Genomic DNA, 94,319 nt, shown 5'->3' on the forward strand with positions numbered 1-94,319 from the left:
CGATGACGATGGTCTGCATGTCTCTCCTTCGGTTGAGCCGGCGCGCGATCGCGTCGGCGATGAGGTAGCCCCAGAGCACGACGGATGCCGGGATCCAGAACCACGCGGGCAGGGTGTCGATCACCAGAGCGCCCCTGCAACCTGGCCTGCGGCGTGCTCGACGAATCCGGACGGATGCTGCACGTCGTCGCGGTGGAACCAGAGTCGTTGCGCGTTGCCGTCGTCCGTCAGGCATTCGGCGTAGAGCAGGTGTGTCTGCCCGTTCTCCCACCACTCCAGCCACAGCTCGACGACGGTCGCTTCGAGGCGAGGCGCGGGCCGCGCAAGCGAGTACTCGAGGGCGGTGCAGTTGCGCGCCGAGTACTCGACGCGCTGCCCGACGCTGAAGACGACGCCGCGCCAGGTGTGCTCGTGTAGCTGCTCGGCGTGGAACATCGGCGATGGGAACCGCGGATCGCGTGGGCTCATCGGAGCACCGCCCGTTCGAGCGCGGCTTTGACGGTCGCGGTCGCTTCGAGGTCGAACGCGAGGGCCTGGTCGATCCAGGACTCGTGCCCGTCGACGAGGACCACGAGCGTCTGGGTTGCGGTGATCACTTCGCGGGCGTCGGCGACATCGGCGGTGGTGATCATCAGCGGGATGGTGTCCTCGGTGAGCGTGATGAGATCCAGCAGCAGCTCGACGCAGGACACCTGCGCGAGTGTGGGCCGGGTCATCGGGTGACCGTCCAGGCGAGTACCGCGATGGTGACGGCGACCATGCCGGCCACGCATCCGCCGGCGGCTGCGAGGTTGAGTCGCCATGTCGGGTCACTCATCAGCCGTGCCAGGCCGCGCGGCTGGGCCGCGTGCCGCGCGGACGGCGTCTCGTCCTCGTTCGGCTGCGGCTCGCCCCAGACCAGCAGCGCCCAATCGTGGGCGAGGTCGATGCGCTCTTGCTCGGTGAGGGGTGCTTCGCGGGTGTGCAGCTCGTGGCACTCGCAGCAGCAGCCGCCGGACTCGGCGCACGCGAGGTGCTGCCCGTCTCGGCAATCCAGTGTGAGGCTCATGCGCGGATCTCCGTCACGCAGCCGAGACGACAGTGTCGCTCGGTGACCATCTCATGGCCGCACGTGCCGAGAATCGGCGCGGTGCGCCTCCGAGAGTTATCCACAGGCCTCACGTGAGGTACTTGGGAATCTTTAGATGTTCTTAGATGGTCTTCTTTAGTCGTCGGATTTCCAGGCACGGTCGGGCCTACGTAGGTTCCACCTACGTAGGCTTTTCCGTCATAGGTGGGAGACGGGCGCTCGAGGCCTGACAGCACCGGCGCTGCGGGCGGCACGTCCCACGGGTCCGTGAGGGTCCAGACCGTGCCGCCGAGGCGCCCCCTGCGGCGCTCACGGTGACGCGTGAGGTAGCCCTCGCGCTCGAGCTCGGTGACCATCGTGCGGATGGCGTCACGTCCCTCAGTGCCCGTCGCAGACAGGCTCTGGATCGATAGCTCGAAGCCGACGTCGTGCGTCATCAGCTCGCCGAGCAGACCGCGTGCCGCCCGACTCAAGCGCCGGTCACGCAGCCAGGTGTTGGGAAGCTGGGTGAAGTCTCGCTCGAAGCGCATACGCTCGCGGTGGAGAACTCCCCCGTTGGGGTTGGTCGTAGTCACGTGCCCACGATCCTGTGCACATGTGTACAACCCTGTGGATTGCCGTCGGCGTGTCGAGATATTGGGCGCGCTACTATCGCCGTATGAGCATGACGATGCAGTGGACGTTGGGCGAGCTATTGGCGAAGTGGCGCAAGGATGCCGGACTCGATCAGACGCAGATGGCCGAGCGGGTCGGCGTAGCGCGGAACTCGATCAGCAACTACGAGAATGGGCGATCCGTACCCACGTTCGACGTGGTGGCTCGGATCGCCCATGTAACGGGTGGCAGCCTGGATTGGCTTGCACAGATGTGCACCCCCTGGGACTTGAACCCAGAACCCACTGATTAAGAGTCAGTTGCTCTGCCGATTGAGCTAGAGGTGCGTTGTTCACACGAGGCGAACGAGGACCAACATTAGCATCACGATCGCGTCTCGTGAAATCGAGGGCCGGACCGCGCCGGTATCGTTGATCCCGTGACCTCCCCTCTCTCGCAGCCGTCGTTCGACACGCCGTTCGAGGGGGATCTGCAGGCCGATCTCGAGTTCGCGCTGCGTCTCGCGGACGCTGCGGATGCAGCATCCATGAGCCGATTCGATGCCTCGGATCTCGACATCCGTCTGAAGTCGGACGCCAGTCATGTCACCGAGGCCGACCTCGCCACGGAACGGGCGATCCGCGCGCTCATCGAGGCCGAGTGCCCGGGCGACAGCGTGTTCGGCGAAGAGTTCGGGATCACGGGCGAATCGGACCGTCAGTGGATCATCGACCCGATCGACGGCACCGCGAACTATCTCAAGGGCATCCCGATGTGGACGACCCTCATCGCGCTCGCGATCGATGGCGTGCCTCGTGTCGGCGTTGCCAGTCAGCCCGCGATCGGGCGCCGCTGGTGGGCGGCTACCGGACTCGGAGCCTGGACGAACGCTCCCTCGGGCTCACCCAGGCGCCTTGCCGTCTCGGGTGTCGAGACCATCGCAGACTCGAGCGTGAGCTTTCAGAGCATCGGGCAGTGGCGAGAAGCCGGCGAACTCGATGCGCTGGAGCGCCTTACGAGTTCGGTGTGGCGCGACCGCGGCTACGGCGACACCTGGCCCTACATGCTGCTCGCCGAAGGCCGCCTCGAACTCGTCGCCGAGTTCGGCGTGAAGGAGTACGACATCGCCGCCCTGGTGCCGATCGTGACCGAGGCGGGCGGCCGCTTCACCTCGTTCGCAGGGAACGACTCGCTCGCCGAGCGCTCGTCGCTCGCCACGAACCGGGTGCTGCACGACGCCTACCTCGATCTGCTTCACGCCGACTGATCCGCCCGCACGAACCTCCCCGCACGATCCTCCCTCGATCCCTCCCCGGAGTCCCCGCGATGATCCCCCCACGCACTTCCCGCCTCGGTGTCGCCGCCGCTGTGCTCGCCCTGACAGCCCTGCTGACGACGGCATGCTCCGGCGCGCCCGAGGGTGAGCCCGAAGCAACCACGACGGCGCCGACGGCGACCGCTCCCGCGCCCGCGGCATCGGCGACCCCCGATTCCGAACCGGAGGCGACAGCCGAACCGACCTGCGAGACGATCATCGGCCAGAGCGTGGTCGATTCGTTCGAGAGTGTCAACTGGACTTCGCAGGCCGAGCCGTTCTACATCGGCAGCCTCGAGGTGCCCGACGGGCTGCAGTGCGTCTGGGCCGACTTCGAAGGACCCGCGGGCGACCACGGTCAGATGTTCGGGTGGGCCGCCATCTCCGACGCCGATGCCGTCGCCGCGCAGCAAGAGCTGCTGAGTCAGGGCTGGGTGCGCGAGGAGTCCGATCAGGGCGTCTACATCACCGAGAGCCCCGACACCACGATCGCGACCGACGAAGAGGGATACGGCATGACCTACCTCTTCGCCGCCGGCGCGGTGAAGCTCGCCGATACGAAGCAAGGCCTTCTGCTCATCGAGTGGCCGAAGAGCTGATGCTCGGTCAGGCCGCGGCCTCCTCCGACTGAATCAGCTGTCCGAGGGCGCAGCGGTACTCCGCGATCATGCGATCGCGACCGAGCCTCGGTCGTGCGGCGAGGGCGGCATCCCGCCAGCTGCCGCGGTGTTCCAGCACCCGGAGCCACGCCGCGGCGATCTCGTGCGGATCGTGCGGAGTGACCAGACCGATCCCCTCTACGGCTCGGGCCGCGTCGCCGACGTTCGTGGTGACGGGTGTCGCACCGCAGGCCGCCCCCTCGAGCAGGCACAGCGGGGATGCCTCGCCGAATGCGCTCGTGAGTGCCACGATGTCGGCGATCCCGTAGAGCGCTGGCATGTCGTCGCGGATTCCGAGCGGATGCAGGGCGGACGACGGTCCGAGGGACGCGTCCTCGGCCAGTTCGCGCAACGCAGGGTTGTCCCACGTCATGCCCGCGCCGCACAGTAGGAAGTGGGCGTCGGGCCGCTGCGCCCGGAACACCGCGACCGCCCGCAGGAACAGGCCGGGGTCCTTCATCGCGTCGAAGCGCGCGACGAAGGCGATCACCGGGGCGTTCATGGGAATGCCGAGATTGGCCCGCGTGTCCGCCTCATCGACGTCGGAGTGCGGGGCGAACCGGTCGGTGTCGATGCCGTTGGCGACGACGTAGCGGTCGTGCGCGGCGACCCCCGCCCTCGCGTAGGCTTCGCTCGTCGAGTCGGCGCACGATATCGTGGCGGTCACCAGGCCCGTCTCGGATGCTTCCGCGAGCCATCCCAGCGCCGGTCCGGAGTGCATCGGGTCAGAGCGATGCAGGCATGCCGCCACCGGGATGCCGGGCATGAGACCGCGATCGCGGAGGGCCAGCAGCAGGCCGATCGGCTGCTCTTTGAGCGAGAGGATCACGTCGGCGCGCCGGACGGCGCGACTCGCGATCTCGAGCTCGCTCTCGGTGTACGAGAAGCGATCCGGAGGCGCATCGCCGGCGGTTCGTCCGAGCGTCGCCACGTCGATTCCCGCGCGTGCGAGCCGCTGATACCGCGCGTCGTCCACCATCGGCTGCAGCGTCGCCTCACGACGCGTGCGAGACGCGATGGCCAGCACGTTGTGCACCTGGTCGCCGCCTGCGTGGAGTCCCGCGATCAGGTCGCTGTGCAGGATTCGCGCGCCCCCGGCGAAGAACCCCTCGTACAGCGAGAGCACTCGCACAGGTCGGCTCATCGTGACACCTCTCGGATCGTGGAATGACCCCGAGGGGCCGATGGACACGTTCCGGCCCCGACGCCGAATGGACCAATGCTCGGGCCTGGGCGCGAAGATGTCGATGAACCCGAAATGTGCAAACGGTGAACGATACGTGCGCTCCTCTCGCCCCCCGGCCGACGCCCAGCCCTCTCGGGTCGCGCGAGATCAGGCCTGTCGATAGCGTCGGATACACGCTCGTCCGGGGCGCTGGACGGGAGGAAGATCAGTGATGGATCATTTCGACACGATCGTGGTCGGCGCTGGAGTCGCGGGCCTGACGGCTGCCCGCCTGCTGACGAAGGCCGGCCGTCGTGTCGTGGTGCTCGAGGCGCGCGACCGCGTGGGCGGGCGGGTCTCGACGGATCGCCACTTCTACGGACTCGTCACCGATCTCGGCGCATCCTGGATCCACGGCGTCACCGACAGCCCGGTCGCCGCGGCGGCCGAGGCGTTCGGCATGCGCACGGCGGAGTTCACCGTCGGTGGCTATCAGCCCGACAGCCGCCCGATCGCTTACTACGGTCCGGACGGCGAGCGTTTGACGGATGCCGCCGCCCGGGCTTTCGCGGATGACATCCACACGGTCGATGCCACGCTCCTCGCGGTGGTCGCGGACTCGGCTCCGGATGCGTCGTACCGCGACGTCACCGAGACGGCCCTCGCGGCACAGGGCTGGGATGCGGAGCGGACGCAGCGCGTGCGCGAGTACCTGGAGCATCGGTCGGAGGAGCAGTACGGGGCATGGATCGAGGATCTCGCCGCCCATGGTCTCGACGACGATTTCATCGAGGGCGACGAGGTGGTGTTCCCCGATGGCTACGACCGCCTCCCGCGCCAGCTCGCTGCCGCGCTCGATATCCGCCTCATCCACGTCGTCTCACACGTGCGGTGGTCCGAGGACGGAGTCACCGTCACCACCGACCAGGGCACGCTGACCAGCGACACCGCTGTGGTGACGGTGCCGATCGGCGTGCTGAAGGCGGCTGATTTCGTGATCGAGCCGCCTCTGCCCGAACCCGCCGCGGGCGCCTTGAGCCGACTCGAGATGAACGCCTTCGAGAAGGTCTTCCTGCGATTTCGGACCAAGTTCTGGGACGACGGTGTCTACGCGATTCGTCAGCAGGGACCCGAGAGCCGGTGGTGGCATTCCTGGTATGACCTGACGGCGCTTCACGACACCCCCACCCTGCTGACGTTCGCCGCGGGGCCGGCGGCCGTGCAGACGCGCGACTGGACCGAAGAGGAGATCGTCGAATCGGTCCTCGCGCAGCTGCGCCGGCTGTACGGCGACAGGGTGGAGCGGCCGACTCACGTGCACGTCACGGATTGGCAGGATGACCCGTTCGCCCACGGCTCTTACGCCTACATGACGGTGGGCTCGACGACGGCGGATCACGATGACCTCGCGACGCCTGTCGGCGGCGTGCTCCACATCGCCGGCGAAGCGACCTGGACCGACGACCCGGCGACGGTTCCCGCGGCGATGTACTCCGGACACCGTGCGGCGACGAACATCCTTCAGCGCGACATCCCGATCGACGAGGTGTGGCGCTGACGAGTTCAGCCCCGTTGCTGACGATGGCCCCGGCTACCGCTGACTTCAGCGGGATCCGGGGCCTTCTCGTGACCGGGCCTACCGATGGCTCAGGTTTCCGACTCGTTCTCGGCGTCTCACGAGCTGGTTGAGTCGCTCGGACATGAAGAGGCCCAGTGCGACCAGTACGGCGAGGAACAGCGGGAAGGTCCACATTCCCGTCCACGTCGAGATGGCGCCAACAACGGTGGCGCGAACGTGGAGCCGGTATAGGCCGCGGCCATTTGGATGCCGATGATGGCCTGCGAGTTGCGGCGGCCGAAGTTGATCGGAGTGGAATGGATGATCGCGGGGTAGATGGGCGCGCAGCCGAGTCCGAGAACCACGAGCCCCACGAGTGCAAGCACGGTGGTCTCCAGCGGAAGCGCGAGCATGACGACGTCGAGGCCGACCGCCACGAAACCACCACGGATCATCTGCTGGTCTCCGACTCGGTCGGCGAAGAAGCCGGCCAAGAACCGCCCCGCAGTGATGCCGAGCAAGAACAGCGAGGCGAAGGCAGCCGCAGTCGCCGGGGCGACTCCGCGATCGGTGACCAGGTACGTCGATGCCCAGAGGATCGCCGTGCTCTCGAGCGCGCAGTAGGCGAGGAAGGCGGTCAGGATCAAGACGACGCCGGGAATACGGATCGCCCGCGCGAGCGGGACATAGGCTCTGCCCCGTCCGGACGCCTGATCACCGGCGTATTGCGCTTGGTCGATCTCCGCGGCTCGACTGCTCGGAACGATGGGGTTGACCTTGTTCCACAGGGGGATGCTGATCAGCAGCATGAACGTGAGAACGGCTTGGATGAGGCCGACGATGAGGTACGCATTGGACCAGCCCGACCCGGAGGCGAGGGCGTAGCTCATGATGAAGGGGCTGATCGACGCGCCCAACCCCCAACACGCGTGCAGCCAGTTCATGTGTCGGGCGGCATAGTGCACGGCCACGTAGTTGTTCAGGGCCGCGTCCACGGCGCCGGCTCCCAGACCGTAGGGGATCGCCCACAGGCACAGCATCCAGAACGATCCGGAGACGGAGAATCCCACGAGTGCCGCCGCCGTCATCCCGACACTGACAGCCGTCACGGCCCCGACGCCGAATCGGCGGGTGACCCGCTCGGACGCGAGGCTCGAGAAGATGGTGCCGCCGGCGATGATCATCGTGATGATTCCGGCGAAGGCGATGGGGACGCCGAGGTCCTGGTGCATCACCAGCCAGCCGGCTCCCACGAGGGAGTCGGGAAGTCCCAGGCTGACGAAGGCGATTTAGATGATCGCCAGGAGGAGCGAGCACGGCTGGGTGGTCTGCCTTTCATGGACATCAGGGCATCACAGAACGCGACCGAACGGCGCGATGATTCCAGCGTATTCGCCGCAACGACCCCGACCGCCGCAAGCGGATCATCGACGCGTGCCTCGAGGTCATCTCACGCGTCGGTGTCGCAGGCCCGTCCCATCGAAGGGTCGCCGCCCAAGCCGCGAGTCCCCCGGCGAGCCCAACACCCGGAAAAGCGAAACGGGCCGCGGAAACATGCAGCTCTGCGGGGCATGCTGCGACAAGTACATGCATTGAAAATCGCCCACATTCAGACCAAACGCGGGCGATCTGTGGGCGATTCGGCGGAGGCTGGCCTCGACATCGATTCTGCGCACGAACACCCTGCCACGACTTGCCGGCAGTGCTCGCCACAGCCCTCTCCTCCTAGGCTACGCCGCTCGGCGATCCGCGGCCAGCCCTCGCGGACGGCGTCAGCGCCCGATCGACGGTCCCGCGGATTCGGTTGCAGGTCTCTCGAGTGATCAAGTCGGTCGCGAGCCCCTGCTGCCGCGCCTTCGCCATCATGCGCGTCGCGGTGCTGACGCTGACGTCGAGCTCGCTGGCGACGAACTTGAGCGGCGCCAGGTCGACGGTGGAGGCGATCCGATAGAGAACGACAGCCTCAGTGATGGCCTCTGCGGCGGTGCGCTCCCCGCCTGCACGTCAGCGAGATAAGCAAAGAACGACTTCGGCTCGCCCTCGCCGCGCGAGACGGTGACCACGCGCGTCGCTGACGCCGCCACTGCCCATTGGACGCGCGCCTCGCGCTCGTCGGCGTGGACTATCGAACAATCAGCTCGGCATCGACAGTGGGACGATTCCGACCGTCCAGCTCGGCATCGACAGTGGGACGATTCCGACCGTCCAGCTCGGCCCGATACGGATGATCCCACGAGCGGCGCTGCTACGGAACTTCGGCGTCAAATCCTGAGCCGGCGGCGGGAGCACGGTTTACGCGTCTCCGGCCAGCATGCTGACGAGGAGGGCGATCATCAGGTCCTTCTCCTTGGGGTCGCTCATCGCGATCATCAGGGTGATCGCGGCAAGCGCGTTGTTCGAGATCCGGGCGACTCCGCGCTCGACATCGAGCACGCCGTTTCGGGCGAGGAAGTGGACGAACAGCGCCGCGGCGCTGCGCTTGTTCCCGTCGGTGAGCGGGTGATCCTTGACGACGAGGTAGAGCAGATTCGCCGCCTTGTCCTGGACGGTCGGGTAGAGGTCCACTCCCCCGAATCTCTGGTAGATCGTTGTCACCACCCCGCGCAGGGCGTCGCCGCGCTCGCCTCCAAACAGGGTGTCGGCGGGGAACTCCGCACCGATCTCGTCGATGAGGGTGCGGGCTTCGTCGTATGTGAGCGTCCAAGTCGGTGCGTCGCCGGCTGAGGTCGGGATCTCGCCCTCGTCGTAGTCGCGGAGGGTGCGCAGACTCGGCAGGTATCGTGCGACGACTTCCGCGACGCCCGCGACCAGCTGATCGTTGGAGCGTGAGAGCACCTGTACGAGCGAATCGAGCTCTCGAAGTCGGCGCTCGTTCGTCGCGACGCCCTTGAGGAGGTAGCGCTTCAGGACATCGGTCGCCCAACGTCGGAACTCGATCGCGCGCGCGGAGTTGGCTCGGTAGCCGACTGCCAGCACGACGTCGAGGCTGTAGAGGGTGACGAGGCGGTCCGACCCAGCGATATGCACTTTCTGCATATTGCTTTCGGCGGCGACTTCCTCCGCTCGGAGGATGTTGCGGATGTGACGAGAGACGCCCGACTGATCGATCCCAAAGAGCTCCTCGATATCGGCCTGGGACGCCCACACCGTTTCGCCCTCACTGCGCACTTCGAGGGAGACCACTCCATCGGTGGACTCGAAGATCTCGATCGCCGACGTCATTCTTTTAGTTCACCATGAAGCGCCGACGCGAGCATGCCGCCCGTGCGGATCCGTCGCGCGGACAATCAGCCGCCAAGCGGTCCGCGGGGGTGCAGTGCCCGGAGCGAGCGGTTGCTGATAGGTCATGGGTGGGGAGTCGGCTCGATAGGCGGCCAGCCACGGCCGGAGCGCTGGAGATGTCAATGTGGAGCACGCGCAGCGAAGCGAGCATGAACGACATTGACATCTCCAAGCGCAGGCTGAGGATTGGCCGTCGAGGCGATGGCCTGTCGTGATCACTTGCGACTACCGCTGGTGACGCAGCAGTCCCGATCGCCGTTTCGGCGGGTGAGGAGGTCCGTGATGTTGCTGCAAATAGCGAGCGGAGGGAACGGAGCCGCCAACGACTGTTTACCCTCTCGCCGTCGGAGGGGAGGAATCCGCCCATCCCAACTCGATGACAGTCGTTCTCACCCACTCCTCGGACTGACTTGCTGGTTGCCATGGCCGCTCTGAGATCCGCCGTCGCCACGCTATCGTGGGGCGCGCAATCGCAGCGCTCGGCGTCAGCGTGCTGTTCGTGCCAATCATCACTTATGGGTGGTGTGCCGACGGTGTGGAGGACGGGGCTTCGACCTGCGCTGGTCATACGTCGTCAACGGCACGACGAGCCTTGACGCAGCCCACAGGAGGGTCGACGACCGGAGCGCAGCGGAGGCAGGAGGCTGCCGCGAAAGCCCGGAACGCCGCGGTGGGTGCCCACTCTCGCGGTCGGTGAAGGATCACTGCCCCAAGGCCGCGATGACGTGAAGGTTAGGACTGTGTCGAACGTTTACTGAGCGCTTGACGGCTGAGTCCCGACCAGCTGGAGAGCATCACCCACGACACGTCGGTCTTCCGCAGCGCACTCACCAGGCCGTGCGCTCACGCAGCAGCGTTCGCCCCGAACGATGCAGCTTCTCGAGTTGCTTCGAGATGTCGCGAAGCATGTGAGCCCATCTCGCTGCGTCCCCCACTCCAGCTCGAGTTCACGCCGTGCATCTGCCTCGAGCTGCAACCGCCGGAGCTCTGCCGCGTGATGTCGAGCCGCCGTGGCGGCGCTGTCATTGGCTTCGCGCTGACGCGCGTAAGCTGCCTGACGCCGTGCATCCAGCTTCGAATTCCTACTCCGAGCCATGCAACCAGGTTTAAGCGTGATCCCGCTTTCCACAAGGGTTCGCGACGGTGCCCACAGAAGTGCCTGCGCGCATCGCTGATCGTCTCGTCGGGGGGCGGCAGGGTAGGAGACGGCGACCGGGTAGCCCTTCAGAAGTGCGTTTAGGGTTCCCTCCCGAGCATCTCCATCGAGCGGTTTGCACGGGCGTCCCGTGCGGCGACGATTGCGCCGTTCCATGCGATCGACTTCGCGCACAGGTGCCGACCGTTCACGGCACGGTGCCCGACCGGTTATCGGTCGTGGGTCGAAGCTACGATGCTGCTGTTGGTGTGCTCCGCTGGTGGAACCGATACCGCGATTGAGAACGTCGGAGGCAGTTGGACTGCGTCGGGTCTGATGAGCGGCCTATTCACGATGCTCCACCTCTCGCTCCGCGTCCGGGCCCGTGCGGATGACTCGGTTGCGCGCTCATCGCGTGCTGGCCGCTTCCTGCCAGCGTGCTTCGCCTGGTTCGTGGACGCCACCGAGGATGCCGCGTAAAAGGGACTTGGCTCGTTGGTATCTCCCTCGAGCAGTCGAAGGGTTGATCTGCATGATCCCTGCCGCTTCGATGATGGAGAATCCATCCCAGTGGATCAGACGTACAAGTTCCGCGTCCTGGGGGTCGAGGCGCTCGATCGCGTCCCGGACGTCGCTTCCTGAGTCAGCAGAGCTCCCGACCCGCGGCGCGGCGAGTGTGGCAGCCGCAAGCTTCGCTGTGAGTTCTCGCTCTCGGGTGTACGTCCTCACCCAGTTCGCTGAGACATTCCGGGCGGCGACGAACAGCCACATCCGAGCGGCTTCTGGCACCTCCGGTATGTGGCCGATGCGCCGCCAGGCAATCGCCATCACCTCCGCCACCGCATCGGCCGCGTCGTCGTAGTTGAGACGCCGCTGAAAGTAGCGAAGAAGGTCCGGGGCCTGTTCAGTGAGCAACCGCGTCACGCGTGCCGCGTCAGCCGGGGCCTTCACCACTCTGCTCCCGGGCAGTGGAACTGGCCCTCTGACATCAGATCCCCCGTGTCCACGCCGGACTCTGTGAGTTTCGATTCCAGGTCCTCGTGAATCAAACGCCATGCAGCAAGCCGGTATTCGCTATCCGCGCTGATTGCGACGGCGTTCGCAGCGCCATCCATCGTGCCATCGCTCGCTGCCGTGGCCTCTTCCTCTCGGATCTGCGCGACCATGGCCGCCACGTTTCCGGGGTTCAGAAGCTTCGATGTGTCGAGCGAGCGGTAATGGGCGGTGACCACTTCAACCGCTTCGGCGTCGAGGCCTTGTGTGTTTCCAACGCGATACTCGCACTGGGCGCCGCTCGGCAACGTAAAGTGCGCGACCGCGTCGGGCGTCTCCGCCCAGAGCGGCCAAACCCCGGTGACCGCCGCCGTGGCAGTCGTGGCTCCGCCAATGATGAGAAGACTCATCACGCCCACCGCGAGAGGTCGCCGCCAAGAACGCCGCCCTCTTCGACTGGTCGGCATTGATCGCGCAACGAGGAGATCGAGCTGGTGCGCTACCTCGGGTGTCATTTCCGACGTCGGCGGGACAGCGTCGTTCAGCAACAGGTCTAGGGGATCACGGTCGGTGACTTCGGACATATCAGCTCGCCTCCTGAAACAGATTCACTCCGTACGTGTCAGTCACCACATCAAACGTCCACCATGCGTCAAGATTCGTCGACACAATTCCCTGACCGCTCGGTGACGGATCGACATCCGCGCAGCGTGTGGGGTATTGCCGCGTCAAGGATCCAAGCGCGTCTCTGTACAGTCGGCTGTCCGCTCTGGTGCCGTCGGTGACAAGCAGGGCATTCGTGCCCAGTTTGCGGGGTGTACTCGCCACGGCAAGGGATCGTGACGACCTTGGTCAGCCCTACACGCCATGCCGGAATCAGCGCTTCGAGATCTCGGCGTTCCCGGCTGTTCCGAACCGCGTCGGGTCTGGACGCGATGAATGCGTCCATGCCACGTCGCTCCCAGCTCATCCACGATGGATCCCGGAACACGTCTTGGGCCGTACTCGTCGCCCCACCGCGGACCGACCACCTCCCGCAGGGTAGACTCGCGCTCCTCCGGGGACTGTCCGATAGACGGTGTGTGGGGTCCGGTGGTTTTCATCAGTAGGTGATTCTTTCGAACCGTCCGGCGAAGGTGATCGCGGACGCGCTGAGCGCTGGCTTCCACCTGATCACCCAGCGTGCCCTGCCGGCGCCGGTGGGGTCAAGCGAGCGGGTCACGAGGTAGAGACACTTCAACGCGGCTTGCTCGTTCGGAAAGTGTCCCCGCGCCCGGACCGCCCGCCGGTATCTTGCGTTGATCGACTCGATCGCGTTCGTTGTGCAGATCACCGGGCGGATCTCGACGTCGTATTCGAGGAACGGCACGAACTCCGCCCAGCTGCTCTTCCAGAGTTGGATGATCGCCGGGTATCGCCCGCCCCACGCGCTCGCGAACTCGTCGAACCGGTCTTTCGCGGCCTGCTCCGACGGGGCGGTGTAGACCGGCTTGAGAGCCTTCACGATCGCATCCCGGTGCTGCCGGCCGGCGTTTGTGGGCGATTTGTGGGCGATTCAATTTCGAGTCGCCTCCCGAGAAACGAACGAAGACCCCGAGATCCGCGCAATTGCGCGGCTCTCGGGGCCTTGTTCCGTGACAGCGGATTGGTGGAGATGGGGGGAATCGAACCCCCGTCCATCGCTGGGATACTGCGTCTTCTCCGGGCGCATTCTGTGAAGACGTTCTACTCGGCTCCGACCTTTGTCACAGACACCTAAGTCGACGAGCCCAGTCTGGGAAGAGTCCCGGGTGACGTCCAGACGCCGTCACACAGCAAGTTCCCTAGATGACGCCAGAGTCCGTAGCGGGAACGCCTACGGTCTGACGGAGTTCAGGCTCGCTTATGCAGCGAGGGCGAACTCAGTGCGCTTGGTTTCGGCACTTATTGGTTTGCGGGGATCGTTAACGAGATAACCCTGCATCCTCGGCCCGCTTCTCGCAGATTCACAGGCGATGTCGAAACCGATCATCCCCATGAAGCCTTCTTTCGAAGGGCCGCTGTCACACTGTTGAATTTCCCACGCCGGATGCCGAAACACCCGAGCACATCAGACTACAACGGATGCCGCTCTGCCGCCATTCCCGGCCCGCCCGAAGTCCAAGCCCCGGCAGGGCGCTCTACGATGTAAGGGTGACCTCACCTCGCCGGACCCCCTCCCGCCAGACCACACTCGACGTCGTCGAGACGACATGGCTGACGCCGGGATTGGTACGGGTGACTCTGTCGGGCGATGAGTTCGACGATTTCGCCGATCGGATCGAGACCGACAAATATGCGAAGCTTTTCTTCCCGCCCGCGGACAGTCCTCTCGAGCCGCCCTATGACCTCGCCGCGCTCCGCGACGAGGTTCCGTTCGACCAGCTCCCCACGGTCCGCACGTACACGATCCGTCGTGTCGACCCCGGCCGCCGGACGGTCGACATCGACTTCGTGGTGCACGGCGACGCCGGGGTCGCGGGCCCTTGGGCCGCAACCGCGGGACCGGGAGATCGGCTGACGATGTCCTCTCCCGGCGGGGGGTATCTCGCCGACGGCGAAGCCGACCACCACGTCCTCATCGGCGACGAGTCCGCGTTTCCCGCGATCACCGCGGCTCTTGAGGCATTGCCTGAGACCGCTCACGTCACCGTGGTGCTCGAGGCGCGCTCTATCGAGCATCGCGTCGCCCTGCCCACAGCGGCGACCGCCACGCTGGAGTGGGTGGACGAGGACCACGAGGCGCCCGGCGCACGATTGGTCGATACCGTCGAACGCCTCGAGTGGCCTGCTGGTCGCGTGCAGGTGTTCGCCCATGGCGAGCGAGGTGCGATGAAGGCGCTTCGGCCGCTGCTGATCGAGCGCGGCGTAGCGCGGGCCGACCTGTCGCTGTCCGCGTACTGGGCGTACGGGCGCTCCGAAGACACATTCCAGTCGGAGAAGCGGCTGCCGATCGGCCAGATCTTCCCCGACTGATCGGTCCCGCGGTCCGCCCGTGGCGCGGCACGGCGTGTCGCGGCCGTCACGTAGAGTCGGCGTCATGAGCGATGTCGTCATCACGGTCCGCGGGGAGCACGAGACCCGCATCGCCCCCGAGCGTGCGGTCGCTCACCTGACCATCCGTGCGGAGGGGCCCGAGCGCGGAGCGGTCGTCGAGCGCATCGCGGCGTTCACCGAGCCGGTGCGCGACGATCTCGCGTCGCGAAAGATCGCCGGCACGGTTCTCGAGTGGACGAGTCAGCGCGTGTCGGTCTGGTCGGAACGCCCGTGGAACAACGAGGGCAAGCGTCTCGCGCCGGTGTACTACGCCACGGTCGACTTCTCGGTCACGTTCACCGACTTCGCCGTGCTGTCGTGGTGGGCGGGCGAGGTCGCCGAGCGCGAAGGCGTGCAGCTCGGCTGGATCGAGTGGAAGCTCACGCCCGAGACCCGCGCCGCAACGGAGCGCGATGTCGCCACTCAGGCCGTCGGAGTCGCGGTTTCTCGTGCCGCCGCGTATGCCGGCGCTCTCGGCCTCGGCAACGTGACGCCGCTCGAGATCGCGGATGTCGGGCTCCTCACCCGTCCGGAGCATCCGGAGGGGGCACAGGCGCCGCGCGTGCTCATGGCGAAGGCGGCCTTCTCGGCGGATTCCGTCGGCGGTGGACCTGCGGTACAGCTCCAGCCCGACGACATCGTGGTGTCGTCGGCGGTCGAAGCCCGCTTCCTCGCGCGCTGAACTCGTTGAGGCGGATGCCGCGGCCCGCGGCATCCGAGCCGGGTCAGTCGCCGAGGCGGTTGCGTGAGCGCATCGCGCGCTCGGCCTCGCGCTTGTCTTCGCGCTCGCGGAGCGTCTGGCGCTTCTCGAACTCGCGCTTGCCCTTCGCGACCGCGATCTCGACTTTGGCGCGGCCATCCGAGAAATAGAGCTTCAGCGGTACGAGTGTGTACCCACCCGCGGAGATCGCGTGCGAGAGCTTGATGATCTCGTCCTTGTGCAGCAGCAGCTTGCGGGTGCGCTTCGACGCGTGGTTCGTCCAGTGGCCCTGCGAGTACTCCGGGATGTGCACCGCGTCGAGGAATGCCTCGCCACCGTCGATGTAGGCGTAGCCGTCGTTGATGTTGGCGCGACCCTGCCGCAGCGACTTGACCTCGGTGCCCGTGAGCACGAGGCCCGCCTCGTACGTCTTCTCGATGGCGTACTCGTGGCGCGCGCGACGATTGGTCGCGACGACCTTCTCACCGCGTTCCCTGGGCATGATGTCTCCTCGTGTGAAATGTCGTTCCGGATTCCGGAATCTCGCCGGGCAGACGACAGCCTGTCAGTCTACCCCGGGAACAACCCGCCGCGCGTCGGCGCGCACCCGTCCGGCTCGGTCAGGCGCGCAGCCAGCGGCGGATGGCCACACCCGCCGACACCGCCGCGAGCAGTACGCCGAGCACGATGAGCACGGGCACGACGAGCCAGGCCTCGGCCATTCCGACCCACGTCGTCACGAACTCGACGCGGCCGCGCAGATACATGTTGACACCGAAGTGCACGCCGGCGAGGACGGCGCCGCTGGCCAGCAGCGAGCCGATGAGCGCCGCGAAGACGCCCTCCAGGATGAACGGCGTCTGGATGAATCGATTGGACGCCCCGACCAGCCTCATGATGCCGAGCTCGCGCCGGCGCGCGAACGCCGAGAGCCGGATCGTGGTGGCGATGAGCAGTACGGCTGCGATCAGCATCAGGGCGGCGATGCCGATCGCGATGTATGTGGCGATGGTGAGCGCGGAGAAGAGGGGCTCCAGATATTGCAGCTGGTCTTGAACCTCCTCGACTCCCTGCGTACCGGTGAACGCCTCGATGATGACGTCGGACTGCCGCTGATCGATGAGATTGATCCAGAACGTCTGGTTCAGCTGGTCGGCCGTGATGACGCTCGCGTAGTCCTCGCCGAGCAGTTCGATGACGTTCTGGTAGGCCTCTTCGCTGTCTTCGAAGCGCACGTCGCGGATGAGCGGCGACAGCGCGGCACCGTCGAGCTTCTCCTGCACGGCATCCAATTGCTCCTGCGAGGCCACGCCGTTTGTGCACGTCGCGGCCTGCGAGATGTCGGTGCACATGTAGATGGCGACCTGCGCGCGGTCGACCCAGAAGTCCCGCATCGTGCCGATCTGCATCTGCATGAGGATCGCCGCACCCACGAAAGTGAGCGACACGAAAGTGACCAGGACGACAGAGATCACCATCGATACGTTGCGACGGAGACCTGTGAAGGCCTCGGAGAGGATCAGTCCGAACCTCATGAGGTCGGCCCCACTTCGTCATCGGGCTCGGTCTCGCCCAGGCCGAGCCGATCGGCCAGCCCCAGCTCCGCCACATCCATCTCGTCGAGGTCGGCTACGGGGATCGGCTGCGTGTGCGGAGGGAGATCGGATGCCGTCTCCGGCTCTTCGACACGGTCTGGCACAGCCGCGGGGCGGGCAGGCGGGGGCACGTCGGCAGCGTCAGGCTCGACCACGGTGACCGGCTGCGGCGCGAGTACGGGGGCCGCAGGGGCGGAGGCAGCGAGGGCGGAGGCAGCGGGGTCCGACGGGATCGGCGCGGAGGCGGCATCCGCCACATCGTCGTCGGGCCCGACGATCGTCGGATCCAGACCCGCCGCCGCAGCGATCGTCGCTTCGCGCTGCACCTCGAGCACGGCGGTCAGGGCGGCGACCGCGGCCGCCCCGCGCTCCGGTTCGGGTCGCAGGCTCGGGATTCCCGATGTGTCGCCGTAGCCGCCATGACGCTCGTCGCGCACCATCTCGCCATGCGCGAGCTCGATCACGCGGCGCTGCATCTGGTCGACGAAGCCGGCCTCGTGCGTCGCCATGACGACGGTCGTGCCGCCGGCGTTGATGCGTGCGAGAAGCTGCATGATGTCGACGGATGTCGCGGGGTCGAGGTTTCCGGTCGGTTCGTCGGCGAGCAGCACCTGGGGCCGGTTCGCGAGAGCGCGGGCGATCGCGACGCGCTGCTGCTCACCACCGGAGAGTTCATGCGGGAATCGCTTCTCCTTGCCGGCGAGACCCACCAGTGCGAGCACCTCGGGCACAGCCTGCTGAATGAAACCGCGAGAGGAGCCGATCACCTGGAGCGTGAAAGCGACGTTCTGGAACACCGTCTTGGTCGGCAGCAACCGGAAGTCCTGGAACACGGCACCGACGTGGCGCCGGAAATAGGGAACTTTGCGGTTGGAGAGCGTTCGAAGATCGCGGCCGAGCACGACCACCCGCCCCTCGGACGGAGTCTCCTCCCGCAGGATCAGTCGCAAGCACGACGACTTGCCCGACCCGGACGCGCCGACGAGAAAGACGAACTCCCCCCGTGGCACCTCGAAGTCGACGTTGTTCAGGGCGGGTTTCGAAGTGCCGCGAAAGCGCTTCGTGACATTCTCGAACCGGATCATGGCCTAACGAGCCTAAGCGGATGCCTCGTCACCGGCTCCAGCGACACCCGGAGCCGAAGCATCCGGAATCCGCCGGATCGAGAGCGTCGCCGCACGGGGTCGGCAACAGGTGTCCCGATCAGTCGTTGTCTTTGCGCTTGCGCCAGCGGATGCCGGCCGAGATGAAGCCGTCGAGGTCGCCGTCGAAGACGATCGCGGGGTTTCCGACCTCGTGGCCGGTGCGCAGATCCTTCACGAGCTGCTGGCCGTAGAGGAAGTAGGAGCGCATCTGGTCGCCCCAGCTCGCGGTGATGACGCCCGCGAGCTCCTTCTTCTTCGCCGCCTCTTTCTCCTTCTGCAGGAGCAGAAGGCGGGTCTGGAGCACGCGCATCGCCGCTGCGCGGTTCTGAATCTGCGACTTCTCGTTCTGCATCGACACGACGAGGCCCGTCGGGAGGTGCGTGAGGCGCACGGCGGAGTCGGTCGTGTTGACCGACTGCCCACCCGGACCGGAGGAACGGAACACGTCCACGCGGATGTCACCCTCGGGGATGTCGATCTCGACGGCCTCTTCCATCACGGGAATGACCTCGACGGCGGCGAAACTGGTCTGCCGCTTGTCGGCGGAGCCGAACGGGCTGATGCGCGCGAGACGATGCGTGCCGGCCTCGATCGAGAGCGTGCCGTACGCGTAGGGGGCGTCGACCTCGAAGGTGGCCGACTTGATGCCTGCGCCTTCGGCATAAGACGTGTCCATGATCTTGACGGGGTACTTGTGCCGCTCGGCCCACCGAAGGTACATGCGCAGGAGCATCTCGGCGAAGTCCGTCGCGTCGTCGCCGCCCGCTCCCGAGCGGATGGTCACGACCGCGGCACGGTCGTCGTATTCGCCGTCGAGCAGCGTCTGCACTTCGAGCTGGCCGATGATGTCTTCGAGTTCGGCGAGTTCGCGACGCGCCTCTTCGGCGGAGTCCTCGTCGTCCATCTCGATCGCGAGCTCGATGAGAACGTCGAGATCATCGAGACGACGTTCGATGTCGGTGATGCGCTTGAGCTCGGTCTGACGGTGGCTGAGGGCGCTGGTCACCTTCTGAGCCTTGTCGACGTCGTCCCACAGATCTGGGGCGCCGGCCTCGTCGTTCAGCCTCGCGATCTCGCTGGTGAGCGCCTCGACATCGACGACGGCGCGGATGTCGTCGAAGGTGGAGCGGAGCGCCTGGATGTCGGCGGAAAGATCGAGTTCGAGCATGACAGTCCAGACTAACGTGGATGGCTGTGACCGATCATCCCGACTCCCCCACCGCACGCGACGTGTTGTGGCGGTTCGGGCCGATGATCTATGGGCCGACCGTGCTCTTCGCACTGGGCGAGGGAGCGGTGATCCCTCTCATCCCGGTGATCGCCGCGCAGCTCGGGGCGGATGTCGCCACCGCAGCCCTGGTGGCGTCCGCGCTCGTCGTCGGACAACTCTGCGGCAACATTCCCGCGGGCTGGGCGGTGGCGCGCATCGGTGAGCGGCTCACGATGGCGATCGCCGGCACGGTGTCGCTCGCCGGTGTCGTGGGGCTCGCCCTGGCACCCTCGCTTGGACTGTTCGCGCTCTCGGTTCTCCTGATCGGCTTCTGCGCCGCCGCGTTCGGACTCGCACGCCACTCGTTCATGACGACACGCGTCCCGATCGAGTTCCGCGCTCGAGCGCTGTCGCTGCTGGGCGGGACATTCCGTCTGGGCATGTTCATCGGGCCGTTCGTCGCGGCGCTCCTGCTCGCGGTTCTCGGCGACGAGCATGCCACGATCTGGTTCTTCGGCGCGTGCCTCGTCGCCACTGTGCTGCTCGTGCTGTTCGGACCTGATCCGGAACGACAATTCGTGACATCCGCCGTCGCTCTCGACGATGCGACTCTCGCCGAAGACACCGGTGAGCCGGTGACCGGATCGATCCCCACGACCGAGCGCGTCGGCGTGCTCCGCACGATGTGGCGCTATCGCCGTGTGCTCTCGCGACTGGGCGCGGCCGCGGCATCCCTGTCCGCCGTCCGTTCGGCGCGGCAGGTCGTGCTTCCGCTGTGGGGCGTGTCGATCGGGCTCGACGCTCAGACGATCGCGCTCGTCGTAGGAATCTCGGGCGCGATCGACTTCGCGCTCTTCTACGCCAGCGGCCAGGTCATGGACCGGTTCGGACGACTCTGGGCAGCTCTTCCCGCGATGATCCTCATGGGCGCGGGCTTCATCGCCCTGTCGTTCACGCACGAGAGCGGACAGGCCGCGATGTGGTTCGCGATGTTCGCGGGGGTGCTCGGCGTCGGCAACGGCCTGTCGAGCGGCATCCTCCTCACGCTCGGCGCCGACGTCGCCCCGAAAGACGATCCGGCACCGTTCCTGGGCTCATGGCGCACGCTCACCGACGCCGGCGGGGCGATCGCGCCGCTGCTCGTTTCCGGGATCACCGCGGTCGCCTCGCTCGCCATCGCCACCGGCGCCGTCGGCGCGATCGGTCTGCTCGGCGCCCTCGCGTTCGTGCGATGGGTCCCGCGGTTCGTGCCGCGCACGACGCCCTGACTGCGCCGCGTCGCCCATCACCAGAGAGCGCCGACGAGATCGCCGAACAGCGCCTCGGGGTCGGTATCGAGGCCTCGACGCGCGAACCAGGTCGACACGTTGACGACATCGCGGTACAGGAAGTCGAGACCCTGCGGATTCGCGGCGACATCGACGATCTGCGGCAGGTCGATCACCACGACGCGACCGTGATGCTCCAGCAGGTTGTACGGCGAGAGGTCGCCGTGCGCGAAGCCGGCACGCGCGAACGTCTCGAGGATGCCGACCACCTGGTCGTAGGCACCCGCCAGCTGAGACCCGTGCAGACGGGACTGCGCGAGTCGCGGTGCGGCGACGCGGCCGTCACCGATGAACTCCATGAGCACTTCGGTCTCGCTCACCTGCACGGGGTAGGGCACCGGGAGACCCGCCTGCCACCCCCGTGTCAGTGCGGCGAACTCGCTTCCCGCCCAATGGCCGGCGGCGACGCCGCGCCCGTACGAGGTCTTGCGGTGCACGGCGCGGGCATCCCGCGTATTGCGGATCGCGCGGCCCTCTTCGTAGCTGCCCGAGCGATGGAAGTCGCTGTGCTGGGCGGTGCGGTACCGCTTCGCGGCGAGCAGCGAGCCCGGTCTGCCCGGCACAGCACGCTCGATCAGGTGGACGTCGGCCTCCTTGCCGGTCTTGACGACCCCGAGTTCGGTGTCGAAGGCGCCGCTGGCCGTCACCAGCCAGTCGGGATGGGGCAGCGGGCCTCGCTGGGTCGGCGGGGACGCCGGCCACGTCGACCAGCGCTGGTCGGGCCCGGGCTCGGGAACGGAGTCGCCGGACGCGGCGTGATCGGGGGAAGCAGGGTGGAAGGACGCGTCGAAACGCAGGGATGACATCGGGCAGACACTCCAGGAAGAGGAGGCCGCCGATCGATCAAAGGAAGTGGGCGACCTTTTGGGAAGAGGAAACAGCACGGGGCATGGCGAAGACAGCCATCGTTCGTCCTCCTTCCGGTCCGGGTGCGTGGCGAGGCACGGCACCGATTCGGCGTTCACTCTAGCGGCGCGGCATCCTCCGGCACCAGGGGCATGGACCGACCGGCAGACGCGCGGTCGATGTCAGCGCAGCGCGGTGCGACTGGTGGCGGTCGCCTGGAGAGCAACCCCCTCAGGCACGAAAAGGGTGACCACCGGGGGATGCCATGTGCCGGCGACCGTGACGCGCGCCGATACCCCGTCGGGGGTCATGGCAGACACCAGCACCGCTCCCCCACCGATCTCGACGACCATGGACTCGGCCTGCGCGCGCACGCCGGCGTCGGTGAGCGTGGCGACCGGCTCGTCGGCGACCACCGTCAACTCGAACCCATCGGCTGCGGCGAGCGCCGCGGCATCCGCCACCGCATCGATGCGCTTCTGAGCGAGATACAGACTCGTGGCGGCGGTGCAGATCAGGATCGCCACGAGGGCCAGCACAGCGTACCCGAGGGTGAGAATCAGCACGCTCCCCTCGTCATCGGCCTGGCCGCCCGCACGAGCGCAGCGGCGGAGGTTCACTCGCCGCCCCAGAATCGCGACACCCTGTGCGCTGCAATCGCCTCGACGGGGACCACCGCGATGCGCTCGAGGCCGAGGACCGGCGGTACGAGCGGAAGGGCGACGGTCGTGCGCACGGTGACCACCAGCGTCGCACCCGCGGACGGGCACGCCACGCCCGCCGGCGTGCAGGTGAGCGCGAGATCGACATCGTCCAGCCCGTACTCGTCCTTCACCGCGGCGAGCACCCGGTCGGCTCGATCTCGCGCATCTTCCACCCCCGTCGCCGTGGACACAGCACGGGCGAGGTGCCGCGCCCCGGCCTCGGCACCGAGGGACTGCTCTTGGACGAGGCCGAGCGCGACGATGAGGTAGACGAGTGGTACCAGCATCAGCAGCCCCACGACGATGAACTCGAGTGCAGCGGATCCGCGTTCGGCGTCGTCGAGTCCAGGATCCGCGCGGATGTCGCCGGCCCCTGCGCAGCCGTCGTCAGTCCAGCGATTCGGTGGGCGCATGCGTGGTCACCTCCATCGACCGCGATGCCCCGAGCAATCCGACGAGAGGCAGCGTCGCCGCGACGCGCACCTCTACCGCCGGATATCCGAACGCCGTCGTCTCGCGTGCGATCACCTCGGTCGCGTACTCGGTGCCGACCGTGCGGGCGACGATCTCCCGTGTGCGCTCGGCTCCCTCTGCGAGCGTCGTGTCGGCGAGCGCCGCATGGTAGGCGCCCTCGACGGCGGCATCGTGCACCACGTTTCGCACATAGACCGCGAGGCCGAACTGCAGCACCCCGAGCGTGAGGACGGTCAGAAGAGTGCCCACGAGCACGAACTCGACCGGGCTCGAGCCCTCGTCACCCGCCTGGGCCGTCGCAAGACGCGCCCTTGCGGAGCCCAGGAACCGCGAACGGAGGAGCGCGTCGAAGCGACGCGTAGAGGACGAGCGGAAGCCTCGCACGACTCAGAAGCCGGAGACCCGCGAGATCGCCTGCTCGAAGAGCCCGGCCAGTGCCGGCCCGGCGAGCGCCCAGATCAGCACCACCAGCCCCGCGGTCATCAGTGTGATCAACACCCATCCCGGTACGTCACCGCGTTCGTCGTCAGCGAGATCGCGCCCCGCGGCGCGCAGCCTGTCGAAGGCGCGTCGCATCCGTGTCGTGTTCATCGTTCTCCTTCCGGTCGGCGTCAGCCGATTCCGAGTCGCAGCATGAAGATCCCTGGGAAGACCGCGAACAGCACGCTGAGCGGCAGGATCAGGAAGACCAGCGGGACGAGCATGTAGATCTCCTTGCGCCCCGCCCGTTCGATGAGGCTCCGCTTCGCATCCTCGCGAGCGTCGAGCGCCTGGGCGTGAAGCACGTGCGCCAACGGCGCGCCGCGCTCGATCGCGGCGACGAGCTGATCGACCGATCGCGAGAACGCAGGAATCTGGAGGCGATCCGCGAGCCGTGCGAGAGAGTCCGACAGCGACGATCCGGTGCCCACCGCGATCACCACACCCCGCAGTTCATTCGTCAGCTCGCCGGCGCCCACTTCGCTCACCCGGCGCAGGGAGTCGAGGATCCCCTCGCCGGCAGACAGGCACAGCGCGAGGAACTCCAGGATCGTCGGCAGCTCCTCCTGGATCCGAGCAGCCCGGGCGCTCGCAGCCCGGGTGAGCCAGGCGTCGCATGCGAGCAGTGCGAGCACAGCGCTCACCGGAGGAAGGAGCCCGAGCGCGGGCGATCCTCGGCCGAGGAGCACGAGGACCACCACGACCGCCCCGCCGACCGCCATCCCGGCGACCGCCCACGCGAGCTGCCGACCACGGAAGCGTGCGGCATCCATCGTCCACCCCGCGCGCCGCAGCCGCCGGTCGACGCCTTCGTCGCCGCCGAGTGCACGGGCGAAGCGTCGCTGAAGCGTCTCCCACGCGAGCGCGGCGTCATGGGCTGTCGGAGGGGTCACATCCAGTCCGCGCGGGTCGGTGATGTCGCGGATGTAGGGTGCGATCCGGCGGGCCAGGCTCGGCGCGCCCCATCGCGGTGCGAGAGACAGGAGCAGGCACACTCCGATTCCGAGTGCCGTGCCCAGAACGACCGCGTACGCGATGTCGCCGAGGCCGAATGCCATCATCCGAACCACCGCCGGGGCTCGGGAAGCCGGCCGAGGCGGAGCATGAGCCGGTATGCGACGACCGACACGGCCGCGCCGATGAGGATGAGGGCGATGCCCTCGGGACTGCCGTACGCCTGGGCACCCTCGGGTCTCATCGCGAGCAGCGCGAGGATCACCCATGGTGCGGCGACGCCCAGCACGGCCGCGCCACGGATCCAGGACTGGCGCGACTCCACCTCGGCGCGAAGGGCGGCGTCGGCCCGGACAGAGGTCGACAGCGCCCGGAGCACGGTGGTCAGTTCGGTTCCGCCCACCTGCCGCGCCATCCGCAGGGTCTCCACGATCCGGTCCGCGACAGGATCGGCGAGATTCACCTTCAGCCGCTGCGCACTCGAATCGAAGTGCCCGGACGCCGACACATCGCGGGCGAACACCGCGAACGGCGCACGAAGTTCGGCCGGCGCGGATTCGGCGAGGCTCGCGACGGCGTCAGGGAGGGACATGCCCGCGCGCACGGATGCGATGAGCAGGTCGCAGACATCCGGCCAGAGGTTGCGGCGGGTGCGCAGCAGGCGCGAGCGTCGAGCGCGCAGCCACGCGAACGGTGCCGCGCCACCCGCCGCCGCGGCGACCAGCGCGAGCGGGAGCACCGGCGCAACGAGCCACGCGATCGCCGCGCCGAGCACCGCGGCACCGACGGCGGCGATCGTCACCGAAGTCGTCGACAAGCGCGCGAGGCCTGCGTCTTCGAGCAGGCGCGCGACCCTCCCGCGGCGTGGCGCCGCCGGTGCATCCACCCGCACCGGCCAGAGCCACGGCGATGCGGTGAGCAGCAGCCCGGCGGCGAGCAGCGCGCCCCACACGATCGTCATGCCGCGCCAGCCCGATACAGGGTGGTGGCTTCGATCACGCCCTCGACGACCCTCGTGGGCTCGACGATCTCCACCACGCGCCGGATCCCCTCCGCGTCGCGTCGGCAGTGGACGACGAGATCGACGGATGCCGCGACCGCCGGCAGCACGAACGCTCCGTCGATGTTCTGCCCCGCCAGCAGCGGCAGCGCAGCGAGCTTGCTCAGCGCCTCACGTGCAGAGTTGGCATGGATGGTGGCCGCTCCCGGCACCCCGGTGTTGAGCGCGAGCAGCAGGTCGAGCGCCTCGGCGCCGCGCACCTCACCGACGACAAGCCGGTCCGGACGCATGCGAAGAGCCTCTTTCACCAGCCGCCGCAGGGTCACCTCGCCGGAGCCTTCGAGGCTCGGCTGCCGCCCCTGGAGCGAGACCACGTCGGGGGCGGCGACGGCGAGCTCGAACGTCTCCTCCACCGTGACGATCCGGTGCTCGGGCGGGCAGGCCGCGATGAGTGCGCCGAGGAGGGTCGTCTTGCCGGCATGGGTGGCACCCGAGACCAGGACGGAGCGCCCGTCCGCCATCGCGGACCGAAGGAGCTCTGCCGCGTGCGGGTCGAGCGACCCCGCCGCGACGAGCCGCGCGAGGTCGCGGTATGCGGGCAGGAACTTTCGCACATTCACCGCCCAGTGACGGCGCGTGATATCGGGAATAACCACGTGCAGGCGTGACCCGTCCGGCAGCGACGCGTCGACGAAGGGCTGGCTCAGATCGACCCGACGACCGGTGGACTGAAGCATGCGCTCGACGAGGTCCCGCACGGCCGTGTCGGTGAGCACGAGCGGGGTTCGCTCGGGCACTCCCTGGCGAGCGATGAAGATCCGGTCGGGAGCGTTGATCCAGAGTTCTTCGACGGTCGGGTCATCGAGATACGCCTGCAGCGGGCCGTACCCGGCCACCGCGGCGAGCACCTCGCGCACGCACGCGGACTCGTCATCGACGGGCGCCAGCCCCCGTGCGAGCGCGAAGTCGTTGTGGCGGCGCACCTCGGCGCGGGCGACCTGGACGGCGAGATCGGGGTCGCGGGACGGGTCGGCACGCTCGGCGCGCAGCCGCTCCCGCACGCGCTCGGCGACCACGGTCGCGACGGGTGGGGCGGAGGGCGGGGTCACCGAAGCATCCTCGCAACTCGCGGCCGAGGCATCCGGAAGTTATCCACAGGGCGGGCCGTATCGCCTCTGATCGCGCGGGAGAAGCAGGTGCGGGTGTCCGTCTCACAGGGCAGGATGGAACCCCGCGACGAAAGGAAGATCATGACCAAGGCGAAGACCGAGATCGCTCCCGGAGCGAAGTTCGGACTGGGGATCGTGGGCATCGTGCAGGTCGTGTTCGCGTTCCTCGCGTTCTGGGACCTCGCGCACCGCGAGGCCGATGAGGTGCACGGGCCGAAGGCGGCGTGGATCCCGGCGATCCTCGTCAACTGGATCGGACCCGCGAGCTACTTCCTCTTCGGCATCCGTCGCTGAGCATGAAGCGCGGACTGCATCCCGGGGGCCAGCCCCACCGCCGCACCTCCGGGTCGTCAGTAGACTGAACCCACTCGCGGGAGTGGTGGAATTGGCAGACACGCAGGATTTAGGTTCCTGTGCCTTCGGGCGTGTGGGTTCAAGTCCCACCTTCCGCACGAGGGGTGTCGCAGCATCCCCATCCCTGCCGACCGCCGACCACCTCAGACCGACGGGAACCGCACGTGCACTCCATAGCCCTCATCCCCTGGCTCGACCCCGCGGCGATCATCGCCGCATCGCAGCCGTGGGCCCTGCTCGTCGTGTGCTTCATCGTGTTCGCCGAGACCGGCCTGCTGATCGGCTTCCTGCTGCCGGGCGACACGCTCCTGGTCATCTCGGGTCTGCTGTCCCACCCGCAGCCGGGCGCCCCTGACGGAGTCTTCGGAATCAGCGTCTGGTGGGTCGCGCTGCTCATCGGCCTCTCCGCGTTCGTCGGAGGCGAGGTCGGCTACTTGATCGGACACAAGGCCGGCCCCGCGGTGTTCGAGCGCAAAGAGAGCGGTCTGTTCAGCGTCAAGAACGTGGAGCGCACGAACGCGTTCTTCGTGCGCTTCGGCGGGCTCACGATCATCCTCGCCCGCTTCGTGCCGATCGTGCGCACCTTCGCCCCGGTCGCAGCCGGCGTCGGCCACATGCACAAGGGCAAGTACACGCTCTACAACTTCATCGGGGCTGTGCTGTGGGGTTTCGGCCTCACCATGTTCGGATACCTCATCGGGTTCATCCCCTGGGTCGCCGAGCTCGTCACCGAGTACATCGACGTGATCCTGCTGATCGCGGTCGGAGGTACGGCGGTCATCACGCTCTGGCACTACCTGAGCGAGCGGCGCAAGGCGAAGAAGGCTGCTGCGGCCGGCGAAGACGTCGTGACCGACCACGACGAGGCCGAAGCCCTCGTGCTCGACCCCGAGATCTTCGAGCGCGGCCCTGAGACGCACGACGGCGACCAGGCCCCCAAGGCCTGAGTCCCCTTACGACCGAACGATCAGGACGCCTTCTTCTTCGCCGCAGGCTTCTTGCCGGACGCCTTGGAAGAGGACTTCGCGGGCGCTCCGGCGTCCTTCCTGCCCGACGTCGTCTTCGATCCGCCCTCGCGCGCCGCGCGCGACTTCTCCACGCTCGCCCGCAGGGCCGCCATGAGGTCGATGACCTCCCCGCCGGTCTCTTCGGCCTCGTGCTCGCCGAAAGTCTCGGTGGTGTCGAGCGCATCGCCCTTCTCGAGCTTCGCGTCGATGAGCGTGCGCAGCTCCTGCTGGTACTCGTCGGTGAACTCCTCGGGGTCGAAGTCGCTCGCGAAGCTCTCGACCAGCGAGGCCGAGAGCTCGAGCTCCTTCGCCGAGATCCGCACCGGCTCGTCGAGCGCCGGGAACGCCGCCTCACGCACCTCGTCGGCCCACAGCAGAGTCTGCAGCACGAGCACGTCACCGCGAACTCGCAAGGCCGCCAGACGCGTCTTCTGACGTAGCGAGAACCGCACGATCGCGGTGCGATCAGTCTGCTCCAGTGTCTTGCGCAGCAGCACGTACGCTTTCGGCGACGTCGAATCCGGTTCGAGGTAGTACGCCTTGTCGAGGGTCAGCAGATCGATCTGCTCGCTCGGCACGAACTCGACCACGTCGATCTCACGACTGCGCTCAGCGGGCAGCGATGCGAGGTCGTCGGAGGTGAGCACAACAGTGCGCTCGCCGTCGTCGTAGGCCTTGTCGATGTCTTGGAATGCGACGATCTCGCCGCATATCTCGCACTTGCGCTGATAGCGGATGCGCCCGCCGTCCGTGTTGTGCACCTGATGCAGCGAGACATCGTGGTCCTCGGTCGCGGAGTACACCTTGACCGGGACGTTGACGAGTCCGAACGTCAGCGCACCCTTCCAGATCGCCCTCATCACACCAGTACACACCTGTCACAGCACCCACGGCTACCCTGAGCCCAATACCCTGGGCGCATGGCGGGCGACGAGCAGCTGGTGAGCATCGGCGGCCGCCGCCTGCGTGTCACCAATCTCGGCAAGGTGCTGTACCCCGAGACGGGCACCACCAAGGGCGAGGTGCTCGACTATTACTCGCGCATCGCGCCGCTGCTGATTCCGCACGTGATCGGCAGGCCCGTGACCCGCAAGCGCTGGCCCGAAGGAGTCGATCACCCCGACTTCTTCGCAAAGGATCTCGAACGCGGGGCGCCGCCCTGGGTACGACGGATGCCGATCCCGCACTCGACGGGGACGAAGGACTACCCCCTGATCGGCGACGTTCCCACCCTCGTCTACCTCGCGCAGGTCGCCAGCCTCGAACTGCACGTGCCGCAGTGGCGCTTCGATGCCGACGGGGATCGCGGCAACCCCGACCGGATCGTGCTGGACCTGGACCCCGGTCCCGGGGTGGGCCTCACCGAGTGCGCTCAGGTCGCCCGCTGGGCGCGCGAGATCCTGCAGGGCATGGGGCTGGAGCCGTACCCCGTGACGAGCGGCAGCAAGGGCATCCATCTGTATGCCGCCCTGCCCGGCACCCAGACGAGCGATGAGGTCTCGATGGTGGCCAAGGAGCTCGCCCGAGCGATCGAGGCGGACCATCCCGACCTCGTGGTGAGCGAGATGGCCAAGGCGGCCCGCGGCGGCCGGGTCTTCATCGACTGGAGCCAGAACAACGGCGCGAAGACGACGATCGCCCCGTACTCGCTGCGCGGCCGAGCCCGCCCGACGGTGGCGGCGCCGCGGACGTGGGACGAGCTGGACGACCTGGATCTGCGCCACCTCGAATTCGATGAGGTGCTCGAACGCGCCGACGAGTTCGGCGATCCGATGGCCGCCCTCGGATTCCACGCGGGTGGACGCGAGTCCCCCCACGGCCCACTCGCCGCCTACATCTCCAAGCGCAGCGCAGGGCGCACACCGGAGCCGGTCCCCTCGAACGCCCTCGGCGAGGCATCCGCCACGAGCGCCCCCGCCGACCATCGCGAGCTTCCGCTCTTCGTGATCCAGGAGCACCACGCGAGCCGCCTCCACTGGGACCTGCGCCTCGAACGCGACGGCGTGCTGGTGAGCTGGGCCGTGCCGCGCGGCATCCCGCATTCGACGAAGCGCAACAACCTCGCCGTCATGACCGAGGATCATCCGATGCAGTACGCGTCGTTCGAGGGCACGATTCCTCAGGGCGAGTACGGCGCCGGCACCATGACGATCTGGGACGACGGTCGCTACGAGCTCGAGAAGTGGCGCGACGACGAGGTCATCTTCACCGCGGAGGGGCGACCCGGCGGTCCCCTCGGCCGGGTTCGCCTCGCACTCATCCGCACGGAGGGCGCGGGCGAGAGATCGCAGTGGCTGCTGCACCGTATGAAGACCGATGCCGCGGGCAGGCCGCAGCCGGACGGCGAGGTCGTGGCGGCATCCGAGCACGGCTCCACGGCTTCCACGGACGACGCGTCGCACGCCGATCCGCCGCCGGCTGCGAGCGCTCCGCCGCCGTCGCAGCTGCGTCCGATGCTCGCGACGCACGCGTCGCCGGGCATCGCCCGCCGCGCGGCACAGGACTGGGCCGATGCCGGAGAGCACGGCGAGCCCTGGGCCGAGGTGAAGTGGGACGGCATCCGCGCGATCGGCGTGTGGGATGGCCGGCGGCTGCTTCTGCGCGCCCGCAGCGGCAACGACATCACCGCGAAGTATCCCGAGCTCACGCGCGTCGACGCAGGCCTCGGACCGGATCCGGCGGTCGTCGACGGCGAGATCGTCGCACTCGACGTTCAGGGGCGCCCGAGTTTTCCGCGCCTGCAGGCGCGGATGAATCTGTCCAAGCCACGCGAGATCGAACGCGAAGCGCCCCGCACCCCAGTGCACTACTACCTCTTCGACGTGCTGTCTCACGCGGGGACGGATGCCGCGCCGCTGCCGCTCGCGCAGCGCCGTGGGATCCTCGAGTCCCTCGCCCGAGGGACGATCGATCGCATCGTCGTGCCGCCGGTGTTCGAAGACGTGGACGCCGCTCTCGCCGCCAGCCATCGCTTCGGACTCGAGGGCGTCGTGGTGAAGAACCCCGCCTCGTCCTACCGCCGGGGTCTGCGCTCGGAAGACTGGCTCAAGGTCAAACTCACCCGCACGCAGGAGGTCGTGATCGGCGCGATCCGTCCCGGCCGGGGCGGCCGTTCCGGCGGCATCGGATCGCTGCTGGTGGGTGTGCCCGACGGGGACATCATCCGCTATGCCGGGCGCGTCGGCTCCGGATTCTCGGACGCCACCCTCGCGCATCTGGATGCGGTGCTCACGCCGCTGCGCACGGACGAGAACCCGTTCGAGGGCGTGCCCGCCCTCGACGCGAGGGACGCCCTGTGGGTGCGACCGGAAGTGGTCGGCGAGGTCGAGTTCGCCGAGTTCACACCGGGCGGCATCCTGCGCCAGGCCCGCTGGCGAGGTCTCCGCCCCGACAAGTCCCCCGCCGAGGTCCGCAGGGAGGACTGAGCGCAGACGCCCGGCTACGCGTGCGCGTCGTGCTCGACGTGGCCCGACGGCTCCAGCTGGAACGTCGAGTGCTCCACGTCGAAGTGCTGCGACAGGCACGTCTGGAGCTGGCTGAGGATGCCGGCGGCACGCCCGTCCCTCAGCGTCGCATCATCGACGACCACGTGCGCCGTGAAGACCGGTGCTCCGCGCGTGAGCTGCCACACGTGCACGTCGTGGACATCGACAACCCCGGGGGTGGCGAGGATGTGGTCGCGGATCTCGCGCACGTGGGTGCCCTTGGGCGCGGACTCGGCGAGGACCGACACGACCTCGCGCAGCAGCCCGATCGCACGGGGGATGATCATCGCGGCGATGAACAGCGAGGCGATCGCGTCGGCCTGCGCCCAGCCTGTCGTGACAATCACGACGGCGGCGACGATGACGGCCGCCGATCCGATCAGGTCGCCCATCACCTCGAGATATGCACCGCGCACGTTGATGCTGTGACGCTGCGCCGAACTCAGCAGCCACATCGCAACCGCGTTGGCGATCAGGCCGATGATGGCGACGATCAGCATCAGCCCGCCCGCAACCTCGACCTCATCAGGATCCATCAGGCGCAGGACCGCCTCGAACGCCACCCACACAGAGAGCGCGATGAGGATGATCCCGTTGACGAGTGCCCCGAACACCTCGGCGCGCTGATAACCGAAGGTGCGTCGGTCGTTCGCGGGCCTCGCGGCGACCGTGCTCGCGATCAGCGCGATCACGAGGGCCGCGGCATCGGTGAACATGTGGGCCGCGTCCGCGAGCAACGCGAGGGATCCCGATAGGGCGGCGCCGACGATCTGCACGACCATGACCGTCGCGGTGATCGCGAGAGAGATCGCGAGCAGACGGCGGTTGCCGGTGCCTCGGATCCCTGTCGGCGCGTGATCGTGCATGTGCCCAGGCTAAGCCCGGGATCCGGCTGCGGGCGGCTGTGTCGCCTAGTCGGGAATGATCGTGATTCTCACTTCCGCCCGGGTCACAGCGCGGTGAGCAGCGGCACCAGCGAAGCGAACGCGCGAGAGCGGTGCGAGGCCGCGTTCTTCTCGCTCGCGCCCCATTCGCCGATCGTGCGCTCGGCATCGGCGGGCTGCCCGTCCGGGATGAAGATCGGGTCGTACCCGAAGCCGCCGCCGCCTGAAGCCGCCTCGGCGAGACGGCCTGGCCACACCCCTGTCACCACGTGCTCGCCCGTCTCCACCTCGCCCGGGATCACGAGCGCGATCGTCGACACGAACTGCGCCGTACGGTGCGGATCGCGGATGTCGGAGAGCTGGTCCAGAAGCAGATTCAGGTTGGCCACGGCATCCTTCGCGTGTCCCGCCCAGTACGCCGAGAAGACTCCGGGCGCGCCTCCGAGCACATCGACGCAGATGCCGGAATCGTCGGCGAGAGCAGGCAGACCGGTGTGCAATGCCGCGGCACGGGCTTTGATGAGCGCGTTCTCGGCGAAGGTGACGCCGTCCTCGACGGGCTCGGGGCCGTCGTAGCCGACCACCTCGACGTCGGGGCGCGTGGCTGCGACGATGGCCTGGAACTCCTCGACCTTGTGCGGGTTGTGGGTGGCGAGGACGATCTGGCGCGGCATCCGTCAGTTTCCTGCTTCGACCGGCTCGGCAATCGGGTTCAGACTCGTGAGCTGGTGTTCGCGCAGCGTGCCGCAGCCCGCGACTCCCAGCTCCAGCAGCGCGTCGAGCTCGCGCTTGTCGAAAGGCGCACCCTCGGCGGTGCCCTGCACCTCGACGAACAGGCCGCGGCCCGTCACGACGACGTTCATGTCGGTCTCGGCGCGCACGTCCTCGACGTAGGCCAGGTCGAGCATGGGCTCGCCGTCGATGATCCCGACCGAGACGGCGGCGACGGAGTCGATGAGCACCTGCGACTTCTGAGCGATGAACTTCTTCGTCCGGCCCCACTCGATCGCATCCGCGAGCGCGACGTACGCACCGGTGATCGCCGCGGTACGCGTTCCGCCGTCCGCCTGCAGCACGTCGCAGTCGATCACGATGGTGTTCTCGCCGAGCGCCTTCGTGTCGACCACCGCGCGCAGAGCGCGACCGATCAGACGCGAGATCTCGTGCGTGCGTCCGCCGACCTTGCCCTTCACGCTCTCGCGGTCGTTGCGGCTGTTGGTCGCACGCGGCAGCATCGCGTACTCGGCGGTCACCCACCCCTTGCCCTTGCCCGTCAGCCACCGCGGCACTCCGTTGGTGAACGACGCGGTGCAGAGCACTTTCGTGCCGCCGAACGAGATCAGCGCCGACCCCTCGGCGTGGCTCGACCACCCGCGTTCGATCGTGATCGGGCGCAGCTGGTCCACGGTGCGCCCATCGGCGCGAACGATCTCCGTCATTTCTCTCCTCTTCGGGTGGGACGTGTCTCGAAGTTCATCGGTTTCGTCGGTTGGATCCAATGGACTTCGGGACATACAGCGATGTGATGTGCGACACGGTCGTCTCGGCCACGAGTCAACGAGGAAGGTCGATCGCCCCGGTCTGCACGAGCCGGACGGTGCTCACCTCACGGCCCATCAGGCGGTGCGCGAGGCTCAGGAACTCGTCGGCCGACGCGCCCGTGGCCTCGTAGACGTGGGTGGGCGCGGCATCGGCACCCGCCAGCAGGTCGCGAGAGACCAGCTGGCGGTACACGTCCTTCGCCGTCTCGGTGTCGCTCGACACGAGACTGACGTCGGGACCCATGACGTAGCTGATGGCGCCCTCGAGGAACGGGTAGTGGGTGCAGCCGAGCACGAGCGTGTCTACGCCGGAGTGCCGCAGCGGCGCAAGGTATTCCTCGGCGACGGCGAGCACCTCGGGCGAATCCGTCACGCCCGCCTCGACGAACTCGACGAACCGGGGGCACGCCTGCGCGAAGACCGTCAGCCGCTCGTTGACCTCGAGCATGTCCTGGTACGCGCCCGACCCGATGGTGCCGGCGGTGCCGATCACCCCGATGCGGCCGTTGCGCGTCGTCGACATCGCGGTGCGCACCGCCGGACCGATCACCTCGACCACGGGCACGCTGTACCGCTCGCGGGCGTCGCGCAGCATCGCCGCGGATGCCGTGTTGCAGGCGATCACGAGCATCTTCACGCCCTCGTCGACGAGCGCGTCGAGCACCTCGAGCGAATACCGGCGCACGTCCGCGATGGGCTTCGGTCCGTACGGAGAGCGGGCCGTGTCGCCCACGTAGAGGATCGACTCGCGCGGCAACTGCGCCGAGACCGCCCGCGCGACGGTGAGCCCGCCGACCCCGGAGTCGAAGATTCCGATCGGCGCATCGTTCACGATGAACCAGCCTACGCCAGGCGGTCAGTAGGCTGACCCGCATGAGCGACTCGCGCAGCCTCGCCCTGCACACCGACCGCTACGAACTCACCATGCTCGATGCCGCTCTGCGAGACGGCACCGCTGGTCGTCGCTGCGTGTTCGAGCTCTTCGGGCGCCGCCTCTCCGGAGGACGACGCTTCGGCGTCGTCGCGGGGACCGGTCGCCTTCTCGAGCTCATCAGAGACTTCCGATTCGGCGAGGACGAGCTTCGGTTCCTCCGCGACGAGCGGGTGGTGGATGCCGCGACGCTCGACTTCCTGGAGGGGTACCGCTTCACCGGATCGATCACCGGTTACCGCGAGGGAGAGCTGTATTTCCCCGGCTCGCCGATCCTGACGATCGAAGGCACGTTCGCCGAGGCGGTCGTGCTCGAGACCCTCGCCCTCAGCGTCCTGAACCACGACTCCGCGGTCGCAACCGCCGCGGCTCGCATGAGCGTCGCGGCCGGCGACCGGCCGCTCGCCGAGATGGGCTCGCGTCGTGCGGGCGAGTCTTCGGCGATCGCCGCCGCCCGTGCCGCGTACATCGCCGGATTCGGCGCGACGTCCAACCTCGAGGCGGGCCGTCGGTGGGGCATTCCCACGATGGGCACCGCCGCGCACGCGTGGACGCTGCTGCACGACACCGAGGAGGAGGCCTTCCGCTCGCAGATCGACGCACTCGGTGCGGGCACGACCCTCCTCGTCGACACCTATGACACGCGAGAGGGCGTGGCCACCGCCATCCGTGTGGCCGGCATCGAGCTGGGCGGAGTGCGCATCGACTCGGGCGACCTGCCACTGGTCGCCGCGGCGGTGCGCGCCCAGTTGGACGAGCTCGGTGCGACGAGCACGAAGATCACCGTGACGAGCGACCTCGACGAGTACGCGATCGCAGCACTCGCGGCATCCCCCGTCGATTCGTACGGTGTGGGAACGTCGGTCGTCACGGGATCCGGCACGCCGACCGCGGGCATGGTGTACAAGCTCGTCGCTCGCCAGGACGATGCGGGCGGCTGGGTGGCGGTGGCCAAGGCGTCGACCGACAAGGGATCCAAGGGCGGACGCAAAGCGGCGTTCCGCGTCCTCGATGCCGGCACCGCCACGAGCGAGCTGATCATCATCTCTGACGGGTTCGAGGACCTCTCGACCGCGAAGGCACATCCGGACGCCAGGGCTCTGCAGGTGGCGCTCGTCGTCGACGGCGAACCGGAGGCTGCGCACGGGGGAATCGCGGGCGTCGAGGCGGCGCGCGCCCATCATTCGCGTGTGCGCGAAGAACTCCCGGTCCGCGCTCTCGCCCTCAGCCGATCGGATCCGGCCATCCCCACGGTCTACCGCGACGCGTCGTAACGACCCGGGCGCCGGGGCGCGGGTGGGAAGATCAGCCGCCGAGGGACTCGTAGATCTCTTTGCACGTCGGGCAGACGGGGAACTTCTCGGGATCCCGGCCCGGCGTCCACTTCTTGCCGCAGAGTGCGCGAACCGGCTTTCCGGTGATCGCCGACTCGAGGATCTTGTCCTTCTTCACGTAGTGCGAGAAGCGCTCATGATCGCCGGGTTCGATGTTCTCTTCACGAATGAGCTCTTCAAGCTCTCGATCGAGGGTCGCCAGGCCCCCCTGGTCCGGGCTTTCCAGCGGAGTGCTCATGGTCTGCCAGTGTAGTCGCGCGCGGTGCTGCGGGGGCCTGTCCAGCCCCACGTCAGGTCGACTCCGCGAACTCCATCAGCCTGCCGCCTCGACGCTCGAAGACCGCTGACCCGATCGCCACTCCGATGACGAGTACGCCGAGCCCGATCGCGATGCCGCCCCACAAAGCGGTCGTCGCGGCCTCGGTGTCGCCTCCCAGCGCGAGCCACGCCCACCACAGCACCGGAGCCGTCACCACGAGCACCCCGAGCATGACGAGCGCCTGAGCGATCGCGCCGCCCGCACCGGTGCGCTGAGGCTGCTGGAAGGGACTCTCGCCGGGGCGGGACACCGCGTACGGCGCGACGACCGAAGACACGCTCGACAATCCGAGGCCCGCGAGGAAGAGCGATGCGCAGACCCCCACCATCGGCAGGAGCATCGCCCATCGGCCATGCAGCGAGATCGCCACAGGGATCGCGATCGCGAGCAGCGGCACCCCGACGAGCAGCACGGGCACCAGCCGGCCGATACGGTCAGACGCGCCCCGTACCCCGCTGGCGACATGCATCCATACCGCTGTCGAGTCGTAGGCGAGGTCGTTGTGCGGAAGCCAGCCCAGGAACAGCGCGGCGAAAGGCACCGGGACGAGCGCCACCAGCTGCGGCGGCACTCCAGCGATGAGCAGCGGCACCGCTGTGATCACCGCGGCGAACGGGATCACGATCGCGTTCACGACGTAGCGGCGGTCCCCGAACCAGTAGATGAGACTGCGCGCGGCGATCGCGCCTCCCGGTGTTCCGGGCGCGACCGCGAACCAGCCGATCCCCCCGCGATCGCGTCCGGACGTCGGCCGCTCGGTGGTCGTCAGCAGCCGTCGCACCGCCCACGCCCACAGGATTCCCAGTGCGGCGATCGTGGCGAGCGCAACCGCAAGAGTCAGCCCGACCTCGCCGCTTCCGGCAGCGATGAGACCGGGCAGGGCCCACGCCGCACCGATCGGAGTCCGCGCGAGCGTTGCCACCGCATCCACGAGCTGGCTCGGCACCGTTCCGCCCCACTCGAGCGACGCGAAGAAGACGCCCACCGGCACGACGACGACCAGGACCGCGAGGACGAACACGCCGGAGAGCTCGCGCGAGCGCCGCTCACGCAGGAACAGAGACGCGAGTGCCATGCATACTCGGGCCAGCAGACTGCAGGTCAGGATGCCGAGCACGACCCCGGTGACGGCGGCGGCGGCCGGGGCGCCGTGATCGATCCACACCAGCGCAGCGCAGATGCTCACGGCCAGCAGCGCCAGGATCGGGACGCTGACGAGGCCGACGAGGGCGAGCACCGCGGCGAGGCGCCCCCGCGGCAGTCCCAGGACCGCGAAGCGACGCGGGTCGAGAGGATCCTCCGCCGCACCGAACAACGGGGCCAAGGCGAAGCCGAGAGTCACGGCCGAACCTCCCAGCACCATGACCGCCAACAGCACGTCGGAATCGGCGCTGCGCAGTGTCAGGAGCGCCCAGCACGCGGCGGCGGTGGCGCCGGCGAGCAGCACAAGACCCACGACCAGGCGGACCACATGACCCGCATCGCCGCGGAGAGTGCCGAACAGCAGTGCGAACCTCAGTCGGAGAACGTGTGCAGCCACTCCAGGCCCTCCACGTCGCTGAGCCCGCCCGCGAGCTCGACGAAGCGCTGTTCGAGGGTGAGTTCGCCGCGCACTTCGTCGACGGTGCCTTCGGCGAGCACCTGGCCCGCGACGATCACGGCGACACGTGTGCAGACCCTTTCCACGAACTCCATGCCATGGCTCGACAGGATCACCGTGCCGCCGTGGGCGACGTAGGCGGACAGGATGTCGAGGATGATCGCGCTGGAGACGGGATCCACTGCCTCGAAGGGTTCGTCGAGTACGAGCAGCCTCGGCGAATGGATCAGGGCGCCTGCGAGCATGACCTTCTTGAGCATTCCCGCCGAATAGTCCGAGACGCTTCGGCCGAGCGCGTCCTCGAGATCGAAGGCGCGCGCGAGATCGGCCGTGCGGCTCTCGACCGCGGCTGCGGGAAGTCCGCGCAGAACGCCGTAGTAGTAGAGCAGCTGTCGTCCGCTGAGCCGGTCGAAGGTGCGCAGCCGATCGGGGAGAACGCCCATGAGCTTCTTCGCCGCGAGCGGCTTCGCTGCGGCATCCACGCCCCCGACCTGAATCGACCCGTGATCGGGCTGAAGCAGGCCCGCGATCATCGAGAGGGTGGTCGTCTTGCCGGCGCCGTTGGGGCCGACCAGCCCATAGAACGTGCCGGCGGGCACGGTCAGGTCGATGCCCTCCACCGCATGGGTGCTGCCGAATCGCTTGCTGACGCCGCGCAGGACGAGCACGTCGCCCGCCGCCGCCGGCAGAACCGCCGGCGCCACGAGGACGCTCTCCGGCCCGGCGTCTGCATCGGGCTCGGCAAGTGTCTCGGGCTCTCCCACCGGCTCGATCCCGGTCTCGGGCGTCGTCTCGAGATCCGAGGCGGTGTCGCTTTCGGGGAGCGCGTCACTCTCGGGCGCGGCGCCCGGTTCGGGCAGCGCGTCGGGTTCGGGCTCGGACTCGGTGGCGACGTCGAGGTCGGCGTCGCGCTCGGCGATGGATTCGACGTCGGGCTCGCTCTCGGCACCCGCGTCCGCCTCGTCGTTACCCGCGTCGGCTTCGGCTACGTCGGCGTCTGCTTCGACGACGGCTTCGGCTTCCGCTTCGACCACGGCTTCCGCTTCGGCTTCGGCTTCGGCTTCGTCGTCGCCCGACACGAGCGGGGCAGGCGGCAGTGGCGGCCTGGGGGGAACGACGATGCCGGCGGCGACGATCGCGGCAACGTCCAGATCGGTGGGCAACGGTGGGGGCGGCCCCGGGTGGACGGCTTCCACAGGCGCCGAAGCCGGCATCGGAGGCACGACGGGACGCTCGGTCTTCGGGGCCGGCCTCGCCTTCTTCTTTCGAGGTGTCGCAGGTGCCCTGCGCTCGCCGGACGTCGCCTTTGCGGCCGGAAGCCGCACCACCGGCGTGCCGGAGTGACGATCCGGCTCTTCCGGATCGATGTCATTCGGCACCGGGAGGGAGGCTGTCACCGAACCAACGTATCAAGCGCCTCTTCAGACGGGGCGGTTCCGTGTCGCCGAGTCTCGGCATCCGCGTTATGTCACAAGTTCGCAACGGCGGCCGATCATTCTGCACGTTCCCAGATGCCATCGCTACCATGGACCCGGCACGAAGGGGTGTCTCGTCGGTGAACCGATAGTGAAATCGTAGACTTTTCAGGAGCAGACTTTGACCCTTCAGACCGTCATCCTCGCAGCCGGCATGGGCTCGCGACTCGGACGCAGCCTGCCGAAGCCGCTCACGGAACTCAGCGACGGCCGCAGCATCATGAAGCAGCAGCACGACAACATCCGCGCCGCTTTCGGCACCGATGCGAAGATCACGACCGTCGTCGGCTACCGCGCAGAGACGATCGTCGAGGCCTTCCCCGAGGTCGACTACGTCTACAACGACCGCTACGACCAGACCAACACCTCCAAGAGCCTGCTTCGCGCGCTCGCGAAGACCGGCCGGGGCGGCGTGCTCTGGATGAACGGCGATGTCGTCTTCGACCCGCTCGTTCTCGGCCGCGCCATCGATCTCATCGAACGCGACCAGTCCTTCGTCACCGTCAACACGTCGAAGGTCAGCGACGAAGAGGTGAAGTACACCGTCACCTCGGAGGGTTTCATCAAGGAGCTTTCGAAGACCGTGAAGGGTGGCATCGGCGAAGCCGTCGGCATCAACTACATCTCGAGCGGTGACAAGAAGTCGTTCATCCGTCACCTGACCCGTGTCGACGATCAGGACTACTTCGAGCGCGGCCTCGAGCTCGCGATCGCCGAGGACGGCGTGCTTCTCGAGCCGCTCGACATCTCGGACCTGTACGCCGTCGAGGTCGACTTCGCCGAAGACCTGGAACGCGCGAACCTGTACGTCTGATCGATTCCGGGCGAGCGCTCAGCGGCCGCCCGTAGGCTGACTCCGATGGTCGAGAAGGTGCACAGCATCCACTCCCTGCCGGGTGACTCTCCCTGGCAGGGCGGTCTGCCGCCTGCCGGCTCGGCGGAGCACCCTCGATCGATCCGTGCCCTCGACCGGGTCCTCGCGATCCAGCGCCCCATCGTACTCGCGCATCTGCGGAGTATTCGGCTCCGGCATCCGGCCGCCGGGCCCGCCGACATCGTGCGGATCCTCGAGCGTCGCTATCTGGCCGCCGTCACGACCGGCGGCGCCGCGGTGGGTGCGACAGCCGTCGTCCCGGGGATCGGGACGGGCGTCACGCTGGCGCTGAGCGGGGTCGAGACCGTGGCCTTCCTCGAGGCGACGGCACTCTTCGCCCAGTCTGTTGCCGAGGTGCACGGCATCCCGGTCGCGGATCCCGACCGTGCGCGGGCGCTCGTGCTGACGCTGATGCTCGGAAAGGAGGGCGTGGATCTGGTCGCTCAGCTCGCCGGGCAGGCCGTCGGAAGAGCTCCTACCCGCGACAAGTACTGGGGCGAGCTGATCACCAAGACTCTCCCCCGCGCCGCCATGGGCCCTCTCGTCGATCGACTCAAGACGACCTTCATCCACCAGTTCGCGGTACGCGGCGGGGCATCCTGGATCGGCAAGGCGCTGCCGTTCGGCATCGGCGCCGCGATCGGCGGCGCGGGCAACAACATCCTCGGACGACGTGTGCTGGTGAACTCGCGCCGGGCCTTCGGCATGCCGCCCGCGATTCTCCCGGTGGATATCGAGCCGAAGCCAGGCACTCTTCGCGTCGAGCGCGCCGCAAGTCGCGGCATCCGTCGCGCGGGCGAAGCGGTCGTCGGCGGGGTGACACGCGGCGCCGCGACCGTCGGACGCCTCGGCGGCAAGGTGGTCCGCCGCTCTCCGCCGGAGATCGAGTCGTCACAGGACTGAGCCTCGCCTCCTCCCCCGGGCATGCCGCTCTCCGCGTTTCCACAGGGCCGGCGCGAAGCGGGGGAATGAGGGATGCCCGCGTCGGATGCCGCGCCTACCGTGGCGGCCATGCTTCGAGCGATCGATCCCGACGAACCCCGGCCTACCTCGGCCTATCGCGTGCCATGGCGCATCGATCAGGTCTACGAGCGGCATCCTCTCATCATCAACGTCGGACCCGCCGCCGTGGACTTCGTGCGTGTCTTCGTAGACCTGGGGCGCCGTTCGACGACCGAGGAATGGGGGCAGATGCTCCCGGGGGACACCGCCGAAGTGTGCCTCTGCGACGCCGATCCGGCCGGGGGGCTCGTGACCATTGCATGGTTTCGGCCGGAGGATGGTGTGGAGTACCTGTGGCGTTTCGCGATGTGACGCGCAACGCCGCCCACGGGGTGAGAATGGGCCCATGGGACTCTTCAGTCAAAGACCGGAGGAGCCGACCGAGTGGGCCGGCCTGCCTTCCGAGCCCGCCCGCGCAGAGTCTGCCGCGGAACGGCTCTCGGACGTCGCGGCCGGCGACCTGGGAGGCCTTGACATCGCGGGCCTTGCGACCGGCACCACCGGCACGAGCACATCGCACATCGCCATCGAGTCGATCGTGATCCCGGTCGAACCCGGGATCGAGATCGCCGGTTCCGAATCGTCCAACCGCGACGGACCAAGCGTCCGGTAAGCGCTTGCTGTGGTCCTCGACAGGACCGCCCTGCGGGCATAGCCTCACATGTATGGACAGCACGTTGGCGTGCCTGGCGGCATGGATGCCGAGACAGCGCTGGTACGCCGCGAAAGGGCGCCCGCCGAGCCTGCGACTGGTCTCGTGGTGGGACCTTCCGTCCCACGAGGCCGGCGCCGATGTACGCGTGCGCACGTTCCTCGTCGCCGATGAGGGCGCTCTGCCCACGGTGCTGTATCAGATACCTGTGGTCGCCCGGGCGACCGAGACGGTCACCGCAGACCCGGCGCATGTGATCGGGAGCCCGGAGCCGGGAACGGTCTTCATCGACGGGCCTTTCGATCCCGCGTATACGTCGGCGCTCCTGCAACTCGTCCTGCGCGGCGGTGACGCCTTCGGCCCCCAGACCGTCGCCGTCGGGCACCACACCGGCCTCGTGGCGTCCGAGGAGTCCCCGACCGGCCGCGTCGTGACCGGAGAGCAGTCCAACACCTCGGTGATCTACGCCGATGCGCGGATCCCCGTGATCTGCAAGGTGTACCGGCAGCTGCACGGCGGGTTCAATCCCGATATCGAGTTGCAGACCGCTCTCGCCGACGACGGCTCTCCTCGTGTTCCGCGCACGATCGGATGGGTCGAGGGCACATGGCCGGACCTCGCGACCGCGCACGGCACGGTCAATGGGTCATTGGCGTTCGCCCAGGAGTTCCTTCCCGATGTCGACGACGCGTGGCGCGCGGCTCTTCTCTCCGCTGCACGCGGAGTCGACTTCCATGAACCCGCCTTCGCGCTCGGCACCGCGACGGCCGAAGTGCATCTGGCCCTCGGGCACCTCTTTCCGACGCGGCCGGCTTCGCCTGCGGATCGTCGCGATACTGCCGCGACCTGGGCTCGCCGTCTTGCGATCGCCATCGCCGAGGTCCCCGAGATCGCCGAGCGTCGCGAGGCCGCCGAGTCGGTGTACCACCGCGCGCTCGAGGTCGACTGGCCGCCGCTGCAACGGATCCACGGGGACTACCACCTCGGACAGGTGCTCGAGGTGCCCGGCCGCGGCTGGGTGCTGCTCGACTTCGAGGGTGAGCCGATGCGTCCGATGCTCGAGCGCATCCGTCCCGATCTCGCACTCCGAGACGTCGCGGGCATGCTCCGCTCGTTCGACTATGTCGCGGGCTCGCTGCGCCTCGACGACCCCGAGCGCTCGCCCCAGACCATGCGCGAGTGGGCCCGCGGCGCGCGACAGGCCTTCGTGAGCGGGTATGCCGCCGCGACGGGCACCACCCTCGACCCGCGGCATCCGCTGCTCGCCGCCCTCGAACTCGACAAAGCCGTCTACGAAGCGACCTACGAGGCCCGCAATCGACCGACGTGGGTCGCGATCCCCCTACGGGCCATCGCCCGGCTCGTGGAGCGCCCTGCGGCGGTCGCGTGAGGCGGCAGCGGCTCGGTCGTGGCTCAGCCTTCTACGGCGTCGTCGAGCTCGGCCTCGTCGGGGTCGGGTTCGTCCTCCTCGGTCTCTTCGACCGAGCGCGCGTACCAGCGATCCCACTCGTCCATGAGGTGCTGTACAGCGCCGTGGAAGCGTGCGGTGGCGGCCCCCGGAGCCGCGTCGCCGAAGTAGTGCTGCACCCACTGCTCGAGGCGTGCGACTGCATCCGGGTCGTCCAGCACCCGCTGAGTCTCTGCGACGATATCCGGAGCGGAAGCGGCATCCAGCCACTCGCACGCCGAGAGGTAGCCGTGCGTGTCGATCGCCGCCGCAGCATCGGCGGGCCGCGTGATCATGAGGGGCTTGTCGGCGGCCAGCCGGTCGTACACCATTGCCGAGATGTCGACGATGGCGACGTCGGCGGCCGCGAGCTGCCATCCGAGATGCGGTCCATCGTCGAAGATGTGCTGGGCAGTCGGATCGGCGGCGTTCGCCGCAGCAAGTGCGGCGACGATGCGCCTGTTGCCGGCGCCGTACTCGGGGTTCACGACGCCCGAGCGCGGATGCGGCCGGTACACCACACGATGGCGCCCGGTGGCCAGGAGTGCGGTGACCAGCGCCTCGCCATGGGTGAGGATCGAGCCGTAGTGCGCAGACGGGCGATCGCCTTCCCACGTCGGCGCATAAAGCACCACGGTGCGATCGTCGGGCGGATACGGGAGCGTGCCCGAGTAGTGATCGGCCTGAGGGCGACCGATGTCGAGCGTGCGCCGTTCAACGTCGTAGTCCCACAGCACGCGCGACAGGCGTTCTCGCGCGGCCTGGCCGGCGACCATCGCGTAGTCGTACGCCTTGTACTGGTTCGTGGTCATGTACATCTTGTCGGACTCGCCGTGGTTGATGAACACGTGCCAGCGCCGGCCGTAGCGGAACATCTGGAAGTTGCGGGTGTTCTGGTTCACATACAGCACGACGCGGATGTCCTGCTTCGCGATGAAGCGCTCCAGATCCCGTACCGTCGGCACGAACGCCACGGGCGGCCCGTCTTCTGCCAGCAGCGCCTGCGCACCGGTCGCCGAGCGGCTGAGCACCACGACGGGCCAGGTCCTGCCCAGTTCGGCGAGCGGCTTGTACCACTGCCGCATCTGGTACATGTTCACCGCACCGTCGGCGAAGTACACGGCGACGCGATAGTGCAGCGGCGGATGCTTCGGAGCGGTTGCCAGCGTTCGCCGCACGTCGATGACGGCCGAACGACTGTTGACCGCCTTGCGGACGAGCGCGACCGCCTTCTTCGCATCCGAGACGAAACCCACGGGTCCAGCCTACCGAGGGGCGCCGTGACATGATCGACGCGTGCATGTCGAGCAGCCCGGGCGCAAGGACGCTCCGATCGTCCCTGCCGGCGCAGGCGTGACATTCGTGATGCCGGTGCTCAATGAGAGCGGCTACCTCCGGCGCGCGGTGGAGACCGTGCTCGCTCAGGATGTCGACGCTCCGATGGAGCTGATCCTCGCGCTCGGTCCATCCACCGACGGCACAAGCGAACTCGCGCGAGAACTCGCCCTCGAGGACCACCGCATCGTCCTGGTCGACAACCCCGCGGCCGATATCCCCGTCGGTCTCAATCTCGCCATTCGCGCGGGCCGCTACCCCACAGTGGTGCGGGTCGACGCGCATTCGGAGCTCGAGCCGTCGTACACGACCCACGCGCTCGCGACGCTGGATCGCGTCGGCGCGGCAAACGTGGGGGGCGTCATGCGCGCCGATGGCCGCACGCCGTTCCAGCGTGCGGTGGCGCGCGCGTACAACTCCCCCATCGGTCTCGGCGGCGGCGCCTATCACGGCGGTACGCAGGAGGGCGAGGCGGAATCGGCCTACCTCGGCGTGATGCGGCGAGCAGCGCTCGACGAGGTCGGGCTGTTCGACGAGACGATCCGACGCGGCGAGGATTGGGAGCTCAATCTGCGCATCCGGCGGGCCGGGTATCGCGTGTGGTTCGATCCGACGCTCTCGGTCACGTATTGGCCTCGCGAGAGCTGGGCGCGGCTCGTTCGGCAATTCTCGGCCACGGGCCGCTGGCGCGGGGAGCTGGTGCGCCGGTTCGGGCGAGGCAATTCGCTGCGCTTCTTCGCCCCGCCGGTACTCGTCCTGACGCTGCTGCTGGGCATCGTGGTCGGTGTGCTGCAGGCGACAGGCGTGCTGCAGGGGTGGTGGTCGCTCGCGGCATCCATCGTCTACCTGCCCGTGATCGCCTACGTGCTCCTCATCGCCGGGGTCTCCCTCGGGTCGGGAGGCGGGCACGGCTGGCGCGACAAGCTCTGGACCGCGGCCGTGCTGCCGACCATGCATCTGGCATGGGGCTGGGGATTCCTCATCGGGGTGCTGCGCGGCGCCCACGACACCGTCGACACCTCCCGTCTGGGCAGCCGGAACACCCCGCTGCCGTGACCTCGTCACGCACGAGGTGCCGAGCGCGGCATCGCGGGCCCGGGGGCGCAGCGCTCAGACGCCGGGGTCGATGAAGCCCTGATCGAGGATGCGGGTCACCACGCGTTCGGCGGCGTGCCCGTCGTCGCGCGCATTGAACTTCTCTCGCCACGCGGCGTACCGTGCGGCGTGGGACGACCCGTCATCGTCCTGGAGTGCCGTGACGAGCTCCTGCTGGGTGCGCACGACCGGTCCGGGCGCGTACGCGGCGAGGTCGAAGTAGAACCCGCGCAGCTCACCGCGGTAGTGCTCCATGTCGGGGACGAGGAAGTACATCGGCTTTCCGGTCACCGAGAAGTCGAACATGACCGATGAGTAGTCCGTGATCAGTGCGTCGGCGACCAGCAGCAGCTGCGACGTGTCGGGGAAGCCGGTGACGTCGATCACCCGCGGGCCCTCGGCATCCTTGCCAGGCAGCAGCGTGCGCGAGTGCCCTCGAACGAGAACCACGGCGTCGGCAGCGTCCGCCAGCGCCGCCGGATCCACGAAGTCCACGATCTCGGCGCGGTCGTCGCGCCACGTCGGTGCGTACAGGAGCACGCGCTCACCGGGCCGGATGCCCAGCGCCTCGCGCGTGGCAGAGCCGTCCCCGCCGTTCAGCACGTCGTTGCGCGGGTAGCCCTCCACCCAGATCGGGCGCGAGAGGAACGCGTACGCCTTGCCGAGGATCGTCGCGGCATACGGATTCTGTGCGAGCAGCACGTTCCAGCGCCGGGACTCGCGGATGACCGCCGCCATCCGTCGCGGATCGAAACCCGGACGGTGGAGCGCGAGACGCTTCAGGGGCGTGCCGTGCCACGTCTGCAGGACGACCTGGCCCTTGCGACGCACGAACCGGCGCCGAAGCCAGTCGTTCACGACGAGAAGTCGCGCCGAACCGCGTGCGCGCCACCACTCCGGACTGCCCTCGACGACCGGTACAGCGCCCTCTGGCACAGCGACCGACAGGTCCACGACGCTCCAGTAGCGAGTGACCCCGGGTGCCCGGCGGGCCAGCTCGCGATCGATCGCGAGGGGGTTGCAGCTGGCGTTGCGTCCATAGAAGCTCTCGAAGAAGACCGCGTTCTCGAATCCGGCAGGCCGTGTGGCATAGCGCCGTTCGAGGGCGTCCTGCCCTTCACCCGAGTCGTAGGCGGGATCCATCGGCGGGCCGATCCGCAGCGTGTCGCCGTCGAGCTGTGCACGGAGGGTGCCCAGCTGGGCGAGCGGCACGACATCGGAGGGGCGGATGCTGCCGCCCGCGGCATCCGTCATCCGAAGCTCGTATTCTCCCGCCGGCAGCGGCAGCGGCGGCCCGCCCCATCGGGCCGCGCGAAGAGGCAGCGTGGCCTTCCACGTCTTGCCGCGTCCCGTCAGCGTGGCCGATACCCGCGCACGCGGTCCGACGAGCTCGACGGAGGCGGGTCGTTCGCCTTCGCCCGAGAGCACGAGCGCCGCGCCGCCGTCCGTCCTGAAGCGAGCGTCGGTCATCGGGTTCCTTCCGTCGGGCGGGCATCGTCCGGGCCCACTTGCCGAGGGGCTCCGCGCAGCGCGCCGGCGATGCGTGGAGAGGGCGTCGGGACCATTCCGGCCAAGATCGCACGGTACACCCTCGCGGCATTGCCGCCGTCCCGGTACGCGTGGACGCGCTCACTGCGCGCCCGCGAGCGGGCGACGCGACGCTCACGCTCGGCGGCGTCGCCGAGGATGTCGTCGAGCTGTGCGGCCGCGCCGGACCAGTCCGTGGACCAATCGTCGCCGGCGACCTCGTCGTAGCGGCCGTAGAAGCCGCGGCGCTCTGCGTAGTCGTCGACGTCGGGTGCGAGGAACACGACCGGCAGCGGCACCAGAGCGGCATCGAACGCGAGCGACGAGTAGTCGGTGACGAGCGCATCGAGACCCGTCAGCAGCGGCGTCACGTCAGCGACCAGATCGCTGCCCAGAGGCTGCACACGGTCGGTCGGGAACGGCGGCGCGTACTCGCCCGCGCCGAGCGGATGCGATCGCACGAGCATGGTCGCGTCGTGGCGCGTGAGCACCTCGATGATCCTCGCCCACTCGGCATCGGTGGGGACGGCCGGATCCGCCGCGCCGTCACGCCACGTCGGGGCGTACAGCACGTACCGCGCCGAGGGATCTGCACGGGGCGCGGCGCGCCCGATCGCAGCCCGGGCATCCGCGCGGCGTTCATCCACCGCCCCTCGTGAGAGGACGTCGACCCTCGGCTCCCCGGTGACCGGTACCCGCGCGTCGGCGAGCGCGAACGCGGATTCGAGCCGGCCGCGCACCAGATGCGACGCGGCCGGGAGGATGCGGATGCGCCGCGCCGCGCCGCGGTACATCGCGCGAAGAAGACCGCGCAGGACGGGTGCCGCGGGTGTCCTCGCGATCATCGTCGGAACGCGGAGCGTCTCGGGCGAGTCGAGCCCGATGCGCTTGAGCGGGATGCCGTGCCATAGCTGGACCACGAAGGCGCCCGACACGGCATAACGATTGACGTCGCCGAATCCATGGGTCACGACGATGACACCGGCTCGGGCAGTGCGCCAGAGGCCCCGCGGCGAGCCTTTGCGAACGGTCGGGATGCCGCGGACCGCGGCGTCCCGCGCCTCACGGTCACTCGAGACCAGCCATACCGGCGTGCGTCCGTCGGCCACGGCCTCGTGCCAGAGCGCCAGAGCGCCATCGCCGATCCCGACGCCGCAGCCGAAAATCCATTGATCGCGTGAGCGCGGCACGACCAGAGTCAGCAGACGCCCCGCGGCATACAGCGGGATGGTCGCGAGCTTTCGCGCATTCCCCGCCCCGAACGAGAACGACGCCACCCCGCGAGCCTATCGCGGGGTGGCGGCCGAACTTCGTTCGCTTACTCTCCGAGCGCTCCGAGGGTCACATCCACCGTCCGCGTCTCACCATCACGCACGAGAGTCACTGTCGCGTCGCTGCCGGCGGCCGCGGCACGGACCTGCGCGGTGAGGTCGGTCGCATCGGTGATCGGCACACCGTTGAATCCGGTGACGATGTCGCCTTCCTGAATGCCGGCCGCCTCGGCCGCGCCGCCGGAAACGACCTCGGCGATGTACGCACCGGTGATGGTCGAGCCTTCGACGGATGCCGCCGGCTGAACGCTCGCGCCGAGGAGGCCGTGGGTCGCCTCGCCGTTCTCGATGAGCTCTCCGGTGATGCGCTCGACGACGTCGGAGGGGATCGAGAATCCGACGCCGATCGAGCCGGAGCCGTCCGACGAGCCGCCGGCCGTCGCGATCGCGACGTTGATGCCGATGAGCTTGCCTTCGGAGTCGACCAGCGCGCCCCCGGAGTTGCCCGGGTTGATCGCCGCATCGGTCTGGATGACGGCGATCGAGATCGACTGCGTCGCGGTCGTCTGCTGCTGACCCTGGCCGAAGTCGAACTGGAACGGGCTGTCCGTCTCGCCCTCGCCGTCGTCCTCCTGGGTGTCCTCGCTGTCGCCGGTGTCGGGCGCGGCCGACGAAGCGATCGCGATCGATCGGTTCAGCGCACTGACGATGCCCGTGGTCACGGTGTTCGCGAGTCCGAGCGGGGCTCCGACCGCGATCGTGGAGTCGCCCACGTTGAGCTTGCTCGAATCGGCGAACTCGATCGGGGTGAGGTCCTCCGCACCGACGAGCTTGATGACCGCGAGGTCGTAGGTCGGGTCGGTGCCGACGACCTCGGCGTCGTAGACGAAGCCATCCGAGGTCGTGACGCGGATCGTCGCATCGCCTGTCGCACCATCGAGGGTCACGACATGCGTGTTCGTCACGACATACCCGTCCTCGGTGAGCACGACGCCTGAGCCGGTGCCGCTGCCAGAGGAGCTGGATGCCTCGATCGTGACGACGCTCGGCACCACCTTCGCCGCGATCGCGGTGGTCTGGTTGACCGACTCGGTGTCGTTGACGGTCACCGTTGTGGGTCCGGCGACGGGACTGGTGCTCGTGGGAGCGAACCAGTTGACCCCCGCATACGCTCCACCGAGTCCTGCTGCGCCGCCGACGATGGCTGCCGCAACGATGAGCCCGACGACCTTGCCCGCACCGGAAGGCTTCTTGGGCGTCGTGGCGGTGGAGGCGGGAACGAGGGGCGCGGTTCCGGCGGGAAGCGTTCCCGTGGGAGCCGCGCCGGCTGGACCGAGCGGGAGGGTGGGCTGCGTGTCGGCGCCTTGTACGCCGAACGCAGCGCCCTGCGCCTGGCCCGCGTAGGACTGCGGGTAGGCGGCGGGCTGACCCGCGTAGCCCTGCGGCCGGGCGTAGGCGTGCGCCCCGGCCGGATAGCCTGCGGGCGGTGCCGGCTGCGTCGGCGCTGCGGGCGGGGTCGGAGCCTGCGCTGCGGGCGGGACTGCAGCGGGCGCTGCAGTCTCCTGCGGCGATGCGGGGGGCGCAGACTGCTGGACGGGGGGCACCGGCTGCGGCGCGGCTGCCGCCGCCTCAGCCGGCTGCGGGGGCTGCACCGGCGCGACGGGCTGCTGCGGGACCTCCACGGCCGTCGTCGGCGCGGCGGGCGGTGCGACGCCTGCCGGCGGCTCGGCCTGAGCCTGGGGCTCGGCGGAAACCACCTCGTTGGTGTCGGGGGTGTTGTCGTCGGGGCGGTCGCCCTGAGTGTCGCTCATGATTTCTCCTTCTGCCAGGCACTCACCACCTTGCCCACCGAGGCTGTGCGTTTCTTATGTCGCGGGTGGGACTCGTCTATGCAAACCACGAGAACAGGCCCTGTACCGTGAAGCGATGCGACAGATCCCCGGAGCCTGGCTCCGCACCGCAGCGGGAGCTGGACTCGTCGGCGACGACGGGTCGATCCGCCCCACCATCTTCGCCGAGATGTCGGCCCTCGCGGCCCGCACGGGTGCGATCAATCTCGGTCAGGGTTTCCCCGACGAGGACGGTCCGGCGATCGTACTCGAGGCCGCCCGCGCGGCGATCGCGAACGGTGTCAACCAGTACCCTCCGGGTCGAGGCATCCCCGACCTGCTCGCAGCGGTGGCCGAGCATCAGGAGCGCTTCTACGGGCTTCGGCTCGATCCCGCCCGTGACGTGCTCGTGACAGCAGGGGCGACCGAGGCCCTCGCCGCCACGCTGCTCGCCCTGCTGGACGATCCGGACGACGAGGTCGTGGTGTTCGAGCCGTTCTACGACTCGTACGCCGCGGTCGCCGCTCTCGCGGGGGCCCGGCTGGTGACGGTGCCGCTCCGATGGCCCGGGTTCCAGCCTGATCTCGGAGATCTCCGCGCGGCAGTGAATGATCGCACGCGCGTGATCCTCGTGAACGACCCGCATAATCCCACCGGCGCGGTCTTCACCGCCGAGGTGCGTGACGAGATCGTGCGCCTGGCGGAACGACACGATGCGGTCATCGTCACCGATGAGGTCTACGAGCACCTCGTGTTCGATGCGCCTCACGTGCCCATCGCCACTCTCCCCGGCGCGTGGGAGCGCACGCTCACGATCTCGTCCGCGGGCAAGACGTTCTCGACCACCGGCTGGAAGATCGGCTGGATCAGCGGGCCTGCGCCCCTCGTGGACGCCGTGCTCGCGGTCAAGCAGTTCTTGACTTACGTCAACGGGAGCCCGTTCCAGCCGGCGATCGCGACAGGGCTCCGCCTGGGCGACGAGTTCTTCCGGGGCATCGGCGCCACGCTACGAGCCAAGCGCGATCTGCTGGGAGAGGGCCTCCTCGCCGCGGGCTTCGACGTGTCGGTCCCGTCCGGCTCATACTTCACCGTCGCGGACGCAGGGCCTCTCGGAGCGAACGATGCCGCGGCGTTCTGCCGTGAGCTCCCCGAGCGCGCGGGGGTCGTGGCCATTCCCCTCACCGCGTTCGTCACCGCTGGGCGCCGCGCCGAATACGCCACTCTCGTGCGATTCGCCGCCTGCAAGCGCGTCGACGTGCTCGAGGACGCGGCATCCCGTCTCTCCGCCCTGAGATGAGCCGGCACCACGCGCGCCTCCTCGACGCCGATCGGTTGCGCACAGAGCCTCAGGAGTCTCGCGGTGTCACCCCGAACCGCCGCAGCCGCAGCGCGGGATTGACGCGCCGGATGCGTTCGAGCGCTGAGACATCGAGGTGCGCCACAGCGACATCGGTTGAGGTACCCACCGCTGCGAGCTCGACACCCTGCGGGTCGACGATGAGCGAGTTGCCCACCCCCAGTGGTGGCGGATGGTCCGCGGCGGCCACGAACACGGTGTTCTCGATCGCCCGAGCGTGCAGGAGGGTGCGCCAATGGTGTTCCTTGAGTGGACCCCGCACCCACTCGGCGGGAACGAGAAGGACGTCCGCCCCCGCATCGACGAGCGTCCGGCCCACTTCGGGGAAGCGCAGGTCGTAACAGGTCATCAGTCCGAAACGCAGCCCCGCCACCTCGAATGTCTCGGGCGTCGAGAGCTCCCCCGCCTCGACCCAGTCCGACTCCCGCTGGCCGAACGCGTCGTACAGGTGCAGCTTGCGGTAGTGCGCACGCAGCCCTTCCGCCGCCACCGCGACCACCGTGTTGCGCACGCGGCGTCCGTCAGCGGCCCGCTCGAGCAGGCCGGCAACCACCATCACGGCGTGGGTCTCGGCGATACGGGCGAGTGCCTGGACGAACGGGCCGTCGAGGTTCTGCGCGTTCTCGGCGAGCGAGGAGTCGAAGGGGTCGACGAAATAGCTCGAGTATTCGGGGAACACCACCAGGCGAGCGCCCCGGGCGGATGCCGTGGCCACCAGCTGCGCGATGGCCTCGAGGTTGGCGGCGGTGTCAGCCGTGGGCGCGAACTGCGCCACCCCGATCGCGACGGTACCGGTCATGGCCCCTCCTTCGTGCTCCGGTGACGCGCTCTGATGACGATGGGCGCGATGACCCACAGCACCACGATCACGCCCGCAAGCGCGCCCAACGCCCACCATCCCGCCGACCCGCCGACGACCACATCGAAGACGAACGCCACGACTCCCACCAACAGCACCGAGACCGTGAGCAGGGCGGTGATGAGGGCAGCGTGGCCGTAGGCGACCACGGCGCGCTTGGCGTGATGGCGGAACAGCACACGGTGCAGCGCGACCGGCGCCAGGGCGATGATCGCGCTCAGCGCCGACAGCACGACCAGTCCGAGGTAGACATTGCGCTGGCTCTCCGACAGATCGGCGAACGCGGGCTGGAAAGCGAGCGCCAGCAGGAACCCGGTGAGGATCTGGGTGCCGGTCTGCAGGACGCGAAGCTCTTGCAGCACCTCGATCCAGTTGCGGTCCGCGCGCTCTGCCGGCGACTCGTCGCGGCCGTCGACGATGTCGTCGTCGGGGTCGGAATCGCGCGCGGTCATGCCGTCATCCTCCCGCGCCGGATGCGACCGGAGCAACCGCGGCGGCCTCGTGTCGCGACCACTCCAAAACCCGTGTTAGGCTATTCCTTGTGCCGCGGGGTGGAGCAGCTCGGTAGCTCGCTGGGCTCATAACCCAGAGGTCGCAGGTTCAAATCCTGTCCCCGCAACAGAAAACGAAGAAAGGGCGTCCCCGTGAGGGGCGCCCTTTCTTCGTTCCCCTTCCGAGACCGACGCCACGAGCCCGCGTTCGCGGTCAGTCGCTCGGGTCGATGACTCCGGACAGGTCGTTCAGGAAGCGCTCGATCACCGCGAGCTCGCCCTGGTCATAGCCCACGGCCACGCCGCGCATCGCCCGCAGTCGCTCCCCGAAGATGCGGAAGAACGCGAGACGCGACTCCTCGGTGAGCACCACTACACGCGCCCGGCGGTCACTCGGGTGCGCGAGACGCTCGACGTGCCCGGATGCGGCCAGGCGATCCAGCAGCTTCGTCGTGGAGGCCGTGGAGATCCGAAGGTGCTCGGCGATGTCCCGTGGGCCGACCGCCTGCCCCCGCTGCTCTCGCATGATGAGAAGCCGGAGCGCGGCCAGGTCGGTGGAGTTCATCTCCATGTCGCCCTTCATGCCGCTGTGCATGCGATCCATGGCGTCGCTGAGCGCGCGGATAGAGGTGAGCACGCGCATCACGGCGTGCTCGTGCTCTGTCTGCGGCACCCAACGTTGTGACGTCATGGACGATCCTCCCAACCCGTTGTAGCATTCCACATGAAAGATCGCTAGCTAAACTAGCTACATCGGAGGCCACAATGACCGACACCGACCATGTCGTACTCCTCGACGACGAAGGGCGTGCAATCGGCACCGCGCCCAAGAGCAGTGTCCACGGATCCGAGACGGCGCTGCACCTCGCCTTCTCGTGCCACGTCGTCAATCGCGACGGCGAAGTGCTCGTCACTCGACGCGCCCTCGACAAGAGGACGTGGCCGGGAGTCTGGAGCAACTCCTTCTGCGGGCACCCCCGCCCTGCAGAGACGGTTCTCGCCGCCGTCCGCCGCCGCGCCGACTTCGAACTCGGCCTCACTCTCACCGACATCGAACTCGCACTCCCCCTGTTCCGCTATCGGGCGACCGACATCAACGGCATCGTCGAGCACGAGCTGTGCCCCGTCTACACCGCGATCACGCAGGACGAGCCCGTTCTCAACCCTCTCGAAGTCGTCGACGCCCGCTGGGTGGAGCCCGGGGCTCTGGCGGCATCGATCTCCACCACCCCGTGGGCCTTCAGCCCGTGGATGGTGCTGCAAGCGCGCCAGCTGCGACTGTTCGATCTCGCACCATCACAGCGACGCGCATCATGATCGCGATGCCCGCCGATTCCGCGGCCGACACCATGATCGATGGATCTCTCGCCCGTATCCGTGCCCGCGCCGCCCCGCTGGGCCCGGGCTTCGCGGCCCTGGGCGATGCGATCTCTCGCGCGGCCCGCGGAGGCAAGCGATTCCGGCCGGCCCTGGTGACGGCATCCTTCGAGGCCTTTCGCACCGAGGAAGGCGATTCTGCCGCCGCATCGTCGGTGGCTGCGGCCTTCGAGCTGCTGCACACGGCGTTCGTCATCCATGACGACGTCATCGACCACGACACGATTCGGCGTGGTGTTCCCAATGTCGCGGGCGAATTCCGCCAGCGCGGACGGAGCACCGGTGCGGATGCGACAGGTGCGGCGCTCCTCGGCGATGCCGCGGCCATCCTCGCCGGCGATCTGCTTCTCCACGAGGCGTTCCGTCTGGTCGCCATGGCCGACACCGATGAGGCCCGTCGGGAGCGGCTGTTCGCATTGCTCGACGACGCCGTGTTCGTCTCGGCCGCCGGTGAACTCGCCGACGTCGAGAACAGCGTCGCCGCCGACTGCGCGCCGCGCGAGCAGATCTTCGAAGCGGCGTTCAACAAGACGGCGGTGTACTCCTTCCGCGCCCCGCTGCAGGCCGGCGCCGTGCTCGCCGACGCGTCACCCGCGGCACTGCACGTGCTCGGCCATGCCGGAGGCGGCCTCGGGCTGGCCTTCCAGCTCACCGACGACCTCATCGGCACGTTCGGCACCGCCGGCCAAGCGGGCCGCGACGGCGGAGGCGACCTGCGCGAGGCGAAGCGCACTCCACTCGTGGCGCTGGCGCAGGACTCCGGCGCGGCAGTCCGCGTCGACGAGGCCCTGGCACATGCGCACACCGGCTCGGTCGCCGTTCAACGGGCACGCACCGCCCTCGAGGAGAGCGGAGCCCGTACGCGGCTGCGGGAGATCATCACCGAGACGCTCGACGACGTGCGGCGCTCCTCGGACGACACCGCGCTCACGCCCGCTGCGGCAGTTCTGCTGCGCACTCTCGCCGATGGAATCGAAGCGAGGATCCCGTGACCGGTGCAGAAGCGAGACCTCCCGCCGCGTCCCTCGCGCTCTACGATCGGACGGCGAGGGATGCCGCGGCGACGGTGATCGCGAACTACTCGACGTCCTTCGCACTGGCGTGCCGGCTTCTCGGGGTCCGCACCCGGCCCCACGTACGGAGCGTGTACGCCCTTGTCCGGGTCGCGGACGAGGTCGTGGACGGTCCGGCAGCGGCCGCAGGGCTGCCGATCCCCGAAGCGGCAGCGGTGCTCGACGGACTGGAACGTGAGACGCTCGCCTCGATCGATCGCGGCTTCAGCGCCAATCTGATCGTTCACGCGTTCGCGCTGACGGCGCGAGAATGCGGTATCGGCGCCGATCTGGTCGGGCCGTTCTTCACTGCGATGCGCACCGACCTCTCGATCCGCGCCCACGACGGCGACTCGCACGATGAGTACGTGTACGGATCCGCCGAGGTGGTCGGGCTGATGTGCCTGCGCGTATTCCTCAACGCGGGCGAGGCGGATCCTGTCGATCCACCCCCGGCGCTCGCCGACGGTGCGCGCCGCCTCGGAGCGGCGTTCCAGGACGTGAACTTCCTCCGCGACCTCGACCACGACGGCTCGGTTCTCGGCCGCGACTATCTCGGTCTGGAATCGGGATCGGTCTCTCGCGACGATGTGCTCGCGCGCATCGATCGCGATCTCGCAGCCGCCGCAGAAGTGATTCCGTCGCTTCCGGCAGACTGCCGGCGCGCGGTGACCGCTGCTCATGACCTGTTCGCGGAGCTTTCGGTGCGGCTGCGCGCGGATCCGGGCACGGCGGGCCGCGTGCGTGTTCCCGATACCGTCAAGGCGCGCCTTGCCGCGCGCGCCTGGCTCGGATTCGCCCCGCGGGAGGTGCGCGCGTGATGCCTTCAGCCCCCGGACAGGCGGTCGTCATCGGCGCGGGGATCGCCGGCCTCGCCACAGCAGCCCTGCTCGGGGCCGACGGGTGGCGGGTCACGGTCCTCGAGGCGCGCGAGCAGATCGGCGGCCGAGCGGGCACGTGGGAGACCCGCGGCTTCCGCTTCGATACCGGGCCCAGCTGGTATCTCATGCCCGAGGTCTTCGAGCACTTCTTCCGGCTGCTCGGCACGACAGCTGCACGCGAGCTCGACCTCATCCCGCTCGATCCCGCGTACCGCGTGTACTCGGACCCTTCCACACGCCTGGGTCCGCTCGATGTGCACTCCGGCCGCGATGCGGCGACCGCGCTGTTCGAGAGCGTCGAGGCGGGATCGGGAGCACGGCTGGACGCCTACCTCGACTCGGCCGCGGATGCGTACCAGCTGGCCGTCTCGCGCTTCCTCTACGACACGTACGAGAGCACGGCCGGTCTTCGCGATCCGGCTGTGCTGCGACGACTGCCGCGACTCGCGCCCCTCTTGACGCGCAGCCTCGCCCGTCACGTCGAGAGTCGCTTCTCCGACCCGCGACTGCAACAGATCCTCGAGTATCCGGCGGTGTTCCTGGGCGGCTCGCCCTACGGCGTCCCGAGCCTCTATCACCTCATGAGTCACCTCGATCTCGATGATCAGGTGCTCTACCCCCGCGGCGGCTTCGGAGAGCTGGTGGATGCCGTGGCGCGTCTGGCAGAGGCATCCGACGTCACCATAGAGACCGGCGCACGCGTCACGTCGATCACGACCGCCGACGGCTCGGCGACCGGCGTCGAGCTCGCGGACGGACGCCAGATCCCGGCCGATCTCGTCGTATCGTGCGCGGACCTGCACCACACCGAGACGCAGCTGCTCCCCCGCGCCCAGCAGACCTACCCCGAGGAATGGTGGCGCACGCGCACGCCGAGCCCTGGAGCGCTGCTCGTCATGCTCGGGGTCGAGGGGCCGCTGCCCCAGCTCGCCCACCACACTCTGCTGTTCGCGCGCGACTGGCATGCGAACTTCCACGACATCTTCGGCTCGCGTCCCAAGATCCCCGAGCCCGCATCGCTCTATATCTGTCGCCCCAGCGCCACCGACCCCACGGTGGCGCCTCCCGAGCACGAGAATCTCTTCGTGCTCGTCCCCGTGCCCGCCGACCCCACGCTCGGGCACGGGGACCTCGACGGCGGCGGGGATCCGGGAATCGAAGCCGCGGCCGACCGCGTGATCGCGCAGATCTCCGAGTGGTGCGGCATCCCGGATCTGGCGCGCCGCGTGGTCGTGCGCCGGACAGTCGGACCGGGCGACTTCGCAGATGACCTCGGCGCCTGGCGGGGCAACGCGCTCGGACTGGCCCACACCCTCCGCCAGAGCGCGGTCTTCCGGCCGCGCAACGAATCGCGCAAGGTGCGGGGACTCGCATATGCGGGAGCCTCCACGCTCCCCGGCATCGGCCTGCCGATGTGCCTCATCTCCGCCGAGCTCGTCGTCAAGCGCCTGCGCGGCGATCGTTCACCAGGACCGCTTCCGGAGCCTGCGAGAGTGTGAACATGCCCGGTCTCTACCTCGCCGCGATCTTCGCCTCCGCCCTCGGCGTGGCGCTCATCGACCGTCGCTGGCGGCTGGCGGCTTGGTCGGCACCACGCCGCGCCGCGACGACCGTCGGAATCGGCCTGGTGGTGTTCCTGGCATGGGACGCCCTCGGCATCGCAGCGGGCGTGTTCGTCAAGGGTGACAGCGCATTGCTGCTCGGCATAGATCTCGCGCCGCAGCTGCCGCTCGAGGAGCCCTTCTTCCTCGCCTTCCTGTGCTACCTCGCACTGGTGCTGTGGGCGGGTGCACTGCGCGGCGTCGAGCGATGGGGAAGGCCGGATGCCGTCCCCCAGGCGGATGCGGAGCGCGCGTGACCTATCCGCTGATCGTCCTCCCCTTCGGGCTCCTCACGGTGATCGTCGCGCTGTCGACGCTTCGACGTCCGCATTTCGGGCGCCGCATGGCCGCATCGGCCGCGGCTGCGGTCGTGCTCGTCGCGTTGACCGCCGTCTTCGACAACGTCATGATCGTGGCCGGGCTCTTCTCCTATCCGGCCGAACACCTCACCGGCGTGCGGATCGGACTCGCCCCGATCGAGGACTTCTCCTACGCCGTGTGCGCGGCCTTCCTCGTCCCGGCCGTCTACGCGCTTCTGACCCCGGCGATGGCGACCACCGAGCCCGCGCCATGACCGCTGCCCCTGCGCTGCGCCCCGCAGCTGTCGCCCGCCAGCTGCTGTTGGCCTCTCGACCCGTGAGCTGGATCAACACCGCCTTCCCGTTCGCCGCGGCGTACCTGCTGAGCGCGCGCGATCTGGATGCGACGCTCTTCATCGGGACACTGTTCTTCCTGATCCCCTACAACCTCGCGATGTACGGGATCAACGACGTCTTCGACTACGAGTCCGATCTGCGCAATCCCCGCAAGGGTGGCGCACACGGCGCGGTGCTGGACCGACGCGTGCACGCGATCACGCTGTGGACCGCCGCACTGTCGTGCCTGCCGTTCGTCGTCTACCTCGTCGCGGTCGGTTCCCCGGCGTCAGTGGCGGTGCTGGCCGGAAGCCTCTTCTTCGTCGTGTTCTACAGCGCGCCGCCGCTGCGGCTGAAGGAGCGCCCCTTCGCGGATTCGATCACCAGCAGCATCCACTTCGTCTCGCCTGCCGTCTATGCGCTCGTCCTCACCGGCACGGAGTGGACATGGCAGCTGGCCGCGCTGATCTCGGCGTTCGGGCTCTGGGGCGTGGCGTCTCACGCCTTCGGCGCGGTGCAGGACGTGGTGGCGGATCGAGAGGCGGGGATCGCGTCGATCGCCACGGTGCGGGGCGCGCGATGGACCGTGAGGTTCGCGCTCGTGTGCTACGCCGCCGCCGGGATCGTGATGACGGTGACGGTGTGGCCCGGTCCGCTCGCCGCCCTCGTCGCCGTGCCGTACCTGCTCACGGTGTGGCCTTATCGCTCCATCGACGATGCGCACGCTTCCGAGGCGACAGCGGGCTGGAGGCGGTTCCTGTGGCTCAACCAGCTCGCGGGGTTCCTCGTGACTCTCCTGCTGATCTGGTACGCAGCGCTGACCACCTGATGCGACACGACGAAGGCCGGACCCGCGTGGGTCCGGTCTTCATCGTGCGTGAGGCTACTGCGTGGCGCCGAGCTCGATCAGTCGCTCGACCGCGGCCGTGAGGCGCTCGTCGGCTTCTGCGAACGCGGTCAGGTCACCGGACTTGAGTGCGGTGTCGCGATCCAGCATCGCCTGCTGAGCGTCCTGCAGCGCGGCCTGGTATTCGTCGGTGGGCTCGGTGGGCTCCTCCGGCTCGGCCGTCTCGGTGGGCTCCGGCGTCGGCGTCGCGCCCGGCGTCGGAGTCACGCCGCCATCTCCGGCGTCGGCACCCGAATCGCCGCCGAAGATCACGTCGAGCGCCTCGTTCAGCGTGTCTTCGAAGGCGACCTCGTCACCGAACGCCACCAGCACCTTCTGCAGCTTCGGCAACTTCGTGGCTCCCGACGACTGCACGAACACCGGCTGCACGTAGAGCAGACCGCCACCGACCGGCAGCGTCAGCAGGTTGCCGTTGAGAACCTCGGACTGCCCCTGCTGGAGGATGTTGACGAACGACGAGACGCTCGGCTCCGCATCGAAGGTGTTCTGCACCTGGCCGGGGCCCGGCACCGTGGTATCGGCATCGAGCACGAGCATCCGGAGCTTGCCGTAACCCTCGTTCTTCACCCCCGCCTCGCTTCCGGCGTTCGAGTCCACCGCGAGGTAGCCCATCAGGACGTTGCGCGCGTTGCCCGTCGTCGAGGACGGGATGAACGAGGTGAACATCGAGTACGTCGGGTTCTCCTGCCCGGGCATCTGCATCGTCAGGTAATACGGCGGCTGCAGCTGCGTGTCGGCCTGCGGGTCGTTCGGCGTCTGCCAGCGGTTGTCGCTCTGATAGAACGACCGCGCGTCGTCGACGTGGTAGGTGCCCAGCACGGTGCGCTGCACCTTGAACAAGTCGGTGGGGTAGCGCACGTGCGCCATGAGGTCGCCCGACATCTCGGTGATCGGCTTCACGGTCGAGGGGTAGACCTTCTGCCACGTCTGCAGCACCGGATCCTCTTCGTCCCACGCGTACAGCGTGACCGAGCCGTCGTAGGCGTCGACCGTGGCCTTGACCGAGTTGCGGATGTAGTTGATGTCGTCGAGCGCGAACCGCGGTGCGGGGTTGCTCGAGTCCGAGATCGCGGCGTCGAGGCTGACTGTCGATGAATACGGGTAATTCGCGCTGAGCGTGTAGCCGTCGACGATCCAGACGATGCGGCCGTCCACCACACTCGGGTACGGGTCGCTGTCGAGCGTCAGGTACGGAGCGACCTTCTGCACGCGATCACGCGGGTCGCGATCGTACAGGATCTGCGAGTCCTCGTTGACGTAGTCCGAGAAGAGGATCTGCTCCGCCTGGAACTTGAGCGCGTAGATCAGCCGGTTGAAGACACTGCCGATGCTCGGCCCGCCGTCGCCCTCGAAGGTCGTCTTGGTCTCGCTCGCGCCGTCCTCGCCCGACGGGTAGTCGAGTTCGACCGGCTCGGAGCCCTCGGGGCCGCCGACGATCGAGTACGTGGGCGAGAACTGGCCGAAGTACACGCGCGGCTCGAAGTCCTCCTGATCCGAGAGGAAGCCTGACGCGGGGATGCCCCGTTCGATGAACACGGGGTCGCCCTCGCTCGTGCGGTCATTGCCCTTCGCGGCGACCAGGCCGTAGCCGTGCGTGTATACGACGGCCGAGTTCTGCCAGTCCGCCGCGGCGCCGAGCTGCTCCAGGTTGAGCTCGCGCACCGACACCACTGTGTCCTGCGAGACGCCGTCGACCTCGTAACGGTCGACGTCGAGCGGGTCCGCGAACTGGTAATAGGAACGGTACTGCTCGAGCTGACGGACGTTCGGCGAGATGATCGCGGGGTCCATGATGCGGACCTGGGCGGTCGTCGCCGCGTCGTCGCGCAGCTGGCCCGCCTCGACATCCGTCACCGCGGTGAAGTCCTCCTTGTCGAGGCCGTCCACACCGTATGCCTCTTGCGTCATGTCGACGTTGCGCTGGTAGAACTCCTCTTCCAGCGTGAAGCGGTTCGGCTGCACCTGGAAGGTGTTGACGACCCACGGGTAGCCGACACCGACGACGATCGCCGACACGACGAGGAGGGCGGTTGCGATGAGCGGGTAGCGCCAGCGTCCGATCACGGCAGTGACGAAGAAGAGGATCGCGACGATCACGGCGGCGAACGCGAGGATCGTCTGGCCCGGGATGATGGCGTTGACGCCGGTGTAGCCGGGACCTGTGATGCGGTCGCCCGGTTCGACGAGGGTCTTGTAGCGGTCGAGCCACAGGCTGACGCCCTGCACGAGCAGGTAGAGGCCGGCGATGATCGCGAGCTGGATGCGCGCGGACTTCGAGATGCGCAGCTCGCGCTGGCCGACCCGCACCGCGCCGTAGAGGTACGACACGAGGGCCGTCACGAGCAGGCAGACCAGGAGCACGGCCGAGACGAAGCCCACCAGCGCGCTCCAGAACGGCATCGCGAACAGGTAGAAGCCGGTGTCCAGCCCGAACTCGGGGTCGACGGTGTCGGTGGCGACGCCGTTGAACCACATCCACGTGGTCTCCCATTGCGCCGACGCCGCGAAGCCCGCGAAGAACCCGAAGAAGACGGGGATGCCCCACATCGCCAGGCGCCTCAGCGGCTCGACGACCTCCTGGTAGCGGTCCAGCTGCGAACTCAGCCGCGCGTAGACGGGGCGGAGGCGATAGGCGAGCTGGATCGAGAGCCACACCGGCACGGCCATGCCGAGGAACCCTGCCACGAACATCACCACGCGGGCGATCCACTGCGTCAGCAGCACCGACGAGAATCCGAGCTGGTCGAACCAGAGGAAGTCCGCGTACAGGCTCGCGAAGACGAAGAACGCCACCACGAGGGCCGCGATGATCGCGAGCGTGATCGCGATGATGCGTCGAGAGCGGGACGGTGTGGCCGAGGTCGGCGCTGAGGTCGTGGTCACCGTCCCATCCTAGGCGGCTGGTTCTGGGGCACTGCCTCGTCCTAGCTGGGCGAACTCCCGGAAAACGGCAACGTTTCGGGCACGATCAGCCCGCTGTGCACGTGGGCAGCGCGTCGAGGTCGCCATCCTCGCTGACCGCGTCGAGCACCGCGAGTGCATCGTCGAGGTCCTCCACCGAGAACACCCGCAGACCGTCGGGGATGTGCCCCACGACCTCATCGCAGTTGGCGTCGGGTGCCAGGAACCAGTCGGCTCCGGCATCCAGCGCCCCCCACATCTTCTGACGGATGCCCCCGATCGGGCCGACCGTGCCGTCGGCGGTGATCGTGCCCGTGCCCGCGACCTGCTGTCCGCCGTTGAGCTCGCCGGGGGTGAGGGTGTCGATGATGCCGAGGGCGAACATCATGCCGGCGCTCGGGCCGCCGACGTTGTTGAGCTGGATGGTCACGTCGATCGGGAAGTCGTACTCGGTGATCAGGTTCACCCCGATCAACCACACGGTCTCGCCGTCGGCCGAGGACTGCGTCGGGGTGACCTCGACGGTCTGCTCCTGTCCGTCGCGCTCTATCAGGAGCTCCACCGGAGCACCGCCCCCGTCGTTGATGATCCCGCGCAGATCCGCGACCTCCGAGACCTCCTCGCCGTTCGCCTCGAGGATGAGGTCGCCGTCTTCGAGCACCCCCTGCGCCGCCGAGTCCTCCAGCAGCGAATAGACCGACAGCTGCGCTCCGACGTCATAGCCGAGCTCCGTCAGCGCCGCGGCCGTGGCCTCGTGCTGCGAGTCGACCATCATCGCCGCGCTCTCCTCGCTGCGCTGCTCGGTGGTCTGCCCCTGCGGGAACACCGCTTCGAGGGGCAGCACCGCCTTGCTGGGGTCGAACCAGGCCGTCGCCAGCTCGAACCATGACGGCGTCCGCTCGCGGTTGCCCTGCACCTGCACGGTGAGCAGGTCGAGCGCCCCCGCCGTGGGGAAGGTCTCGGCGCCCTCGACGGAGATCAGGGGCACCTCCTCGCCGTCGGAGGATTCGGTCGAACCGAGGGTGTTGTACACCGGCCCCGGCTGCTGGATGACGTAAGACGTCGGCAGGAAGGTGATGATCAGCAGCACCACCATCGCGACGGCGAGCGCCCAGATTCCGGCGAGGGTACGGCGCGACATGCGCTCTCGCGGCGCGGGCTCGATGGTTGTGTTCTCGTCGAACAGGGCCACGCGGGACCTCTCTCTATGCCTGTCGTTCCGGATGCCTGGTCGTTCGCGACCGGCGTAAGGCGTTCGGGGTCGATGCCGGGGAGTGCGACGGATGCTGCGACTAGCGTAGAACGCGACGTGATCGACCGGCTGAAAGGCGGCTGAAGTGGCAGACGACGACTTCAATTCCAGCGACGATCGCACGCCCGAAGAAGAGTTCCAGGAACTGATGCGTCAGCTCCTGGGCGGCGGAACGGGCGGTCTCGACCCTGAGCAGCTCTCGCGCCTGTCGGGGATGAACATCGACCCCGCGATGATGCAGGCGGTCATGCGGCAGCTCCAGAGCGCCTTCGAAGGCGGCGGCGAGGGCGGGATCTCGTGGGATCTCGCTCAGCGCCAGGCGCTGCACATCGCGAATCAGGAAGGGCTCGGCGTCACTTCGGGCCAGCGCACCGATCTCGACCAGGCGTTCGCGCTGGCGACGTTGTGGCTGAGTGAGGCGACGACCATCTCGGATCTGGCCACGCCGCCGCGAACGTTGACGCGCGGAGGGTGGGTCGAAGCGACGTTGCCGGTGTGGCAGGAACTCGCCGAGCCGGTCGCCACGAGCATCGCCGATGCGCTGACGGCCGCGCTCAGCGAGCAGGCGCCGGACGACATGCAGGGCCTCGTGCAGGGTGCCGGTCGCATCATGCGCACCGTGGGCGGCTCGCTGTTCGCCTCGCAGCTGGGCCAGGTGGTCGGAAACCTGTCGAAGGAGGTCGTGAGCGGCGGAGATGTCGGCATCCCCTTGATGCCCGACGGCGAGGCCGCGATCCTCCCGCAGAACTTCGACGACTTCGGCCGCGATCTCGAGGTGCCCGAAGACCAGCTCGCTCTCTACGTGGCCACGCGCGAGCTCGCCCACGCACGACTGTTCCGGCACGCGCGCTGGCTGCGTCTGCACGTGATCTCCCAGGTGACCGACTTCGCCCGGGGCGTGCACGTCGACACCGATGCGCTCGAAGATCTCGCGTCGCGCTTCGATCCCTCCGAACCCGAAGAGCTTCGACGTGCGCTCGAGAGCGGCGCGCTACTCCCGGCGCGCTCCGAGGCGCAGAACGCAGCGCTCGCGCGTCTGGAGAACCTCCTCGCCACCGTCGAGGGCTGGGTCGAGGTGGTCACCGAGGACGCGACGTCCCGTCTGCCGTCCGCTCAGCGCATCGCCGAGGCCGTGCGGCGACGGCGTGCGGTCGGCGGCCCCGCCGAACGCGCGCTGGGATCGCTCGTCGGGCTCGAGCTGCGGCCGCGTCGCATGCGCGAGGCGGCCGCGATGTGGCGTGCGGTCACGGATGCCGTGGGCTCCGCCGCCCGCGACGCCCTGTGGGACTACCCCGACCTCATGCCCGCCGCCGCGGACATCGACGATCCCGCAGCGCTCGTCGCACGTCTCGAGGCTCGTGCCCGTGGTGAGGCCCCGGTGACCGACGAGATGGATGACGCACTCGCGCGCCTGCTCGCCGGCGAAGAGGATGCCTCCAGCGCTGAAGCGAACGGCGACGAGAACGACGTGGACGGCGACGGCTCGAGCGGATCGGACTCGCCGGACGACCACCGGCCGGTGTAACGCCGTCTCCTCCACAGGCGGAGTCTTCCCGATCCGGAGCGCTGCGCCTGTGGATAGCGGGCTCGACACGATTCCGATCGGCATGATCAAGACCATGCTGCGCATCGACCCCGCCCATCCGCCGGTGTGGCGCTCACCCACCGTTCTCCAGTTCGGCGCAGGACCGGTCGCCGTCATCGACGATCCGCATCCCTGGCAGCAGCGCGTCGTCCGCGAACTCGAGCGCGGCATCCCGGACGACGCGTTCGTTCCTCTCGCCGAGGCATTCGGCGCACCCTCGGCGGCCGTCGCCGCCCAGCTTCTCGCGCGCATCCGACCTGCCCTCGAGGCACCCCCGCGACCGCGTCGGCGCGTCACCGTGCACGCCTCCCCCGGCGTTCCCGCCGCGCAGTGCGACTCGGTCGCCTCCGGCCTTGCCGCGGCCGGGGCCGACATCGACGAGGTTCAGCCGTTCGACCAGCTCGGCGCAGGCGATCCCGGGTCCGCCGTGGTGATCGTGGCGCACCGCCTCGTCGCACCCGCGCTGGCCGCGTCGCTCATGGCCGACGACATCGCGCACATCCCGGTGATCCTCACCGGCTCGGGCGCGACCATCGGCCCGTTCGTGGCTCCGGGAGCAACCGCATGCCTGTGGTGCGTGTCCGCACACCACTGCGACGCCGACCCCACATGGCCGGTAGTCGCCGCGCAGCTGCTCGGTCGATCAGTCGAGGCCGATGCCGCCGTGACGTGGGAGGCGGGCCTGGTCGCCGGACGGTTGATCAGCGAGCGCGAGGGACGTCCCGCGCACCCGCGGAACCGGTCGGTGACCCTGCGCGCCGGGTCGCTGCACCGGAGCGTGCAGGCGCACCGGCCGCACGCAGAGTGCCGCTGCCGATCTCTCGGAGGAAGCGGGAGGGCTGTCGCTCCCGTGCGCCTCGAGACCAGGTCAGCGAGAGCGTTCGCCCGGCCCGCGTGATCCCGACGTATGCGAGGCGGCGCTCTTCATCCACCTGCTCGAATGTCGCCGCATACGAGATCGGCAGCAAGCCCTCCGCGATGCCGACCAGATGCACGTGGTCCCACTCGAGGCCCTTCGCTGCGTGCAGCGTCGCGAGGGTCACCGTGCGCAACGCCGGTTCGTCGTTCACGCGTGCCCGTGCCGTGAGGTCGTCGGTGAAGGCGCGCAGAGTGACCCCCGGCTCGGCCTCCTGCGCGAGCCGCAGGAGCGCAGCCCTGGCCTCCCAGGTGTCGCGCAGGGCTCCCCCGGCCTGCGGCGGCTCGTCGGTGAGCCCGAGCGAACGCAGCACGTCGCGCACGGTGTCGACCAGACCGCCTTCGATGGGGGCGACGGAGGCCGCGCGCAACGCCATGACGCCCTGGCGCACCTCGGGAAGATCGAAGAATCGGCGCCCGCCCAGCACGCTGGTGGCGATCCCGGCGTCGGCGAGCGCGGCGATGAGCTCGGCGGACTGCGAGTGCGCGCGGTACAGCACGGCGATCTGGCGTGGATCGACGCCGTCCGCGATCTGCGCCGTGATGCGGGATGCCACCGCACGAGCCTCCGTCTTGTCGTCCTCGAACGCGGCGACCGTCGGCAGCGGCACGATCTGATCTTCCTCGTCCCCGGTGGCAACTGGCGTCCGGTGGGGCGACGCCGTCAGGTGCAGGGCGCCGGGCCGGCCGCGCATGAGCTCATTGGCGACACCGAGAATCGCGGCATCCGATCGGTAGTTCGTCTCCAGGCGCACGACGCGCGCACCCTCGAAGCGTTTGTCGAACTCGAGGAGGAAGCGGGCGTCGGCGCCGGCGAAGGAGTAGATCGTCTGGCTCGCATCGCCGACGACGCAGAGGTCTCGCCGGTCACCCAGCCACAGCTCCAGAAGCCGGTTCTGCAGGGGTGAGACGTCCTGGAACTCGTCGACCGTGAAGTGCCGGTACTGCTCGCGCACCGCCTTGGCCACCTGCGGTTCGGCCTCGAGCATGCCCGCGCACGCAAGCAGCACGTCCTCGAAGTCGAGCTGGCGGCGCTCATCCTTCAGCTTCTCGTACGAGCGCTGCAGGGCGACGACGCGGTCGACTCCGAGCCGCCCGATTCCGTTCGGCCGGGCCGCGGCGTATGCATCGATGCTGAGCATCGAGACCTTCCGCCATTCGATCTCGCTCGCGACATCGCGCAGCGTCGCACGATCGGGGCTGAGCCCCACGCCGTCAGCCGCGTGTGCGAGCAGCTTCACCTTGTTGTCGACGATGCTCGGAGCGGTGTCGCCGGCGAGCGTCGGCCAGAAGAAGTTGAGCTGCGCCAGCGCAGTGGCGTGGAAGGTCCGCGCAGCGACGCCGTCGACGCCGAGTACGCGCAGGCGACCGCGCATCTCGCCCGCGGCTTTGGCTGTGAAGGTGACCGCCATCACGCGGCCCGGCGAGTACGCGCCGGTATCGACGCCGTGGGCGATGCGGTGCGTGATCACACGAGTCTTGCCCGTGCCGGCACCCGCGAGCACCACGACCGGTCCGCGCAGGGCGGTCACCGCTTCGCGCTGGTTCTCGTCCAGTCCGCTCAGTGCCCCGCCGCTCACGCCGCCCCCACGTGCCAGTCGCTGATCAGCCGATGCGCGATCGATGCGGAACCGGGAAGCACGAATTCGGACCCGCCGCGCAGAGCGTCGCCGATCTCCGCGCGCGTGAACCAGCGCACGGCCGCGATCTCCTCGCCGTCGGCACGCGCCGCGGCGTCGTCGACCGCGGTCGCGTGAAACCCGACCATGAGCGAACGCGGGTACGGCCATGCTTGAGACCCGCGATACTTCACCGCGTCCACCTCGATGCCCGATTCCTCGAGGACCTCGCGGCGCACGGCGGCCTCCAGCCCCTCACCCGACTCGACGAATCCGGCGAAGCACGAGTACCGGTTCGCTACCCACAGCGCGTTCGATCCGAGCAGCAGCAGGTCCGGATCGCTCGCGCTGGTGATCGCGACGATGACGGCGGGGTCGGTCCGGGGAAAGTGCTGGCGACCGCACGAGGGGCAGCGGCGCGACCAGCCGGCGTCGACGAGCATTGTGAGCGCTCCGCACGCGGGGCAGTGCGGGGCTTCGAGCAGCCAGCGGCCGAGGCTCAGCGCCGCCACGAAAGCGCCGGCGTCGTCGGCAGACAGGGTGCCCCCGACGGTGCGCAGTCCTGACCAGCCCGCGGGGGCCGGGAACAGCTCGGCGCCACGCGCTGCGTGCACCGTTGCCAGCAGCGCGGCGCCTGCGGCGTCGCGTCCGAGGAACGCCCATTCACCGCCTGCGGGCGCTTCGGACGGAGAGATCCAGCGCAACTCGTCGGTGGCGGCGAGCGGTGCGGAGTCGCCGACGACCGTGAGGACCCGAGTCGTGGGATCCGCCTTCGCGGACGCGAGGAGATCGGGAATCGCCCGCTCGTGGGCCGCGCGGTCCCAGCCGGCCTGTGAGAGGGGCGAGAGCCTCGAGCTTTCGGGCGCCGTCATCGAGAGTGCTCCGCTTCGTCTGGGCCCCGGGCGAGGATCGGCACGAACGACGCGGTCGGACAGCCAGGGCGTGGCGCGGGGGTGGAGGAGCGCACCCGACCTACCCTGGGCACATGGCACGCTCACCCTTCACTCTAGCTGCGTCGGTCACGTCGGCTCTGCCCCGGGTCGGCGTCGTCGGAGTCGGCACGCTCACCGAAGGCGCGGCCGGTCGCTACGACGCGGCGGTCGCGGACCTCGATGACGGCCGAAGGGTCGTGGTGCGTGTTCCCGCCGATGTCGCAGCGATTCCGGAACTCGCCGCCGAGGTGCGTGCGCTGCGCGCGCTCACCCCGGGCGTGCGGGGGCTGCTCCCCTTCCGTGCACCGGAGTTTCTGGGCGAAGCAGGGCTCGGCGACGCGCGCGTCGTCGTCGTCGACTTCCTCCCCGGCTACCGTGTCGATGCCGCCCACCTGCCGCCGGGGCGCGGCGCCGCGACTTCGCTCGGCGCCGCGCTGGCGTCTCTGCACGCACTGCCTCATTCGGTCGTCCGGGCCGAAGGTCTTCCCGCCCGCACTCCGCAGCAGGTGCGCACCGATGCCGCCCGCCTCGTCGACCGCGCCGAGGCGACCAGGCACCTGCCTGCCACGCTCCTGCACCGCTGGCGACGCGCTCTCGACACCGACGAACTGTGGCGGTTCGAATCCGCCGTCGTCCTCGGCGGAGCCGGCGCAGCGTCGTTCCTCTTCGAGGATGTCGACGGCGTGCCGACCGTGACAGGGCTGCTCGAGTGGCATGGCCTGTCGATCGGCGATCCGGCGACCGACCTGCAGTGGCTGGCGTCCGCCCCGACCGCGGCCGGCGACGTCTACGCGGCATATGTCGCCGGCAGCGACCGAGCCCCCGATGCACGCGCCCGCGAGCGCGCCCGCCTGTTCGCCGAGCTCGAGTTCGCCAAATGGCTGGTCCACGGCCATGACGCAGGCAACGACGACGTCGTTGCCGATGCTGTCGAACTGCTGGAGTCGCTCGCGGTGGGCGTGGCGGGCGACGACCTCGTGACGGATGCTGCGCTCGACGTCGACGACGCGATCGCACTGCTGGATCGGATGCCCGAGGCCGGGGCACCGGCGATCGATACGTCGATGCAGACCGATGCCTACGATCCCGAGGAGCTCGCGCAATGGTTCTCGGACGAGAGCGACGATCTGACCCGCGCGGACACCGGGGACACCGGCGATATCGACGGCGGCTTCGCGGCCGACGAGGAGATTGCGACAGAGCCTGCGTACGATGCAGAGTCCGCACGTGTGGCCGTCGATGGCAGTCGGACCGAGTGGTCCGCGCCGACTGCGTGGCACCCGGACGAGGTATCCACCGCCCCGATCGAGATTCCCGTTGACGCCGACGCAGCCGCTCGGGCGTCCTCGGAGCGTCAGTCGGCACCGGTAGAGGCACCGGTAGAGACGGATGCCGCCGCCGACGCCGAGCGTTCGTCCGAGGCGGCGCTGCGCCGCTGGCTGACCGACTGACCGACGTGCAGCTCCGCCGCTGATCATCGGCGGAACGGGCTCAGCCGCGAACGATCACATCCTCTGCCACGTAGTAGAGCGCAACGTCGATCTCCGCCATCGGCACGCCGTGCTTGGCGTGGTACGCCTGCCGATACAGCTCGAGCTGCAACATCCGCTCGTCCTTCTCGGCGCTCGTGCGCGGCGCCGCGCCGGTCTTCCAGTCGACGATCTCGATGCGGCCGCCGCGATCCTCGCGCCGGTAGACCGCGTCGAGCTTGCAGATGACGATGTGGGGCAGTCCGTCGGGCCCCGCGGTCGCGAAGTCGATCTCCGTCTCGACCTCGATCGGCTGCAGCGGTGCCCACTCGGACACCAGGAACTTCTCTCGCAGCCCCGCGAGCGCCGCCGCGTCTTCGACGGAGGCTTCGGTGCCGGGCACGTCTTCGTCCAGTTCCCACAGCGCGTCATCGAGCGAACCGCCGAGGCCGGGCGCGCCCGAGCGCTGCTCGACCCAGGCGTGGAACAGCGTGCCCAGGCGTGTCTGACGGAAGGGCCGTTCGGGCAGCGGCCGGGCGATCCTCGAGAGCGTGCCTTGCAGGTCGGCGACGTATTCCTTGTATCGCGATGCCGCAATGCGCGTCGGCGCCGTGTGGAGGCGTGCGGCTCGGCGCGCGTCGCGTTCGGCGAGGAGGAGCGCGGCCTGCGGATCGAGCGGTGGGCGCGGGGCGGCCAGCGCCGCTTCGACGTCGGCCGCAGCCCGCTCGATGACACCGCGGCGGGCGCCGAGCGGATCGATCGGCCACTGCAGCACGCGCCGCTCGCCCTGATACGGGTCGTCGCCGGCGTCGTCCTCGGCGAGCGGAACCCCGAGCGCCTGCGCGATCTCGACGAAGAACGTGCTGCGCGGTCGCGGCCGTTTCGTGCCGGACCAGCTCGCACCCGTCAGCAGCAGGTGGTCGCGGGCACGGGTGACGGCCACGTACGCCAGACGACGATCCTCTTCGAGCTGACGCGCCCGGTTTGCCTCGACGAAGGACTCGATCGCCTGCTTGAGGTCCTGCTGCGTCTGCGCAGACTGCCAGCCGAGCGCGGGCAACCAGGCCGAATCGCCGCGGAACGCATACGGCAGCACGCCGAAGCCGAGCCACGCCTTGGTGTCGCGCGGCGCGCTCGGCAGTTCGTCCTTCACCAGGCGCACGACCGCGACGGCGTCCCACTCGAGCCCCTTCGACCCGTGGATGGTGAGCAGCTGCACCACGTCGTCCTCGGGCGGCTCCGTGCGCGGCGCGAACTCGTCCAGCTGTTCGGCGTGCTCGAGCCACGCGAGCAGGCTCGAGAGAGAGCCGGTCTCGTCCGCCGCGAGGAATGCGTGGACTTCGTCGACGAACGCGCGCAGCTGCGCCGAGGCGACTCGTGCCGGCCCGCGCGCCTCGTTCGCGGCGAGCTCCACGTCGAGCCGGAGTTCGAGCTCGATCAGCCGCACGAGTTCGGGGATCGGCATCCCGATGGCTTGGCGCAGCCCTGCGAACACGGATGCCGCTTCACGCAGCCGCTCGCGGGCCTCTGGGGTGAAGGCAGCCAGCCATCCATGATCGAGCTTCTGGCGCAGCACGAAGTCGAGCGCGTCGACGAGCGAACCGTCGTCGTCGCCGGCACTGCCGCGGATGCGTTCGACGACCTCGGGCGCGAGCGGCTGGAGCGCGGAATCGTGACGCGCGATGCGCCGAGCGAGCGCCGCGAGCTCACGGAGGTCGGGCAGTCCGATCGCCCACCGAGGGCCTGCGAGGAGCCGGATGAGGGACGAACCCGCTGCCGGGTCGCTGATCACCCGCAGCACGCACACGACGTCCACGACCTCCGGCGTCGACAGCAGTCCGCCGAGGCCGAGGATCCGGTGCGGGATGCCGCGCCGGCCGAGCGCATCGCCGAAGCGGACCATGTGCTTCTTGCTGCGGAAGAGGATCGCCCCGGTCGTCGAACGACCTTCCCGGGCGCGCGCGGCCCGCACACCCGCGAACCACTCCGCGACGTGCTCCGCCTCAGTGTCGAGGTCGGTGTCGAAAGCGAGCTCGATCGCCCCGTGCGGTGCTGCCGGGCGCGCACGCAGCTCCTGCACCGCGACCGCCGCGGAGGCCGCGAGCGGCGCGAGCACCGCGTTCGCGGCGGTGAGCACCGAGGCGCTGTTGCGCCAGCTGGTGAGGAGCGCGTATTGAGCGCACGGCACATCGGGCGAGAATGCCGCCGGGAAGCCGCCGAGGTTGCCCGCGCTGGCGCCGCGCCAGCCGTAGATCGCCTGATGCGGGTCTCCGACGGCCATCACGCCGGTGCCGCCGAAGAGCGTCGCCAGCAGATCCGTCTGCGCGACGGACGTGTCCTGATACTCGTCGAGGAGCACGACCCGGAAGCGCGCGCGCATCTCGTCCGCCACCGCGTGATGACCGGTGACCACCTCGAGAGCGCCCGCCACCTGATCGGAGAAGTCGATCACGCCCAGTCGCCGCTTCTCGGCCGAGTACTCACGCGCCAGATCCGAGAGCAGTGCGAGGGCGCCGACCTTCTCGGCGGCCTCGGCCACCTCTGCGTAGACCGCCGTGCCTTTGCGGGTAGAGGGCAGCTCGAGCACGGAGCGGAAGCGCTCGGGAAATGCCGCCAGCGCGTCGAAGTCGACGAGGTTGTCGACGCCGTCCCGCGCGATCCGCAGCGCGGCGTCGATGATGCTCCGCACCGCTTCGCCGCGCTCCTCGAGCCGCGGATCGTCCGAGGCGAACACGACCCGGCGCATCAGAAGCCACGCCGCGGACTCCGAGAGCACAGCGGCTTCGGCGTCCCGGCCGATCCGCACCGCGTGCTCACGGACGATCTGATCGGCGAAGCTGTTGTAGGTCGCGACCGTGGGGCGGTGCAGGAGCGCGTCGTCGTCGAACTGGCCCGTGGTGGCGCCCACCGAGCGGGCGAGGGAATCCAGCGCCTCTCCTCGGGCCAGAAGCGCCCGCGCGCCGTCGGTGCCGGAGCGCTCCAGCTCGCCGAACACGTCGAGACGCCCCGCCTCGGCCAAGGCCGGCAGCGACGGCACGAGCCCCCGACGCTCGAACTCCGAGAGCCGTGTCAGGCGCTTCTGAATGCGCTCGGCGAGCTCGCCCGCGGCCTTCCGCGTGAACGTGAGCCCCAGCACCTCGTCGCGACGGACGATCCCGTTCGCCACCAGCCACACGACGCGGGCCGCCATCGTCTCGGTCTTGCCGCTCCCGGCGCCCGCGACCACGAGTGCCGGTTCGAGAGGCGCCTCGATGACGGCGGTCTGCTCGTCCGTGGGGGGGAACTGCCCGAGAGCGGCGGCGATGACGCGCGCCGAGAGCGTGGAGGAACCCGCGACGGTCATGAGGCGCTCACCGCGCCGATCGTGTGGATCCGGCACAAGCCGTACGAATGGTCATCGCGGCAGTGCTCCTCGTACGGCGCAGTGAAGGACACGCCGCGCATGACCGATACCGCGGCACGAATCCGCGTGAGGAATGCGTCGCGGCGCTCCTCGTCGAAGGGCGGCTGCCACGGCGTGGCATAGTCCGACCTCGTGGCGGTGGGGCGCAGCACGAGCAACTTGGCTCCGCCCGGCTCGTGGCCGTTCGCCTCGGCGATCGCGCCGGCCTCGAAGGCGAGCTGATACGCCCCGAGCTGCGGGTTGTCGATCACCTTGGCGTCCGTCTGCGGCTCTCGTTTGCCGGTCTTCAGGTCCACGATCACCACGGTGCCTTCGGGGGTGAGTTCCACCCTGTCGATGTAGCCGGACAGGATCGCGCCGTGCTCGGATGTCTCGTCCGCCGGGTCGTCCGGCCCGTCGAGGGGGATCGCCACCTCGAAGTGCGGCTCGGCGCCGATGAGTCTTCCCCCGGACTGCTCGAAATGCCTCAGGTACAGGTGAAGGCGCCGTACGAGATCACGCGCACGGGTCTGCTCCGCCCGGTCGCGCCAGTCAGCCTCGAAGGACAGCTCGCCCCAACGCGCCTGCACCTCGGCCCAGAGGCTCGCTTCGTCCGAGCCCGTGGCGTGCTCGAGCGCCGCGTGGATGATCGTGCCGAGGCCCGCCGTCGCGCTGCCCGGGTCGCCGCCGAGGTCTCCGATGACCCAGTTCAGCTCGCACTCCTCGAGAGTGTGAAGCCGGGACGGCGAAACGCGCACGTCTTCGCGCGACAGGTCGCGCAACGGGCCGGTCGAGGTCGGCGCCGGTACGCCGTACCAGTCGCGCGGGGAAGCGCCCGGAACCCCGGCATCCGCGAGCAGCGCGAGCTGACCGGCTGCGCGTTCGGCGCCGGGCCGAGACGTGCCCTCCGTCAGTGTGCGTCGATGGCGCGCGACGAGGCCGCGCAGCGACAACGGGTGGTCGAGCGCGAAGCGCTCTGGATCCGGGAGCATCTCGAAGAAGACGCTCGGGCCGGTGTCGTCGTCGTCCACCGCGGTCACCACGACCCTTGCCGTGGCACGCGAAAGCGCCCGCACGAGCAGACGCAGCTCGTCGTGCATCGCGGCACGGCGGCGGTCGAAGGTGCCCGCGGCCTCGGTGTCGGCTCGGGCGGCGGCATCCGCCAGACGCCAGGTATCGAGGAGGCTTCCCCGCAGCCGTGTATTCGGCCACACGCCGTCCTGCACGCCGGCCACGACGACCGTGTCGAACTCCAGCCCGAGTGCGCCGGCGGGTGTGAGGATGCGGACGCTGCCTTCGCGGGCGGGCGCCTCGAGTCGGTCCTCTGCCACCCCGCTGTCGAGGACGCCGCGGACGAAGACTCGCGGATCGGCATCGAGAGAACGCTCGACGAAGCGCTTCGCGGCCTGGAAGAGCGCGACCAGTGCATCGAGGTCACGGTTCGCCTGTTCCGCAAGCGGTCCGTGGCCACGCGAGAGCTCGGACCACGCGCGCATGAGGCCGCTGCGATCCCACGCCGTCCACAGCAGTTCATGAGCGGTCGCACCGCGCGCGAGATCGTCGCGGAGCACGGCGAGAGTGCGTGCGAGGGCTGCGGCACGGCGCGCCTCGCGGGTGTCGACGAGATCGAACTCCAGCGGCTGGCGCATCGCCGACAACACCAGCTCACGCCCGGAGCGTTCGCCGCCCGAACCCATCTCCTGCGCCTCACGCAGCTCGACATGCCGCAGGGCCGAGCGCAGGCGCCTCAGTTCGATCGGATCGAGCCGGCCGTACGTGCCGACGAGTGCGGCCGACACATCGTCGAAGGTCCATTCGTCATGAGCTGCTGCGAGTTCGATCAGACGGAGCAGGTCGCTCACGGGGCGAAGCGCCCCCAGCGCTCGCCCCGGACCGCTCGAGCGTGCAGGCACCTCGCGTGCAGACAGCTCCGCCTCGAGCGCGGCGACCTGGCGCGTGTCGTGAGCGATCACCGCGCACGAGTCCCACGGAACGCCGTCGTGCACGTGCCGCTCTCGAAGCAGCCGGGCGATCGCGTCGTACTCCTCCGCGGTCGAGCGCAGGGTCAGCGCCCGCACCGACTGATCCGGCTCGACCTCGCCGGTCGTGGCACGATGCGCGACGACTCCGACCGCGCCGATGCGCTGGGTGATGCGGCCGACGAGCTCGCGCTGCCATGCGGTGCCCCGGTGCGCCTCGCGAAGCACATGGATCATTCCGAGCGCCCCGGCCAACCGGGCGAAGTTCTCGGGAGTCGCACCCCGGAATGACCCCGACCCGACATCGGGGTCGCCGAACGCGAGCACAGACGCGCCGCGTGCGCGGACAGCCTCGAGCAGTTCGACGCCGCCGAGCGTGAGCTCCTGCGCATCGTCGACGAGCACGACCTGCACGCGGTCCATGGCGGGGATGCCTGCGGGCACCGTCCGCAGCAGACCGACCGCCTCGCGGACGAGGCCCGCCGCGTCCCGGTGCGCGCCGCGCATGTCGGCACGCACCTGTACGTACTCGGCGAAGAAGGACGAGAGCGCGACCCACGCCGGGGCGGCATCCCGCTCGCCCATGGCGCGCAGCCGTGCCGGCTCGATTCCGAGCGTCGTGCACTCGGCGAGGAAGGTGCGCACCTCGGTGCGAAACCCCGCCGTGCCACGGATCGCAGGGCCGAGCCAGTCCGGCCAGCGCGATCCTCCGGCCGCGGTGAGTCCGGCGGCCTCGTCCTCAGCGTCGCCGTCGAGGAGATCGCGGAGGATCTGGTCCTCGTCGCTTCCGGTGAGCAGCTGCGGCGGCTCGGCCTCGATCGCGACCGCATTCGCGCGCACCACCTGGAACGCGTACGAGGCGACCGACCGTGCGAGCGGACCCGACGTCGCCCGTGACACCGCGAGGCCGAGCCTGTCGCGCAGGGCCGTCGCGGTCTGCCGGGACGGGGTGAGCACGAGGATCGCATCGGGCTCGATCCCCTGTGCGACGAGCGCCGCGACCCGCGCGACGAGCGTCGCGGTCTTGCCCGAGCCGGGCGCGCCGACCACGACCCCGGATGCCTCGGACGGCAGTGACAGAACGGCCGACTGCTGCGGGTCGGGCGTGTACGACGCCGCGGCCGTCACCTCAGCCGTCCCCGCATCGATCACGCCCGCCTCAGCCACTGTGCACCGCCACCATGCCCTCGACGGTAGCGCGGCCGAACGACATCGGCCGTTCGCCCAGAGCGTGCGCCGCGCGAGCGGGAGCCACCTGCCGGTGTCGTAGAGTTGCCATGCGTCCCGGGGAGCCCTCAGCCTTTCGGCAGGAACACCGTCGCCCCGCGCAGGAGGTCAGTCACGTGGAGATCCGCATCGGCATCGCGAACACCGGCCGCGAGCTCAACTTCGAGACGAACGAGCCCGCAGCCGACGTCAAGAAGTCCGTCGCAGCCGCCCTCGACGCCGGTGCGACGCACGTGACGTTCGCCGACGCGAAGGGCAACTCGTACATCGTTCCGACAGCCGGCCTGGCGTACATCGAACTGGGCACCGAAGAGTCCCGGCGCGTCGGCTTCGTCGCCTGAGCCCGACGCCATGCAGATTCTCATCGCGTTCATCATCGGCGCCGTGATCGGCATCGGCATCCACTTCCAGCTGCACCAGCGGCTGACGCGTGGCGTCGTTCTCGCGCCCATGATCGGCGCCGTGTCGGCGGGTCTCGTGTGGACGATCCTCACGTGGGCCGGCGTCGGCATCGACACGCCGTGGCCGTGGCTCGCCGCGCTGATCGTGCCGATCGTCGTGACCTATCCCGCGATCATCCTGATCTCGCGCCTGCGCGTCGCGCACGATTCGAATGAGAAGGCCCGTCTCAAGATCGGCTGACCCGGCCGCGTCGCCCCGCGGCGACGGTCCAGTCCGCCTATGCGGCGAGCCCCATCGCGTCCATGCGGCGTGAGTGCGCGGCCATGAGCTCGGTGAAGACGGGTTCGACCTTCTGCTCGTCCACCGACCCCACGGCCATCGGACGCAGTGCGGCGCGCGCGATGAGCAGCGTGTCACCGACGAGCCGGCGTCCCCACATCGCGAGAAGCGATTTCCACTCGAGGTCGCTCTGGATCGTGCCCGCGATGATGTCGACGATCGCCTGACGGTCATCATCGGCCTGGAGGATGCTCGCGACGCGATCGCCGGTCTCGCCGTAGCTCGCCGAGAGTGCCAGATAGAAGTCGTCGAGCATGCCGGCGATGATGTGCACCGAGAGCATCGTCTCCTGCGGGCGCACCCCGTGCGTTTCGCGACGGAAGGCGTCGAGCGGTTCACGGAACGGCAGCATCAGGGCCGTCGGATCGTCGCCCCGCTGGCGGATGACGGCGACGAGCGCCTCGTGCTTGGTGAGCGCGGCCCCGGCGGCGCGCGAAAGCGACTCCTTCTGGGCCAATTCGGGCGTCGACTGGATCAGCTCGCTGAGCGTCTCGAAGAAGCCGAGCTGAAGATACGCGGCCTGGCCGAGGAAGGTCGTGATGTCGGGCGCGAGCTCTTCGAAGTCAACTCGGTTGGCTCCGCCGATGTCGTCGCGCGACTTCAGCTGGAGCTTGCGCCCCGAATCGCGACGCTGCCAGAACCACTTCACCACGCACACAGCCTACGGTCGCAGGCACCGGGTTGCGGCATCCGCTCGTCCGCAACGCTCCGTGCGACTGCGCGTTCGGGCGCGGTGCGGGTGCCTCCGGTATCGTAGAGGCAGTCCCCGGCGTCGGATCGGGGCTCCCGCGCCTGTGGATGAGAGAAGGGCGTGGACCGCACTTCCGCCCGCGCGGCGTCTTCGAGACCGCGCCAGGGCATGGACTCAGGCAGCATCTCACTGCCGGACAGGCTCACATCGTGACGACCTTCGCCGAACTCGGCGTAGACCAGGACATCGTCGAGGCGCTCGCCACCAAGGGCATCGTCGACGCATTCCCCATCCAGGAGCAGACCATCCCCCTCGGTCTGCCGGGCCAGGACATCATCGGTCAGGCCAAGACCGGTACCGGCAAGACGTTCGGCTTCGGCATCCCCGTCGTCCAGCGCCTCGGTCTCGACCCGGCGCCCGGTGTCAAGGCGCTCATCGTCGTGCCGACCCGTGAGCTCGCGGTGCAGGTCTACGAAGACATGGACATGTTGACCTCCAATCGCTCGACGAGCGTCGTCGCCATCTACGGCGGCAAGGCCTATGAAGGCCAGATCGATCAGCTCAAAGCCGGTGCGCAGATCGTCGTCGGAACCCCGGGACGCCTCATCGACCTGAACAATCAGCGTCTGCTCGACCTGTCGAACGCCACCGAGGTCGTGCTCGACGAGGCCGACAAGATGCTCGACCTCGGCTTCCTCGCCGACATCGAGAAGATCTTCACGAAGGTCGCACCGGTGCGGCACACGCAGTTGTTCTCCGCGACCATGCCGGGCCCCATCGTGGCCCTGGCGCGACGCTTCATGTCGAACCCGATCCACATCCGCGCGACCGACCCCGACGAGGGTCTCACGCAGGCGAACATCAAGCACCTCGTGTACCGCGCGCACTCGCTCGACAAGGACGAGGTCATCGCCCGAATCCTGCAGGCCGAGGGCCGCGGCAAGACCGTGGTCTTCACGCGCACCAAGCGCGCTGCGCAGCGGCTCGTCGACGAGTTGAACGATCGCGGATTCAACGCGGGCGCCGTCCACGGCGATATGAGCCAAGAGGCGCGCGAGCGCTCGATGGCCGGCTTCAAGGCAGGCAAGAAGGACGTCCTGATCGCCACGGATGTCGCCGCTCGCGGCATCGACGTGGACGATGTCACCCACGTGATCAACCACACGATCCCCGACGACGAGAAGACCTACCTGCACCGCGCGGGACGCACCGGCCGTGCCGGCAAGACCGGCATCGCCGTCACGTTCGTCGACTGGGAGGATCTGCACAAGTGGGCCCTCATCAACCGCGCGCTCGAGTTCGGTCAGCCCGAGCCCGTCGAGACGTACTCATCGAGCCCTCACCTGTTCGACGAGCTCGACATTCCCGCCGGCACGAAGGGTCGCATCGTCACCGCGCCGAAGACCCAGGCGGTGCGCGTCCAGCCCGAGAGCGCCGTCGAGGTGGCCGCCGAGGTGGAGGCATCCGGCGGCGAGGCGCGCACGCGTCGCCGTCGCCGTCGCGGCACCGGCGGGGCAGCGGATCGCGTCGGCTCGTCGTTCGAGACCGACGACGGCGCCGCCGCTTCCCACGGTGACGCGAAGTCCGACGCTCCCGCGGGCGACAGCGAGCGCCCCGCCGACGGCGGCGGCACGCACGACGGCGGCGGCAAGGAGCACCACGACGGCAAGCCGGCACCCCGCCGCCGCCGCCGGCGCCGCGGGGGATCCGGCGCAGCCAGCGGAGCCCCTGTCGGCGCCTGAGCCCGTCTTGGTGAGAAATCTGCGTCGAGTCGCTCCCATGGGATTCACAGGGAGCGCTAGTCTGAGCGCATGCGGCGACGTTATCGCCGCCACCTCGCAACTCAGAAAGGCACAATCGTGCGACTCATCGACGCCGTGACCACCGGTTACGAATACCAGGGCTTCTGGGGCTCGTTCTGGGACATCATCTGGTGGTTCCTCTGGATCTTCGTCTTCATCGCCTACCTGTTCGCGCTGTTCGCCGTGATCGGCGACCTGTTCCGCGACCACAAGCTCAACGGCTGGTGGAAGGCCGTGTGGATCATCTTCTTGATCTTCGTGCCCTTCCTGACCCTGCTGGTCTACCTGATCGCGCGCGGAAACGGCATGGCCCAGCGTGGCGCCGCTCAGGCGAAAGAGCTGAAGGCCGCCCAGGACAGCTACATCAAGTCCGTCGCGGCCGGCTCGGCGGCAAGCCCGGCCGACGAGATCGCGAAGGCGAAGTCGCTGCTCGACGCCGGCACCATCACGCAGGCCGAATACGACGCGCTGAAGACCAAGGCGCTCGGCTGATAGCCCTCTGAGGTCTCGGCCTCGCACATAGGCACCCCCGTTCGTTCGCGAACGGGGGTGTTTATTCGTGGGCCGGCCTGTTCCCGTACGAACTACGCGTAAACCGGCTCGACGCCGGTGGCGAGGGCGATGATGCGGGCCACCATGTCATCGGTCGTGGTGTTCTCGCCGGGGAGGTTCGGCTTTCCGAGACCGTGATAGTCGCTGGAGCCCGTCATGATCAGGTCGCGCTCGCGACACAGGCGCCGCAGCGTCCGCAGGCCCGACTCCACGTTCTCGCGATGGGCCATCTCGAATCCTGCGAGCCCGGCATCGAGCATCCGTTCGAGGAGCGGCATGGGCAGCAGCCCCGCGCGCCCCGCGGGATGCGCGATGATCGGCACTCCCCCGGCGCCGACGACGAGTTCGACCGCGGTCACGGGATCGGGCGCGTACAGCGCGACGTAGTAGTCGCCGCGCGGGCTCAAGATGCTCGAGAACGCCTCGGCCCGATCACGCACGAGACCGCGCGCGACCAGCGCATCGGCGATGTGCGGGCGCCCCACCGTCGCACCGTCCATCGTCTGGGCGACGATGTCCTCCCAGACCAGGTCGTAATCGCGCGAGATGCGATCGGCCATGACCCGGGCGCGATCCAGTCTCGAGGACCGGATCCGTTCGGTCATCGCTCTCAGCGCCGTGTCGTCGGGATCGGGCAGATAGGCCAGGACGTGGACGCTGCGCCATTCGTGCCGCGCCGACAGCTCCATTCCCGGAACGAACGTCATGCCCAGCGATGCCGCGGCCTCGGCCGCGTCCGCCCATCCCGACGTCGTGTCGTGGTCCGTCAGCGCGGCCGTCCGCAGTCCGTGCGCGTGCGCGGCGGCCATCACCTCTGCGGGAGGCTGTGTTCCGTCGGAGTTGGACGAATGCAGGTGCAGGTCGCTCGGTCCTTCGAAGCGCTGCGGAACCGGCATCCTCCGAGGGTATCGCGGCGTCGGAGCCGCAGCACGTCGACGCCGCTCGTCCACCGCCGGCGCACCCAGATGGATGCCTGCGCACCGGCCGCCACGCGGCGCGCGCTGACCGATCTCCCAGCCTGCTCGCATAGAGTCGCGGTCGTGCTTCGCCTGCTGGGGATCCTCGTGACCGTGCTCTGCGCGATCGCGGCGGCCGTCCTCACCTGGCCGGCATTCTTCCGTCTCGAGCGCGTCTATCCCGTCGCGCAGATCGTGTCGTTCCGCGGCATCCTGGTGCTCGCATTCGCGGCAGCGCTCGTCTTCACGCTCCTGCTCGCGATCGCCCGCCCCATCCGCGGCTTCGCGTTGTCGCTCGCCGTCGTCGCTCTCCTCGCCACCGTGGCGAACGCCGCGGTGCTCTCGGTCAGGGGCGGCACCGGCAGCGAGGCTCTGCCGCCCAAGTCCAGCACGAGCGTGCGAGTGATGACCTGGAACACCGCAGGCCCCGCGACGCCGCCCGAGACGATCGCGAAGATCGCTGTGGCGATGGATGCCGATATCGTGGCGCTCCCCGAGACCACGATCGAGACCGGCGAGAAGGTCGCGATCGCGATGCGTGATCTCGGGCATCGCATGTGGGCGCACCATGCGGAGGATCCGTCCACCGAGTGGGACGCAGGCTCGACCACGCTGCTCATCTCGCCCGATCTCGGCGACTACTCCGTGATCGAATCCTCGCTCGACGGGACGAGCAATACCTCGACCGTGCCGAGCGCGGTCGCGATGCCGACCTCGGGCGACGGACCGATCGTCGTCGCGGTGCACGCCGTGGCGCCGCGCCAGAGCTATATGCAGAACTGGCGAGACGATCTGCAGTGGCTCGCCGACCAGTGCGGCGACGACAACGTCATCATGGCGGGCGACTTCAACGCCACGGTGGACCACATGTCGGGACTCGGGCTCGACGGGGCAACGCTCGGGCATTGCACGGACGCTGCGGTCGAGACTGGCAACGGCGCGATCGGCACCTGGTCGGCGACCATGCCGGCGCTTCTGGGCGCCCCGATCGACCATGTGATGGCTTCCGGCCACTGGCGTGCCTCGGGATCCCTCGTGCTGCGCTCGCTGGATGCGTCGGGCTCCGATCACCGCCCGCTGATCGTGCAGTACGAACCGGTGGACTGACCCCGTCTCCGCTCGCCGTGCCGTGCGAGACTTGAGACATGAGCAGCGCAGCCGACGCCGCGACGGGCACCGCGGGCGACACGATCGCCCCTCCCGCCGCCCAGACCCCCACCACCACGAACCGGCGTCAGCCGTATGGCCAGGGCTTTCTCGACACCATCTCCACCGGGTGGGCCGAGCGTACCGAGCCGACACCCGTCGCGATCGCCCAGGCGCCGTTCGCCGCCGCGCGGCGCGACGCGGTTTCCGCCGCGTTCCCGGGTCGCCGTCTCGTGGTTCCCGCGGGCGAGCTCAAGCAGCGCAGCAACGACACCGACTTCCCGTTCCGCGCTCACTCCGCGTTCTCGCACCTGACCGGCTGGGCCTCGGACGCCGAGCCGGGCGCGACGCTCGTGTTCGAGCCCCGTGCTCACAGCGGTCACGACGTGACGCTCTATTTCCGCGAGCGTGCCGATCGCACCACGAGCGAGTTCTATTCGGATGCCTCGATCGGCGAGTTCTGGATCGGCCCGCGTCCGGCGCTGGAAGGCGTCGCGTCGCAGCTGGGCGTGCAGACGGCGCACATCGACGACTTCGAATCACGTGACGGCGATCTCGTGCTGGACGAGGACACCGACCTCACGCGCGCGGTCTCAGAGCTGCGGCTCGTGAAGGACGCCTACGAGATCGATCAGATGAGGCTCGCGGTCGAAGTGACCGCCCGCGGCTTCGACGACATCGTCGCGAACCTGCCTGCGATCGTCGCGCATCCGCGCGGCGAACGCCTCGTCGAAGGCGTCTTCCACCAGCGGGCTCGCAGCGATGGCAACACCGTCGGATACGACACGATCGCGGCATCCGGCCCGCACGCGTGCTATCTGCACTGGACGCGCAACGACGGCGCGGTGGTCCCGGGCGATCTCATCCTCGTCGACGCGGGCGCCGAGGTCGACAGCCTGTACACCGCCGACATCACGCGCACCATTCCCGTGAGCGGGCGGTTCACCGACATCCAGCGCCGCATCTATGAGACGGTCCGCGAGGCGGCGGATGCGGCGTTCGCGGTGGCACGGCCGGGCATCACGTTCCGATCGGTCCACGAGGCGGCCATGCAGGTCATCGCGACCCGCGTCGCCGAGTGGGGCCTGCTTCCCGTCACGGCGGCAGAGGCTCTCGACGCCGAGCGGGGCGGGCATCATCGCCGCTATATGGTGCACGGCACGAGCCACCATCTCGGCATCGACGTGCACGACTGCGCCCAGGCCCGCCGTGACATGTACTACGACGGCCTGCTCGAACCGGGCATGGTCTTCACCATCGAGCCCGGCCTCTACTTCCAGATCGACGATGTGACCGTTCCCGAGGAGTACCGCGGAATCGGCGTGCGCATCGAAGACGACATCCTCATGACCGGGGACGGTCCGGTCAACCTGTCGGCCGGCATCCCGCGCACGGCCGACGAGGTCGAGGCCTGGATCGCACGGCTCTCGGCCTGACCCGCCCGTGCACCCGCCGAACTACACCCCGGCCCCGTCGTTCACGACGCGACCGACGCTGTCGGGCACGTTCGGCATGTCCGCGTCCACGCATTGGCTCGCGACGGCCACCGCGCAGTCCGTTCTCGAACGCGGCGGGAACGCGTTCGACGCGGCGGTCGCGGCCGCGTTCGTGCTCCATGTTGTCGAACCTCACCTGAACGGGCCGGGCGGTGATCTCGTCGGCATCTTTCACACGGCGGATGCCGACGCCCCGACGGTGCTGATGGGCCAGGGAGCGGCCCCGGCCGGAGCCACGATCGAGCACTATCGCGGCCAGGGTCTCGACCTGGTGCCCGGTGCCGGCGCTCTCGCGGCCGCCGTGCCCGGCGCCGTCGATGCGTGGTTCCTCCTGCTGCGCGATCACGGAACGTGGGAACTCGCCGATGTGCTGTCCTACGCGATCGGATACGCACGCGACGGCCACCCGATCGTCGCCGGTGCGGCCGCCACGATCGCACGGGTCGCGATGCTCTTCGCCGAGGATTGGACGACATCGGCCGACCTGTGGATGCCGCAGGGCGCGCCGCCCGAGCCCGGCGACATGGTGCAGAACTCCGCCTATGCCGACGTCCTGGACGCTCTCGTCCACGCGTCGTGCACCGTGCGCGATGACGGACCCGTCGGGCGCGGCGCTCGCATCGACGCTGCCCGGACGCAGTGGAAGACCGGGATCGTCGCCCATGAAGCGGCCGACTTCCTCGCCCGGCCGCACCGCCATTCCGACGGCGCGCTGCGCCGCGGCGTAATCACGGCCGATGACTTCGCAGCGTTCACCGCATCCTACGAGGCCGCCGTCACGCGTGACTTCCGGGGGCGCACCATCGCCAAGGCCGGCCCGTGGACGCAGGGGCCGGCGCTGCTCCAGACGCTCGCGCTACTCGAGCCGTTGGGCGACGACCTGCTCGACCCGTCACAGGAGGCGGGCGCCCACACCATCCTCGAGGCGCAGAAGCTCGCACTCGCGGACCGCGATGCGTGGTTCGCAGACGTCGACGTCGATCTCGACGCGCTGCTGTCCGAGGACTACCTCGCCGAACGCCGCGATCTCATCGGCCCGACCGCCTCCGCCGAGTTCCGGCCCGGCGCAATCGACGGGCGGGCGCCCTTGCGCCCGCCGCTGCGCACCTCCTACCGCGCATCGTCGCCCGGCACGGGCGAGCCGACCGTCACCAGGACCGGTGAGACGCGCGGCGACACGTGCCACCTCGACGTCATCGATCGCTGGGGCAATATCATCTCAGCGACGCCATCGGGCGGGTGGCTGCAGTCGTCGCCCGCGATCCCGGCTCTCGGCTTCTGTCTCGGCACTCGCCTGCAGATGACGTGGCTGGAGCCGGGGCATCCGTCGTCTCTGGTGCCGGGCCGCCGCCCGCGCACGACCCTCACGCCGACTCTCGTGCTCAAGGACGGAGTGCCCGAGTTCGCAATGGGCTCCCCCGGCGGCGATCAACAGGACCAGTGGCAGCTGCTGGCTCTCCTGCGGATGATCGTGGGCGGCTACTCGCCGCAGCAGGCGATCGATTCGCCGGCGTTCCACACGACGTCGATGCCGGAGTCCTTCTGGCCGCGCACGTGGACGCCCGCCGGAGCGGTTGTCGAGGATCGTCTGGGCGAAGCCGTCATCGACGGACTCGTACGACGCGGCCATGCGGTGACTAGCGCGGGCGAATGGTCGCTCGGGCGCGTATCGGCCGTGGGACGAGACATCCGTCGCAGCACTTACTCCCCCACTGCGCCGACCCCGATCCGGCTGTGGGCGGCTGCGAATCCGCGCGGCATGCAGGGCTACGCCGCCGGTCGCTGAACACCCGCGATGCGGCGAGGGCGGCAGCCTAGGGCCGGCGCATCCAGTCCACGACGAGGGGTACGAGGCCGGCGCCGACCTCGTCGGACGGGCGCTTCCGGCCCTTCACCTCGAACGAATGCCCGCCACCTTCGATCCAGGCGATCTCGGCGATCCGGCAGGAGGCGACGGCCTGCTCGAGCTGCTCGCGGGGGTCGATGAAGGGATCGTTGGAGCCCTCGACGAACAGCTGCCGCTGCGGGATGTCGGGTAGATGCGCCGCCCGCGCCTTCTCCGGGCTGGCGGGGGGATGCAGCGGATAGCCGAGATAGACCAACCCCGCCGGCTCGATCGCCCCCTCTGCCGCCGCCATCGACGCCATCCGTCCGCCGTACGATTTGCCGACGGCGAAGGTCGGCGCATCGCCCGCCCGGTCTGCGGCCGACGCCATCACCGCCCGCCAGGTGGCGGTCGCGTGCGCCGCCGGCCCCGGCATCCGTCGTCCGGCTTCGGAGTACGGAAAGTTGAACCGCAGCGACGCGACTCCCTCACGCGCGAGCGCGCTCGTGAATCCGACGAGGAACGGGTGCCGGTATCCGGCGCCCGCGCCGTGTGCCACCGCGACGAAAGCCCACGCGTTCGAAGGGTGGATCAGGTCGGCCGACACCTCGATGGGACCCGCGGGAAGCGCGACCTCGATGCGGATCGGCTCGGCGTCGGTCATCGCGCGGTGTCGTCGTCCGAAGCAGGCGCCGACGACTCGCCGGCACCGTCGGTCGTGGCCGGCGCCTCCACACGCTCGCCGTACTTCGGCGGTTCCGGGTGCGCGACGGGTGAAGTCGTGGGCACCGGGGGTGCGGCCGCCGGCGTCTGCGTCGACGGAGCAGGCGCGGCACTCGCGCGCTCGGAGCGGGCAGGAGTCGGCTGGGGTCCGAGCACCTGACGTGCACGCTGCAGGCTCCCCGACGCGACAGTGACGTCGTAATGGTCGGCGACGACCTGGATCACCGATGCGTAATCGCGGCGCCGCCGAACGAACGAATAGGTGACGATGCTCAGGAGCATGCCGATCGCGATGCCCACGAACAGCACACCGACGAATGCCTGGATCGGCACGGACGGCGACCCGATGACGAGGATCGCCGAGAACAGCAGCCCGAGAAGAACTCCGTTGACGGCTCCGGAACGGGCGGCGGATGCATATCCGAGACGACCGGTGATCCGTTCGATCGAACGCAGCCCTTGCCCGACGATCGCGATGTCACGCGCGGGCACATCGGCGGCGATCAGCGACGACACGGCCTTCTGCGCGGCCTCGTAGGTCGGGAAGTTCGCCACCATCTGGCCGACCTCGTCAGAGCCCTGCGGGAATCGGCCACCCATCATGCTCATCTCCCCATCCTCCCACGGCCCGCGGACTACGCTGGGACGTGTGAGCACGCAGAGGGTTTTCGTCGCGCGCCTGTCCGGGTGCTCGGTCTTCGATCCCGCCGGCGACCGTCTCGGCAAGGTCCGCGACGTCGTCGTCATCTATCGAAAAGACGATCCTCCGCGCGTCATCGGCCTGGTCATCGAGATCCCCGGCCGCCGCCATGTCTTCGTCTCCATCGGGCGGGTCACCTCGATCGCGACCGGCCAGGTCATCACGACCGGTCTCATCAACGTGCGACGTTTCCAGCAACGCGGCGGCGAAGTGCGCGTGATGGCCGAGATGCTCGGCCGCAAGGTGTATCTGAGCGACGGATCGGGCGAAGCGATCATCGAAGACGTCGCCATCGAGCGCAATCGGCTGGGTGAGTGGGATGTCGGCCAGCTGTTCCTCCGGCGCCCCCGCACGAGCGCGTCGCCCTTCGCGAAGGGGCCGACCACGTTCGCGAACTGGGAGGACGTGCGCGAGCAGCAGAACCCCGGCGAGGCCCAATCCGCCGAGCAGCTCGTCGCGACCTACTCCGATCTGAAGCCCGCCGACCTCGCGAACACGCTGCTGGACCTTCCCGAGGATCGTCTGATCGAGGTGGCCGAAGAGCTTCCCGATGACCGGCTCGCCGATGCGCTGGAAGAGATGCCCGAAGAGGAGCAGGTGCACATCCTCGAGGCACTCGGCGATGAGCGCGCCGCCGACATCCTCGATGCGATGGAACCCGACGACGCCGCCGACCTGCTCGGCCAGATGCCCGAGAAGCGCTCCGAAGAACTGCTCGAGCTGATGGAGCCCGAAGAGGCGGAGGATGTGCGCGCGCTCCTCAAGTACGGCCCCGATACCGCGGGCGGCCTGATGACGAGCGAGCCGATCGTGCTCTCCGCCGACGCGACCGTCGCAGAGGCGCTGGCCCTCATCCGTCGCCACGAGCTGCATCCGGCACTCGCCGCGGCGGTCTTCATCACGCTCCCGCCGTATGAGACGCCGACCGGGCGACTTCTGGGCACCGTGCATTTCCAGCGGATGCTCCGCTATCCCCCGCACGAGCGACTCGGTGCGATCATCGACGACACCCTCGACCCCGTACCCGCCGCCGCCTCCGCTGCCGAGGTGGCACGCCTGCTCGCGAGCTACAACCTCGTCTCGGTTCCGGTGGTCGATCAGGCCCGGCGCCTGGTCGGCGCCGTCAGCGTCGACGATGTGCTCGACTATCTGCTGCCCGACGACTGGCGTTCGCATGAAGGACACTCCGAATCGTCCGCGGCAGCGGCGGGAGCCGGCCGATGATGGCGCGCGCGACGAAGGTCCCCGCACTCGACGCTCCTCGCGGGCGCGGAGGCATGCTCCAGCGGTCGCCTCAGCCCTCCCGTGACCGCTTCGGCCGCTTCTCCGAGTCCTTCGCGCGCGGAATGGGCACGTCGGGGTTCCTCGTCGGCATGACGATCTTCGTGCTGGCGTGGCTGAGCTGGAACATCTGGATGCCGCCCGAGCTCCAGTTCGACCCCGCCGCGACGAACTTCACGCTGCTGACGCTCATCCTGTCGCTGCAGGCGTCGTATGCCGCGCCTCTCATCCTGTTGGCGCAGAACCGTCAGGATGACCGCGACCGCGTCCAGATCGAGCAGGATCGCCAGCGCGCGGAGCGCAACCTCGCCGACACCGAGTACCTCGCGCGCGAAGTCGTCGCCCTGCGGATGGCCGTCACCGACTTCTCCTCCGAGGTCGTCACCCGCGACATCCTCCGCGCCGAGCTGCGGGTCCTGCTCGAGAAGCTCGACGCTCGAATGGACGACGATGAGGGCACCGCTCGATGACGGAGGTCGCCGCCGAGCTCATTGTCGAAGGCGTCCGCCGCGCAGTCGGGGCCGTCACCGATCCCGAACTGCGTCGCCCGATCGGCGAACTCGACATGGTGCGCGAGATCTCGGTCGTGGGTGAGGTCGCGCATGTCGCGATCGCCCTGACCATCGTGGGCTGTCCGGCCGCGCAACGCATCGCGTCGGACGTGCGGGCGGCCGCGGCGTCGGTTTCGGGTATCGCGGAGGTCGCACTGGAAGTGGGGGTGATGTCGCCGCAGGAGCGGCAGGCGCTCACCGAACGGTTGCGCGGCGGGAAGACGCGTGAGATGCCGTTCGGGCCGGGCACCCTCACCCGCGTGATCGCGGTCACGAGCGGCAAGGGCGGGGTGGGCAAGTCGACGCTCACCGCCAATCTCGCTGTTGCGCTCGCGGCGCAGGGACTCTCGGTCGGGCTGGTCGATGCCGACGTCCACGGCTTCTCGATTCCCGGACAGCTGGGGTTGGTGGCGCCCGACGGGTCCGTCCCGCAGCCCACGCGCATCGACGATCTGATGCTGCCGCCGATCGCGCACGGCGTGAAGGTGATCTCGATCGGGATGTTCCTGCGCCGGACGGGCGGAGAAGGCCCGCTCGGCGCGGTCGCCTGGCGTGGACCGATGCTCCACCGCACCGTGCAGCAGTTCCTCACCGACGTCTACTTCGGCGATCTGGATGTGCTGCTCCTGGACATGCCGCCCGGAACCGGCGACATCGCGATCTCGGTCGGGCAGCTGCTCCCGAACGCGGACGTCCTCGTCGTCACGACACCGCAGACCGCGGCATCCGACGTCGCCGTGCGCAGCGGCCTGGTGGCGCGTCAGACCGGCCAGCGCGTCATCGGCGTCATCGAGAACATGTCAGCGATGACACTTCCCGACGGCAGCACGCTCGACCTCTTCGGCTCCGGCGGTGGTACGGCGGTCGCCGCAGCGCTGTCGACCGCCGACGATGCCGTTCCCGTCCTCGCGTCGGTGCCGCTCAGCCCCACGCTGCGGGAGGATTCGGATGCCGGGATCCCCGCCGTCATCGCCCACCCCGAGGACGCCGCCTCACAGGCCATCTCGAAGGTCGCCGGTGCGCTCGCGGCAGAGCCCAGAGGGCTGGCGGGACGCCCGCTGCCCTTCCGCCCTCGCTGACCTCCGCGCGGTCGCCGGAAGTGACCGAAAGCGTCAGGTCGCCTCGGTGTCGTACGGGGGTGGCTGCTCCGACGGGCCGCGGAACGGCGAACGGACGGGCGGCGTGGACGGCGCCGCGGTCGACGTCACGGCTCCGGCCACCTCGGCCGCACGCACCGTCGCCACCGGCGCATCGTCGAGCAGAGCTTCGCGGATGATCCGCCGCGGGTCGTACTGACGAGGATCGAGCGTGCGCCAATCGACATCGTCGAAGTCCTCGCCCATCTCGTCGCGTACGCGAGTGCGTGCCGTCGAGAGCCAGTCGCGCGTACGGCGGGTGAAGCCCGCGAGGGACTCCGCATAGCGCGGCAGACGCTCGGGACCGATGATGAGAGCCGCGACGAGACCGATCAGCAGCAGCTTCTCGATCGTGAGGCCGAAGAACATGACATCAGGTTACCCGTCGCGCCTGTGCTGCCTGCACCTCCGGGCCGCGTAGGCTGACGGCGGAGGACTACGGATGGGCGAGCAGAACGCGAACCAGCGGTTCGTCGACGAAGCGACGATCGAACCCGATCACATCGCGCGTGCTCGGGCGCACGCGCTCGAGCTCGGAGCAGCACCGATCAGCCCCGCCCTCGGCGCGCAGTGCGCGGTGCTCGCAGCGGCGTCGCAGGCGTTGAACATCGTCGAGATCGGCACCGGGGCCGGCGTCTCGGGCCTGTGGCTTCTCCGCGGTTCGCCGCGGGCGACCCTCACCACGATCGACAAGGAGCCGGAGCATCTCGGCGCTGCGCGCCAGGCGTTCTCGGAGGCACGGATCCCGCCCGCTCGCGCACGCTTCATCACGGGTCGTGCGGCCGAAGTGCTTCCCCGCATGAACGAAGCGTCATACGACATCGTGCTCGTCGACGCCGACCCCGAAGGGGTTATCGAGTATGTCGAGCACGGTCTGCGACTCGTCCGCGCCGGCGGCACGGTTCTCGTTCCCCGCGTTCTCGCGGGGGGCGCGGTGGCCGATCCCGTGCGTCGGGACGCGATCACGACGGCGTACCGCTCCCTCATCCAAGAGACCCAGGCATCGCCTGCGGTGATCGGCGCATTGTCGATCACCGGAGAGGGCCTTCTGCAGCTCACCACCATGCCCACCGACTGAGCACGGGCTCGTCACGAGACCAGTCTCCCCGGCGAGACGTATGCGCCGCGCCAGGCATATCGGCGTATCAGGAAGCCAAACGTGAACGGCCGGTCCCGAAGGACCGGCCGTTCACGGAACAATGCGACTTACGCTGCTTTGACGACGCCGCCCAGCACGTCGTAGAGCTCCTTGGCCTCAGCGTCGTTCACCGAGACGACGAGGCGGCCTCCACCCTCGAGCGGTACTCGCACGATGATGAGACGCCCCTCCTTCACGGCCTCCATCGGCCCGTCTCCGGTTCTCGGCTTCATGGCTGCCATTGCGGCTCCCTTTCATCGATGGTCTGCTGGTCAAGTTTATCGTGAGGCTGATGCGACCGGGCACGCCTTGGGGATAGCCGCGTCGGAATCTTTCGATCACGGAACCTGCCAGGCGGCATTCCCGAGCGCGTACATGTTGTAGACCCACCACCACTGACCGATGACGCAGAGGGTGAGCACGCCCCCGCGCCATACCGGGGACTTCGGAACCGCGAACGCGCCCCACAGTGGCGAGAGCGGGACGAGGAGCCGGAAGAGGCTCGACTGCGGGAAGAACACGAGGAGCAGGTACACGAGATAGCTCGCACTCCACAGCCGAACCTCCATACCCAGCTTCTTGACGGCGGGAACGAACAGCAAAGCAGCGGCGGCCCCGAGCACGAGGACAGCGAGGGTCACGTATCCAAGTACCGGAGGGAGTTGCCACATCGTGCCGAACCAGAACTCGGCGCCGGTCACGAATCCCTCGAGGGGAGCGAAGGCCGCCTCGCCTGAGATCCAGTTGCGCCGCCATGCGAGTTCTGTGGCCAGATACGCCCCGGGCTCGCCCGTCACTGCAGCGGCAAGCAGCTGCCACGCGAACCCCGATGCTGCTGCGAGCAGCCCCAACGCCACGATGTGAAGGATCTCTCGCGCAGCCAAAGGCTCGCGCGTGCGCCGGAACCAGCGCCACAGCCCGAAGAGCGCGAGGAACAGCGCGAACGCCAGCACACCCGGCCGAGTGAAGGCCATCAGCGGTATCAGCAGGTACAGCCAGCCGTAACGCCGTCTCATCACGCACCACAGCGCCAGGAAGAGCCAGAGCAGATTCAGAGACTCCGCATAGCCCACCTGGAACAGTGCAGCGAGCGGGCCGAAGGCGAAGAAGACGACCGCCCAGGTCGACGTCGTCGCATCGAGCCTGAGTCGCAGCAGATGGTAGAGAACGAGGGATGCCGCGTACCCGGCCGCGATCGAGACGATGAACGCGCCTGCCGCCCAGCTTCCGAAAGGGAGTCCCACCACCTTCGCCAGGTATGCGAAGAGGGGCATGAATGCCCACGCGTTCTCGGCGATCTCGCCGGAATCGGTGCGTGGCAGTTCGGACGGATAGCCCGCCTCGGACAGGTACCAGTACCACTGGGAATCCCATGCGGTGACGGCATCGCCGATGCCTGCCCCCTCCCCCAGGCGCGTACCCGAGGTGGCGAGTTCCGCCGCGAGGAAGAGGAACGCCGTCGTCACCACCCGCGCAGTGAGATAGATCAGCCCGATCCGCAGCGCGATGCGCCCGCGACCGCCGACCGACACTGCGGGAGTCAGAGTCCCAGCAACCACGTGCGAAGGCCCACTTCGACCGCCTCGATCTGTGCGACGGGAACTCGCTCCTCGTCATGATGAGCGAGGTGCGGATCGCCCGGACCGTAGTTCACTGCGGGCACACCCAGCGCGCTGAACCGCGCCACGTCTGTCCAGCCGTACTTCGGCCGGGGCTCCGCACCCACGGCTGACAGGAACTCCCGCGCGAGCGGCGCGTCCAACCCCGGACGGGCGCCGGCCGCCACATCGACGATGTCTACAGCGAACCCGTCGAACACGTCTCGGACGTGACGGGTGGCCTCCGCCACATCACGGCTCGGCGCGAAGCGGTAGTTGACCTCGACCTCGCAGAGATCGGGGATCACATTGCCCGCGACCCCGCCACGGATGCGCACCGCGTTGAGACCTTCTCGGTACACGAGACCTTCGACCTCGAGATCGCGCGGCTGATAGTGCGCGAGACGCTCGAGGATGGGCGCGGCCTTGTGGATCGCATTCTCGCCGATCCATGCCCGGGCGCTGTGCGCGCGTACGCCCTCGGTGCGGATGATTGCCCGGAGGTTTCCGTTGCAGCCACCCTCGACCTCGCCGTTGGACGGCTCCCCGAGAATCGCGAAGTCGCCCGCGAACAGATCGGGCCGGGTGCGAGCGAGACGCGTCAACCCGTTGAGATCCGCGTCGACCTCTTCGTGGTCGTACCACATCCACGTGATGTCGACCCGGGGATCGGTGAGTTCTGCGGCCAGCTTGAGCTGCACGGCGACCCCCGCCTTCATATCGACAGTGCCACGGCCCCAGATGTACGCCGTGCCGTCCTCGACGATGTCACGCGTGGGCACATTGTCGTTGATGGGGACAGTGTCGATATGGCCGGCGATCACCACGCGCTGCGCACGTCCCAGATGCGTCCGCGCCACGATGGTGTCGCCATCGCGGTAGACGTCCAGGTGCGGAAGTCCGCTGATCGCAGCGAAGATCGCGTCTGCGAGCCCCGTCTCATCACCGGAGACACTCGGAATGTCGCAGATCGTGCGAGTGAGGTCTACAGCAGATTCGGTCAGTTCGAGCGACGGCATCCCTCGAGTCTACCGAGCGATGACATGCGTGTTAACGCGAAATGGCCACCCTGCGTTGGGTGGCCATTTCGGTAATGGAAGTCCGGCGGTGTCCTACTCTCCCACAGGGTCCCCCCTGCAGTACCATCGGCGCTGAGAGGCTTAGCTTCCGG

88 protein-coding genes, 3 tRNA genes, 1 rRNA gene, 1 other RNA gene and 1 pseudogene are annotated in these 94,319 nt (G+C 68.8%); 40 read left to right on the forward strand and 54 right to left on the reverse strand.

Going from position 1 to position 94,319, the window contains the following annotated elements; genetic code table 11:
* Positions 1 to 120: 120 nt before the first annotated feature.
* Genes KEC57_RS18205 through KEC57_RS18220 form a run of 4 tightly spaced genes read right to left on the reverse strand, consistent with a single transcriptional unit; the run spans position 121 to position 1,644 of the window.
* Complete coding sequence (locus KEC57_RS18205) at positions 121 to 435, reverse strand: hypothetical protein (RefSeq protein WP_229386123.1); 315 nt, start codon at positions 433 to 435, stop codon at positions 121 to 123.
* A gap of 29 nt (positions 436 to 464) precedes the next feature.
* Positions 465 to 716, reverse strand: a complete 252-nt coding sequence (locus KEC57_RS18210) for a hypothetical protein (RefSeq protein WP_229386124.1) — start codon at positions 714 to 716, stop codon at positions 465 to 467.
* On the reverse strand, positions 713 to 1,048 hold the full coding sequence (locus tag KEC57_RS18215) for a hypothetical protein (RefSeq protein WP_229386125.1): 336 nt from the start codon (positions 1,046 to 1,048) through the stop codon (positions 713 to 715). The genes KEC57_RS18210 and KEC57_RS18215 overlap by 4 nt, the downstream gene beginning before the upstream one ends.
* On the reverse strand, positions 1,045 to 1,644 hold the full coding sequence (locus KEC57_RS18220; protein WP_229386126.1) for a hypothetical protein: 600 nt from the start codon (positions 1,642 to 1,644) through the stop codon (positions 1,045 to 1,047). Before KEC57_RS18220 ends, KEC57_RS18215 begins: the two co-directional genes overlap by 4 nt.
* Positions 1,645 to 1,739: 95 nt before the next feature.
* Here KEC57_RS18220 and KEC57_RS19200 point away from each other — a divergent pair, with 95 nt between their 5' ends.
* Complete coding sequence (locus tag KEC57_RS19200; RefSeq protein WP_372457108.1) at positions 1,740 to 1,976, forward strand: helix-turn-helix domain-containing protein; 237 nt, start codon at positions 1,740 to 1,742, stop codon at positions 1,974 to 1,976.
* On the opposite strand, the gene KEC57_RS18225 is transcribed toward KEC57_RS19200, so the two are convergent.
* Positions 1,938 to 2,010, reverse strand: a tRNA-Lys gene (locus tag KEC57_RS18225). The two genes, KEC57_RS19200 and KEC57_RS18225, sit on opposite strands and share 39 nt — an antisense overlap.
* Positions 2,011 to 2,102: 92 nt before the next feature.
* On the opposite strand from KEC57_RS18225, the gene KEC57_RS18230 reads away from it, so the two are divergent.
* On the forward strand, positions 2,103 to 2,930 hold the full coding sequence (locus KEC57_RS18230; RefSeq protein WP_229386127.1) for an inositol monophosphatase family protein: 828 nt from the start codon (positions 2,103 to 2,105) through the stop codon (positions 2,928 to 2,930).
* Between the two features lie 59 nt (positions 2,931 to 2,989).
* The gene (locus tag KEC57_RS18235) at positions 2,990 to 3,577 is read left to right on the forward strand and encodes a hypothetical protein (RefSeq protein ID WP_229386128.1); all 588 of its coding nucleotides are present in this window, start codon (positions 2,990 to 2,992) and stop codon (positions 3,575 to 3,577) included.
* Between the two features lie 7 nt (positions 3,578 to 3,584).
* Here the strand turns inward: KEC57_RS18235 and KEC57_RS18240 are convergent, their stop codons facing one another.
* Positions 3,585 to 4,781, reverse strand: coding sequence for a glycosyltransferase (locus KEC57_RS18240; RefSeq protein WP_229386129.1), 1,197 nt, complete (start codon positions 4,779 to 4,781; stop codon positions 3,585 to 3,587).
* A gap of 253 nt (positions 4,782 to 5,034) precedes the next feature.
* Here KEC57_RS18240 and KEC57_RS18245 point away from each other — a divergent pair, with 253 nt between their 5' ends.
* Positions 5,035 to 6,360, forward strand: coding sequence for a flavin monoamine oxidase family protein (locus KEC57_RS18245; RefSeq protein ID WP_229386130.1), 1,326 nt, complete (start codon positions 5,035 to 5,037; stop codon positions 6,358 to 6,360).
* A gap of 116 nt (positions 6,361 to 6,476) precedes the next feature.
* Here KEC57_RS18245 and KEC57_RS18250 read toward each other — a convergent pair whose 3' ends face one another.
* From KEC57_RS18250 to ssrA, 6 genes and pseudogenes are all read right to left on the reverse strand, one after another.
* A complete protein-coding gene (locus tag KEC57_RS18250) occupies positions 6,477 to 7,592 on the reverse strand; it encodes an MFS transporter (protein ID WP_229386205.1) in 1,116 nt (371 codons plus the stop codon).
* Between the two features lie 1,060 nt (positions 7,593 to 8,652).
* The gene (locus KEC57_RS18260) at positions 8,653 to 9,582 is read right to left on the reverse strand and encodes a type II toxin-antitoxin system death-on-curing family toxin (RefSeq protein ID WP_229386131.1); all 930 of its coding nucleotides are present in this window, start codon (positions 9,580 to 9,582) and stop codon (positions 8,653 to 8,655) included.
* 1,603 nt (positions 9,583 to 11,185) lie between these two features.
* Entirely contained in the window at positions 11,186 to 11,701 is a 516-nt protein-coding gene (locus KEC57_RS18265) for an RNA polymerase sigma factor (protein ID WP_229386132.1), read from the reverse strand.
* A gap of 23 nt (positions 11,702 to 11,724) precedes the next feature.
* The gene (locus tag KEC57_RS18270; protein WP_229386133.1) at positions 11,725 to 12,354 is read right to left on the reverse strand and encodes a hypothetical protein; all 630 of its coding nucleotides are present in this window, start codon (positions 12,352 to 12,354) and stop codon (positions 11,725 to 11,727) included.
* A 518-nt stretch (positions 12,355 to 12,872) separates the two neighbouring features.
* A pseudogene (locus KEC57_RS18275) lies at positions 12,873 to 13,301 on the reverse strand (transposase); the annotation flags it as partial.
* A gap of 115 nt (positions 13,302 to 13,416) precedes the next feature.
* Positions 13,417 to 13,785, reverse strand: a transfer-messenger RNA (tmRNA) gene (gene ssrA, locus KEC57_RS18280).
* A gap of 157 nt (positions 13,786 to 13,942) precedes the next feature.
* Here ssrA and KEC57_RS18285 point away from each other — a divergent pair.
* Together KEC57_RS18285 and KEC57_RS18290 are read left to right on the forward strand one after the other, a co-directional pair.
* Positions 13,943 to 14,764 (forward strand): siderophore-interacting protein, encoded by an 822-nt coding sequence (locus KEC57_RS18285; protein WP_229386134.1) that lies wholly within the window; start codon positions 13,943 to 13,945, stop codon positions 14,762 to 14,764.
* A 64-nt stretch (positions 14,765 to 14,828) separates the two neighbouring features.
* A complete protein-coding gene (locus KEC57_RS18290) occupies positions 14,829 to 15,506 on the forward strand; it encodes an SIMPL domain-containing protein (protein ID WP_229386135.1) in 678 nt (225 codons plus the stop codon).
* A 43-nt stretch (positions 15,507 to 15,549) separates the two neighbouring features.
* Here the strand turns inward: KEC57_RS18290 and smpB are convergent, their stop codons facing one another.
* The 4 genes from smpB to prfB form a co-directional block, all read right to left on the reverse strand.
* A complete protein-coding gene (smpB, locus tag KEC57_RS18295) occupies positions 15,550 to 16,026 on the reverse strand; it encodes an SsrA-binding protein SmpB (RefSeq protein WP_229386136.1) in 477 nt (158 codons plus the stop codon).
* A 118-nt stretch (positions 16,027 to 16,144) separates the two neighbouring features.
* The gene (gene ftsX, locus KEC57_RS18300; protein ID WP_229386137.1) at positions 16,145 to 17,059 is read right to left on the reverse strand and encodes a permease-like cell division protein FtsX; all 915 of its coding nucleotides are present in this window, start codon (positions 17,057 to 17,059) and stop codon (positions 16,145 to 16,147) included.
* Positions 17,056 to 18,204, reverse strand: a complete 1,149-nt coding sequence (gene ftsE, locus KEC57_RS18305) for a cell division ATP-binding protein FtsE (protein WP_229386138.1) — start codon at positions 18,202 to 18,204, stop codon at positions 17,056 to 17,058. Before ftsE ends, ftsX begins: the two co-directional genes overlap by 4 nt.
* A 118-nt stretch (positions 18,205 to 18,322) precedes the next feature.
* Positions 18,323 to 19,432, reverse strand: a complete 1,110-nt coding sequence (prfB, locus tag KEC57_RS18310; protein ID WP_229386139.1) for a peptide chain release factor 2 — start codon at positions 19,430 to 19,432, stop codon at positions 18,323 to 18,325.
* Between the two features lie 20 nt (positions 19,433 to 19,452).
* Here prfB and KEC57_RS18315 point away from each other — a divergent pair, with 20 nt between their 5' ends.
* A complete protein-coding gene (locus tag KEC57_RS18315; protein ID WP_229386140.1) occupies positions 19,453 to 20,742 on the forward strand; it encodes an MFS transporter in 1,290 nt (429 codons plus the stop codon).
* A gap of 17 nt (positions 20,743 to 20,759) precedes the next feature.
* On the opposite strand, the gene KEC57_RS18320 is transcribed toward KEC57_RS18315, so the two are convergent.
* From KEC57_RS18320 to KEC57_RS18355, 8 genes are all read right to left on the reverse strand, one after another.
* The gene (locus tag KEC57_RS18320; protein WP_229386141.1) at positions 20,760 to 21,608 is read right to left on the reverse strand and encodes a serine protein kinase RIO; all 849 of its coding nucleotides are present in this window, start codon (positions 21,606 to 21,608) and stop codon (positions 20,760 to 20,762) included.
* A gap of 222 nt (positions 21,609 to 21,830) precedes the next feature.
* On the reverse strand, positions 21,831 to 22,214 hold the full coding sequence (locus KEC57_RS18325) for a hypothetical protein (RefSeq protein WP_229386142.1): 384 nt from the start codon (positions 22,212 to 22,214) through the stop codon (positions 21,831 to 21,833).
* Between the two features lie 50 nt (positions 22,215 to 22,264).
* A complete protein-coding gene (locus tag KEC57_RS18330) occupies positions 22,265 to 22,765 on the reverse strand; it encodes a TadE/TadG family type IV pilus assembly protein (protein WP_229386143.1) in 501 nt (166 codons plus the stop codon).
* Positions 22,740 to 23,150 (reverse strand): TadE/TadG family type IV pilus assembly protein, encoded by a 411-nt coding sequence (locus KEC57_RS18335; protein WP_229386206.1) that lies wholly within the window; start codon positions 23,148 to 23,150, stop codon positions 22,740 to 22,742. The genes KEC57_RS18330 and KEC57_RS18335 overlap by 26 nt, the downstream gene beginning before the upstream one ends.
* A 63-nt stretch (positions 23,151 to 23,213) precedes the next feature.
* Positions 23,214 to 23,402 carry a hypothetical protein gene (locus tag KEC57_RS18340; RefSeq protein WP_229386207.1) on the reverse strand — a complete coding sequence of 63 codons (189 nt, stop codon included), beginning with the start codon at positions 23,400 to 23,402 and terminating at the stop codon, positions 23,214 to 23,216.
* A gap of 35 nt (positions 23,403 to 23,437) precedes the next feature.
* Positions 23,438 to 24,367, reverse strand: a complete 930-nt coding sequence (locus KEC57_RS18345; protein WP_229386144.1) for a type II secretion system F family protein — start codon at positions 24,365 to 24,367, stop codon at positions 23,438 to 23,440.
* On the reverse strand, positions 24,364 to 25,221 hold the full coding sequence (locus KEC57_RS18350) for a type II secretion system F family protein (RefSeq protein WP_229386145.1): 858 nt from the start codon (positions 25,219 to 25,221) through the stop codon (positions 24,364 to 24,366). Before KEC57_RS18350 ends, KEC57_RS18345 begins: the two co-directional genes overlap by 4 nt.
* Positions 25,218 to 26,369, reverse strand: a complete 1,152-nt coding sequence (locus KEC57_RS18355) for a TadA family conjugal transfer-associated ATPase (RefSeq protein ID WP_229386146.1) — start codon at positions 26,367 to 26,369, stop codon at positions 25,218 to 25,220. The genes KEC57_RS18350 and KEC57_RS18355 overlap by 4 nt, the downstream gene beginning before the upstream one ends.
* A gap of 141 nt (positions 26,370 to 26,510) precedes the next feature.
* Here KEC57_RS18355 and KEC57_RS18360 point away from each other — a divergent pair, with 141 nt between their 5' ends.
* From KEC57_RS18360 to KEC57_RS18370, 3 genes are all read left to right on the forward strand, one after another.
* Positions 26,511 to 26,723, forward strand: a complete 213-nt coding sequence (locus KEC57_RS18360) for a PLDc N-terminal domain-containing protein (RefSeq protein ID WP_229386147.1) — start codon at positions 26,511 to 26,513, stop codon at positions 26,721 to 26,723.
* A 76-nt stretch (positions 26,724 to 26,799) separates the two neighbouring features.
* Positions 26,800 to 26,881: transfer RNA gene (locus KEC57_RS18365), tRNA-Leu, on the forward strand.
* Between the two features lie 66 nt (positions 26,882 to 26,947).
* On the forward strand, positions 26,948 to 27,730 hold the full coding sequence (locus tag KEC57_RS18370; RefSeq protein ID WP_229386148.1) for a DedA family protein: 783 nt from the start codon (positions 26,948 to 26,950) through the stop codon (positions 27,728 to 27,730).
* A 20-nt stretch (positions 27,731 to 27,750) separates the two neighbouring features.
* On the opposite strand, the gene ku is transcribed toward KEC57_RS18370, so the two are convergent.
* Positions 27,751 to 28,650, reverse strand: coding sequence for a non-homologous end joining protein Ku (gene ku / locus KEC57_RS18375; RefSeq protein WP_229386149.1), 900 nt, complete (start codon positions 28,648 to 28,650; stop codon positions 27,751 to 27,753).
* 60 nt (positions 28,651 to 28,710) lie between these two features.
* Between ku and KEC57_RS18380 the strand changes: the two genes are divergently transcribed.
* Positions 28,711 to 31,215 carry an ATP-dependent DNA ligase gene (locus KEC57_RS18380; RefSeq protein ID WP_229386150.1) on the forward strand — a complete coding sequence of 835 codons (2,505 nt, stop codon included), beginning with the start codon at positions 28,711 to 28,713 and terminating at the stop codon, positions 31,213 to 31,215.
* A 14-nt stretch (positions 31,216 to 31,229) separates the two neighbouring features.
* Here KEC57_RS18380 and KEC57_RS18385 read toward each other — a convergent pair whose 3' ends face one another.
* The 4 genes from KEC57_RS18385 to murI form a co-directional block, all read right to left on the reverse strand.
* On the reverse strand, positions 31,230 to 32,141 hold the full coding sequence (locus tag KEC57_RS18385) for a cation diffusion facilitator family transporter (RefSeq protein ID WP_229386151.1): 912 nt from the start codon (positions 32,139 to 32,141) through the stop codon (positions 31,230 to 31,232).
* A gap of 83 nt (positions 32,142 to 32,224) precedes the next feature.
* The gene (gene rdgB, locus KEC57_RS18390; RefSeq protein ID WP_229386152.1) at positions 32,225 to 32,833 is read right to left on the reverse strand and encodes an RdgB/HAM1 family non-canonical purine NTP pyrophosphatase; all 609 of its coding nucleotides are present in this window, start codon (positions 32,831 to 32,833) and stop codon (positions 32,225 to 32,227) included.
* Positions 32,834 to 32,836: 3 nt separating this feature from the next.
* Complete coding sequence (rph, locus tag KEC57_RS18395; protein ID WP_229386153.1) at positions 32,837 to 33,598, reverse strand: ribonuclease PH; 762 nt, start codon at positions 33,596 to 33,598, stop codon at positions 32,837 to 32,839.
* Positions 33,599 to 33,713: 115 nt separating this feature from the next.
* Positions 33,714 to 34,532: a glutamate racemase gene (murI, locus tag KEC57_RS18400; protein ID WP_229386154.1), complete on the reverse strand. Its 819-nt coding sequence runs from the start codon at positions 34,530 to 34,532 to the stop codon at positions 33,714 to 33,716.
* Between the two features lie 41 nt (positions 34,533 to 34,573).
* On the opposite strand from murI, the gene KEC57_RS18405 reads away from it, so the two are divergent.
* Positions 34,574 to 35,905 (forward strand): nicotinate phosphoribosyltransferase, encoded by a 1,332-nt coding sequence (locus KEC57_RS18405; protein WP_229386155.1) that lies wholly within the window; start codon positions 34,574 to 34,576, stop codon positions 35,903 to 35,905.
* Between the two features lie 31 nt (positions 35,906 to 35,936).
* Here KEC57_RS18405 and KEC57_RS18410 read toward each other — a convergent pair whose 3' ends face one another.
* The 3 genes from KEC57_RS18410 to KEC57_RS18420 are packed head-to-tail and all read right to left on the reverse strand — an operon-like array spanning position 35,937 to position 39,281.
* Entirely contained in the window at positions 35,937 to 36,203 is a 267-nt protein-coding gene (locus KEC57_RS18410) for a DUF3039 domain-containing protein (RefSeq protein WP_229386156.1), read from the reverse strand.
* A 52-nt stretch (positions 36,204 to 36,255) separates the two neighbouring features.
* Entirely contained in the window at positions 36,256 to 37,824 is a 1,569-nt protein-coding gene (locus KEC57_RS18415) for a hypothetical protein (protein WP_229386157.1), read from the reverse strand.
* On the reverse strand, positions 37,800 to 39,281 hold the full coding sequence (locus KEC57_RS18420; RefSeq protein ID WP_229386158.1) for an ATP-binding cassette domain-containing protein: 1,482 nt from the start codon (positions 39,279 to 39,281) through the stop codon (positions 37,800 to 37,802). The genes KEC57_RS18415 and KEC57_RS18420 overlap by 25 nt, the downstream gene beginning before the upstream one ends.
* A 199-nt stretch (positions 39,282 to 39,480) precedes the next feature.
* Between KEC57_RS18420 and KEC57_RS18425 the strand changes: the two genes are divergently transcribed.
* The 5 genes from KEC57_RS18425 to KEC57_RS18445 all read left to right on the forward strand — a co-directional run bounded on the left by KEC57_RS18425 (position 39,481) and on the right by KEC57_RS18445 (position 43,277).
* Entirely contained in the window at positions 39,481 to 40,173 is a 693-nt protein-coding gene (locus KEC57_RS18425) for a phosphocholine cytidylyltransferase family protein (RefSeq protein ID WP_229386159.1), read from the forward strand.
* Positions 40,174 to 40,218: 45 nt separating this feature from the next.
* A complete protein-coding gene (locus KEC57_RS18430) occupies positions 40,219 to 41,136 on the forward strand; it encodes a hypothetical protein (RefSeq protein WP_229386160.1) in 918 nt (305 codons plus the stop codon).
* A gap of 108 nt (positions 41,137 to 41,244) precedes the next feature.
* The gene (locus KEC57_RS18435; protein ID WP_229386161.1) at positions 41,245 to 41,547 is read left to right on the forward strand and encodes a hypothetical protein; all 303 of its coding nucleotides are present in this window, start codon (positions 41,245 to 41,247) and stop codon (positions 41,545 to 41,547) included.
* A 34-nt stretch (positions 41,548 to 41,581) separates the two neighbouring features.
* Positions 41,582 to 41,848: a hypothetical protein gene (locus KEC57_RS18440; protein ID WP_229386162.1), complete on the forward strand. Its 267-nt coding sequence runs from the start codon at positions 41,582 to 41,584 to the stop codon at positions 41,846 to 41,848.
* A 52-nt stretch (positions 41,849 to 41,900) separates the two neighbouring features.
* On the forward strand, positions 41,901 to 43,277 hold the full coding sequence (locus tag KEC57_RS18445) for a maltokinase N-terminal cap-like domain-containing protein (RefSeq protein ID WP_229386163.1): 1,377 nt from the start codon (positions 41,901 to 41,903) through the stop codon (positions 43,275 to 43,277).
* A gap of 23 nt (positions 43,278 to 43,300) precedes the next feature.
* On the opposite strand, the gene KEC57_RS18450 is transcribed toward KEC57_RS18445, so the two are convergent.
* Positions 43,301 to 44,590 carry a CDP-glycerol glycerophosphotransferase family protein gene (locus KEC57_RS18450; RefSeq protein WP_229386164.1) on the reverse strand — a complete coding sequence of 430 codons (1,290 nt, stop codon included), beginning with the start codon at positions 44,588 to 44,590 and terminating at the stop codon, positions 43,301 to 43,303.
* A gap of 109 nt (positions 44,591 to 44,699) precedes the next feature.
* Between KEC57_RS18450 and KEC57_RS18455 the strand changes: the two genes are divergently transcribed.
* Positions 44,700 to 45,725, forward strand: a complete 1,026-nt coding sequence (locus tag KEC57_RS18455) for a glycosyltransferase family 2 protein (protein ID WP_267492858.1) — start codon at positions 44,700 to 44,702, stop codon at positions 45,723 to 45,725.
* Positions 45,726 to 45,779: 54 nt separating this feature from the next.
* Here the strand turns inward: KEC57_RS18455 and KEC57_RS18460 are convergent, their stop codons facing one another.
* The 3 genes from KEC57_RS18460 to KEC57_RS18470 are packed head-to-tail and all read right to left on the reverse strand — an operon-like array spanning position 45,780 to position 50,373.
* Positions 45,780 to 47,234 carry a CDP-glycerol glycerophosphotransferase family protein gene (locus KEC57_RS18460; protein WP_229386166.1) on the reverse strand — a complete coding sequence of 485 codons (1,455 nt, stop codon included), beginning with the start codon at positions 47,232 to 47,234 and terminating at the stop codon, positions 45,780 to 45,782.
* Positions 47,231 to 48,568 (reverse strand): CDP-glycerol glycerophosphotransferase family protein, encoded by a 1,338-nt coding sequence (locus KEC57_RS18465; protein ID WP_229386167.1) that lies wholly within the window; start codon positions 48,566 to 48,568, stop codon positions 47,231 to 47,233. Before KEC57_RS18465 ends, KEC57_RS18460 begins: the two co-directional genes overlap by 4 nt.
* 41 nt (positions 48,569 to 48,609) lie before the next feature.
* Positions 48,610 to 50,373: a S1C family serine protease gene (locus KEC57_RS18470; protein WP_229386168.1), complete on the reverse strand. Its 1,764-nt coding sequence runs from the start codon at positions 50,371 to 50,373 to the stop codon at positions 48,610 to 48,612.
* Positions 50,374 to 50,488: 115 nt separating this feature from the next.
* On the opposite strand from KEC57_RS18470, the gene KEC57_RS18475 reads away from it, so the two are divergent.
* Positions 50,489 to 51,688, forward strand: coding sequence for an aminotransferase class I/II-fold pyridoxal phosphate-dependent enzyme (locus KEC57_RS18475; RefSeq protein WP_229386169.1), 1,200 nt, complete (start codon positions 50,489 to 50,491; stop codon positions 51,686 to 51,688).
* Between the two features lie 49 nt (positions 51,689 to 51,737).
* Here KEC57_RS18475 and KEC57_RS18480 read toward each other — a convergent pair whose 3' ends face one another.
* Together KEC57_RS18480 and KEC57_RS18485 are read right to left on the reverse strand one after the other, a co-directional pair.
* Entirely contained in the window at positions 51,738 to 52,547 is an 810-nt protein-coding gene (locus tag KEC57_RS18480; protein ID WP_229386170.1) for a carbon-nitrogen hydrolase family protein, read from the reverse strand.
* Positions 52,544 to 53,059, reverse strand: coding sequence for a DUF6328 family protein (locus KEC57_RS18485; protein ID WP_229386171.1), 516 nt, complete (start codon positions 53,057 to 53,059; stop codon positions 52,544 to 52,546). Before KEC57_RS18485 ends, KEC57_RS18480 begins: the two co-directional genes overlap by 4 nt.
* Before the next feature lie 93 nt (positions 53,060 to 53,152).
* Between KEC57_RS18485 and KEC57_RS18490 the strand changes: the two genes are divergently transcribed.
* Positions 53,153 to 53,226 (forward strand) — tRNA-Met (locus KEC57_RS18490).
* An 86-nt stretch (positions 53,227 to 53,312) separates the two neighbouring features.
* Here the strand turns inward: KEC57_RS18490 and KEC57_RS18495 are convergent.
* Positions 53,313 to 53,789, reverse strand: coding sequence for a MarR family winged helix-turn-helix transcriptional regulator (locus KEC57_RS18495; RefSeq protein ID WP_229386172.1), 477 nt, complete (start codon positions 53,787 to 53,789; stop codon positions 53,313 to 53,315).
* 74 nt (positions 53,790 to 53,863) lie between these two features.
* Here KEC57_RS18495 and idi point away from each other — a divergent pair, with 74 nt between their 5' ends.
* Genes idi through KEC57_RS18530 form a run of 7 tightly spaced genes read left to right on the forward strand, consistent with a single transcriptional unit; the run spans position 53,864 to position 59,473 of the window.
* Positions 53,864 to 54,415: an isopentenyl-diphosphate Delta-isomerase gene (idi, locus tag KEC57_RS18500; protein ID WP_229386173.1), complete on the forward strand. Its 552-nt coding sequence runs from the start codon at positions 53,864 to 53,866 to the stop codon at positions 54,413 to 54,415.
* Between the two features lie 5 nt (positions 54,416 to 54,420).
* The gene (locus KEC57_RS18505) at positions 54,421 to 55,467 is read left to right on the forward strand and encodes a polyprenyl synthetase family protein (protein ID WP_229386174.1); all 1,047 of its coding nucleotides are present in this window, start codon (positions 54,421 to 54,423) and stop codon (positions 55,465 to 55,467) included.
* Positions 55,464 to 56,348 (forward strand): phytoene/squalene synthase family protein, encoded by an 885-nt coding sequence (locus KEC57_RS18510; RefSeq protein ID WP_229386175.1) that lies wholly within the window; start codon positions 55,464 to 55,466, stop codon positions 56,346 to 56,348. The genes KEC57_RS18505 and KEC57_RS18510 overlap by 4 nt, the downstream gene beginning before the upstream one ends.
* The gene (crtI, locus tag KEC57_RS18515) at positions 56,348 to 57,907 is read left to right on the forward strand and encodes a phytoene desaturase family protein (protein ID WP_229386176.1); all 1,560 of its coding nucleotides are present in this window, start codon (positions 56,348 to 56,350) and stop codon (positions 57,905 to 57,907) included. Before KEC57_RS18510 ends, crtI begins: the two co-directional genes overlap by 1 nt.
* 2 nt (positions 57,908 to 57,909) lie before the next feature.
* Positions 57,910 to 58,266 carry a lycopene cyclase domain-containing protein gene (locus KEC57_RS18520; protein ID WP_229386177.1) on the forward strand — a complete coding sequence of 119 codons (357 nt, stop codon included), beginning with the start codon at positions 57,910 to 57,912 and terminating at the stop codon, positions 58,264 to 58,266.
* A complete protein-coding gene (locus KEC57_RS18525) occupies positions 58,263 to 58,583 on the forward strand; it encodes a lycopene cyclase domain-containing protein (RefSeq protein WP_229386178.1) in 321 nt (106 codons plus the stop codon). The genes KEC57_RS18520 and KEC57_RS18525 overlap by 4 nt, the downstream gene beginning before the upstream one ends.
* On the forward strand, positions 58,580 to 59,473 hold the full coding sequence (locus KEC57_RS18530) for a prenyltransferase (protein ID WP_229386179.1): 894 nt from the start codon (positions 58,580 to 58,582) through the stop codon (positions 59,471 to 59,473). Before KEC57_RS18525 ends, KEC57_RS18530 begins: the two co-directional genes overlap by 4 nt.
* 54 nt (positions 59,474 to 59,527) lie before the next feature.
* Here the strand turns inward: KEC57_RS18530 and KEC57_RS18535 are convergent, their stop codons facing one another.
* Both KEC57_RS18535 and KEC57_RS18540 read right to left on the reverse strand, forming a co-directional pair.
* Positions 59,528 to 62,434 (reverse strand): UPF0182 family membrane protein, encoded by a 2,907-nt coding sequence (locus KEC57_RS18535; protein WP_229386180.1) that lies wholly within the window; start codon positions 62,432 to 62,434, stop codon positions 59,528 to 59,530.
* Between the two features lie 85 nt (positions 62,435 to 62,519).
* Complete coding sequence (locus KEC57_RS18540) at positions 62,520 to 63,644, reverse strand: YlbL family protein (RefSeq protein WP_229386181.1); 1,125 nt, start codon at positions 63,642 to 63,644, stop codon at positions 62,520 to 62,522.
* Positions 63,645 to 63,852: 208 nt separating this feature from the next.
* On the opposite strand from KEC57_RS18540, the gene KEC57_RS18545 reads away from it, so the two are divergent.
* The gene (locus tag KEC57_RS18545) at positions 63,853 to 65,229 is read left to right on the forward strand and encodes a zinc-dependent metalloprotease (protein WP_267492867.1); all 1,377 of its coding nucleotides are present in this window, start codon (positions 63,853 to 63,855) and stop codon (positions 65,227 to 65,229) included.
* A gap of 761 nt (positions 65,230 to 65,990) precedes the next feature.
* Here KEC57_RS18545 and KEC57_RS18550 read toward each other — a convergent pair.
* Positions 65,991 to 67,784 carry an ATP-dependent helicase gene (locus KEC57_RS18550; RefSeq protein WP_229386183.1) on the reverse strand — a complete coding sequence of 598 codons (1,794 nt, stop codon included), beginning with the start codon at positions 67,782 to 67,784 and terminating at the stop codon, positions 65,991 to 65,993.
* The gene (nudC, locus tag KEC57_RS18555; RefSeq protein WP_229386184.1) at positions 67,781 to 68,695 is read right to left on the reverse strand and encodes an NAD(+) diphosphatase; all 915 of its coding nucleotides are present in this window, start codon (positions 68,693 to 68,695) and stop codon (positions 67,781 to 67,783) included. The genes KEC57_RS18550 and nudC overlap by 4 nt, the downstream gene beginning before the upstream one ends.
* 113 nt (positions 68,696 to 68,808) lie before the next feature.
* On the opposite strand from nudC, the gene KEC57_RS18560 reads away from it, so the two are divergent.
* Positions 68,809 to 70,206: a phosphotransferase gene (locus KEC57_RS18560; RefSeq protein WP_229386185.1), complete on the forward strand. Its 1,398-nt coding sequence runs from the start codon at positions 68,809 to 68,811 to the stop codon at positions 70,204 to 70,206.
* 40 nt (positions 70,207 to 70,246) lie between these two features.
* Here the strand turns inward: KEC57_RS18560 and KEC57_RS18565 are convergent, their stop codons facing one another.
* The gene (locus tag KEC57_RS18565) at positions 70,247 to 73,567 is read right to left on the reverse strand and encodes an ATP-dependent DNA helicase (protein WP_229386186.1); all 3,321 of its coding nucleotides are present in this window, start codon (positions 73,565 to 73,567) and stop codon (positions 70,247 to 70,249) included.
* On the reverse strand, positions 73,564 to 76,752 hold the full coding sequence (locus tag KEC57_RS18570; protein WP_229386187.1) for an ATP-dependent helicase: 3,189 nt from the start codon (positions 76,750 to 76,752) through the stop codon (positions 73,564 to 73,566). The genes KEC57_RS18565 and KEC57_RS18570 overlap by 4 nt, the downstream gene beginning before the upstream one ends.
* Before the next feature lie 176 nt (positions 76,753 to 76,928).
* On the opposite strand from KEC57_RS18570, the gene KEC57_RS18575 reads away from it, so the two are divergent.
* Complete coding sequence (locus KEC57_RS18575; protein WP_229386188.1) at positions 76,929 to 77,153, forward strand: DUF3107 domain-containing protein; 225 nt, start codon at positions 76,929 to 76,931, stop codon at positions 77,151 to 77,153.
* 10 nt (positions 77,154 to 77,163) lie between these two features.
* Positions 77,164 to 77,454 (forward strand): hypothetical protein, encoded by a 291-nt coding sequence (locus tag KEC57_RS18580; protein ID WP_229386189.1) that lies wholly within the window; start codon positions 77,164 to 77,166, stop codon positions 77,452 to 77,454.
* 37 nt (positions 77,455 to 77,491) lie between these two features.
* On the opposite strand, the gene KEC57_RS18585 is transcribed toward KEC57_RS18580, so the two are convergent.
* On the reverse strand, positions 77,492 to 78,205 hold the full coding sequence (locus KEC57_RS18585; RefSeq protein ID WP_229386190.1) for a ferritin-like fold-containing protein: 714 nt from the start codon (positions 78,203 to 78,205) through the stop codon (positions 77,492 to 77,494).
* Between the two features lie 248 nt (positions 78,206 to 78,453).
* Between KEC57_RS18585 and KEC57_RS18590 the strand changes: the two genes are divergently transcribed.
* Together KEC57_RS18590 and KEC57_RS18595 are read left to right on the forward strand one after the other, a co-directional pair.
* Entirely contained in the window at positions 78,454 to 79,986 is a 1,533-nt protein-coding gene (locus KEC57_RS18590) for a DEAD/DEAH box helicase (RefSeq protein WP_229386191.1), read from the forward strand.
* Between the two features lie 117 nt (positions 79,987 to 80,103).
* The gene (locus KEC57_RS18595) at positions 80,104 to 80,538 is read left to right on the forward strand and encodes an SHOCT domain-containing protein (protein WP_229386192.1); all 435 of its coding nucleotides are present in this window, start codon (positions 80,104 to 80,106) and stop codon (positions 80,536 to 80,538) included.
* A 92-nt stretch (positions 80,539 to 80,630) separates the two neighbouring features.
* Here the strand turns inward: KEC57_RS18595 and KEC57_RS18600 are convergent, their stop codons facing one another.
* Positions 80,631 to 81,494: a PHP domain-containing protein gene (locus tag KEC57_RS18600; RefSeq protein ID WP_229386193.1), complete on the reverse strand. Its 864-nt coding sequence runs from the start codon at positions 81,492 to 81,494 to the stop codon at positions 80,631 to 80,633.
* A gap of 144 nt (positions 81,495 to 81,638) precedes the next feature.
* On the opposite strand from KEC57_RS18600, the gene KEC57_RS18605 reads away from it, so the two are divergent.
* The 3 genes from KEC57_RS18605 to KEC57_RS18615 all read left to right on the forward strand — a co-directional run bounded on the left by KEC57_RS18605 (position 81,639) and on the right by KEC57_RS18615 (position 85,982).
* Entirely contained in the window at positions 81,639 to 82,661 is a 1,023-nt protein-coding gene (locus KEC57_RS18605; protein ID WP_229386194.1) for an endonuclease/exonuclease/phosphatase family protein, read from the forward strand.
* 38 nt (positions 82,662 to 82,699) lie between these two features.
* Positions 82,700 to 84,136, forward strand: coding sequence for an aminopeptidase P family protein (locus tag KEC57_RS18610; RefSeq protein WP_229386195.1), 1,437 nt, complete (start codon positions 82,700 to 82,702; stop codon positions 84,134 to 84,136).
* A gap of 76 nt (positions 84,137 to 84,212) precedes the next feature.
* Positions 84,213 to 85,982: a gamma-glutamyltransferase family protein gene (locus tag KEC57_RS18615; protein ID WP_229386208.1), complete on the forward strand. Its 1,770-nt coding sequence runs from the start codon at positions 84,213 to 84,215 to the stop codon at positions 85,980 to 85,982.
* 28 nt (positions 85,983 to 86,010) lie between these two features.
* Here KEC57_RS18615 and KEC57_RS18620 read toward each other — a convergent pair whose 3' ends face one another.
* Positions 86,011 to 86,685, reverse strand: a complete 675-nt coding sequence (locus KEC57_RS18620) for an alpha/beta hydrolase family protein (protein ID WP_229386196.1) — start codon at positions 86,683 to 86,685, stop codon at positions 86,011 to 86,013.
* A complete protein-coding gene (locus tag KEC57_RS18625) occupies positions 86,682 to 87,353 on the reverse strand; it encodes a YflT domain-containing protein (RefSeq protein WP_229386197.1) in 672 nt (223 codons plus the stop codon). Before KEC57_RS18625 ends, KEC57_RS18620 begins: the two co-directional genes overlap by 4 nt.
* A 40-nt stretch (positions 87,354 to 87,393) precedes the next feature.
* Between KEC57_RS18625 and KEC57_RS18630 the strand changes: the two genes are divergently transcribed.
* From KEC57_RS18630 to KEC57_RS18640, 3 genes are read left to right on the forward strand one after another with little or no spacing between them, the layout of a single operon-like run.
* A complete protein-coding gene (locus KEC57_RS18630) occupies positions 87,394 to 88,668 on the forward strand; it encodes a magnesium transporter MgtE N-terminal domain-containing protein (protein WP_229386198.1) in 1,275 nt (424 codons plus the stop codon).
* The gene (locus tag KEC57_RS18635; RefSeq protein WP_229386209.1) at positions 88,668 to 89,195 is read left to right on the forward strand and encodes a DUF1003 domain-containing protein; all 528 of its coding nucleotides are present in this window, start codon (positions 88,668 to 88,670) and stop codon (positions 89,193 to 89,195) included. Before KEC57_RS18630 ends, KEC57_RS18635 begins: the two co-directional genes overlap by 1 nt.
* Positions 89,192 to 90,355, forward strand: coding sequence for an Mrp/NBP35 family ATP-binding protein (locus KEC57_RS18640; protein WP_229386199.1), 1,164 nt, complete (start codon positions 89,192 to 89,194; stop codon positions 90,353 to 90,355). The genes KEC57_RS18635 and KEC57_RS18640 overlap by 4 nt, the downstream gene beginning before the upstream one ends.
* Before the next feature lie 33 nt (positions 90,356 to 90,388).
* On the opposite strand, the gene KEC57_RS18645 is transcribed toward KEC57_RS18640, so the two are convergent.
* Positions 90,389 to 90,781: a twin-arginine translocase TatA/TatE family subunit gene (locus KEC57_RS18645; RefSeq protein WP_229386200.1), complete on the reverse strand. Its 393-nt coding sequence runs from the start codon at positions 90,779 to 90,781 to the stop codon at positions 90,389 to 90,391.
* 73 nt (positions 90,782 to 90,854) lie between these two features.
* Here KEC57_RS18645 and KEC57_RS18650 point away from each other — a divergent pair, with 73 nt between their 5' ends.
* Entirely contained in the window at positions 90,855 to 91,490 is a 636-nt protein-coding gene (locus tag KEC57_RS18650) for an O-methyltransferase (RefSeq protein ID WP_229386201.1), read from the forward strand.
* Between the two features lie 128 nt (positions 91,491 to 91,618).
* On the opposite strand, the gene KEC57_RS18655 is transcribed toward KEC57_RS18650, so the two are convergent.
* The 4 genes from KEC57_RS18655 to rrf all read right to left on the reverse strand — a co-directional run.
* Entirely contained in the window at positions 91,619 to 91,792 is a 174-nt protein-coding gene (locus tag KEC57_RS18655) for a DUF3117 domain-containing protein (RefSeq protein WP_229386202.1), read from the reverse strand.
* Between the two features lie 96 nt (positions 91,793 to 91,888).
* The gene (locus KEC57_RS18660) at positions 91,889 to 93,109 is read right to left on the reverse strand and encodes a putative hexosyltransferase (protein WP_229386203.1); all 1,221 of its coding nucleotides are present in this window, start codon (positions 93,107 to 93,109) and stop codon (positions 91,889 to 91,891) included.
* Positions 93,091 to 94,167, reverse strand: coding sequence for a succinyl-diaminopimelate desuccinylase (gene dapE, locus KEC57_RS18665; protein WP_229386204.1), 1,077 nt, complete (start codon positions 94,165 to 94,167; stop codon positions 93,091 to 93,093). The genes KEC57_RS18660 and dapE overlap by 19 nt, the downstream gene beginning before the upstream one ends.
* 80 nt (positions 94,168 to 94,247) lie before the next feature.
* Positions 94,248 to 94,319: ribosomal RNA gene (gene rrf / locus KEC57_RS19260) — 5S ribosomal RNA — on the reverse strand; the annotation flags it as partial.

It is taken from the genome of Microbacterium allomyrinae, from assembly GCF_020682705.1.
Lineage (GTDB): Bacteria > Actinomycetota > Actinomycetes > Actinomycetales > Microbacteriaceae > Microbacterium > Microbacterium allomyrinae.

Coding starts and splice junctions, on each gene's coding strand:
- KEC57_RS18620 (WP_229386196.1), bottom strand. CDS start 86,685: ATGACCGACGCCGAGCCGATCCGCATCGAGGTCGCGCTTCCCGCGGGT.
- KEC57_RS18435 (WP_229386161.1), top strand. CDS start 41,245: ATGCTTCGAGCGATCGATCCCGACGAACCCCGGCCTACCTCGGCCTAT.
- KEC57_RS18345 (WP_229386144.1), bottom strand. CDS start 24,367: ATGATGGCATTCGGCCTCGGCGACATCGCGTACGCGGTCGTTCTGGGC.
- dapE (WP_229386204.1), bottom strand. CDS start 94,167: ATGCCGTCGCTCGAACTGACCGAATCTGCTGTAGACCTCACTCGCACG.
- KEC57_RS18530 (WP_229386179.1), top strand. CDS start 58,580: ATGACCGCTGCCCCTGCGCTGCGCCCCGCAGCTGTCGCCCGCCAGCTG.
- KEC57_RS18260 (WP_229386131.1), bottom strand. CDS start 9,582: ATGACGTCGGCGATCGAGATCTTCGAGTCCACCGATGGAGTGGTCTCC.
- KEC57_RS18350 (WP_229386145.1), bottom strand. CDS start 25,221: ATGACGATCGTGTGGGGCGCGCTGCTCGCCGCCGGGCTGCTGCTCACC.
- KEC57_RS18645 (WP_229386200.1), bottom strand. CDS start 90,781: ATGTTCTTCGGCCTCACGATCGAGAAGCTGCTGCTGATCGGTCTCGTC.
- KEC57_RS18610 (WP_229386195.1), top strand. CDS start 82,700: ATGAGCAGCGCAGCCGACGCCGCGACGGGCACCGCGGGCGACACGATC.
- idi (WP_229386173.1), top strand. CDS start 53,864: ATGACCGACACCGACCATGTCGTACTCCTCGACGACGAAGGGCGTGCA.
- KEC57_RS18495 (WP_229386172.1), bottom strand. CDS start 53,789: ATGACGTCACAACGTTGGGTGCCGCAGACAGAGCACGAGCACGCCGTG.
- KEC57_RS18360 (WP_229386147.1), top strand. CDS start 26,511: ATGACCAAGGCGAAGACCGAGATCGCTCCCGGAGCGAAGTTCGGACTG.
- nudC (WP_229386184.1), bottom strand. CDS start 68,695: ATGACGGCGCCCGAAAGCTCGAGGCTCTCGCCCCTCTCACAGGCCGGC.
- KEC57_RS18270 (WP_229386133.1), bottom strand. CDS start 12,354: ATGTCCGAAGTCACCGACCGTGATCCCCTAGACCTGTTGCTGAACGAC.
- KEC57_RS18245 (WP_229386130.1), top strand. CDS start 5,035: ATGGATCATTTCGACACGATCGTGGTCGGCGCTGGAGTCGCGGGCCTG.
- KEC57_RS18320 (WP_229386141.1), bottom strand. CDS start 21,608: ATGTCATCCCTGCGTTTCGACGCGTCCTTCCACCCTGCTTCCCCCGAT.
- KEC57_RS18250 (WP_229386205.1), bottom strand. CDS start 7,592: ATGCACCAGGACCTCGGCGTCCCCATCGCCTTCGCCGGAATCATCACG.
- smpB (WP_229386136.1), bottom strand. CDS start 16,026: ATGCCCAGGGAACGCGGTGAGAAGGTCGTCGCGACCAATCGTCGCGCG.
- KEC57_RS18380 (WP_229386150.1), top strand. CDS start 28,711: ATGGCGGGCGACGAGCAGCTGGTGAGCATCGGCGGCCGCCGCCTGCGT.
- KEC57_RS18565 (WP_229386186.1), bottom strand. CDS start 73,567: ATGACCGTCGCGGGTTCCTCCACGCTCTCGGCGCGCGTCATCGCCGCC.
- KEC57_RS18440 (WP_229386162.1), top strand. CDS start 41,582: ATGGGACTCTTCAGTCAAAGACCGGAGGAGCCGACCGAGTGGGCCGGC.
- KEC57_RS18580 (WP_229386189.1), top strand. CDS start 77,164: ATGCAGATTCTCATCGCGTTCATCATCGGCGCCGTGATCGGCATCGGC.
- KEC57_RS19200 (WP_372457108.1), top strand. CDS start 1,740: ATGCAGTGGACGTTGGGCGAGCTATTGGCGAAGTGGCGCAAGGATGCC.
- KEC57_RS18205 (WP_229386123.1), bottom strand. CDS start 435: ATGTTCCACGCCGAGCAGCTACACGAGCACACCTGGCGCGGCGTCGTC.
- KEC57_RS18615 (WP_229386208.1), top strand. CDS start 84,213: ATGTCCGCGTCCACGCATTGGCTCGCGACGGCCACCGCGCAGTCCGTT.
- KEC57_RS18315 (WP_229386140.1), top strand. CDS start 19,453: ATGGCTGTGACCGATCATCCCGACTCCCCCACCGCACGCGACGTGTTG.
- KEC57_RS18240 (WP_229386129.1), bottom strand. CDS start 4,781: ATGAGCCGACCTGTGCGAGTGCTCTCGCTGTACGAGGGGTTCTTCGCC.
- KEC57_RS18640 (WP_229386199.1), top strand. CDS start 89,192: ATGACGGAGGTCGCCGCCGAGCTCATTGTCGAAGGCGTCCGCCGCGCA.
- KEC57_RS18505 (WP_229386174.1), top strand. CDS start 54,421: ATGCCCGCCGATTCCGCGGCCGACACCATGATCGATGGATCTCTCGCC.
- ftsX (WP_229386137.1), bottom strand. CDS start 17,059: ATGAGGTTCGGACTGATCCTCTCCGAGGCCTTCACAGGTCTCCGTCGC.
- rdgB (WP_229386152.1), bottom strand. CDS start 32,833: ATGCCGCGCCAGATCGTCCTCGCCACCCACAACCCGCACAAGGTCGAG.
- KEC57_RS18215 (WP_229386125.1), bottom strand. CDS start 1,048: ATGAGCCTCACACTGGATTGCCGAGACGGGCAGCACCTCGCGTGCGCC.
- KEC57_RS18520 (WP_229386177.1), top strand. CDS start 57,910: ATGCCCGGTCTCTACCTCGCCGCGATCTTCGCCTCCGCCCTCGGCGTG.
- ku (WP_229386149.1), bottom strand. CDS start 28,650: ATGAGGGCGATCTGGAAGGGTGCGCTGACGTTCGGACTCGTCAACGTC.
- crtI (WP_229386176.1), top strand. CDS start 56,348: ATGCCTTCAGCCCCCGGACAGGCGGTCGTCATCGGCGCGGGGATCGCC.
- prfB (WP_229386139.1), bottom strand. CDS start 19,432: ATGCTCGAACTCGATCTTTCCGCCGACATCCAGGCGCTCCGCTCCACC.
- KEC57_RS18600 (WP_229386193.1), bottom strand. CDS start 81,494: ATGCCGGTTCCGCAGCGCTTCGAAGGACCGAGCGACCTGCACCTGCAT.
- KEC57_RS18650 (WP_229386201.1), top strand. CDS start 90,855: ATGGGCGAGCAGAACGCGAACCAGCGGTTCGTCGACGAAGCGACGATC.
- KEC57_RS18460 (WP_229386166.1), bottom strand. CDS start 47,234: ATGACCGACGCTCGCTTCAGGACGGACGGCGGCGCGGCGCTCGTGCTC.
- KEC57_RS18470 (WP_229386168.1), bottom strand. CDS start 50,373: ATGAGCGACACTCAGGGCGACCGCCCCGACGACAACACCCCCGACACC.
- ftsE (WP_229386138.1), bottom strand. CDS start 18,204: ATGATCCGGTTCGAGAATGTCACGAAGCGCTTTCGCGGCACTTCGAAA.
- KEC57_RS18480 (WP_229386170.1), bottom strand. CDS start 52,547: ATGACCGGTACCGTCGCGATCGGGGTGGCGCAGTTCGCGCCCACGGCT.
- KEC57_RS18430 (WP_229386160.1), top strand. CDS start 40,219: ATGGTCGAGAAGGTGCACAGCATCCACTCCCTGCCGGGTGACTCTCCC.
- KEC57_RS18475 (WP_229386169.1), top strand. CDS start 50,489: ATGCGACAGATCCCCGGAGCCTGGCTCCGCACCGCAGCGGGAGCTGGA.
- KEC57_RS18545 (WP_267492867.1), top strand. CDS start 63,853: ATGCGTCAGCTCCTGGGCGGCGGAACGGGCGGTCTCGACCCTGAGCAG.
- KEC57_RS18445 (WP_229386163.1), top strand. CDS start 41,901: ATGGACAGCACGTTGGCGTGCCTGGCGGCATGGATGCCGAGACAGCGC.
- KEC57_RS18235 (WP_229386128.1), top strand. CDS start 2,990: ATGATCCCCCCACGCACTTCCCGCCTCGGTGTCGCCGCCGCTGTGCTC.
- KEC57_RS18290 (WP_229386135.1), top strand. CDS start 14,829: ATGAGCGATGTCGTCATCACGGTCCGCGGGGAGCACGAGACCCGCATC.
- KEC57_RS18210 (WP_229386124.1), bottom strand. CDS start 716: ATGACCCGGCCCACACTCGCGCAGGTGTCCTGCGTCGAGCTGCTGCTG.
- KEC57_RS18385 (WP_229386151.1), bottom strand. CDS start 32,141: ATGCACGATCACGCGCCGACAGGGATCCGAGGCACCGGCAACCGCCGT.
- KEC57_RS18330 (WP_229386143.1), bottom strand. CDS start 22,765: ATGCGCCCACCGAATCGCTGGACTGACGACGGCTGCGCAGGGGCCGGC.
- KEC57_RS18340 (WP_229386207.1), bottom strand. CDS start 23,402: ATGCGACGCGCCTTCGACAGGCTGCGCGCCGCGGGGCGCGATCTCGCT.
- rph (WP_229386153.1), bottom strand. CDS start 33,598: ATGACGGAGATCGTTCGCGCCGATGGGCGCACCGTGGACCAGCTGCGC.
- KEC57_RS18455 (WP_267492858.1), top strand. CDS start 44,700: ATGCCGGTGCTCAATGAGAGCGGCTACCTCCGGCGCGCGGTGGAGACC.
- KEC57_RS18625 (WP_229386197.1), bottom strand. CDS start 87,353: ATGAGCATGATGGGTGGCCGATTCCCGCAGGGCTCTGACGAGGTCGGC.
- KEC57_RS18635 (WP_229386209.1), top strand. CDS start 88,668: ATGGCGCGCGCGACGAAGGTCCCCGCACTCGACGCTCCTCGCGGGCGC.
- KEC57_RS18410 (WP_229386156.1), bottom strand. CDS start 36,203: ATGAGCACTCCGCTGGAAAGCCCGGACCAGGGGGGCCTGGCGACCCTC.
- KEC57_RS18485 (WP_229386171.1), bottom strand. CDS start 53,059: ATGACCGCGCGCGATTCCGACCCCGACGACGACATCGTCGACGGCCGC.
- KEC57_RS18655 (WP_229386202.1), bottom strand. CDS start 91,792: ATGGCAGCCATGAAGCCGAGAACCGGAGACGGGCCGATGGAGGCCGTG.
- KEC57_RS18560 (WP_229386185.1), top strand. CDS start 68,809: ATGGCACGCTCACCCTTCACTCTAGCTGCGTCGGTCACGTCGGCTCTG.
- KEC57_RS18405 (WP_229386155.1), top strand. CDS start 34,574: ATGAGCGACTCGCGCAGCCTCGCCCTGCACACCGACCGCTACGAACTC.